This window comes from Bradyrhizobium sp. Pha-3, assembly GCF_042258615.1.
Lineage (GTDB): Bacteria > Pseudomonadota > Alphaproteobacteria > Rhizobiales > Xanthobacteraceae > Bradyrhizobium.
Window position 1 is genome coordinate 6,523,345 of sequence record NZ_CP170152.1, and the last position, 114,552, is coordinate 6,637,896.

102 protein-coding genes and 2 pseudogenes (2 of these 104 cut by a window edge) are annotated in these 114,552 nt (G+C 64.8%); 40 read left to right on the forward strand and 64 right to left on the reverse strand.

Features of this window, described 5'->3' with window-relative positions:
• The 10 genes from ACE10Z_RS30790 to ACE10Z_RS30835 form a co-directional block, all read right to left on the reverse strand.
• A protein-coding gene (locus tag ACE10Z_RS30790; protein ID WP_375784125.1) for a circularly permuted type 2 ATP-grasp protein crosses the window boundary here: on the reverse strand, positions 1-101 show its start. It extends 2,431 nt beyond the left edge of the window; only the first 101 of its 2,532 coding nucleotides appear in the window; it begins with the start codon at positions 99-101; its stop codon lies off the left edge, out of view.
• Positions 102-121: 20 nt separating this feature from the next.
• Positions 122-3,388, reverse strand: a complete 3,267-nt coding sequence (locus tag ACE10Z_RS30795; RefSeq protein WP_375784126.1) for a DUF2126 domain-containing protein — start codon at positions 3,386-3,388, stop codon at positions 122-124.
• 103 nt (positions 3,389-3,491) lie between these two features.
• Positions 3,492-3,995 (reverse strand): GDSL-type esterase/lipase family protein, encoded by a 504-nt coding sequence (locus ACE10Z_RS30800; RefSeq protein ID WP_375784127.1) that lies wholly within the window; start codon positions 3,993-3,995, stop codon positions 3,492-3,494.
• A gap of 226 nt (positions 3,996-4,221) precedes the next feature.
• On the reverse strand, positions 4,222-5,745 hold the full coding sequence (locus tag ACE10Z_RS30805; RefSeq protein WP_375784128.1) for a UxaA family hydrolase: 1,524 nt from the start codon (positions 5,743-5,745) through the stop codon (positions 4,222-4,224).
• A 220-nt stretch (positions 5,746-5,965) separates the two neighbouring features.
• Entirely contained in the window at positions 5,966-6,742 is a 777-nt protein-coding gene (locus ACE10Z_RS30810) for an HpcH/HpaI aldolase/citrate lyase family protein (RefSeq protein WP_092125098.1), read from the reverse strand.
• A 39-nt stretch (positions 6,743-6,781) separates the two neighbouring features.
• Positions 6,782-7,867, reverse strand: a complete 1,086-nt coding sequence (locus tag ACE10Z_RS30815) for a malate/lactate/ureidoglycolate dehydrogenase (RefSeq protein WP_375784129.1) — start codon at positions 7,865-7,867, stop codon at positions 6,782-6,784.
• Between the two features lie 19 nt (positions 7,868-7,886).
• A complete protein-coding gene (locus tag ACE10Z_RS30820) occupies positions 7,887-8,615 on the reverse strand; it encodes an ABC transporter ATP-binding protein (RefSeq protein ID WP_375784130.1) in 729 nt (242 codons plus the stop codon).
• Entirely contained in the window at positions 8,615-10,387 is a 1,773-nt protein-coding gene (locus tag ACE10Z_RS30825) for an ATP-binding cassette domain-containing protein (RefSeq protein WP_375784131.1), read from the reverse strand. The genes ACE10Z_RS30820 and ACE10Z_RS30825 overlap by 1 nt, the downstream gene beginning before the upstream one ends.
• Complete coding sequence (locus ACE10Z_RS30830; protein WP_029082157.1) at positions 10,384-11,259, reverse strand: branched-chain amino acid ABC transporter permease; 876 nt, start codon at positions 11,257-11,259, stop codon at positions 10,384-10,386. The genes ACE10Z_RS30825 and ACE10Z_RS30830 overlap by 4 nt, the downstream gene beginning before the upstream one ends.
• A gap of 72 nt (positions 11,260-11,331) precedes the next feature.
• Entirely contained in the window at positions 11,332-12,477 is a 1,146-nt protein-coding gene (locus tag ACE10Z_RS30835; protein ID WP_375784132.1) for an ABC transporter substrate-binding protein, read from the reverse strand.
• A 289-nt stretch (positions 12,478-12,766) separates the two neighbouring features.
• Here ACE10Z_RS30835 and ACE10Z_RS30840 point away from each other — a divergent pair, with 289 nt between their 5' ends.
• Entirely contained in the window at positions 12,767-13,762 is a 996-nt protein-coding gene (locus tag ACE10Z_RS30840; protein WP_375784133.1) for a GntR family transcriptional regulator, read from the forward strand.
• 20 nt (positions 13,763-13,782) lie between these two features.
• On the opposite strand, the gene hpaR is transcribed toward ACE10Z_RS30840, so the two are convergent.
• Positions 13,783-14,316: a homoprotocatechuate degradation operon regulator HpaR gene (gene hpaR, locus ACE10Z_RS30845; RefSeq protein WP_375784134.1), complete on the reverse strand. Its 534-nt coding sequence runs from the start codon at positions 14,314-14,316 to the stop codon at positions 13,783-13,785.
• Positions 14,317-14,426: 110 nt separating this feature from the next.
• Between hpaR and hpaH the strand changes: the two genes are divergently transcribed.
• The 6 genes from hpaH (at position 14,427) to ACE10Z_RS30875 (ending at position 20,979) form a co-directional block, all read left to right on the forward strand.
• Positions 14,427-15,233, forward strand: coding sequence for a 2-oxo-hept-4-ene-1,7-dioate hydratase (gene hpaH, locus ACE10Z_RS30850; protein WP_375784135.1), 807 nt, complete (start codon positions 14,427-14,429; stop codon positions 15,231-15,233).
• Between the two features lie 21 nt (positions 15,234-15,254).
• Positions 15,255-15,653 carry a 5-carboxymethyl-2-hydroxymuconate Delta-isomerase gene (locus ACE10Z_RS30855; protein ID WP_375784136.1) on the forward strand — a complete coding sequence of 133 codons (399 nt, stop codon included), beginning with the start codon at positions 15,255-15,257 and terminating at the stop codon, positions 15,651-15,653.
• The gene (gene hpaE, locus ACE10Z_RS30860; protein WP_375784137.1) at positions 15,646-17,190 is read left to right on the forward strand and encodes a 5-carboxymethyl-2-hydroxymuconate semialdehyde dehydrogenase; all 1,545 of its coding nucleotides are present in this window, start codon (positions 15,646-15,648) and stop codon (positions 17,188-17,190) included. Before ACE10Z_RS30855 ends, hpaE begins: the two co-directional genes overlap by 8 nt.
• Positions 17,191-17,293: 103 nt before the next feature.
• A complete protein-coding gene (gene hpaD, locus ACE10Z_RS30865; protein ID WP_298369923.1) occupies positions 17,294-18,277 on the forward strand; it encodes a 3,4-dihydroxyphenylacetate 2,3-dioxygenase in 984 nt (327 codons plus the stop codon).
• A gap of 176 nt (positions 18,278-18,453) precedes the next feature.
• Positions 18,454-19,326, forward strand: coding sequence for a fumarylacetoacetate hydrolase family protein (locus ACE10Z_RS30870; protein WP_375784138.1), 873 nt, complete (start codon positions 18,454-18,456; stop codon positions 19,324-19,326).
• Positions 19,327-19,350: 24 nt separating this feature from the next.
• Positions 19,351-20,979: a thiamine pyrophosphate-dependent enzyme gene (locus tag ACE10Z_RS30875; protein ID WP_375784139.1), complete on the forward strand. Its 1,629-nt coding sequence runs from the start codon at positions 19,351-19,353 to the stop codon at positions 20,977-20,979.
• On the opposite strand, the gene ACE10Z_RS30880 is transcribed toward ACE10Z_RS30875, so the two are convergent.
• From ACE10Z_RS30880 to ACE10Z_RS30890, 3 genes are read right to left on the reverse strand one after another with little or no spacing between them, the layout of a single operon-like run.
• Entirely contained in the window at positions 20,976-22,190 is a 1,215-nt protein-coding gene (locus ACE10Z_RS30880; RefSeq protein WP_375784140.1) for an MFS transporter, read from the reverse strand. The two genes, ACE10Z_RS30875 and ACE10Z_RS30880, sit on opposite strands and share 4 nt — an antisense overlap.
• 42 nt (positions 22,191-22,232) lie before the next feature.
• Entirely contained in the window at positions 22,233-22,886 is a 654-nt protein-coding gene (gene alkB / locus ACE10Z_RS30885) for a DNA oxidative demethylase AlkB (RefSeq protein WP_375784141.1), read from the reverse strand.
• 12 nt (positions 22,887-22,898) lie between these two features.
• Positions 22,899-23,642 (reverse strand): 2OG-Fe(II) oxygenase, encoded by a 744-nt coding sequence (locus ACE10Z_RS30890; RefSeq protein WP_375784142.1) that lies wholly within the window; start codon positions 23,640-23,642, stop codon positions 22,899-22,901.
• A 388-nt stretch (positions 23,643-24,030) separates the two neighbouring features.
• Between ACE10Z_RS30890 and ACE10Z_RS30895 the strand changes: the two genes are divergently transcribed.
• Complete coding sequence (locus ACE10Z_RS30895; protein WP_375783368.1) at positions 24,031-25,317, forward strand: IS4 family transposase; 1,287 nt, start codon at positions 24,031-24,033, stop codon at positions 25,315-25,317.
• A gap of 69 nt (positions 25,318-25,386) precedes the next feature.
• Here ACE10Z_RS30895 and ACE10Z_RS30900 read toward each other — a convergent pair whose 3' ends face one another.
• The 7 genes from ACE10Z_RS30900 to ACE10Z_RS30930 all read right to left on the reverse strand — a co-directional run bounded on the left by ACE10Z_RS30900 (position 25,387) and on the right by ACE10Z_RS30930 (position 32,176).
• Positions 25,387-26,073: a DUF2848 domain-containing protein gene (locus ACE10Z_RS30900; RefSeq protein ID WP_375784143.1), complete on the reverse strand. Its 687-nt coding sequence runs from the start codon at positions 26,071-26,073 to the stop codon at positions 25,387-25,389.
• A complete protein-coding gene (locus ACE10Z_RS30905) occupies positions 26,066-27,415 on the reverse strand; it encodes an amidase (RefSeq protein ID WP_375784144.1) in 1,350 nt (449 codons plus the stop codon). The genes ACE10Z_RS30900 and ACE10Z_RS30905 overlap by 8 nt, the downstream gene beginning before the upstream one ends.
• 99 nt (positions 27,416-27,514) lie before the next feature.
• The gene (locus ACE10Z_RS30910) at positions 27,515-28,234 is read right to left on the reverse strand and encodes an ABC transporter ATP-binding protein (RefSeq protein ID WP_375784145.1); all 720 of its coding nucleotides are present in this window, start codon (positions 28,232-28,234) and stop codon (positions 27,515-27,517) included.
• Entirely contained in the window at positions 28,224-28,955 is a 732-nt protein-coding gene (locus ACE10Z_RS30915; RefSeq protein ID WP_375784146.1) for an ABC transporter ATP-binding protein, read from the reverse strand. Before ACE10Z_RS30915 ends, ACE10Z_RS30910 begins: the two co-directional genes overlap by 11 nt.
• On the reverse strand, positions 28,945-29,865 hold the full coding sequence (locus ACE10Z_RS30920; RefSeq protein ID WP_375784147.1) for a branched-chain amino acid ABC transporter permease: 921 nt from the start codon (positions 29,863-29,865) through the stop codon (positions 28,945-28,947). The genes ACE10Z_RS30915 and ACE10Z_RS30920 overlap by 11 nt, the downstream gene beginning before the upstream one ends.
• Positions 29,858-30,781 (reverse strand): branched-chain amino acid ABC transporter permease, encoded by a 924-nt coding sequence (locus ACE10Z_RS30925; RefSeq protein WP_375784148.1) that lies wholly within the window; start codon positions 30,779-30,781, stop codon positions 29,858-29,860. The genes ACE10Z_RS30920 and ACE10Z_RS30925 overlap by 8 nt, the downstream gene beginning before the upstream one ends.
• A gap of 147 nt (positions 30,782-30,928) precedes the next feature.
• On the reverse strand, positions 30,929-32,176 hold the full coding sequence (locus tag ACE10Z_RS30930; protein WP_375784149.1) for an amino acid ABC transporter substrate-binding protein: 1,248 nt from the start codon (positions 32,174-32,176) through the stop codon (positions 30,929-30,931).
• Between the two features lie 245 nt (positions 32,177-32,421).
• Between ACE10Z_RS30930 and ACE10Z_RS30935 the strand changes: the two genes are divergently transcribed.
• The 4 genes from ACE10Z_RS30935 to ACE10Z_RS30950 all read left to right on the forward strand — a co-directional run bounded on the left by ACE10Z_RS30935 (position 32,422) and on the right by ACE10Z_RS30950 (position 36,325).
• Positions 32,422-32,835 (forward strand): Zn-ribbon domain-containing OB-fold protein, encoded by a 414-nt coding sequence (locus tag ACE10Z_RS30935; RefSeq protein WP_375784150.1) that lies wholly within the window; start codon positions 32,422-32,424, stop codon positions 32,833-32,835.
• Between the two features lie 4 nt (positions 32,836-32,839).
• The gene (locus tag ACE10Z_RS30940) at positions 32,840-33,979 is read left to right on the forward strand and encodes a thiolase (protein ID WP_375784151.1); all 1,140 of its coding nucleotides are present in this window, start codon (positions 32,840-32,842) and stop codon (positions 33,977-33,979) included.
• Between the two features lie 158 nt (positions 33,980-34,137).
• The gene (locus ACE10Z_RS30945; protein ID WP_028338734.1) at positions 34,138-35,052 is read left to right on the forward strand and encodes an SDR family oxidoreductase; all 915 of its coding nucleotides are present in this window, start codon (positions 34,138-34,140) and stop codon (positions 35,050-35,052) included.
• 160 nt (positions 35,053-35,212) lie between these two features.
• Entirely contained in the window at positions 35,213-36,325 is a 1,113-nt protein-coding gene (locus ACE10Z_RS30950; protein ID WP_375784152.1) for an SMP-30/gluconolactonase/LRE family protein, read from the forward strand.
• Positions 36,326-36,464: 139 nt separating this feature from the next.
• Here ACE10Z_RS30950 and ppc read toward each other — a convergent pair whose 3' ends face one another.
• The 3 genes from ppc to ACE10Z_RS30965 form a co-directional block, all read right to left on the reverse strand.
• Positions 36,465-39,260 (reverse strand): phosphoenolpyruvate carboxylase, encoded by a 2,796-nt coding sequence (ppc, locus tag ACE10Z_RS30955; protein WP_375784153.1) that lies wholly within the window; start codon positions 39,258-39,260, stop codon positions 36,465-36,467.
• Between the two features lie 133 nt (positions 39,261-39,393).
• A complete protein-coding gene (locus ACE10Z_RS30960) occupies positions 39,394-40,938 on the reverse strand; it encodes an acyl-CoA synthetase (RefSeq protein WP_375784154.1) in 1,545 nt (514 codons plus the stop codon).
• 120 nt (positions 40,939-41,058) lie between these two features.
• Positions 41,059-41,871 (reverse strand): crotonase/enoyl-CoA hydratase family protein, encoded by an 813-nt coding sequence (locus ACE10Z_RS30965; protein ID WP_229164443.1) that lies wholly within the window; start codon positions 41,869-41,871, stop codon positions 41,059-41,061.
• Between the two features lie 100 nt (positions 41,872-41,971).
• Between ACE10Z_RS30965 and ACE10Z_RS30970 the strand changes: the two genes are divergently transcribed.
• The 3 genes from ACE10Z_RS30970 (at position 41,972) to ACE10Z_RS30980 (ending at position 45,790) form a co-directional block, all read left to right on the forward strand.
• Positions 41,972-42,847, forward strand: coding sequence for an SDR family oxidoreductase (locus ACE10Z_RS30970; protein WP_229164441.1), 876 nt, complete (start codon positions 41,972-41,974; stop codon positions 42,845-42,847).
• A gap of 148 nt (positions 42,848-42,995) precedes the next feature.
• Positions 42,996-44,576 carry a fatty acid--CoA ligase gene (locus ACE10Z_RS30975; protein ID WP_375784155.1) on the forward strand — a complete coding sequence of 527 codons (1,581 nt, stop codon included), beginning with the start codon at positions 42,996-42,998 and terminating at the stop codon, positions 44,574-44,576.
• 176 nt (positions 44,577-44,752) lie between these two features.
• Positions 44,753-45,790, forward strand: a complete 1,038-nt coding sequence (locus ACE10Z_RS30980) for an IS110 family transposase (RefSeq protein WP_375784156.1) — start codon at positions 44,753-44,755, stop codon at positions 45,788-45,790.
• A 297-nt stretch (positions 45,791-46,087) separates the two neighbouring features.
• Here ACE10Z_RS30980 and ACE10Z_RS30985 read toward each other — a convergent pair whose 3' ends face one another.
• Both ACE10Z_RS30985 and ACE10Z_RS30990 read right to left on the reverse strand, forming a co-directional pair.
• Positions 46,088-46,561: a GFA family protein gene (locus tag ACE10Z_RS30985; RefSeq protein ID WP_375784157.1), complete on the reverse strand. Its 474-nt coding sequence runs from the start codon at positions 46,559-46,561 to the stop codon at positions 46,088-46,090.
• Positions 46,562-46,643: 82 nt separating this feature from the next.
• Complete coding sequence (locus ACE10Z_RS30990) at positions 46,644-47,918, reverse strand: acyl-CoA dehydrogenase family protein (RefSeq protein ID WP_375784158.1); 1,275 nt, start codon at positions 47,916-47,918, stop codon at positions 46,644-46,646.
• A 220-nt stretch (positions 47,919-48,138) separates the two neighbouring features.
• Between ACE10Z_RS30990 and ACE10Z_RS30995 the strand changes: the two genes are divergently transcribed.
• Entirely contained in the window at positions 48,139-48,918 is a 780-nt protein-coding gene (locus ACE10Z_RS30995) for an enoyl-CoA hydratase-related protein (protein ID WP_173641679.1), read from the forward strand.
• A gap of 413 nt (positions 48,919-49,331) precedes the next feature.
• Here ACE10Z_RS30995 and ACE10Z_RS31000 read toward each other — a convergent pair whose 3' ends face one another.
• The 4 genes from ACE10Z_RS31000 to ACE10Z_RS31015 form a co-directional block, all read right to left on the reverse strand.
• Positions 49,332-50,483 (reverse strand): IS110 family transposase, encoded by a 1,152-nt coding sequence (locus ACE10Z_RS31000; RefSeq protein ID WP_375784159.1) that lies wholly within the window; start codon positions 50,481-50,483, stop codon positions 49,332-49,334.
• A gap of 72 nt (positions 50,484-50,555) precedes the next feature.
• On the reverse strand, positions 50,556-50,927 hold the full coding sequence (locus ACE10Z_RS31005; RefSeq protein ID WP_375784160.1) for a DUF6285 domain-containing protein: 372 nt from the start codon (positions 50,925-50,927) through the stop codon (positions 50,556-50,558).
• A 60-nt stretch (positions 50,928-50,987) separates the two neighbouring features.
• Positions 50,988-51,971: a phosphotransferase family protein gene (locus tag ACE10Z_RS31010; protein ID WP_375784161.1), complete on the reverse strand. Its 984-nt coding sequence runs from the start codon at positions 51,969-51,971 to the stop codon at positions 50,988-50,990.
• Positions 51,968-52,762 (reverse strand): enoyl-CoA hydratase/isomerase, encoded by a 795-nt coding sequence (locus tag ACE10Z_RS31015; protein WP_375784162.1) that lies wholly within the window; start codon positions 52,760-52,762, stop codon positions 51,968-51,970. The genes ACE10Z_RS31010 and ACE10Z_RS31015 overlap by 4 nt, the downstream gene beginning before the upstream one ends.
• 151 nt (positions 52,763-52,913) lie before the next feature.
• Between ACE10Z_RS31015 and ACE10Z_RS31020 the strand changes: the two genes are divergently transcribed.
• Positions 52,914-53,696 carry an SDR family NAD(P)-dependent oxidoreductase gene (locus ACE10Z_RS31020; protein WP_050406764.1) on the forward strand — a complete coding sequence of 261 codons (783 nt, stop codon included), beginning with the start codon at positions 52,914-52,916 and terminating at the stop codon, positions 53,694-53,696.
• Positions 53,697-54,003: 307 nt separating this feature from the next.
• On the opposite strand, the gene ACE10Z_RS31025 is transcribed toward ACE10Z_RS31020, so the two are convergent.
• The gene (locus ACE10Z_RS31025) at positions 54,004-55,041 is read right to left on the reverse strand and encodes an IS110 family transposase (protein ID WP_375784163.1); all 1,038 of its coding nucleotides are present in this window, start codon (positions 55,039-55,041) and stop codon (positions 54,004-54,006) included.
• 384 nt (positions 55,042-55,425) lie between these two features.
• On the opposite strand from ACE10Z_RS31025, the gene ACE10Z_RS31030 reads away from it, so the two are divergent.
• The 4 genes from ACE10Z_RS31030 (at position 55,426) to ACE10Z_RS31045 (ending at position 58,304) form a co-directional block, all read left to right on the forward strand.
• Positions 55,426-55,803: a VOC family protein gene (locus ACE10Z_RS31030; protein ID WP_375784164.1), complete on the forward strand. Its 378-nt coding sequence runs from the start codon at positions 55,426-55,428 to the stop codon at positions 55,801-55,803.
• A 174-nt stretch (positions 55,804-55,977) separates the two neighbouring features.
• On the forward strand, positions 55,978-57,252 hold the full coding sequence (locus ACE10Z_RS31035; RefSeq protein WP_097670521.1) for an acyl-CoA dehydrogenase family protein: 1,275 nt from the start codon (positions 55,978-55,980) through the stop codon (positions 57,250-57,252).
• 145 nt (positions 57,253-57,397) lie between these two features.
• Entirely contained in the window at positions 57,398-58,018 is a 621-nt protein-coding gene (locus ACE10Z_RS31040) for a flavin reductase family protein (protein WP_375784165.1), read from the forward strand.
• A 10-nt stretch (positions 58,019-58,028) separates the two neighbouring features.
• On the forward strand, positions 58,029-58,304 hold the full coding sequence (locus ACE10Z_RS31045; RefSeq protein WP_375784166.1) for a GNAT family N-acetyltransferase: 276 nt from the start codon (positions 58,029-58,031) through the stop codon (positions 58,302-58,304).
• Between the two features lie 136 nt (positions 58,305-58,440).
• Here the strand turns inward: ACE10Z_RS31045 and yghU are convergent, their stop codons facing one another.
• Positions 58,441-59,319, reverse strand: coding sequence for a glutathione-dependent disulfide-bond oxidoreductase (gene yghU, locus ACE10Z_RS31050; protein WP_375784167.1), 879 nt, complete (start codon positions 59,317-59,319; stop codon positions 58,441-58,443).
• Between the two features lie 282 nt (positions 59,320-59,601).
• Between yghU and ACE10Z_RS31055 the strand changes: the two genes are divergently transcribed.
• Complete coding sequence (locus tag ACE10Z_RS31055) at positions 59,602-60,735, forward strand: nitronate monooxygenase (RefSeq protein WP_375784168.1); 1,134 nt, start codon at positions 59,602-59,604, stop codon at positions 60,733-60,735.
• 147 nt (positions 60,736-60,882) lie between these two features.
• Positions 60,883-62,397, forward strand: a complete 1,515-nt coding sequence (locus ACE10Z_RS31060; RefSeq protein WP_375784169.1) for an acetyl-CoA acetyltransferase — start codon at positions 60,883-60,885, stop codon at positions 62,395-62,397.
• Between the two features lie 182 nt (positions 62,398-62,579).
• On the opposite strand, the gene ACE10Z_RS31065 is transcribed toward ACE10Z_RS31060, so the two are convergent.
• From ACE10Z_RS31065 to ltnD, 7 genes and pseudogenes are all read right to left on the reverse strand, one after another.
• On the reverse strand, positions 62,580-63,782 hold the full coding sequence (locus tag ACE10Z_RS31065; protein WP_375784170.1) for an efflux RND transporter periplasmic adaptor subunit: 1,203 nt from the start codon (positions 63,780-63,782) through the stop codon (positions 62,580-62,582).
• Entirely contained in the window at positions 63,769-66,948 is a 3,180-nt protein-coding gene (locus ACE10Z_RS31070; protein WP_375784171.1) for an efflux RND transporter permease subunit, read from the reverse strand. The genes ACE10Z_RS31065 and ACE10Z_RS31070 overlap by 14 nt, the downstream gene beginning before the upstream one ends.
• Before the next feature lie 387 nt (positions 66,949-67,335).
• Positions 67,336-67,512: a hypothetical protein gene (locus ACE10Z_RS31075; protein WP_375784172.1), complete on the reverse strand. Its 177-nt coding sequence runs from the start codon at positions 67,510-67,512 to the stop codon at positions 67,336-67,338.
• A 62-nt stretch (positions 67,513-67,574) separates the two neighbouring features.
• A pseudogene (locus ACE10Z_RS31080) lies at positions 67,575-69,267 on the reverse strand (methyl-accepting chemotaxis protein).
• 179 nt (positions 69,268-69,446) lie between these two features.
• Entirely contained in the window at positions 69,447-70,736 is a 1,290-nt protein-coding gene (gene otnK / locus ACE10Z_RS31085; protein WP_375784173.1) for a 3-oxo-tetronate kinase, read from the reverse strand.
• On the reverse strand, positions 70,733-71,515 hold the full coding sequence (gene otnI / locus ACE10Z_RS31090; RefSeq protein ID WP_375784174.1) for a 2-oxo-tetronate isomerase: 783 nt from the start codon (positions 71,513-71,515) through the stop codon (positions 70,733-70,735). The genes otnK and otnI overlap by 4 nt, the downstream gene beginning before the upstream one ends.
• A 12-nt stretch (positions 71,516-71,527) precedes the next feature.
• Entirely contained in the window at positions 71,528-72,439 is a 912-nt protein-coding gene (gene ltnD, locus ACE10Z_RS31095; protein WP_375784175.1) for an L-threonate dehydrogenase, read from the reverse strand.
• 185 nt (positions 72,440-72,624) lie between these two features.
• Here ltnD and ACE10Z_RS31100 point away from each other — a divergent pair, with 185 nt between their 5' ends.
• From ACE10Z_RS31100 to ACE10Z_RS31110, 3 genes are read left to right on the forward strand one after another with little or no spacing between them, the layout of a single operon-like run.
• Entirely contained in the window at positions 72,625-73,284 is a 660-nt protein-coding gene (locus ACE10Z_RS31100; RefSeq protein ID WP_375784176.1) for an aldolase, read from the forward strand.
• On the forward strand, positions 73,277-73,780 hold the full coding sequence (locus ACE10Z_RS31105; protein ID WP_375784177.1) for a GNAT family N-acetyltransferase: 504 nt from the start codon (positions 73,277-73,279) through the stop codon (positions 73,778-73,780). The genes ACE10Z_RS31100 and ACE10Z_RS31105 overlap by 8 nt, the downstream gene beginning before the upstream one ends.
• Before the next feature lie 18 nt (positions 73,781-73,798).
• Entirely contained in the window at positions 73,799-74,080 is a 282-nt protein-coding gene (locus ACE10Z_RS31110) for a hypothetical protein (protein WP_298369819.1), read from the forward strand.
• Between the two features lie 248 nt (positions 74,081-74,328).
• On the opposite strand, the gene ACE10Z_RS31115 is transcribed toward ACE10Z_RS31110, so the two are convergent.
• The 6 genes from ACE10Z_RS31115 to ACE10Z_RS31140 all read right to left on the reverse strand — a co-directional run bounded on the left by ACE10Z_RS31115 (position 74,329) and on the right by ACE10Z_RS31140 (position 79,964).
• Positions 74,329-75,033 carry an ABC transporter ATP-binding protein gene (locus tag ACE10Z_RS31115; protein WP_092125049.1) on the reverse strand — a complete coding sequence of 235 codons (705 nt, stop codon included), beginning with the start codon at positions 75,031-75,033 and terminating at the stop codon, positions 74,329-74,331.
• Positions 75,017-75,748: an ABC transporter ATP-binding protein gene (locus ACE10Z_RS31120; RefSeq protein ID WP_375784178.1), complete on the reverse strand. Its 732-nt coding sequence runs from the start codon at positions 75,746-75,748 to the stop codon at positions 75,017-75,019. Before ACE10Z_RS31120 ends, ACE10Z_RS31115 begins: the two co-directional genes overlap by 17 nt.
• Positions 75,745-76,731 (reverse strand): branched-chain amino acid ABC transporter permease, encoded by a 987-nt coding sequence (locus tag ACE10Z_RS31125; RefSeq protein WP_375784179.1) that lies wholly within the window; start codon positions 76,729-76,731, stop codon positions 75,745-75,747. Before ACE10Z_RS31125 ends, ACE10Z_RS31120 begins: the two co-directional genes overlap by 4 nt.
• Entirely contained in the window at positions 76,731-77,564 is an 834-nt protein-coding gene (locus ACE10Z_RS31130; RefSeq protein WP_234600294.1) for a branched-chain amino acid ABC transporter permease, read from the reverse strand. The genes ACE10Z_RS31125 and ACE10Z_RS31130 overlap by 1 nt, the downstream gene beginning before the upstream one ends.
• Positions 77,565-77,811: 247 nt before the next feature.
• On the reverse strand, positions 77,812-79,059 hold the full coding sequence (locus tag ACE10Z_RS31135) for an ABC transporter substrate-binding protein (protein ID WP_375784180.1): 1,248 nt from the start codon (positions 79,057-79,059) through the stop codon (positions 77,812-77,814).
• Positions 79,060-79,145: 86 nt separating this feature from the next.
• Positions 79,146-79,964, reverse strand: a complete 819-nt coding sequence (locus ACE10Z_RS31140; protein WP_375784181.1) for a putative hydro-lyase — start codon at positions 79,962-79,964, stop codon at positions 79,146-79,148.
• Between the two features lie 120 nt (positions 79,965-80,084).
• Between ACE10Z_RS31140 and ACE10Z_RS31145 the strand changes: the two genes are divergently transcribed.
• From ACE10Z_RS31145 to ACE10Z_RS31155, 3 genes are all read left to right on the forward strand, one after another.
• A complete protein-coding gene (locus tag ACE10Z_RS31145) occupies positions 80,085-81,002 on the forward strand; it encodes a LysR family transcriptional regulator (RefSeq protein WP_176532654.1) in 918 nt (305 codons plus the stop codon).
• A gap of 122 nt (positions 81,003-81,124) precedes the next feature.
• A complete protein-coding gene (locus ACE10Z_RS31150) occupies positions 81,125-82,375 on the forward strand; it encodes a Zn-dependent hydrolase (protein ID WP_375784182.1) in 1,251 nt (416 codons plus the stop codon).
• 30 nt (positions 82,376-82,405) lie between these two features.
• Positions 82,406-83,317 carry an NAD(P)-dependent oxidoreductase gene (locus tag ACE10Z_RS31155; protein ID WP_375784183.1) on the forward strand — a complete coding sequence of 304 codons (912 nt, stop codon included), beginning with the start codon at positions 82,406-82,408 and terminating at the stop codon, positions 83,315-83,317.
• 167 nt (positions 83,318-83,484) lie between these two features.
• Here ACE10Z_RS31155 and ACE10Z_RS31160 read toward each other — a convergent pair whose 3' ends face one another.
• Complete coding sequence (locus ACE10Z_RS31160; protein ID WP_375784184.1) at positions 83,485-84,561, reverse strand: tartrate dehydrogenase; 1,077 nt, start codon at positions 84,559-84,561, stop codon at positions 83,485-83,487.
• A 169-nt stretch (positions 84,562-84,730) separates the two neighbouring features.
• Here ACE10Z_RS31160 and ACE10Z_RS31165 point away from each other — a divergent pair, with 169 nt between their 5' ends.
• The gene (locus tag ACE10Z_RS31165) at positions 84,731-85,507 is read left to right on the forward strand and encodes an SDR family oxidoreductase (RefSeq protein ID WP_375784185.1); all 777 of its coding nucleotides are present in this window, start codon (positions 84,731-84,733) and stop codon (positions 85,505-85,507) included.
• A gap of 112 nt (positions 85,508-85,619) precedes the next feature.
• Here ACE10Z_RS31165 and ACE10Z_RS31170 read toward each other — a convergent pair whose 3' ends face one another.
• Positions 85,620-86,480: an alpha/beta hydrolase gene (locus ACE10Z_RS31170; protein ID WP_375784186.1), complete on the reverse strand. Its 861-nt coding sequence runs from the start codon at positions 86,478-86,480 to the stop codon at positions 85,620-85,622.
• Between the two features lie 88 nt (positions 86,481-86,568).
• On the opposite strand from ACE10Z_RS31170, the gene ACE10Z_RS31175 reads away from it, so the two are divergent.
• The gene (locus tag ACE10Z_RS31175; protein ID WP_375784187.1) at positions 86,569-87,993 is read left to right on the forward strand and encodes an amidase; all 1,425 of its coding nucleotides are present in this window, start codon (positions 86,569-86,571) and stop codon (positions 87,991-87,993) included.
• 202 nt (positions 87,994-88,195) lie between these two features.
• Here the strand turns inward: ACE10Z_RS31175 and ACE10Z_RS31180 are convergent, their stop codons facing one another.
• Complete coding sequence (locus tag ACE10Z_RS31180) at positions 88,196-88,828, reverse strand: TetR/AcrR family transcriptional regulator (protein WP_375784188.1); 633 nt, start codon at positions 88,826-88,828, stop codon at positions 88,196-88,198.
• Between the two features lie 269 nt (positions 88,829-89,097).
• Complete coding sequence (locus ACE10Z_RS31185) at positions 89,098-89,844, reverse strand: SDR family NAD(P)-dependent oxidoreductase (RefSeq protein ID WP_375784189.1); 747 nt, start codon at positions 89,842-89,844, stop codon at positions 89,098-89,100.
• A 117-nt stretch (positions 89,845-89,961) separates the two neighbouring features.
• Between ACE10Z_RS31185 and ACE10Z_RS31190 the strand changes: the two genes are divergently transcribed.
• From ACE10Z_RS31190 to ACE10Z_RS31215, 6 genes are all read left to right on the forward strand, one after another.
• On the forward strand, positions 89,962-90,582 hold the full coding sequence (locus ACE10Z_RS31190; protein WP_375784190.1) for a TetR/AcrR family transcriptional regulator: 621 nt from the start codon (positions 89,962-89,964) through the stop codon (positions 90,580-90,582).
• A 229-nt stretch (positions 90,583-90,811) separates the two neighbouring features.
• Positions 90,812-91,018, forward strand: coding sequence for a ferredoxin (locus tag ACE10Z_RS31195; protein WP_375784191.1), 207 nt, complete (start codon positions 90,812-90,814; stop codon positions 91,016-91,018).
• A gap of 74 nt (positions 91,019-91,092) precedes the next feature.
• A complete protein-coding gene (locus ACE10Z_RS31200) occupies positions 91,093-92,319 on the forward strand; it encodes a cytochrome P450 (protein WP_375784192.1) in 1,227 nt (408 codons plus the stop codon).
• Positions 92,320-92,404: 85 nt separating this feature from the next.
• Positions 92,405-93,727: an MFS transporter gene (locus tag ACE10Z_RS31205; RefSeq protein ID WP_298369758.1), complete on the forward strand. Its 1,323-nt coding sequence runs from the start codon at positions 92,405-92,407 to the stop codon at positions 93,725-93,727.
• A gap of 13 nt (positions 93,728-93,740) precedes the next feature.
• Positions 93,741-94,403, forward strand: a complete 663-nt coding sequence (locus tag ACE10Z_RS31210) for a sulfite oxidase-like oxidoreductase (RefSeq protein ID WP_375784193.1) — start codon at positions 93,741-93,743, stop codon at positions 94,401-94,403.
• Positions 94,404-94,557: 154 nt separating this feature from the next.
• Positions 94,558-95,778: an alpha/beta fold hydrolase gene (locus tag ACE10Z_RS31215; RefSeq protein WP_375784194.1), complete on the forward strand. Its 1,221-nt coding sequence runs from the start codon at positions 94,558-94,560 to the stop codon at positions 95,776-95,778.
• A 290-nt stretch (positions 95,779-96,068) separates the two neighbouring features.
• Here the strand turns inward: ACE10Z_RS31215 and ACE10Z_RS31220 are convergent, their stop codons facing one another.
• Both ACE10Z_RS31220 and ACE10Z_RS31225 read right to left on the reverse strand, forming a co-directional pair.
• Positions 96,069-97,385 carry an ISNCY family transposase gene (locus ACE10Z_RS31220; protein WP_375783413.1) on the reverse strand — a complete coding sequence of 439 codons (1,317 nt, stop codon included), beginning with the start codon at positions 97,383-97,385 and terminating at the stop codon, positions 96,069-96,071.
• Positions 97,386-97,578: 193 nt separating this feature from the next.
• Positions 97,579-99,036 carry a PLP-dependent aminotransferase family protein gene (locus ACE10Z_RS31225; RefSeq protein WP_375784195.1) on the reverse strand — a complete coding sequence of 486 codons (1,458 nt, stop codon included), beginning with the start codon at positions 99,034-99,036 and terminating at the stop codon, positions 97,579-97,581.
• Positions 99,037-99,117: 81 nt separating this feature from the next.
• Between ACE10Z_RS31225 and ACE10Z_RS31230 the strand changes: the two genes are divergently transcribed.
• Positions 99,118-100,026 carry a DMT family transporter gene (locus tag ACE10Z_RS31230; RefSeq protein WP_375784196.1) on the forward strand — a complete coding sequence of 303 codons (909 nt, stop codon included), beginning with the start codon at positions 99,118-99,120 and terminating at the stop codon, positions 100,024-100,026.
• Between the two features lie 188 nt (positions 100,027-100,214).
• Here the strand turns inward: ACE10Z_RS31230 and ACE10Z_RS31235 are convergent, their stop codons facing one another.
• Positions 100,215-100,427 (reverse strand): hypothetical protein, encoded by a 213-nt coding sequence (locus ACE10Z_RS31235; RefSeq protein ID WP_375784197.1) that lies wholly within the window; start codon positions 100,425-100,427, stop codon positions 100,215-100,217.
• A 292-nt stretch (positions 100,428-100,719) separates the two neighbouring features.
• Between ACE10Z_RS31235 and ACE10Z_RS31240 the strand changes: the two genes are divergently transcribed.
• Together ACE10Z_RS31240 and ACE10Z_RS31245 are read left to right on the forward strand one after the other, a co-directional pair.
• Positions 100,720-100,953: a hypothetical protein gene (locus ACE10Z_RS31240; protein ID WP_375784198.1), complete on the forward strand. Its 234-nt coding sequence runs from the start codon at positions 100,720-100,722 to the stop codon at positions 100,951-100,953.
• Between the two features lie 113 nt (positions 100,954-101,066).
• Positions 101,067-101,618, forward strand: a pseudogene (locus tag ACE10Z_RS31245) (IS110 family transposase); the annotation flags it as partial.
• A gap of 748 nt (positions 101,619-102,366) precedes the next feature.
• Here the strand turns inward: ACE10Z_RS31245 and ACE10Z_RS31250 are convergent.
• The 12 genes from ACE10Z_RS31250 to paaX all read right to left on the reverse strand — a co-directional run.
• On the reverse strand, positions 102,367-103,302 hold the full coding sequence (locus ACE10Z_RS31250) for a hypothetical protein (RefSeq protein WP_375784199.1): 936 nt from the start codon (positions 103,300-103,302) through the stop codon (positions 102,367-102,369).
• Between the two features lie 679 nt (positions 103,303-103,981).
• Positions 103,982-105,688: an adenylate/guanylate cyclase domain-containing protein gene (locus ACE10Z_RS31255; RefSeq protein WP_375784200.1), complete on the reverse strand. Its 1,707-nt coding sequence runs from the start codon at positions 105,686-105,688 to the stop codon at positions 103,982-103,984.
• 237 nt (positions 105,689-105,925) lie between these two features.
• A complete protein-coding gene (locus ACE10Z_RS31260; protein WP_375784201.1) occupies positions 105,926-106,981 on the reverse strand; it encodes a YeeE/YedE family protein in 1,056 nt (351 codons plus the stop codon).
• Between the two features lie 141 nt (positions 106,982-107,122).
• Entirely contained in the window at positions 107,123-108,553 is a 1,431-nt protein-coding gene (gene iaaH, locus ACE10Z_RS31265; RefSeq protein ID WP_375784202.1) for an indoleacetamide hydrolase, read from the reverse strand.
• Between the two features lie 36 nt (positions 108,554-108,589).
• Positions 108,590-109,918, reverse strand: a complete 1,329-nt coding sequence (gene paaK, locus ACE10Z_RS31270) for a phenylacetate--CoA ligase PaaK (RefSeq protein ID WP_375784203.1) — start codon at positions 109,916-109,918, stop codon at positions 108,590-108,592.
• A gap of 19 nt (positions 109,919-109,937) precedes the next feature.
• Positions 109,938-110,393: a hydroxyphenylacetyl-CoA thioesterase PaaI gene (gene paaI, locus ACE10Z_RS31275; RefSeq protein ID WP_375784204.1), complete on the reverse strand. Its 456-nt coding sequence runs from the start codon at positions 110,391-110,393 to the stop codon at positions 109,938-109,940.
• A gap of 90 nt (positions 110,394-110,483) precedes the next feature.
• Positions 110,484-111,560 (reverse strand): 1,2-phenylacetyl-CoA epoxidase subunit PaaE, encoded by a 1,077-nt coding sequence (gene paaE, locus ACE10Z_RS31280; protein WP_375784205.1) that lies wholly within the window; start codon positions 111,558-111,560, stop codon positions 110,484-110,486.
• Between the two features lie 2 nt (positions 111,561-111,562).
• The gene (gene paaD, locus ACE10Z_RS31285) at positions 111,563-112,066 is read right to left on the reverse strand and encodes a 1,2-phenylacetyl-CoA epoxidase subunit PaaD (protein WP_375784206.1); all 504 of its coding nucleotides are present in this window, start codon (positions 112,064-112,066) and stop codon (positions 111,563-111,565) included.
• The gene (gene paaC / locus ACE10Z_RS31290) at positions 112,060-112,836 is read right to left on the reverse strand and encodes a 1,2-phenylacetyl-CoA epoxidase subunit PaaC (RefSeq protein ID WP_375784207.1); all 777 of its coding nucleotides are present in this window, start codon (positions 112,834-112,836) and stop codon (positions 112,060-112,062) included. The genes paaD and paaC overlap by 7 nt, the downstream gene beginning before the upstream one ends.
• 146 nt (positions 112,837-112,982) lie before the next feature.
• On the reverse strand, positions 112,983-113,270 hold the full coding sequence (paaB, locus tag ACE10Z_RS31295; protein ID WP_024579339.1) for a 1,2-phenylacetyl-CoA epoxidase subunit PaaB: 288 nt from the start codon (positions 113,268-113,270) through the stop codon (positions 112,983-112,985).
• Between the two features lie 13 nt (positions 113,271-113,283).
• Positions 113,284-114,276: a 1,2-phenylacetyl-CoA epoxidase subunit PaaA gene (paaA, locus tag ACE10Z_RS31300; protein ID WP_207836268.1), complete on the reverse strand. Its 993-nt coding sequence runs from the start codon at positions 114,274-114,276 to the stop codon at positions 113,284-113,286.
• Positions 114,277-114,352: 76 nt separating this feature from the next.
• Positions 114,353-114,552, reverse strand: partial view of a phenylacetic acid degradation operon negative regulatory protein PaaX gene (gene paaX, locus ACE10Z_RS31305; RefSeq protein WP_375784208.1) — the 3' end only. Its footprint extends 670 nt past the window's final position; the window shows 200 of its 870 coding nt (coding positions 671-870); its start codon lies off the right edge, out of view; its stop codon occupies positions 114,353-114,355.

The following is a 114,552-nucleotide window of genomic DNA, read 5'->3' on the forward strand; positions in this document are numbered from 1 at the left end:
CCGGGCAACCGGACATAGTCGCGGGTCCATTGCGCCATCCGGCGCTGCCCGGGACGTGCCCTGCTCTCCTGACTGCTTCCTTGCCCACCCGATGCGGTCATTGCACTTCCCCTGCAGCCAATTAGTGCAGGAGCGGCGTCCGCAAGTCGAGGGTCAAGGGAAACTCAATTGTGCGTTCCTCCGGCGGTGGCTCGACCCTGCCGGGGGTATGACCGTGCTCCTGGAAGCGCGCCAGCCGCCGCGCTTCGGCCTCGTAGGAATTGACCGGCTTGGTCTCGTAGTTGCGGCCACCGGGATGGGCGACGTGATAGACGCAGCCGCCGAGCGAGCGGCCGTTCCAGGTGTCGATCAGGTCGAACGTCAGCGGCGCGTGCACGGGAATGGTCGGATGCAGGCCGGAAGCCGGCTGCCAGGCCTTGAAGCGCACGCCCGCGACCGCCTCGCCGGCGCGGCCGGTCTCGGTCATCGGCATCCGCCTGCCGTTGCAGGTGATGACGTGGCGGCCCTCGACGAAGCCCGTCGCCTTCACCTGCAACCGCTCGACCGAGGAATCGACGTAACGCACGGTGCCGCCAGCGGTCCCCTCCTCGCCCAGCACGTGCCACGGCTCGAGCGCCTGCCGCAGCTCGAGGCCGACGCCGCCGTGATGGATGCGGCCGAAGGCGGGGAAGCGGAATTCGAGCTGGGCCTGATACCATTCCGGCTCGACGTCGTAGCCGGATTGCTTGAGCTCGGCGAGCACGCCCAGGAAATCCTCCCAGAGGAAATGCGGCAGCATGAAGCGGTCATGCAGCGCTGTGCCCCAGCGCACGAACTTGCCCTGCTGCGGCTCGCGCCACAGCTTGGCGATCAGCGCCCGGATCAAGAGCTGCTGCGCCAGCGACATCCGCGGATCGGGCGGCATTTCGAGCGCGCGGAATTCGACCAGGCCAAGCCGGCCGGTCGGGCCATCGGGCGAATACAGCTTGTCGATGCAGATCTCGGCGCGATGGGTGTTGCCGGTGATGTCGACCAGGATGTGCCGGAACAGGCGATCGACCAGCCACAGCGGCGCATCCATCCCCGGCGGCGGCACATGCGACAGCGCGATCTCGAGCTCATAGAGCCCGTCATGGCGCGCCTCATCGATGCGCGGCGCCTGGCTGGTCGGGCCGATGAACATGCCGGAGAACAGATAGGACAGCGACGGATGCCGCTGCCAATACAGCACGAGGCTCTTCAGCAGATCGGGCCGGCGCAGGAACGGTGAATCCTCCGGCTTGCTGCCGCCGACCACGATGTGGTTGCCGCCGCCGGTGCCGGTGTGGCGGCCGTCGATCAGGAAGCGGTTGGCCCCGAGCCGCGTCTTCGCGGAGTCCTCATAGAGGCCGAGGGTGATGTCGACGGCCTCGCGCCAGCTTTGTGCCGGCTGCACGTTGATCTCGATCACGCCGGGATCCGGCGTCACCTTGATCACCTCGATCCGCGGATCGAACGGCGGCGCGTAGCCTTCGACGTGGACTTGCAGTTGCAGCTCTTTCGCGGCGACCTCGATCGCGGCGATCAGCTCGAGATAATCCTCGACCTTCTCGACCGGCGGCATGAAGGCGCACAGCACGCCGTCGCGCACCTCGATCGACATCGCGGTGCGGACCGGCAGCGGCTCTTCAATGTCCTTGAGCGCCCGCATCAGCTCCGGATCGATCTCCCCCAGCGCATCGCGCGGCGCCATCGGATCCTGCTCGATGATGTAGGGAAAGTCGTCCGGCGGGACGTGTTCGAGCGAAGAGATCGGAAGGCGCAAGCCTAGCGGGGAATCGCCCGGAAACAGGAACAGATGACTGCGCCGGATCTTCCAGCGCTCGCTGCGCCAGCGCGCCGGCGCGCGATCGCCGAGCGGGCTCCAGCGCTGGATCGGCAGCACATAGCCCTTCGGCGTGGTCAGCCCCTCATCGAACACCCGTGCGAGACGCGCGCGCTCTTCCGGATCGGTCAATTTGGAATTCGCAGGGCTGACATTGGCCGGCAGGCCGGCCTCGCGCTCGAGCCAGAACGCAGTGTCCTCAAAGGCCGGCATGACGTAGTCAGACTTCAGGCCGAGCCGCGCGGCAATGCCGATTGCGAGGCGCTCCGCATCGGCGATCTCAGCCTTGCCCGGATTTTCGACTGAAGCGATCAGGCCGGCATTGTTCCAGATCGGCTTGCCGTCCTTGCGCCAGTAGAGGCCGAACGCCCAGCGCGGCAAGCTCTCGCCGGGATACCATTTGCCCTGGCCGTAATGCAGCAGGCCGCCGGGCGCGAACCGCGTGCGCAGCTTGCGGATCAGTTCGTCGGCGAGCCCGCGCTTGGTCGGACCGACCGCGGCGACGTTCCACTCGGGCGATTCGAGATCGTCGACCGAGACGAAGGTCGGCTCGCCGCCCATGGTCAGCCGCACATCGTTCTTCTCCAGATCTGCATCGACCTGCTCGCCGAGCCGGTCGAGCCGCGCCCAGGATTGATCGGAGAACGGCTTGGTGATCCGCGGCGCCTCTCGGATCCGCTTGACGCTCATCTCGAAGCCGAACTCGACATTGGCAAAGCCCGCGGTGCCGGTCACCGGCGCGGCCGAGCGATAGTGCGGCGTAGCGCAGACCGGGATGTGCCCTTCGCCCGTCAGCATGCCGGAGGTGACGTCGAAGCCGATCCACCCCGCACCCGGCAGATAGACCTCGGCCCAGGCATGCAGGTCGGTGAAATCGCTCTCCACTTCGCGCGGCCCCTCGAGCGGATCGATGTCGGGCCGCAGCTGAATGAGGTATCCGGAGACGAAACGCGCGGCGAGCCCGAGATGGCGCAGTGCCTGGATCAAGAGCCATGCCGAGTCACGGCAGGAGCCGGAGCCCGCGGCCAGCGTCTCCTCCGGCGTCTGGATGCCGGCCTCCATGCGGATCACGTAGCCGATCTTCTTCTGCAGTTGCGCGTTCAGCTCGACCAGGAAATTGACGGTGCTGTCGGCCTTATGCGGAATGTCCTTCAGGTAAGCCGCGAGCAACGGCCCGGGCACCTCGGTCTCAAGATAAGGCGCGAGCTCGGTCTTGAGATCGTCGGGATATTCGAACGGAAAGCTCGTGGCGTAGGGCTCGACGAAGAAGTCGAACGGATTGACCACGGTCATCTGCGCGGTGAAGTCGACCTCGACCTTGAGCTCGGTCGCCTTCTCCGGAAACACGTAACGCGCCAGCCAGTTGCCCTGCGGGTCCTGCTGCCAGTTCACGAAGTGGTTGGCGGGCGTAACCTTGAGCGAGTAGCTCAGGATCGGCGTGCGGGTGTGCGGCGCGGGCCGGAGCCGAATGGTCTGGGGCCCGAGATCGATCGGCCGGTCGTATTTGTAGTGCGTGACGTGATGCAGTGCGACGAAGATCGACACGGACAGAGGACTCCAGCAGCTTTTTTGAGCAGAACACTGGTTCCGGTCGACATCAAGCACTAACAACGGGCAGCGATTGCCCAAGGCAAGGGCTACGTGATCGCTAGCGGCCGATTGCGCCGGATACCTGCGACGCGAGCTGCTCGGCGAGCATATGATAGCCCTCTGGGGTCAAATGCACACCGTCGGGCTGATGCGGGAGCCCACCCAGCATCCCGTTGGGCAGCATGATCACCGCGATGCCGCGGGCGCTGAGTCGGCTTTGGATATCCGCGGTCCGGTCGGGACTGCCCTTGCGCCGGTCATTGCCGCCCGGCTGCAGGATCACCGCGCGGGTCCCGTTCGGGACGGCACGGTCGAGGCGCTGCAGCATTCCTTCCGTGGTGTCGCCATTGATGCCGGCGTTCACGACACGGACGCTCAAACCCTTCGCCCGCAAGATCGCTTCGAGCTGAGCGGGATAGGCCTGGTTACGCGCCACGCCCTTGCCATAGGTGTTGCTCGCGCCAAGCGCCACGATGGTCGCGGCAGCAGCCGAACCGACACCCAGACTCGAAGCGGCCAGAAATGCGAGGCATCCAATGATTCCCAATCGGCGCGCGCGCATCTTGCCCCCCATTCAGTCCGTAGCGCGGATGGCGCGAAGCGTAATCCGGGAAGCTTCATTCGCCAACGTACTTCCTTGTCGTCCCTGCGAAAGCAGGGACCCATAACCACCGGCCGTGGTCATGCGGAAGGTGTCTGCGACCGCCTTCAATCGATAGATCGCGCGGTATGGGTCCCTGCTTTCGCAGGGACGACGGCGGAGTGTAAGGCTAGATCGTAGCCCTAAACTACATCGTCGCGCCCAGCACCCACGGCGCGAACTCGGCGCCGCCGAAATCAAAGCTCTCGCTCTTGGTCGGCTGACCCGAGGCGGTCTTGAGGATCAGGTCGAAGATGCGCTGGCCGCATTCCTGCACGCTCTCCTCGCCGTCGAGGATGGTGCCGCAATTGACGTCCATGTCGTCTTCCATCCGCTTGTACATCGGCGAGTTGGTGGCGAGCTTGATCGATGGCGCGGGCTTGCAGCCGAACACGCTGCCGCGGCCGGTGGTGAAGCAGACGAGGTTGGCGCCGCCGGCGACCTGCCCGGTGGCGGCGACCGGGTCGTAGCCGGGCGTGTCCATGAACACAAAACCCTTCTTGGTGACGGGCTCGGCGTAGTGCAGGACGTCGACGAGGTTGGTGCTGCCGGCCTTGGCCATCGCACCGAGCGACTTCTCCAGGATCGTGGTGAGGCCGCCGGCCTTGTTGCCGGGGCTCGGATTGGCGTTCATCTCGGCGCCCTCGCGCTGCGTATACTCCTCCCACCAGCGCATCAGGCCGACCAGCTTCTCGCCGACCTCGCGGCTGACCGCGCGACGGGTCAGCAGATGCTCGGCGCCGTAGGTCTCGGGTGTTTCCGAGAGGATCACCGTGCCGCCGTGACGGACCAGCAGGTCGCTCGCCGCGCCGAGCGCCGGATTGGCCGATACGCCGGAGTAACCGTCCGAGCCGCCGCATTGCAGCGCCACGGTGAGTTCGCTCGCCGGCACCGCCTCGCGCTTGACCTTGTTGGCGTCGGTGAGCGCTTCCTTCACGAAGGCAACGCCGGCTTCCACGGTCTTGCGGGTGCCGCCGACTTCCTGGATGTCCATCGCGCGCAGACGGCCGGCGAGCTTCTGTTCCTGCATCAGGCCGCCGATCTGGTTCACCTCGCAGCCGAGGCCGAGCACGATGACGTTGGAGAAATTGACGTGCCGCGCATAGCCGCCGAGCGTACGGCGAAGCAGCGCCAAGGGCTCGTCCTGGGTCATGCCGCAGCCGGTCTTGTGGGTCAGCGCGACGACGCCGTCGACGTTCGGGAAATCGGCCAGCGGGTTGTCGCCGGTGAACGGGTTCTTCTTGAACATGTCGGCGACGATGCCGGCGACGTGAGCGCTGCAATTCACCGAGGTGAGGATGCCGATATAGTTGCGCGTCGCGACGCGGCCGTCTGCGCGGCGGATGCCCTCGAAGGTTGCCGGCAGATCGAAGTTCGGCACCGGCTTGACGTCGACGCCATAGGCATAGTCCTTGGCGAAATCACCCATGCCGCAATTCTGGGTGTGCACGTGCTGGCCGGGCGCAATCGGCTGCGTCGCAAAACCGATGATCTGGCCATAGCGCCGGATCGGCTCGCCTGGCGCGATCGGCTTGATCGCGACCTTGTGGCCGGCCGGAATGCGATCGACCGTGGTGACGCCGTCGGTCACCTCCAACCCCGGCGGCAGGCTCGCGCGCGCGATCAGGACGCTGTCGTCGGCGTGCAGGCGGATCACTTGTGCCGAGGCCATGGAAGTTCTCCTTGGTTATTCTTCACCTCTTCCCGTCCTTTACGGGGAGAGGTCGAATTCTCGCGTAGCGAGAATTCGTGTGAGGGGCGAAGCACGATGTCACTTACAACGATGCTGCTCGCCGGATAGAAGCCCCTCGCCCCAAACCCTCTCCCCGATCCGCCTTCGCCCGAAGGCGGGCTTCGGCGGACAAGAGAGCGGGGCGAGGGAGAGGATAGACTTACGCCTTGCCGCCGGACTTCTCGCGGGTCTGGTTGACCTGCATCCTGGCGTAGACCTGCATCAGGCCGACTTCGTTCGACAGCGTCACGAGCTTGAAGCCCATGTTGATCGCGCGCACCGCGCCCTCGGCGCCGGAGCAGTGGATGCCCGGGTTAAGGCCGCGCTTGCCGCACTCCTTGATGATCTTCTCGTAGATCTTGAGGATCTCGGGCTCATCGCGATCGAGCTTCGGCACCAGACCGTAGGAGAAGCCGAGGTCGGACGGGCCGATATAGACGCCGTCGATGCCTTCGACATCGAGGATCGCTTCCATGTTCTCGACCGCGGTCTTGGTTTCCATCATCGGCAGCAGCACGATCTCGTCGTTGGCGGTCTGCTGATAGGTGCCGGCCGAGCCGTACATGCCGGCGCGGATCGGACCGTTGGAGCGCACGCCCTTCGGCGGATACTTGGCGTAGGAGACGAGGTTCTTGGCTTCCTGCGGCGTGTTGACCATCGGGCAGATCACGCCATAGGCGCCGCCGTCCAGCACCTTGCCGATGATGCCCGGCTCATTCCACGGCACGCGGACCATCGGCGTGACCGGATGGGCATGCATCGACTGGAAGCACTGCACCATCGACTGATAATCCTGCACGCCATGCTGCATGTCGACGGTGACGCTGTCGAAGCCGCATTGCGCGATCACTTCGGCCGAGAACCCGGAAGGGATCGCGAGCCACGCGTTCACCACCGCCTTGCCCGATGCCCAGACTTGCTTGACCTTGTTTGCCATTGATCGCGTTTCCCTTTGCGGTTTATTGGGGGACGAGCCTCAGCTGGTCGCCCGCTGGATCGAAACTTCGCTGACGCCGACTTCGCGCGCGGTATTCACTATCGCCGCCCAGGTGTCGTCAGGCAAGGGGATGCCATTCCTGGTGCGATCGGCACGGGTTTTCCGCTCGGGATCGCCCGGAACCAGCACGGAATCCGTGCCCGCGATCGGCTTGGTGGCGCGGATGAAATCGGTGTAGCGGGTGATTTCGCCGTCGAAGAAATTGCTGGTGTCGATCACCTTGGGATCGATGTAGAACGCCATCATGCCGTTGGCGAAGCGCCGGTCCGACGACGTCGCGCCGGTGCCGGTCAGCGCGCCGCCGAGCAGTTCGCAGATGAAGGCAAGACCCGAGCCCTTGTGATCACCGAAGGCGCGGATCGCGCCGGTTCCCTTGGTATGGTCGCGCGGCCCATCTGATGTGTACGGGCCATACAGCACATGCGGATCCTCGCTCAGCGTGCCGTCGGCATCGACGAGCGCGCCAATCGGCAGCTTCTTGCCGCCGCGGCTTGCGACCAGGCACTTGCCCTCGGCGACGACGGAGGTCGCGAAATCGAGCACGATCGGGTCCTGGCCCTGGCGCGGAATGCCGACGCAATAGGGCGCCGTCGACAACCGCTTCTCGACGCCGCCGTAAGGCGCGACCAAGAGCGAGCCCGCCGCAGTCACGAAATGAACAGACACAAGGCCTTCGGCGGCGGCCATTTCGGCCCAGTCGCCGACGCGGCCGAGATGGCCGGAGTTGCGCAACGCGACCGCAGCAAGCCCCGCCTTCTTGCACTTCTCGATGCCGAGTCTCACTGCAACCGGCGTGACGGTCTGGCCATAGCCGAACTTGCCGTCGACCACCGCGAGCGACGGCGTGTCGACCACGACCTCGGGGGTCTGGTTCGGCACGATCGAGCCCATCTTCTTCCACCTGACATAGACCGGCACGCGGATCACGCCGTGGCTGTCATGCCCGGTGAGGTTCGCGGTCGTCAGGTAGGTCGCGATGCGCTTCGCCTCTTCCGGAGAGGACTCCGAATGGGAAAACACTTCGGACACGAAGTTGATGAGATTATCGACCTTGATGGTGACCATGGACGGATAGCTCGCTTGATTAGGCGTGGGTTTTGGCGTGGCCGCCGAGATAGGCCGCGGCGATGGCTTCATTGCCCCACAATTCGTCGGGCTTGCCGCCCAGCACGATCCGCCCGGTTTCCAGGACGAAGCCATGGTCGGCGACTGAAAGTCCCATGCGCGCATTTTGCTCGACCAGCAAGACCGTGGTGTCCTTCCTGATCTGCGAAATGATGCGGAACACCGCCTGGACGATGACAGGCGCCAGCCCGAGCGACGGCTCGTCGAGCAGCAACAACCGCGGCTTGGCCATCAGCCCGCGCGCCACCGCCACCATCTGCAGCTGGCCGCCGGACAGCGTCCAGCCGAGCGCGTTGGAGAAGGCGCGGATGTCCGGGAACAGGTCGAACATCGCATCGGCCTCGCGCGAGATCTGCGACGCCCCGGCCTTCCGGTTCGACGCGCCGAGCATGATGTTCTCTTTCACGGTGAGGCCCGGGAATACGCGGCGGCCTTCCGGCACATGCGAAATGCCGAGCCGCGCGATCGCTTCCGGCCCGAGGCCTGCGATCGAGTGACCGTCGAACAGGATGTCGCCGGACGCGGGTTTGGCGAGGCCTGAGATTGCGCGCAGCGTGGTCGACTTGCCGGCGCCATTGGCACCGAGCAGCGTGACCACCTGCCCCTGCTCCACGGCGATGCTGACGCCGCGCAGCGCTTCGATCTCGCCGTAGCGGACCACGAGGTTGCGGATTTCGAGCAGCGGCATCATTCGCTCCCGAGATAGGCGGAGACGACGTCGGGATGACGCAGCACCGCCATGGACTCGCCGTCGGCGATACGGCGTCCGAAGTTCAGCACGGTGATGTGCTGGGCGGCTTCCGAAACCAGCGTCATGTCATGATCGATGATCAGGATTGTGAGGCCCTGCGCTGCGATGCGCTTGAGCAGCTCATGCAATTCGAGCTTCTCGGTCGAGTTGAGGCCGGCGGCTGGCTCGTCGAGCAGCAGCAGCGTCGGGTTCGACGCCAGTGCGCGCGCAATCTCGATCAGGCGCTGGTGGCCGTAGGAGAAGCTCGAGATCAGCTCGTTGGCGCGGTTGCCGAGGCCGACGAAGGTCAAAGCCTCCATCGCGCGCTCGGTCAGCGCATCGTCACCCTTCCCGATCATGGTGTTGCCGGGCCGCTCGGCCCCGATCTCGACGTTCTCCAGCGCGGTCATCGAGCGGAACAGGCGGATGTTCTGGAAGGTGCGGCCGAGCCCCGCCGCGGTGCGCTGATGCGGCGCCATGCTGGTGATGTCGGTACCGTCGAGCACGATCTTGCCCGCGGTCGCCTTGTAGAGACCGGACAGCACGTTCAGCGTCGTGGTCTTGCCGGAACCGTTGGGTCCGATCAGCGCGTGCACGCTGCCGCGCTTCACCGCGATATCGACGCCGTCGACCGCCTTGAGGCCGCCAAAATGCTTCGAGAGCCCGGTGACCTCGAGCACGATGTCGCCGCCAGTGGTCGCGGGCTTGAGCTGGAGCGCTCCGGCAACCGGCGGCGCCTTGGTGTGCGCGCGCCAACGCGTGAACGCGTCGGACACGAAGCCCCAGATGCCATCCGGCATGAAGCGGATGATCAGGATCACCGACAGGCCGTAGATCGCGAGGTAGAGACCGGGCACGCTCTTGAGGAAACGCAGCCATTCCGGGATCAGGATCAACAGCCCGGTGCCGATCGCCGAGCCGATCGGCGAGGCCACGCCGCCGAGCAGCGACATGGTCAGGAACTGAATGGATTCCGCGAACGAGAACTGATCCGGACTGACGTAAGCAAAGCCGCCGGCGAACAGGCCGCCCGCAAGCCCGCCGAGCACCGCACACACCGCGAAGGCGTAGACCTTGGTACGGAACACGTCGATGCCGTTGACGCCGGCCGCGAGCTCATTGTCGCGCACCGCACGCATGGCGCGGCCAAGCTTGGTGTCAGGCAGGTGCCAGACCAGATAGCCGACGATCGCAAGCATCGCGACGCAGAAGGCGAGATAGCTCTGCGAGGACTGGAACAGCTCGGGCCGCCGAATGTTGGCGACGCCGTCCGGCCCGTGGGTCAGGCCGATGGCGTTGATCATCACCAGCGTCACGATCTGCTGGAATGAGATCGTCACCATCGCAAGGTAATGGCCGCCGAGCCGCAGCGTCGACATGCCCAGAAACGCGCCGGCGACCAGCGTGATCGCGCAGGCACCGACCAGGCACAGCCAGAAGTTCAGATGCAGGTCGGCGGTGCCGAGGCCGACGGCATAGGCGCCGAAGCCGAAGAACGCGGCCTGCGCCAGGTTGATCTGGCCGCACAGGCCGAGCACGACCGACAACCCGAACACCGCGATCGAGAAGGTCGTGGCTTGCAGCAGGATGTTGAGGATGTAGCCGTCGAACTGCATGCCGGCGGCGAGCGCTACCAGCGCGGCTGCGCCGATGAAATACGGCAGATGACGGATGATCAGCGGTTTCGAGCGCACGGCGGGCGCCGGAATCGTGTTGTCGCTGGCGCTCATGCTTTCTCCGCGACCCGTTCGCCGAAGATGCCCTGCGGCCGGAACACCAGGAAAGCGATCAGCACCAGGAAGGCAAAGCCGTCCTTGTACGGCACCGAAATGTAGGCAGCGCCGAATGTCTCGATGACGCCGAGCGCGAGGCCGCCGACGATGGCGCCGGCGACATCGCCGAAGCCGCCGATGATGGTCGCGGCAAACGCCTTCAGCGCAATCGTCGAGCCCATCTGGATCGAGACGAACAGCACCGGCGCCACCAGGATGCCGGCGAGGCCGCCGAGCACGGCCGAATAGATGAAGGTGATCATGATCATGGTGGAGACGGAAATGCCGAGCAGCGAGGCCATCTCCTTGTCCTGCGAGGTCGCCTGCAGCTTCTTGCCGAGCAGCGTCTTCTCGAAGAACCAGAAGTTGAACAGCACCAGGAGGATGGTGACGCCGATGATCAACAAATACTGGCTGTCGAGATAGACCGGGCCGAGCTGGATGCCGGGCGTATCGAACCAGCCCTGCAGCACCTGCGGCTGCGGGCCGTAGATCGCAAGCACCGAGTTCGACAGCAGGATCGAGGCGCCGATGGTGGCGATGATGACGGGCAGATAGGTGCGGTGGCGCAGCGGATAGTAGACGCCGAGATTGAAGATGACACCGAACAGCGCCATGCCGGCGAGCGCGATCAGGAAGGACAGCCAGTAAGGCCAGCCGAGATCGACCGAGAACACCACCATCAGATAGGCGGCCACCATCGAGAATTCGCCTTGCGCGAAGTTCACCACGTTGGTGGCGCGGAAGATCAGCACGAAACCGAGCGCCACCAGCGCGTAGACCGCGCCGATGCCGATACCGGTGAACAGCAGTTGTAGTACCAGATCCATGACAGCGCTCGATCAGAACAGTGTGCGCAGAAGATCGGCCTCGCCGGTTTCGCCGGCGAGGCCGAGCCGCGATCAATCGTTGAAGTCGATGTGCTTGTCGTAGACGATCTTGCCCTTGTCGTTCTTCACGACATTGTAGCCGTGCAGGCCGTCGCCGTTCTTGTCGAAATTATACTCGCCTTCGGCACCGGCGAATTTCTGCGTCGCCAGGATGGCGTCGCGGATCTTGCTCGGATCGGTCGAGCCGGCCTTGTTGATCGCCGCCGACAGGATGGTGATCGCATCATACGGCCAGGCGGCCTGGTTGTCGGGCGCGGTCTTGTAGGCATCACGATAGGACTTGCCGAACGCCTTCGCGGTATCGCTCGAATCTTCGGCGAAGTCGGCGACCCCGTAGGTGCCGAACAGCGCCGGGCCGGCGAGCTTGGTCGAGGAGACCGCCACCACCGAGGGCGAGCCGACCCAGGGGATGTTGACGCCGAGTTGGCGCAACTGCCGAGCAAAGATGCCGAGATCGTTCTCGAAGGTGAAGTAGGTGCCGAGCACGTCGGCGCCGGACTGTTTCACGGCCAGCACGACCGGGGTGAAGTCCTGGCTCTGGTTGGCGTAGCCCTGATCGAGCACCGGCGGCGCACCGAGCTTGGTCAGCGCCTCGGTGAGGGCCTTGCCGCCCGCGGTGCCGAAGGCGTCGGTGGAATGGACGATCGCCCATTTCTTCTTGCCGAGCGTGTTGACGCCGAAGTCGGCGATCACGCGGCCGGAGTAATTGTCATTCGGACGGAAGCGGAACAGCCACGGATTGCCGGAATGGGTGAGATCGGGATTGGTGCCGCCGATCATCACGGGCTTGCCGACCTTGATCACGTCGGGCGCCATCGCCTGCACCTGGGTCGAACGGATCGAGCCGAGGAAGGCAACGATGTCGGACTGCGCGGCAAGCTTGGAGAACGCCAGCACGATGCCCGGATTGGTGGTCTGGTCGTCCTCGATGACGAGCTCGACCTGCTTGCCGAGCACGCCGCCGGCCTTGTTGACCGCGGCCAGCGCCAGCTTGGCGCCGTTCTGGGCCCAAAGGCCCTGCTCCGCGGCCGGTCCGGTCACCGGCACGCACATGCCGATCTTGATCGTCGCGCCCTGCGCCCAAGCGCTGCGCATCAGCGCGGGAGCAGCGAGACCTGCCGCCAAGCCGGCGGAAAACTCACGCCTCGTCAGTTTCATTCAATCCTCCCTTTGGTGCGCCGAACTTGCATGTCGGCTTCGTTGAGACGAGCTGACGCGTCGATCTGTTGCCCTATCCGCAGCCATCGATCGGCGCGGCGAACAAACGTGAGCCCCGCTGCAGCGCACAAGACGCGCAGCGGCGGCCATCAATCTGGCGTTTGACGTAGCTAAGCATGATTGCACATTGCACGCAATAGTCAAAAATTCTCTGGCAACGGTGCGTAAATGCCTGCTACCAGCGACCATGGCGGGATCACGTGATAGTGTGACCGGCGGGCAGTCATCGATGTCGATTCCAAGAGCGAAATCGCAGACCAGACGGAAACAGCCGGCCTACGCGCTGATCAAGAGCGCATTGGCAAGGCACATCCGGGCCGGCGACGTGCCACCCGGCACGGTTCTCTCCGAATCGGCGATCGCGACCTTGTTCGGCTCAAGCCGCTCGCCGGTGCGGCAGGCTTTCGAACAGCTCGAGCAGATCGGCCTGGTGCGCCGCTTCGACGGCCGCGGCGTCATCGCCGGCAAGCGCCAGGTCGAACCGCGGCGCGTCCCGATCACGCCGGAGATGTTCGGGCTGACCGACGGCCCCGTCGAGGCGGTGCGCAGCGACGCCTGGGATGCGCTCTATTACAAGCTCGAACGCGAGATCATCTACCGTTCGCTGTTCGGACGCTTCCGCGTCAGCGAGCTCGCATTGGCACGGCACTTTCGTGTGGGGCGCACGGTTGCGCGCAATCTGCTGCTACGTGCGCAGGCGATCGGAATCCTGGAGAAAGGCGCCAAGGCGCATTGGTATGTCGTGCCGCTGGATGAGGATCGCCTCCGCGACATCTTCGAGGTGCGCGCAACCCTCGAGCCGCTGCTGCTCAAATCCGCTGCGGCGAGAATTCCTGCGGCACTGCTCGACCGGATGGCGGAGCGGCTGCGCGAGGGGATCCAATTCCGCAGCCGCGTCGGCGTCGGCGAGCTCGATGAGATCGAGGGCGACCTCCACATCCGCTGCCTGGGTTACGGCGTCAATCGCGAGATGATTGAGGCGCTCAAGCGCACCCACTGCGCCTTCGTGATCGGCAAGCACATCCAGGTCGCGCTGACCGCGCCGCAGATCGATTCCTTCATGGACGAGCATCTGGTGATCTTCGAAGCCCTGCGCGCGCGCGACGGCGAAGCGGCCGCCGCGACCCTGCGCCGCCATATCGAGTGGTCGCACTCCAAGGTCGCCGGCTGGATCGCCGAATTCCGTGCCATCAACGTGATCTCCCGCGTGCCCTACATGGCCTGAGCGGCATTGCCGCGCATCGGCTACTCGTCGGCCTCGGCTTCGGCGTCATCGGCCGAGCCCATTGCGGCGAGGCTTGCCTCCAGCGCGCCCAGCATTTCGTGCAACTCGGCAAGCTTGCGCGCGCCATATCGCCTTGTGATCTCGGCGTAGATCGCCTCTGACGTCGGCGCCACCGCCTCGATCAGCTTCAACCCCTTGGCCGAGATCGAGACCACCGCGCGCCGCCCGTCGTTCTCCGCCGCCTTGCGCTCGATCAACGCGCGGGCCTCGAGATCGCGCAGGATTCGCGACAGGCTCGGGCCGAGCAGAAACGCCACGCGGGCGAGCTCGGTGACCTCGATCTCGTCGACCGCGGTGAGCGCACGCAAAATCCGCCACTGCTGCTCGGTCAGCCCGTGATTGCGCAGCGACGGACGGAACTGCCGCATCACCGCCTCGCGCGCCCGGAGCAGCGACATCGGCAGCGAGCGGGAGAACTCGCGCATCGGGGTCCGTCGCGACGAGGCGTCGTCGCCCTGCCCCGGCCGGATCTCATCCAATTTCTTGCGCGCCATCGCCTAATCCACCGCAACAAAATTTTGCGTTGCAACATGCCCTGATTCAGTTTGCGGGAAATCACTTAACATGTTAATCATCTTCCGACATCCACTTTTGTGTAGCACGCATGGCCCTCTCCAAGGACGATATCCGCGCTGCAGCCCAACGGCTCGACAACGCGGAAAAGACCCGCAAGCAAATCCGCCAGCTGTCGCTGGAACACCCCCGCATCACCCTCGAAGACGCCTACGCGATTCAGAAGGCCTGGGTCGAGATGAAGGTGGCGCAGGGCCGCGTCGTCAAGGGCCACAAGATCGGCCTGACCTCGAAGGCGATGCAGAGCGCGCTCAATATCGACGAGCCTGACTCGGGCATCCTGCTCGACGACATGTTCTTTGCCGATGGCGGCCTGGTGCCGACCGATCGCTTCATCGCAACCCGCGTCGAGGCCGAGCTCGCCTTCGTGATGAAGCATCGCCTGGAGGGGCCGAACTGCACGCTGTTCGACGTGCTCAACGCCACCGACTTCGTGGTGCCCGCGCTAGAGATCCTGGATACCAGGGTCGAGCGCGTCGACCCCGAGACCAAGGCAACGCGCAAGATCTTCGACACCATCGCCGACAACGCCGCCAATGCCGGCATCGTGCTCGGCGGCCGGCCGATCCGCCCGCTGGACGCCGATCTGCGCTGGATCGGCGCGCTCTGCTTCCGTAACGGCCAGCTCGAGGAAACCGGTCTGGCTGCCGGCGTGTTGAATCATCCGGCGACCGCGGTGGCATGGCTTGCCAACAAGATCGCGCCGAACGGGCTGGCGCTGGAGGCCGGGCAGATCGTGCTGGCAGGCTCCTTCATCCGCCCGATCGAGACCCGCAAGGGCGACACCATCCAGGCCGACTACGGACCTTACGGTTCCGTGAGCTGCTACTTCGCCTGACGCACTCAGCAGGAGAGCTGCATGCCGCATTTCACGATTGAATACTCCGCCAATCTCGACGGCCTCGTCGACATGGGCGCTACCGTCGAACTGGTCCGCAAGGCCGCGGTCGAGACCGGCATCTTCCCGCTCGGCGGCATCCGGGTCCGCGCCGTCAGATGCGAGCACTACGCGATCGCCGACGGCCGCAAGACCTACGGCTTCCTCGACATGGTGCTGCGGCTCGGCGAAGGCCGCGACCTCGCCACCCGCAAGAAGGCCGGCGAGCATATCTTCAAGGCGCTGTCCGCCCATCTCGATCCGGTATTCGCCAACAGCAAGTTCGCTCTGTCGTTCGACATGCAGATCAACGACAAGGAAACGAGCTGGAAACGCAACAACATCCACGAGGCACTGAAGGTGGAGACGGTCAATGGATAAAGCCACCCCAAAATCCACAGCTGACCTGTTCCAGGCCAACCGCGATCGCGCCGGTCCGCTGCTCGCCAAGCTGAAAGCCGAAGGCATCGGCCATGTGATCGACGGCAAGGTCGTGCCGGCGGCTTCCGGCCAGACCTTCGAGACCAAATCGCCGATCGACGGCACCGTGCTGGCGACCGTCGCGCGCGGCAACGCGGAGGATATCGACCGGGCGGCCACAGCCGCGTCCAAGGCCTTCAAGGCCTGGCGCGACATGCCGGCGGCGCAGCGGCGCAAGCTGCTGCATCGCGTCGCTGACGCGATCGAGGAGCGCGCCGACGACATCGCCGTGCTCGAATGCATCGACACCGGCCAGGCGCACCGCTTCATGGCCAAGGCGGCGATCCGCGCCGCCGAGAACTTCCGCTTCTTCGCCGACAAATGCGGCGAAGCCCGCGACGGCCTCAACACGCCCTCGGACGAGCACTGGAACATCTCGACCCGCGTGCCGATCGGGCCGGTCGGCGTGATCACGCCGTGGAACACGCCGTTCATGCTCTCCACCTGGAAGATCGCACCTGCGCTGGCGGCGGGCTGCACGGTCGTACACAAGCCGGCGGAATGGTCGCCGGTGACCGCCGATCTGCTGGTCAAACTCGCAAAACAGGCCGGTCTGCCCGACGGCGTGTTCAACACCGTGCACGGCTTCGGCGAGGACGCCGGCAAGGCACTGACCGAGCACCCCGCGATCAAGGCGATCGGCTTCGTCGGCGAGAGCACGACGGGCTCCGCGATCATGGCGCAGGGCGCGCCGACCCTGAAGCGCGTGCATTTCGAGCTCGGCGGCAAGAATCCGGTGATCGTGTTCGATGATGCCGATCTCGACCGCGCGCTCGATGCCGTCGTGTTCATGATCTACTCGCTCAACGGCGAGCGCTGCACCTCGTCGAGCCGGCTGCTGGTCCAGGAGAGCATCGCCGAAAAATTCATCGAGAAGCTGACCGCGCGCGTGAAGGCGCTCAAGGTCGGTCACCCCCTCGATCCGGCGACCGAGATCGGGCCGCTGATCCACGAACGGCACTTCGCCAAGGTCTGCAGCTATTTCGACGTCGCCAGGCAGGACGGCGCGACGATCGCGGTCGGCGGCAAGCCGCATGACGGTCCGGGCGGCGGGCACTACGTGCAGCCAACCCTCGTCACCGGCGCCAACGCGACAATGCGCGTGGCCCAGCAGGAAGTGTTCGGTCCGTTCCTGACCGTGATCCCGTTCAAGGACGAGGCTGACGCCGTCGAGATCGCCAACGGCGTGCAGTACGGCCTTGCCGGCTATGTCTGGACCGGCGACGTGGGCCGCGCGCTGCGTGTCGCGGACGCGCTCGAAGCCGGCATGATCTGGCTCAACTCGGAAAACGTCCGCCACCTGCCGACCCCGTTCGGTGGCATGAAAGCGTCCGGCATCGGCCGCGACGGCGGCGACTACTCGTTCGACTTCTACATGGAAACCAAGCACGTCTCGCTCGCGCGCGGGACGCACAAGATTCAGAAACTGGGAATGTGATTGCACGTCGTTCTGGGGCGCGAAGCGAACCCGGAACCTCGAGATTCCGGGTTCGATGCTGCGCATCGCCCCGGAATGACGGATAAAATTGAGGGAACACGCCATGCCGGTGCCAACACACGTCTTCGATCCGCCGTTCAACATCATCCGCTGCAGCCATGCCGTGCTCGACGTCACGGATTTGGAGAAGAGCGCCGCCTTCTACGAGAAGACCGTCGGCCTCCATATCGAGGACCGCGACGACAAATCGGTGTATCTGCGTGCCAGCGAAGAGCATCAGCATCACTCGGTCGTGCTGCGCAAGGCGGCGAAAGCTGCCTGCAACCGCCTCGGTTTCAAGGTCGGCAATGACGGCGACCTTGACAAGGCGGCGGCGTTTTTCTCCGAGAACGGCATCGCCTATGCCTTCGTCGACCAGCCGTTCCAGGGCCGCACGCTGCAATTCACCGATCCGTTCGGCTTCCAGATCGAGCTCTACGCCACGATGGAGAAGCGCCCGCATCTCTTGCGGCGCTACGACCTCTACAAGGGCTGCCATCCGCAGCGGCTCGACCATTTCAACGTGTTCGCCGCCGAGGTGCAGGACACCGTCGACTTCTACGCCCGGCTCGGCTTCCGCCTCACCGAATATGCCGAGGAGGACGGCGACAACGGCCGCATCGCAGCCGCCTGGATGCACCGCAAGGGCAATGTCCATGACTTCGCCATCACCAACGGCCGTGGCCCGCGCCTGCACCACATCGCCTATTGGGTGCCGACCGCGATGAACATCGTGCATCTCTGCGACGTGATGGCCTCCTCCGGCTTCCTCGCGAACATCGAGCGCGGCCCGGGCCGGCACGGCATCTCCAACGCCTTCTTCCTCTACATCCGCGATCCCGACGGCCACCGCATCGAGCTCTACACCAGCGACTATTTCACCGGCGATCACGACCATGAGCCGTTGCGCTGGTCGCTGCGCGATCCGCGCCGCCAGACGCTGTGGGGCGCACCGGCGCCACGCTCCTGGTTCGAGGAAGGTTCGACCTTCGCCGGCCAGGCCGTGCGCGAGCCGCGCTTCGTCGCCGACGTGCTGGTTGCGGATTAGTGAACAAGACTCCATCCCCTCGTCGTCCCGGCCGAGTGCGCGGTTGCGCACGGAGCCGGGACCCATAACCACCGGCCCGTGTTTTGGACAAGATCGTCGCCCAGCGTGCCCGAATGTGAAGCCGGTGGTTATGGGTCCCTGCCTTCGCAGGGACGACACCAATTGTGGGACTACCAATGCCCTCTCCTCGCCTCGCCACCTATTCCGTCAACGGCGTCACGCAATATGGCGCCGTCACCGACACCGGCATCGTCGATCTCTCGTCACGCTTCGCCAAGGACTATCCGACCTTGCGCGAGGCGATCGCCGCCGGTGGGCTGACGCGGCTCGTGGAGGACGCCGCCAAGCGATCGCCCGACCACGCGCTCGACGCGGTGGCCTGGCAGCCGCCGATCCCGGCGCCGGAAAAGATCATCTGCATCGGCGTCAACTATCCGGACCGCAATGCCGAATACAAGGACGGCTCGGACGCGCCGAAATATCCGAGCATGTTCCTGCGGGTGCCGCGCTCCTTCGTCGGCCACAACACGCCGGTGGTACGGCCGCGGGTCTCGCCACAGCTCGACTACGAGGGCGAGCTGGTGCTGGTGATCGGCAAGCCCGGCCGGCATATCGCGGAGAGCGCCGCGCTCGATCACATCGCCGCGATCACGCTCTGCAACGAAGGCACCATCCGCGACTGGGTGCGCCACGCCAAGTTCAACGTCACCCAGGGCAAGAATTTCGATTCCACCGGCAGTCTCGGCCCCTGGATCGTGCCCTACACCAGCGAGGCGCAGATCGCCGACATCCGCCTGACCACGCGGGTGGACGGCGAAGTCAGGCAGGACGACCGCACCTCGCGCTTGATCTTCGGCTTCCGCTACCTCATCAACTACATCTCGACCTTCACGACGCTGGTTCCCGGCGACATCATCGTCACGGGGACGCCGACCGGCGCGGGTGCGCGGTTCGATCCGCCGCGCTACCTGAAGCCCGGCGATGTCGTCGAGGTCGAGGCCGAAGGCGTCGGCGTGCTGCGCAACAGCGTCGTCGACGAAGCCAGCTAACCTCGCAAGCAAGTGGACAGTGCCATGACCTCTACATCCGGCGGCGAAGCGATCGTCAACGGCCTCGTCGCCCACGGCGTCGACACCGTGTTCGGCCTGCCCGGCGCGCAGATCTATGGCCTGTTCGATGCCTTCCACCAGGCGCAGCTCAAGGTGATCGGCGCCCGCCACGAGCAGGCCTGCGGCTACATGGCGTTCGGCTATGCCCGCTCCTCAGGCAGGCCCGGCGTGTTCAGCGTGGTGCCCGGCCCCGGCGTGCTCAACGCCTCGGCGGCGCTGCTCACCGCATTCGGCTGCAACGAGCCGGTGCTGTGCCTGACCGGCCAGGTGCCGACGCAATTCCTCGGCAAGGGCCGCGGCCACCTGCACGAGATGCCGGACCAGCTCGCGACCTTGCGCACCTTCGTGAAATGGGCGGACCGGATCGAATATCCTGACAACGCGCCCGCGATGGTGTCGCGCGCGTTCCAGGAAATGCTGTCGGGCCGACGCGGTCCCGCCTCGCTGGAAATGCCGTGGGACGTGTTCACCCAGCGCACCCAGGTCGCACCCGTCAAGCCGTTCGACCCGTTACCGGCGCCGCAACCGGATCCTGACCGCATCAAGGCGGCCGCCGATCTGATCGCCGGCAACAAGGCGCCGATGATCTTCGTCGGTAGCGGCGCCATCGAGGCCCGCGAGGAGATCCTCGAACTGGCCGAGATGATCGACGCGCCGGTCGTCGCCTTCCGCAGCGGCCGCGGCATCGTCTCCAACGCGCATGAACTCGGGCTCACCATGGCCGCGGCCTACAGACTGTGGCCTAAGACCGATCTGATGATCGGCATCGGCACCCGCATGGAGCTGCCGACCATGTCGCGCTGGCCTTATCAGCCGGCCGGCCTGAAATGCGTGCGCATCGACATCGATCCGGTCGAGCTGCGCCGCTGGCCGGCCGATGCCGGCGTGATCGCGGACGCCAAGGCTGGTACCGCCGACCTCATCGCGGCCGTGCGCAAGGCCGGCTACGGCAAGACCTCGGGCCGCCGTACCGCGATCCGCGAAGCGACCGCGGCCACCGAGCAGGAGATCCAGCGCATCCAGCCGCAGATGGCCTACCTGAAGATTCTGCGCGAGGTGCTGCCGGCCAACGCCATCGTCACCGACGAGCTGTCGCAGGTCGGCTTCGCCTCCTGGTACGGTTTTCCGATCTACGAGCCCCGCACCTTCGTCACCTCGGGCTATCAGGGCACGCTCGGCTCGGGCTTCCCGACCGCACTCGGCGCCAAGGTCGCCAACCCGAACAAGCCGGTGGTCGCGATCACCGGCGACGGCGGCTTCATGTTCGGCGTGCAGGAGCTCGCCACTGCCGTGCAGTTCAAGATCGGCGTGGTGACGCTGGTGTTCAACAACAACGCCTATGGCAATGTCCGCCGCGACCAGCGCGAGCGCTTCGACGGCCGCGTCGTCGCCTCGGACCTGGTCAACCCTGATTTCGTCAAGCTCGCGGAGTCCTTCGGCGTCGGTGCCGCGCGCGTCACCTCGCCCGATCACTTCCGTCCTGTGCTGGAGAAGGCGCTGGCCGACGGCGGGCCCTACGTGATCTCGGTGGAAGTGCCGACGGATTCGGAAGTGAGCCCCTGGGCGTTCATCCATCCGGCGCGGAACAACTAGGCGTTTTTCAAGCCGCGTTGCAGCCGCGACGAGGCGATCACCAGCAGGCCGGCGCCGGCGACCGACCAGCAGGCGACCGGCGCCCAGTGCACCAGCGGCGCATAGTCCGGTAGCTTCTGCAGGCCGCCCGCGACCGCCGCCATCCGCGCAAAGGTCGCGAGCGCCAGCGCCGAGAACACGAGGCCCGTGACCTTGCCTTCGGCGCCGGTCTCCCCGATCGCAAGCGCTGCGGACACCGCGCTCATCAGCATGCAGCCCCAGGCTGCCCCCGCCATGAACTGCGCCACGATCAGGACGTTGAGGCTGCCCGCAATCTCCGCGGCGATGATGGCGAATGCGCCGAGCAGTCCCGCGGCGCCCATCACGATCAAACCGCCGCGATGCTTGACGACGAGGCTCGCCGGAAACATCGCGATGTTGAAGCCGATCCAGAACACCGGCATCAGCCACTGCAGTTCATCTGCTTTGGCAAAGCGCAAATAGAACGGAGCGCTGTTGATGTTGAAATGCAGCTGATAGCCGAGCGAGAGCAGCACCATCGACCCGATCAGGAACATCGGCACCGCGCCGAGCCGCTTGGCCGGTGGCGCAGGCCGCTCCGGCTGTACGTCCCCGGCGATGCGGCGCTCGATCCCTGAAAACGCGAGCGCGGTCAGCAACAGCACGGCGCCGGACAGCACGAACGGCAGGCGTGCATCATGATCGCGCAGCACGACGGCGAGATAGGGCGAGACCGCGCCCGCGAGCCCGTGGCCCAGCATCGCCAGCGCCGCGAGGAACGGCACTGACGGTTGCGCGCGATACTTGCCGAGCAGCGTCAGCGGCGGCGCGCGCAAGGCCGACGATGTGACCGCCCAGATCACGATCAACACGATCAGCCAGAGTTTCGCGCCCGGACCGGTGCCGGCCACATAAGGCAGCGCGACGAAGGCGGCGCAGGAGAGCGCGGCGAGGATGCCGACAAATACGCCGAGACGGCCGACCAGGATCGCAATCCTGTCGGCGGCCATGCCCATCGCGGTATCGGTGACGGTGAAGATAGCCTGATCCATCATCAAGATCAGGATGACGGTGGACGGCGCGATGCCGACATCGGCGCACAGCTTGGGCAGGTAGATCAGATAGGTAGTCCAGCCCAACGTGAACACAAGCTGCAGCACGGCGAGATAGACGCCGGTGCGGTTGACGGCGCGGTCGGCCTTGGTGGTCATGGTCCGATTTTAGACCACCTCACCCATTTGCGGGAGGGGGAGCTAGCGTACCTTGCGGAAGGTCAAATTGATGCGCTGGCGGCCGAGCACGCTGTGCTCGCCATCAGCGAGCGCCGCGACGCCGTGATAAAATAGCCGCGACGGGCCGCCCCACACCGCGACATCGCCGTGTTCGAGCCGATAGCGGCGCGGCGTATCGCTGCGCTTCAGGCCGCCGAACAGGAAGATTGCCGGCAGCCCGAGCGAGATCGAGACGATCGGCGCGCCGTAGTCGAGCTCGTCCTTGTCCTGGTGCAACGACAATTTTGCACCGGGCACATAGCGGTTGATCAGGCAAGCCTGCGGCGCAAAACCGTTGAAGCCGGCCTCTGCGGCGGCATCGGCGGCGAGCCTGCACAACACCTCCGGCATTTCAGGCCAGGGCTGTCCCGAGTCCGGATCGATCGGATCATAGCGATAGCCGCTGGGATCGGAGACCCAGCCGACGCTGCCGCAATTCGTCATCGCGACCGACATCCGGTGGCCGCCCGGCGTGATCAGGTGCCGGAACGGCGCCTGCTTGACGATAATGCGCAAGGCCGGGATCAGCTCGGCCTCGAACGGCCGCACAAAGCCACGCAGCAGCACCGCACCGTCCGCGATGGTCTCGCGCGGCGGCCGTGCATCGCCAATCGTCTCGAACAGATCAGCAGCCACGCCTCTGCACACTCACTTTGCGTCGTGGAAGATCACACCAACGGTGTGGCGATGGCCGGACCTGATCCGGCTGACGCCATGGCGCAGATTGACACGATACGGCCCGCGCGTCCCCTGGACCGGACGATGATGCACGGCAAACGCCACCGCATCGCCCTTGGAGAGCGGCACCACCTCGGGCCGCGACTGCATCCGCGGTCGTTGCTCGGTCAGCACGAACTCGCCGCCCGTGAAATCGCGACCCGGCTCCGACAACAGGATCGCGACCTGGATCGGAAATACGTGCTCGCCGTAGAGATCCTGATGCAGGCAATTGTAGTCGCCCTCGCCATATTGCAGCAGCAGCGGCGTCGGCCGCGTCTGCCCGGCGTCATGGCAGCGCTTCAGGAACGCCGCGTGCGACGGCGGATAGCTGATCCCGATCCCCATCGTCTCGTTCCAGCGATTGGCGGTCGCGGTCAGCTGCGTATACAGCGCCGGCCGCAGCTCCGCGACCAGCTCCGGCAGCGGATAGGAGAAGTACTTGTACTCGCCGCGGCCGAAGCCGTGGCGGCCCATCACGACCCGGCTGCGGAAGCGGCTGTCGTCGGGATAGAACCCGGCGATGGTGTCGCACTCCTCAGGCGTTAGCACGCCACCCAGGACGGCGCAGCCCTGCCCGTCGAGGTCGGTCGTGATCTGGTCCCAGTCGAGCCCGTCGACACGGGCGGGGATGCCGGTGGCTGGGCGGGTGAGATTTTTGGCTGTTGCTGTCATGAGGCGGAATCTGGCCCATGAGCGCGGCTGGCGCCACCCGATTTCCGATCCAAATATGCCGAGAACGGTGCCACAATCGCGGTGTCGTCCTGGCGAATGCAGGGACCCATAATCACAGGTGCTGGTTGCGAGAAAGCCATTTGGCCGCGTGCCCTTTGCGAAAGCCGCGGCGTATGGGTCCCTGCTTTCGCACTATGGCATGCACAGATCTGGTGTGGCGGATTGACTCGGGGCGGGCTGGGGGGATTCCAGAATCGCCCATTGATGTGATTCCTATTACGGCACTTCGGTTTGGACGGAGTGTCAGCATGTTGTTGCGGATCGACTGGACGTTGGGCAGATTCGGGGATCGTCGTCTCGACAAAGGGGGGCGGCGTTCGTCGGACGCATGGTCGCGGGCAAGGACGTCTGCCTGCGGCGACTTTGCAAGGGTGACCGCGCGCTGGAGGTGCGGTTCAACCGCTTCCTCGGCAACACCAAGGTAACAGCGGAGCGGATCATCGAAAGCTGGAGCGAAAGCACGGTTGCAGCGGTCGTGGGCCGCCATGTGTTGGCGATCCAGGACACCAGCGAGATCCACTTCAACACCACGCCGCAACGCCGGCGCGGGCTCGGAGAGATCGCCAAGGGCAACAGCTACGGCGTGCTGCTGCATCCGATGCTGGCGGTGGATGCGGACGCCGGCACCTGCCTCGGCCTTTTGAGCGGCGAGGTGTGGACGCGCGAGGGCCGCCGCACCGTCTCGCACGACCTGCGCGAGCTGTCGGACAAGGAATCGCAGCGCTGGATGTCTACTGTGATCGCCGCCAAGCCACTGCTCGCCGGCGCTGCGATGGTGACCGTGATCGGTGACCGCGAGAGCGACATCTTTGCCCTGTATGCCAGCGCGGCCGAGCAGCAATGCCACGTGATCGCCCGCAGCATGCATGATCGCAAACTGGCCGACGCGAGCGGCCTGTATGCGGTCAGCGATGCCATGGCTGCGGTGGATCAGCGCGCCATCCAGTTGCCTGCCCGCGCGTCGCGACCTGCGCGTCAGGTTCAGCTCGAGCTGCGCTTTGGCGCCATCGAGCTTGCCCGACCCCAGACCAAGTTCCTGCGCCATTTGCCCCAAAACCTGCCGCTGGCCGTCGTCGACGTGCGCGAGGTCGGCGCCTCCAGCGTCGAGCCGCTGCATTGGCGGCTCCTCACCTCTCACCCGATTGCCAAGGCTGAAGACGCCTGGCGGATCGTTGAGTGGTACAAGCAGCGCTGGCTCATCGAGCAGTTCTTCCGCGTCCTCAAAACCCAAGGTTTCAGGCTCGAAGACAGCCAGATCGCCTCCGCCGACCGGCTCCTCAAGCTGGTCGCCATCGCCGCCAAGGCCGCCGTCATCACCATCCAGCTCCTGCAAGCGCGCAACGGCAGTCGGCAGCCGCTCCACATCGTCTTCAATCCTGGCGAGGTCGCTGCCCTCGTCGCCCTCAATCAGCAGCTCGAAACCAGCAGCAAACGGCTCAAGAATCCGCATCCGCCAGACTGCCTCGCATGGGCCGCATGGATCATCGGCCGCCTCGGCGGATGGGATGGCTATCCTTCGTCCAAGCCGCCAGGCCCGATCACGTTCAAGAACGGCCTCGAATACTTCCACGCTGTCGCCACCGGATGGAGCCTCAGAGATCTGTGCATGCCCTAGTGCTTTCGCAGGGACGACGTGCGGAGGAAGTGCCCGCTAGCTCTCGACAGGATCACGCGCGGAAGGAAATCAACCCCTGACCGGCAGCGTCACCACATCATATCCATGGCTGATCTTCCGCTTCAGCACCGGGTCTTCCAGCTCGAACTCGAAGCGGCTGGCGGGGCGGATACCGCCCTTGGCCGCGAAGGTACCGCCGAACATGGCGCAGCCATCGGGCAACGTGCCCTTGTCGAAGCCGCGCGCGATCAGGTCCTTGACCGGCAGCATGTGATCGAGCGTGCCTTCCTGGTAGAGCACGCGCTGGCCGCCGATTGTGGCCCAGGAGCGCAGGATCAGCCGGTCCCAATGGCCGATGACGTCCTCGAGCTCCCACAGCTCAGCCGCCATCGGCTTGTCGCACATCTGCTTCGACACCGTGACGCTGTAGCTCTCGACATTGCGGTCGGTGTGGTCCGAGCCGCAGCCGACGAAAATGCGCCCCTGCCAGCCGATCAGCACGAACTCGACCTCGCCGCTCGAATCCTCGCCGCAGACCTCGATCGTGTCGGCGAAGGTGAGCCGGCGCGCCGAGCAACGATAGTAGATCGGCGTGGTCGCGGGCCGCGCGATGCCGAGCGCTTCGAGCTCGGCGATATGCTTGTCGCGCGCCACCGGATCGCGGCCGGTCCAGCCGGCGATCACGGCCTGTTTGATTTCGAGCGTGAGCGGCGTCGCGACGCCCTTGTCGTCGACATTGAAGGTGAGATCAAACACGGATGACGGTCTCCATTCCGGCCGCAAGCTCGAAGATGCGGCGATCCGAACCGCCCGCGGCGGCGAGCATCAGGCCGACCGGTGCCTCGCCCTCGCGATGCGCCGGCAGCGAGATGGCGCAGCCATCGAGCACGTTGATCAGCGAGGGATTGCGCAGCGCGCGCAAATTCTCCGTGGCGAACGCCTTGTCGTCGGCGAGGCTCGCAATGGTCGGCGGCAGGTTCGCCGTGGTCGGCAGCACCATCGCGTCATAGGGCGCGATGCGCGCCTCGGTGTGCGCGATGAACGAGCGGCGCGCATTGAGCAGATCGATATAGTCGGCGGCCAGAAAGCCCTCGCCGCGCTGGATCCGCACCGCGACGCGCGGATCGTAGATGTCGCCCTTGCTGGCCAGCAGGAAGCGGTGCCAGGCATAGCTCTCGGCCGCGGAAAACCCGCCCTTGGTGTTCATCATGCCGACATCGAGCAGTTCAGGCACTTCGATGCGCTCGATCAACGCGCCGGCGCGCGACAACGAAGCAAGCGCGCGCTCGAAGGTCTTTGCGACGGCATCGTCGAGGTCATCGAGCACGACCGTGGTCGGCACCGCGAGCCGCATGCCCTTTACCGGGCGCGGGGTGACCGGCGTCACCGGCTCGTCGGCCAGCACCGCGTCGAGCACGGCACAGCAGGCGACCGAATTGGCCAGCGGGCCGCAGCTGTCGAGGGTGAACGACAGCGGCACGCCGCCATCGAGCGGAATCCGGCGCTGCGTCGGCTTGTAGCCGACGATGCCATTGAAGGCGGCCGGAATCCGGCAGGAGCCGCCGGTGTCGGTGCCAAGCGCGCCGAACGCCATGCCGTCGGCGATCGAGACCGCAGCGCCGGAGGACGAGCCGCCGGGCACATGGCCGACGCTCCGGTTCCAGGCGCTCTTCGGGGTGCCGTAATGCGGGTTGATGCCGATGCCGGAATAGGCAAACTCGGTCATGTTGGTGCGGCCGATCACGATGAAGCCGGCGCGCTTGAGCCGTGCCACAGCAGGCGCATCGGCATCTGCCGGCGCGGAATCATCCAGCGCGCGGGAGCCGGCGCGCGTCACCTGCCCCTTGATGTCGAACAGATCCTTGATCGAGACCGGAATGCCGGCAAAGGGCGACGGCGCGGCGTTGGCCTTGCGCAGCCGGTCCATGGCGTCGGCAGCTTCCAGCGCCGCCTCGCGGTCGACATGGATGAAGGTGCGCTGGCCCTCGCCGGACGGATCGGCGATCCTGGCGATGCATTGCTCGACGAGCTTGCGGGCAGAGGTCGCGCCGCTGGCGAGGTCGGCGGCAAGGGAGGCGAGTGTCGGATTTTTCGGCATGGCTTTCACTTTAAGGCTTGCACTTCACGGCTTGCCGGCTGGCAGTCTTGCAGCTGATTGTCGCGCGAACCGGCGCCGATTTCCAGATCGGTGCCGGCATCACTTCAGCCCGAAATAGGCCCGGTGCAGCTCTTCGTTGCCGCTCATTTCGGCAACCGTGCCGGAGAAGCGGATCCGCCCGCCTTCCAGCACGAACACGCGGGTGGCAATCTCAAGAAAACCGATATTTTGCTCGGCGATCAAGAGCGCAAGTCCGCGGCCCTGCAGGCTCGACAGAGCGCGAAGCACCTCCTTGACGAACAGCGGCGACAGCCCGGCCGAGGGCTCGTCCATGACCAGCAGCTTCGGCTCGGCCGACAGCGCCTTGGCGATGCCGAGCATCTTGCGCTGGCCGCCGGACAGGCTGGAGGCCGGGTCGCGGCGCTTGTCGCGCAGCACCGGGAACAGGCCGTACAGTTCGTCGACCCGCGCGCCCGGATTGGCATGGCCGAGCGCCTGCGCGCCGACGCGGATGTTCTCCTCGATCGACAAATCGGGGAATACCGCAAGCTCCGACATGTAGGTCATGCCGCGTTTCATGCGGTCCGAAGATCGCATTCGCGTGATGTCCTCGCCGCCGAGCTTGATGTGCCCACTGCGGGCTTCGATCAACCCGACCAGCGACTTCAGGAAGGTGGTCTTGCCCGCGCCATTGGCGCCGAGCAACAGCACGGTCTCGCCGGGGCGGACGTCGAGATCGACGCCCCACAGCACCTGCATGGTGCCGTAGCCGGCATCGACGCCCCTGGCGTCCAGAAGCGATGCTGCATCAGTGGGCATGCTCGCCTCCCAGGAATACCTCGATCACCTGTGGCTCACGTACTGCGGTGGCAAGCGTGCCTTCGAAAATCTCCTTGCCCGCATTGAGCACGATGACGCGGTCGGTGATCTGCTCGATGAAGCCCATCAGATGCTCGACCACGATGATCGCCATGCCGGTCGCGGCCAAGGCCTTGATGCGGCCGGCGATCCAGTCGAGCTCCGCCGGATTGAGACCGGCCGCGAGCTCGTCGAGCAGCAACAGCCGCGGGCGTGTGGCGAGCGCGCGGGTGAGATCGAGCATCTTCTGCTGCGCGCTGTTGAGATCGGCGGCGGGGCGGTCGGCGACCTCCTTTAGCCGGTACTCCTCAAGCAGCTCGGCGATCGACGGCGGCGTGCCGGTCGCGCCGCCATAGGCAAGCGCCACCTGGATGTTCTCGCGCACCGTGAGCGACAGGAACGGCTTCGGCACCTGGAAGGTGCGATTGATACCGCGGTGAACCAGTCTGTGCGAGGCGACGCCGCCGGAAGACGCGCCGTCGAACACGACCTCGCCGCCATCGGGCGCATAGAGACCGGAGATCACGTTGATCGCCGTGGTCTTGCCGGAGCCATTCGGACCGACCAGGCCAAGAATCTCGCCCGGCACGACGTGAAAGCTCAGGCCATCGAGCGCGTGGAAGCCGCCGAAGCGTTTGACCAGCTTCGAGACCTTGAGGATGGAGTTTTGCTCAGGGGACATGCCACCCCCTGCGCGTTGCCAGCGACACCAGCCCTGCGGGCAGGAACAGCACCAGTCCCATGATCAAGAGGCCGTAGATCAGCTGGAAATATTGCGGCGTGGTGAAGCCGATCAGATTGTAGATGCCGTAGAGGATCAGCACGCCGACGATCGGTCCGGTGATGGTGGCGACGCCACCGAACAGCGCGAACACGATCGCGAAGATGCTGAACTCGCCGGAGAACACGTTGTCGGGATAGAAGACCGAGACGTACCAGGCATAGATGCCGCCCGCCAGCCCCGCGACCAGCGCCGAGGCAAGCCAGGCGATCACCCGCATCTTGATGATGTTGACGCCGGCCATCGAGGCCGACACCGCGTCCTCACGCACGGCCTGCAGCGCAAGGCCGAACGGCGAGTTCTTGAGATAGACCACCGCGCCGACCGTCAGCGCCATCACGACAACGGCGGCATAATAGGCGTGGGTCGGGTTGAACGTGCCGGTGAGCGACACCCCGTAGGGGCCCTTGGTGATCCCCTCCAGCGCCGGATTGGCGACGAAGTGCAGCACCGCAAGCGAGGCCGCAAGATTTGCGATCGCAAAATACGCTCCCGACAGCCGCAGCAGCGGCGTCAGCAACAGGCCGAGCGCAACCGCGACGCCGCCGCCGACCAGCACGGCCAGCGGCGCCGGCGTCTGCAGATGCATCACCATGATGGCAAAGCCATAGGCGCCGGCCCCGAAGAAGCCGACATAGCCGAACGGCAGATAGCCGGTGAAACCATAGATGATGTTCACGCCCTGCGCGAGGATCAGGAAGATCACGAAGTTGAACAGCAGCAGATGGTTTTGATAGACGCCGGGCAGCAGCGCGAACACCACCACCAGCGGCGCCAGGATGAACAGCAGGTGTTTCGATGCGTTACGCAACGCGCACCCGCCTTCCGAGCAGACCGCTCGGGCGCAACAACAGGATCACGATCAACAACACATAGGGCAAGAGGTCGGCCCAGGAACTGAGATAGGTCTGCACCAGCATGTAGCAGAGGCCGTAGACGACGCCGCCGAGCGCGGTGCCTAAGGGATTGCCGAGCGAGCCGAGCACCACGATCGCAAACGACGTCACCGTCGCATCGGCGCCGAAGGCCGGCGTCACCGAGCCGAACATGAAGGGCGCGAACACGCCGGCAACCGCCGCGATACCGAGCCCGATGCCGAACGCCGCCGCCGAGATGCGATCGACATCGATGCCGGTCGCCAACGCCTCGTCACGGCGTGACATCACCGCGCGGGTCAGGGTGCCGAGCCGCGTGTGGTAGAGATAGAGATAGACAAACCCAATCGCGATCAGGCTGGTGATGGCCGCGATCACCCAGGGCGCGGGAAATCCCTGGCCGAAGATCTGGATCGGCCCTGCCCCGCCGGCCTTGCCGCCGAACCATTTGACCTTGATCGTGGTGAACACGGTGCCGAGCAACCGGCTCTGGATCGATCGCTCGCTGGTGCCGGCGAAGATCGTGGTGACGGCCTCGATCACCTGCGACAGGCCGAAGAACAGGATGATCGACAGCATTTCCGGGTTGGCCGAGCCCTGCAGCCGCGGCACCAGCACCCAGTACAGCAGCACGCCCGCCAGCACGAAGACCATGAAGGCCAGCGGCACCGCGAACAACGGGTCGATGCCGGCGATGCCGACCACGCCGAGCGCGATGAAGGCGCCCAGCATCAGGATGTCGCCATGCGCAAGATTGACGATGCGCATGACGCCGAACACGAGATTGAGACCGATGCCGACCAGGCTGAAATACAGCCCGAACAACACGCCGGCAACGAGCGCATAGGTCATGCTATCGCTCGCCGCCGAAGGTTACGCTAGAGCTATTTCCGTTCCGATGGAATCGGAACGGAGCTCTAGGCTTTTGTTTCGACGCGTTTTCTTCACGCGAACCGGTATCCACTTCGCTCGAAAACGCTCTTGCCGCACCCACCTGCATCACGGCGCCGGATAGATCGGCTTGCCGGTCGCGGTCTCGTGCGGATAGATCGAGACGAACTTGATGTGATCGTGCTCGTCGACCGTGAGCTGGCCGAGCGGCGTCAACTCGCCGATCTGGCCGCCGGTCTCGTCCAGCGCGAAGGTGCCGTCGAGGGTCTTGAGCTGCCCGCTGAGCGAGAACACCGCGCGGCGCAGCTCCATCTGGTCGAGGCTGGTCGCAACCGACAGCGTCTTCTCGATCACCAGCGCAGTGGTGTAGCCGGCCACCGCGTTGAAGCCGAACTCCATCTTGCCGTCGTTGTACTTCTTCAGCCAGGCGGCGCGGAAATCCTTCATGTTCATCCCGAAATTGACGGGATAATCCAGCTCGGACGGCGGCACATAGGTCCAGACATGCTCGAGGCCCTTGGCGCCGACGTTCTTCTCGAGCAGCTCGGTCTCGAGGCCGGCATAGATCGCGAACAGCATCTTGAACTTGGTGCCGACGTCCTGGACGTTGCGCAGGAAGGCGATGTCGTTCGGCGCGTAGCCGAAATGGATCACCGCGTCGGGATTGGTGTTGCTGATATTGTTGATGATGACGTTGTAGTTAGTAGTCTCGGTCGGAACCCCCTGATCGTAGACGATCTCGATCGGCGCGCCGGACTCCTTGACGAACTTGCGGAACGCGTTGGCCTGGGTGCCGGTGAACTCGTTGGTCGCGTAGAGGATGGCGATCTTCTTGATGCCGAGGCCAGGGCCGTCATGGCTGATGAAATCCGCCACCGGCTTCGGCCAGACAGTCGACACCGGATCGGCCATCAGCGCGATGTAGGGATTGTCCTTGGAGAAGAAGCTCGCGCCGGTGCCGGTCTGGTCGAACAGGAACATCTTGTGGTCGCGCGCGATCGCAACCGCGGGCGCCGTCAGCACCGATCCGGAATCGGCGACCAGGAGGTCGACCTTATCCTGGGTGACGAGCTGATTATAAAGCGTCGAGGCGGTCGCGGTGTTGCTCTGGTCGTCATAGGACACGAGCTTGATCGGGATCTTCTTGTCGAACGCCTTCACGAAGACGCCACCCTCGGCGTTCTTCTGCTCGACCCACAATTTGAGCGAGCTGTAGACCGGCATCGAGATCGAGGCGTAGCGCCCCGAGGACGCGTAGAGCGTGCCGATCTTGATCTCCGACGGTGCGTCGGCGGCGATTGCCTGCGTGGCAAATGCGAGGCTGGCAGCGAGTGCCGCGCCGATGATCCTCAGCATGATATTATTCCTCCCGGGTATCTTGGACGTCTCGTGGACCGGTCCTTCGACGCATCTTGGACCGCGGCCCTTCTACGCGCCGGACCGGAGCGACACAAGCATCGCGGCCTTAGCAATTGTGCGAGGGGCGGAATATGCGGCATGCGCGGGACACAGGCCGCTGCGCGGGGCGTGGATGGACCGTTGACGGCCGTTGGTCCGATGGCGCATCAAGACTGCAACGATTTCGGGAGGAGACATCAGACATGGCCGAGCCCGCGCGCGCGAGACCAAAACCGACACCTGAGACCCAGCATTTCTGGGACGGCACCAAGGCCGGCGAGCTGCGCCTGCAGCGCTGTGACGCCTGCGCCAATGTCTACTTCCCGCCGCGGCCGTTCTGCCCCTCCTGCGCCTCGCGCAAGGTCTCGGTCTTCAAGGCCAGCGGCAAAGGCAAGCTCTACAGTTATGTCATCAATCATCGTCCCGCCGCGCCCGGCTTCACACCGCCTTATGCGATCGCCATCGTCGAGCTCGACGAAGGCCCGCGCATGATGAGCAACATCATCGATTGTCCGCAGACGCCGGAAGCGCTTGAGCTCGACATGCCGCTCGAGGTCGCCTTCGAGGCACTCGACGACAAGATCACCCTTCCTTTGTTCCGCCCGGCAAAGGGGTAATGTGATGCGCAGGAACCAGGTTGCCGTCGTCGGTGCGGCCGAAACCACCGAGCTCGGGGTCATCCCGAACATGTCGCAGATCCAGCTGCACGCGGATGCGGCGCTGAATGCGATCGCGGATGCCGGCCTCAAGCTGTCCGACATCGACGGCTTCGCCACCGCGGTCGAGACTCCGCAGCAGATGGCGCACTATCTCGGCATCACCCCGACCTGGGTCGACGGCACCTCGGTCGGCGGCTGCTCCTTCATGCTGCATGTCCGCCACGCCGCCGCCGCGATCGAGGCCGGCCTCTGCAAGACCGTGCTGATCACGCATGCCGAGAGCGGCAAGTCGATGATCGGCAAGCAGCCGCGCTTCACCGCGCCCGACAGCCTCAACGGCCAGTTCGAGTCGCCGTTCGGCGTCTACGGCCCGCCGAGCATGTTCCCGATTCCAGTGCTGCGTTTCATGAAGACGCACGGCATCACGCATGAGCAGCTTTCGATGGTCGCCGTCGTGCAGCGCGAATGGGCGGCGAAGAACCCGCGCGCGACCATGAAGGACCCGATCACGGTCGCCGACGTGCTGAACTCGCGGATGATCGCCTACCCGTTCCGGCTGCTGCAATGCTGCCTCGTCACGGACGGCGGCGGCGCGCTGATCCTGACCTCGGCCGACCGCGCCAAGGACTTCCCGCAAAAGCCGGTCTACATCCTCGGCACCGGCGAGAGCGTGGAGACGCCGATGGTCAGCCAGATGAAGACGTTTGACTCATCGCGCGCCTTCAAGGTGGCAGGTCCCTTGGCGTTCAAAGAGGCCGGCATCGCCCACAAGGACGTCGATCATCTGATGATCTACGACGCCTTCGCGCATTTGCCGCTCTATGGCCTCGGCGACCTCGGCTTCATGCCGCATGAGGAAACCGGCAAGTTCATCGCCGACGGCAACACCCGCCCCGGCGGCAAGCTGCCGCTCAACACCAATGGCGGCGGGCTGAGCTACATGCACTCCGGGATGTACGGCATGTACGCGTTGCAGGAGAGCGTGCGGCAGATGCGCGGCATCGCGCCGGCGCAGGTGCCGAATGCGAAGATCTCGGTCTGCCACGGCGTCGGCGGCATGTTCGCCGCAAGTGGCACGATCATCTTTACGAACGAACGATAGCAATGGCCGGCGCGAGCGCAGCGCCCGATCTGTCATTGCCGGGCTTGACCCGGCAATCCATCCCCTTCTGAAGAAGGATGGATGCGCGGGTCAAGCCCGCGCATGACGAGTGGGGCTCCGCATCGGCCCGCGGATAGAAAGCAACAAGGAGAACCCACATGGCAAAATCACTGCAGGACAAGGTCATCATCGTCACCGGCGCGGGCCGCGGCATCGGCCGCGAGATTGCGCTGCTCTGCGCGGCGGAAGGCGCCAAGGTCGTGGTCAACGATCCCGGCGGCGCGGCGGACGGTGGCGGCTCGAGCGCCGCGCCCGCCGAGGAAGTGGTCGAGGAGATCAAGAAGCGCGGCGGCACGGCCGTCGCCAATTTCGAGTCGGTGGCGGAAGCCATTCCGGCCAGCAAGATCGTGAAGACCGCGACCGATCACTTCGGCCGGCTCGACGGCGTCGTCAACAATGCCGGCATCCTGCGTGACATGATCTTCCACAAGATGAGCGTGGAAGCCTTCGAGGCCGTCATCAAGGTGCATCTGATGGGCTCGTTTTACGTCAGCCACGCCGCGGCGCGCATCTACCGCGAGCAGGAATCAGGCTCGTTCGTGCACTTCACCTCGACCTCCGGCCTGATCGGCAATTACGGCCAGGCCAACTACGCCGCCGCCAAGCTCGGCATCGTCGGCCTCTCGAAATCGATCGCGCTCGACATGGGCCGCTTCAACGTGCGCTCGAACTGCGTGTCGCCATTCGCCTGGACCCGCATGATCGGCACCATCCCGACCGAGACCGACGCCGAGAAGGCGCGCGTCGAGAAGATCAAGCAGATGGGCCCGGAGAAGATCGCGCCGGTCTGCGCCTATCTGCTCTCGGACGCCGCCAAGGACGTCACCGGGCAGATCTTCGGCGTGCGCATGAACGAGATCTTCCTGTTCGGCCAGCATCGTCCGGTGCGCTCGGTTCATCGCGGCGAAGGCTGGACGCCGGAGACCATTGCCGAACACGGCATGCCGGCGCTGAAGGGATCGTTCGCCAAGCTCGACCGCTCGGCCGACGTCTTCACCTGGGACCCGATCTGACAGATTTATGAAAAAGTCGCCTCGGCGAACGCCGTGCGCAATCGCGCACGAGGCCGGGGCGACACACTCTTTGGTTGTTTCTTCATAGCGCGCCCGCATTGTGCCCGAATTGCGGGCGCATGATCGTCCTCCCGATAACAAAAAGCCTGGGAGGACTTTCGTGACAAATCCAAACAACACAGAGCAACACGAGAGCGACGGCGCGAAGGCGTTCGACCGTCGAACCATCTTGCGCGGCGCAACCGCGCTTGCTGCAACTGCGATGGCTGCATCCGATGCTGCAGCGCGCGACTTCGGCCGCAATGCAGAGCCGCAGCGCTATCCCGACCCCGACATCGTCGTGATCGACGACAAGCGCTTCAAGGCCAAGGTCGGCAACACCGCGATCAAGCGACTGTACACCGGCTGCCTGTGGGCGGAAGGCCCGGCCTGGAACGCGCAGGGCCAGTATCTGGTGTGGAGCGATATCCCGGCCAACCGGCAGTTGCGCTATCTCGACGATGACGGTCACATCTCCGAGCAGTTCCACAAGCCGTCGAACGAGGCCAATGGCTCGACCTTCGATTTCGAGGGCCGCCAGATCACGGCCGAGCGCACCCGGCTGGTGCGTTACGAGCACGACGGAACCGTCACATCGCTGGCGGAGCAGGCCAATGGCAAGCAGCTCAACGGACCGAACGACATGGTCGTGCATCCCAACGACAAGTCGATCTGGTTCACCGATCCCGGCTACGGCGCAGTCTCGATCTACGAGGGCCAGCGCGCCAACACCGGCTCGGTTCAGCCCTACCAGAAGGAAGCCGTCTACCGCATCGACGCGGCGACCGGGCAGATCACCAAGGTCGCCGACGAACCGTTCAAACCGAACGGCATCGCCTTCAGCCACGACTACAAGAAGGTCTATGTCTGCGACACCGGCATCACGCATTATCCGAACGCGAAGAACATCGTCTGGCAGTACGACCTCAACGGCGACAAGCTCTCCAACCCGCGCACGCTGATCGACATGACGCTGGACGGCAAGTCAGGCTTCCCCGACGGCATGCGTGTCGACATCGACGGCAACATCTGGGTCGGCGCCGGCTGGGTTGGACCGGGCTATGACGGCGTGCAGGTGTTCGCGCCCGACGGTGCGCGCATCGGCCAGATCCTGCTGCCGGAAACCTGCGCCAACCTCACCTTCGGCGGCAAGAAGCGCAACCGCCTGTTCATGACCGCGAGCCAGTCGCTCTACGCGGTCTATGTCGAGACCAGAGGCGCGCATAATTGTTGACGCAAACGCGCTGTCGTCCCTGCGAAAGCAGGGACCCATAACCACCAGTGCCGATTGTTTGAAAAGCTGGGGCTCCAGCTTCTCGTCACATGACCGGTCGTGATTATGGGTCCCTGCGTTCGCCGGGACGACGCTGTGGCTAGCCGCTATTCCGCAACCCAGCCGAGATCCCGTTGATCGTGATCTGAATCCCGCGCAGCACCTGTTCGTCCGGGTTCTGCGCGCCGCGATGCTCCTTTAACAGTTCGACCTGCACGTGGTTGAGCGGATCGAGATAGGGGAAGCGGTTGCGGATGCCGCGCTCCAGCAGCGGGTTGCCCTGCAGCAGCCGGTCGTGGCCCATGATGTCGAGCAGCGTCTCGATCGAAAGATGCCACTCGCGGCGGATCTGGCCGAAGATCTTCTCGCGCAGCGCAACGTCGGGCACGAGCTCCGCATAGCGCGAGGCGATCGCGATCGAACTCTTCGCCAGCACCATGTCCATGTTGGAGAGCAGCGTGCGGAAGAACGGCCATTCCCTGTAGAGCTCCTGCAGGAACGGCATGCCCTGCTCGCGATGTTCGGCAATCCAGGTCTCGACGGCGCTGCCGAAGCCATACCAGCCCGGCAGCATCAGCCGGCATTGCGCCCAGGAGAACACCCACGGAATCGCGCGCAGGTCCTCGATCTCGCGGGTCTTCTTGCGCGAGGCCGGACGGCTGCCGATGTTCAACGTCGCGATCTCGTTGATGACCGTCGAGCCCCAGAAATAGTCGGCAAAGCCTTCGGTCTCATAGACGAGACCCCGATAGGCCTTGAACGCGAGCGCGGAGATTTCCTCCATCGCCTTGAGATATTCGGGGCGCGGCGCGCTCTGTCGCGGCTGCAGCAGGCTGGTTTCCAATGTCGCGGCAGCGAGGATCTCCAGATTGCTGCGGCCGACCTCGGCATTGGAATATTTCGAGGAGATGATCTCGCCCTGCTCGGTGATGCGGATCTGGCCGTTCACCGCGCCGCCGGGCTGCGCGATGATCGCATCATAGCTCGGGCCGCCGCCGCGGCCGACCGAGCCGCCGCGGCCGTGGAACAGGCGCAGCCGCACGCCGTGGCGCTCGAACACCTCGACGAGGCCGATCTCCGCCTTGTAGAGCTCCCAGCCCGAGGTAACGAAGCCGCCATCCTTGTTGCTGTCGGAATAGCCGAGCATCACCTCCTGCACGCTGCCGAGGCTGTCGACCAGCTTGCGATAGTCGTGCAGCACCAGCATGCGGTCCATGATGCCGCTCGAGGCCTGCAGATCCTCGATGGTCTCGAACAGCGGCACGATGTTGATGGCGCTGCGGCCGGACGGGTTGACCAGCCCGACCTCCTTCAGAAGCACCGCGACCTCGAGCATGTCGGACATGCCCTTGCACATCGAGATGATGCACTGGGAGATCACCTCCGGACCGAACTTGGCGTGGGCTTCGGCCGCGGCCCGGAACACGGCGAGCTCGCCCTGGGTCTCCTCGGAATATTTGACGAAGGGCGAGGCCAACGGCCGCGCGTTGCGCAATTCGCCGAGCAGCAGGCTGACGCGTGCGTCCTCGCCGAGCGCCAGATAGGACATGCCGGGATTTGCGGTGTCGAGCAACTCGGCGACGGTGCGCTCATGCACCGCCGAGTTCTGGCGGATGTCGAGCCGCGCCAAATGGAAGCCGAAGCAGTCCACCGCCCGCCGCAACTGCCGCAGCCGTCCGCGCGCGATCACGCCGGAATTGTTCGCGATCAGCGAGCGATTGAGCACGTCGAGATCGGCCTGGAATTCATTCACGCTTGCATAGGGCTCGGCCTTGCCGACTGGCGGCCGCGTGGTCTCGACCTCAAGCCGCATGGCGGTGGCCGCGAGCCGCGCGTAGATGCCCGATACGGCCAGACGATACGGCTCGCCGCTCCGATGCGGCGAGGTGTCCGGCGAACGCTCGGCGAGGATGCGCAATTCGTCCGAGACGTCGGCGAGATGTGCCGCCAGCGACAGCTCAGCGCCGAGCGTATGCAGCTGTTCGAGATAGAAGCTGAGCGCCCGGCTCGACTGCAGCCGCAGCGTGCCGCGCATCACCTCTGCGGTGACGAACGGATTGCCGTCGCGGTCGCCGCCGATCCAGCTCCCCATCCGAAGGAACGAGGCGAGTTCGCCCGCCTCTCCGCCCTCCTTGTTCAGGCGGTCCTCCAGCGCGCAGTGCACGCGCGGGACTTCCTGCAGGAAGGTGTAGTCGTAGAACGACAGGCCGTTGGCGACCTCGTCGAGCACGGTGAGCTTGGTCCGGCGCAGCAGGTTGGTCTGCCACAGCGTCACGACCGCGCGGCGCAGCTGCTCGTCACTGGCCTCGCTCTCCTCCGGCGTCATCTGCAGCCGCTCGCGGCGATCGAGCAGCCCAGCGATCTCCATCTCGCGGTCCATCGTGCTCTTGCGGCGAACCTCGGTCGGATGCGCGGTCAGTACGGGACTGACCAGCGCACTTTTGAAGAAGCTGCGCAGGTCGGCCGGACTGATGCCGGCCTGGCGGGCATGGACCAGCGTCTGCTCCAGCGTGCTCGGCCGCGGCGCCCCGCCGGGGCCGCGGCTGCGCATCTGGCGGATGTTGTTCTGGTCCTCGGCGATGTTGGCGAGGTGGGAGAAATAGCTGAAGGCGCGGACGATCCGCAGCGTCTCGGCGATCGACATGCCGTCGAGGATGCCTTCCAGCTCCCGCCGCGCCAGCTTGTCCTCGTCGCGATGGAACCGGACCGAGGTCTGGCGGATGCGCTCGACCAGGTCGAACACGCCGGCCCCCTCCTGGTCGCGCACGGTATCGCCCAGCACGCGCCCCAGCAGCCGGATGTCGTTCCGGAGCCGTGCGTCCTCCTCCTGTGCCGCCTTCTCTGCGGCACTCCTGGCACCGACGTCGGTCTCGGAAGGCATAGTCTGGGGTGACATGGCGGGCTACTCCAGAGGCTGCCGGGGTTCCTCCGGAGTGTGCGCTTTTTTTGCCGCAGCGCAAGATGAACTTGGAAGCGGTGCACCACCGCCGTCGTCCCGGCCAAGGCCGGGACGACGGCGGGTTTGCGGCCTAAATCCTCCGTCCCGCCCGCTCCCAATAGGGATCACGCAGCCGGCGCTTGAAGATTTTTCCGGAGTCCTCGCGCGGCAGGTTGGACTGGATCTCGATATGCTTGGGCACCTTGTAGTCGGCCAGCGCGGTCTTGAGCTGGGCGCGGACGGAGGCGATGTCGAGCGTCACGCCCGGCTGCGGCTCGACCACCGCCATCAGCGCCTCGCCGAACTCGGCGTCGGGAATGCCGAACACCGCGCAATCATGCACGCCGGGCACCGCATGCAGCACGGCCTCGATCTCGGCCGGGTAGATGTTGACGCCGCCGGAGATCACCATGTCGCGCTTGCGGTCGCAGATGAAGACGTAGCCGTCCGCGTCGATATAGCCGACGTCGCCCGAGGTGATGAATCCCTGCCGGTCGATCTCGGCGCGCTTCTCGGACTTGTTGTGATAGGTAAAGTCGGGATTGCCCGCGATCCGCGAATAGATCTCGCCGATCTGGCCCTGCGGCACCTCCTTGCCGTCGTCGCCGATGAAACGAAGCTCGGCGCCGGGTGAGATCTTTCCGACCGTGCCGGGCTTCTTCAGCGCGTCCTCGGAATTGGCGAAGGTCACCGCACCTGACTCGGTCGATCCGTAGAATTCGTAGATCACCGGCCCCCACCATTCGATCATGGCGCGCTTGACGTCGGGCGGACAGGGCGCGGCGGCGTGGATGATGTGGCGCAGCGACGACATGTCGTACTTCCGGCGCACCTCCTCCGGCAGCTTCATCAGGCGGATGAACATGGTCGGCACCATGAAGATGGTGTCGATCTTCTCGCGCTCGATCAGCTGCAGAAATTCCTCCGCATCGAAACGCGGCATCAGCACCAGCGCGCCGCCGAGCTTGCCCGAACGCAGCCCAAAGGAATTCGGCGCCGAATGATAGAGCGGTCCGGGCAGGATCGCGCGTGCGCCCGGCTTCAGGCCATAGATCATCCCGCGCATCGCCTCCGCATTGGCGGTCTGTTCCGGCGTCGGCGCGAAGCGGCGCACGCCCTTCGGATGGCCTGTCGTGCCCGAGGTGTAGATCATGTTCTGCGGCTGCGGCACCACAGGGCCGTCATAGCGCGGGAACTGCGCCAGCCAGGATTCGAAATCGATCGCGAAATCCGGTGTCGCGAGATGATCGGGATTTATCTTGTAGTTGGCGAGGATTTCCGGCGGCGTCGGCACGCTGAGCACGGTGACATCGGACGGGATCGCGCCGCGCAACGGATGCAGCATGTCGGCATGGCCGATCAGGACACGCGTGCCGGAATCCGTCAGCACGTAGTTGATCTCCTCCGGCTTGAAGTGCCAGTTGATCGGCACGCCGTAGGCGCCGAGCCGCATCGCCGCGTAGGCGGCCTCGATGAAGGCGATGTCGTTGCGCATCAGCATGCAGACGCTGTCGCCCGGCTTGACGCCGAGCTTGTTCAGGCCGCTGGCGATGCGGTCGGTGCGCTCGGCGACCGCTGCGTGATCGCGCCGGCGACCGCCGCTGATAATGCCGAGGAAGGGCTTTGACGTTTCCATTGTCGTGGTCCGATCTTTCGTCGGGTTTAGGTGTCATTCCGGGGCGCGCGAAGCGCGAACCCGGAATCTCGAGATTCCAGGACTGGTCCTTCGGACCCTCCCGGAATGACGCGGCGGTCGCTACCCAACATCCGCAAACCTTGGTGCGCGCTTCTCCAGATTGGCACGCACGGATTCGGTCTGGTTCGGGCTGCCGAGCAACTTCTGCTGCTCGACGGATTCCGCAAGCAGCGCGGCTGCCGGATCGACCGACAGATTGTTCAGCATCCGCTTCGCGGCACGGATCGCATCCGGGCTCTTGCCGGCGATCTCGCGCGCGACCTCGAGTGCCGCGGCGCGCGGGTCGTCACACACGCGGGTGGCGAGGCCATAGCTCTGAGCCTCCTGCGCCGAGAAGATGCGGCCGGTATAGGTGAGCTCGCGCAGGATATCGTCGCGCACAAGGCTCGCGAGGATCGGCGTGCCCGCCATGTCGGGGACGAGGCCCCATTTGATCTCCATGATCGACATCCGCGCGTCTGGAGAGAGGAAGCGCATGTCGGCGCCGAGCGCGAGCTGGAAGCCGCCGCCGAACGCGACGCCGTGGACTGCGGCGATCACGGGTACCGGAAGCTGGCGCCAGCCCCAGACCGCCTGCTGGGCGAAATTGGCCTTGCCGTGGGTGCGGATGGTGAGATCGCGGTTCTCGCCGCCCGGCACCCCGTTACCGCCATCCTTCATGGCGGCGAACCGGCCCATGTCGAGGCCGGCGCAGAAGGCCCGGCCCTCGCCGGAGAGCACGACGACCCGGACGCCTTTTTCCTTGGAAAGCCGGTCGGTTGCGGCGACCAATGCCTCGAACATCGCGGCATCGAGCGCGTTCATCTTGTCCGCCCGCACCAGGCGGACATCGGCGATACCGTCTGAAATCGAAATCGAAACGCGATCTTCCATCATTCCCTCCGCTTTGTCCTTGAGTTGGCGCTTTACACAAAGGCCGTTGTCCGCTTTTAGTCAATCGACCAATTAACTGACAACCCCCGTGGAGGAAACGATGTTCTCTGATCAGCTTCTTGCCGGGCGGCGCATACTGGTAACCGGCGGTGGCACCGGCTTGGGCAAGGCCATGGCCTCACGGTTCCTGCAACTCGGGGCCGAGGTGCATATCTGCGGCCGCCGCAAGAGCGTCTGCGACGAAACCGCCACCGAATTGATGGCCGAGCATGGCGGACGCGTGGTCAGCCACGGCGTCGATATCCGCAATGCGATGGCCGTCGACGAGATGATCGAGGCGATCTGGACCACCAGCGGTCCCCTCACCGATCTCATCAACAACGCCGCCGGCAATTTCATCTCGCGCTCGGAAGAGCTCTCCGCGCGAGGGTTCGATGCAGTGGCCAACATCGTGATGCACGGCACCTTCTATGTGACGCATGCGGTGGGCCGGCGCTGGATCGCCGGCGGGCATCGCGGCAACGTGGTGTCGATCACCGTGACCTGGGTGCGAAACGGCTCGCCCTACGTGGTGCCGTCGGCGATGAGCAAGTCGGCAATCCACGCCATGACCATGTCGCTTGCGATCGAATGGGGCCGCCACGGCATCCGCCTCAACACCATCGCGCCGGGCGAGATCCCGACCGAGGGCATGAGCAAGCGCATCAAGCCCGGCGACGAGGCCGGCGCGCGGACCAAGGCCATGAACCCGATGGGCCGGGTCGGCACCATGGACGAGCTGCAGAACCTCGCGGTGTTCCTGATCTCGGGCGGCTGCGACTGGATCAACGGCGAGACCATCGCTATGGACGGCGCACAGGCGCTCGCGATGGGCGGCAATTTCTATCAGCTGCGCGACTGGAGCGACGACGACTGGACCAAGGCACGCGACTCGATCAAGGCCCAGAACGAGAAGGATCGCGCGGCGCGGGGCTGAGGCCCGCGCTAGCGCCTCAACCACCACTGGGTCCCGGCCTGCGCCGGGACGACGATGTGGAAACATTGGGGCGACGTCCTCCGTATTGTTTTTCCCGCGCGATGCCGCCACACTCCGCGCAACCAAAACAAGACGTCACGGGGGAAACATGTCCGACGCGCCGAAACTGAGCAACCTTGCCGACATGGTGCGCGATCGCGCCAAGGGCCGCGGCGATGCGCTGGCCTATGAGTTCGAGGGCCGGCAGACCAGCTTCGCCGAATTCGACATCAAGACCAACCGCGTCGCCAACGCGCTGATCGCGATGGGCATCAGGAAGGGCGAGCGCATCGCCTATCTCGGCAAGAACAGCGACTTCTATTTCGAATTGCTGATGGGTGCGATGAAGGCCGGCGTGGTGATGGCGCCGGTGAACTGGCGCCTCGCAGGCCCCGAGGTCGCCTTCATCGTCGACGACTGCAAGGCGCCGGTCCTGTTCGTCGGTCCCGAATTCGTCACGCAGGCGCGCAACATCAGGGACAAGCTGCCCAGCGTCCGCACCGTCATCACGACCGAGGGCGGCGCGCCGGAATGGCCCGACTATCTCGCCTGGCGCGACGCGCAGAGCGGCGATGATCCGCGCGTTGCGATCGAGCCCAAGGACATCGCGATCCAGCTCTACACCTCGGGCACGACCGGCAAGCCGAAGGGCGCGATGCTGTCGCACGCCAACTTCCTCAATCTGGTGCAGAGCGGCAACGAGGCCGAGAAGCCGGAATGGAACCGGTGGACCACCGACGACGTCTCGCTGGTCGCGATGCCGATCTTCCACATCGGCGGCTCCGGCTGGGGCGTCATGGGGCTCTATCACGGCGCCCGCGGCGTCATCGCCCGCGAGTTCGACCCGACCAAGGTGCTCGACTTCTTCGAGCAGTCCGGCATCACCAAGCTGTTCATGGTGCCGGCCGCGATGCAGTTCGTGGTGCGGCAGCCGCGCGCGCGGCAGGTCGACTTCTCGCGCCTGAAATACATGCTGTATGGCGCCTCGCCGATCCCGGCGGCGCTGCTGAAGGAATGCATCGAGGTCTTCAAATGCGGCTTCGTGCAGATGTACGGCATGACCGAGACCACCGGCACCATCGTCGCGCTGCCGCCGGAGGATCACATCGAGGGGCTCGACCGGATGCGCTCGGCCGGCAAGGCATTGCCCGGCATCGAGCTTGCGATCCTCGACGCCGACGGCAAGCCGCTGCCGCCGGGCGAGGTCGGCGAGATCGCCACCCGCTCCGGCTCCAACATGGCCGGCTACTGGAATCTGCCCGAGGCCACCGCGCGTACCATCGATAGCGACGGCTGGCTGCGCACTGGCGACGCCGGCTACATGGACAGTGACGGCTATCTCTACATCCACGACCGCATCAAGGACATGATCATCTCCGGCGGCGAGAACATCTATCCGGCCGAGGTCGAGAGCGCGCTGTGCGATCACCCGGACGTGGCGGAGGCCGCCGTCATCGGCATCCCCGACGACAAATGGGGCGAGGCGGTGAAGGCCGTGGTGGTGATGAAGCCGGGCAAGAGCGCGACGGCGACCGACATCATCAACTTCACCCGCGAGCGGATCGCCGGCTACAAGACGCCGAAATCGGTCGACTTCATCCCGGCGCTGCCGCGCAACCCGTCGGGCAAGATTTTGCGGCGGAGCCTGCGTGAACCGTACTGGGCGGGCAAGGACCGGCAGGTGAACTAACCTCCGTCGTCCCGGCGAAGGCCGGGACCCATTGCCACAAAAGGCAGTTGGCCGAGACGGATGCGGCCCCAGCGTGGTTCAACAACAAACGGCGGTGGTTGATGGTGTGGACGGCCCCCTACGGCATCAGTGTGCCAGAATGAGGTTGTTGCAAATCTCAGACAAAGGAGCCGTCCGTGGGAGAGATTATCCGCATTGGAATGGATACGTCGAAGCATATTTTTGTGCTGCATGGGGTTGATGCGGCGGAGCAGGTGGTGCTGCGCAAGAAGCTATCGCGCAAGCAAGTGCTGGAGTTCTTCGCCAAATTGCCGCCGACCGTGATCGGGATGGAGGCCTGCGGAGCTTCGCAGTATTGGGCGCGGGAGCTTGGCAAGCTCGGTCACGAGGTGAGGCTGATGGCCCCGCAATTGGTGAAGCCTTACGTGATGCGGAACAAGAATGACGGGCGCGATGCAGAAGGGCTATGTGAAGCGATGGACCGGCCGAACATGCGCTTTGTGCCGGTCAAGACGGCCGAGCAACAGGCCGCGCTGATGCTGGCGGGGCTGCGCGATGGATTGATCGCCCGGCGCACCCAGCTGAGCAACGCGATCCGCGGCTATGCGGCGGAGCTCGGCCTGATCGCGCCCAAGGGGCTCGACAAGATCGAGCCGCTGCTGGCGCGGATCGCGCAGGACGAGAGCTTGCCCACCATGGCGCGCGAGGTGTTTGCGGTGCAGGGACGCCAATACGCTGCTCTGCAAGCCGAGCTCAAGCAACTCGAGGTTAGGCTGATGGCCTGGCACCGCGCCGATGCGCTGAGCCGGCGTCTGGCGCAGATCCCATCCGTCGGCCCGATCACCGCAACACGGCTGGTGATGAAGACGCCCGATCCGCATGCGTTCCGCTCCGGCCGGCATTTTGCGGCCTGGCTCGGCCTCACACCGAAGGATCATTCCACCGGCGGCAAGACCAGGCTCGGCAAGATCACGCGGGCCGGTGACGAAGACCTGCGCCGCTTGTTCGTGGTTGGGGCGACTGCGGTCATCCAGCAGGTTCGGCGGGGCCGAGGCCATCCGTCGCGCTGGCTGCTGGCGCTGCTCAAGCGCAAGCCGCCGAAGCTGGCCGCCGTGGCGCTCGCCAACAAGGTTGCCCGCATCGCCTGGAAGCTGATGGCGACGGGCGAGAGTTACGATGCCGCGCGGCTCAATGCCATGGCGGCCGCCGCCTAACAGATTGGCCGGCCGGCGGGTTCGCCCACCAGCCGACCCGGAAGCTGCAAGAGCAGATGGAGCAATCGGTCGATCAACGATGCGAGACAGTCCGTGGGACCCATTGGCCGCCAACAGGTCGCGGGGTTGTTTGGAGCTCGCGTCGCGCAACCCATCTTGGCCAGCGACCATTGCGTGTCGCATCAACAGGCCGGACATATGGATGCAGCGATCCGATCTACTCAGAAAGCTCTTGTGCCACGGGGGCCGTCCACATATGGGTCCCGGCCTTCGCCGGGACGACGGTGGAGAGAGTCGTCAGGTCTTCTTCATCCTCTCCCGCAGGACGCGCCAGCGCTCCTGCGCCTCCTCCGGCCAGACTTCTCTCCGATCGTAATACTCGGTGAACACCTTGGCGCCCGGCGGGAACGTCACCCACGGCAGCTTCGACGACGTGAAGATGTGGACGTCGGGCGGACACTGACTCGGATCATCCATCGTGCCGACGCGAACGAAGCGAACCGCGGGTCCGGCGCCCGGATAGTTGCTCCACACCGCGACCTTGCAGCGCGGGCAGCGGGCGATCTTCTGCCCTTTGCCGCTCGCCGACGGCGTGTCGACGATCTCGGGCTCGGCCGCGACGTGCTCGACCCGCTCGGCCTCGTACATCGCGTTGAGCGCGTGCACGGTGCCAGTCTCGCGCTGGCACCAGGTGCAGTGGCAGGCATGCACGATCATCGGGCTGCCGTTGAGACGGTAGCGGACATTCCTGCAGGTGCATCCACCTTCCATGTCGTACCGCCTCTAGATCCTTGTTTGACGCGTTTTCTTCACGCGAACCGGTATCCACTTCGCTCGAAAACGCTCTGGTTCCTCAGTGCTTGCCGGCGCCCATGTAGCCGAACAGGAAGCCCGCCACCTTGCGCTTCTGGATCTCTTCGCTGCCTTCGGTGATGCGATAGCGGCGATGATGGCGGTAGATGTGCTCGAACGGCTTGTGGCGCGAATAGCCCATGCCGCCATGCACCTGCATGGCGCGGTCGGCGGCCTCGCAGCACAGCCGGTTTGCCCAGAAATTGCACATCGAGACCCGGTCCGACAGCGTGTGCTCGACCTGCGCCTGGGTTAGTTGGTCCATCTCCCAGGCGGTCTTGCGGATCAGCAGCCGCAGCATCTCGGCCTGGGTCGCAAGCTCGACCAGCGGCCACTGGATCGCCTGGTTCTCGGCCAGCGCCTTGCCGAACGGCTTGCGCTCGCGCGCATACTTCACGCTCTCGTTGATGCAATAGACGGCGGCGCCGAGCGAGCTTGCCGCCTGGCGGATGCGGTTCTCGTGCACGAAGCATTGCGCCAGCGACAGGCCGCGGCCGACCTCGCCGAACTGCGCATCCTCAGGCACGAACACGTCGGTGAAGCTGACGCGCGGATGATCGGTCGGCATGTTGAAGGTCCACATGTACTCCTCGACCTTCACGCCCGCCGATTGCGCCGGCACCAGGAAGCAGCTGATGCCGCGCGCGTCGCCGTCATTGCCCGAGGTGCGGGCAAACAGCGCGCAGTGGGTCGCGACATGCATGCCTGTCGTCCACATCTTCTCGCCGTTGATGATCCAGCCCTTGACGTTGTCACGCGTCGCCGGCACCGCCCTGGTTTCCATATGCGTGGCGTCGGAACCGTGCTCGGGCTCGGTCAGGCCGAACGTGATGCGATACTTGCCGGTGATGGAGCCATCGATCATCGCCTTCTGCTCGTCGGTTCCATAGCGGTCGAGCATGGTCACGATCGGCAGATTGCCGACGATCGAGTGTTCGTTCTGCAGATCGTTGTGCAGGCCGAGGCCCTTCGAGGCAAAATGCTCGCGGATCACAGCCATCCAGAGATTGGAGCCGTCCTTGCCGCCGTAGCGCTTCGGGATTGCGAAGCGCAGATGGCCGGCGCCGTCGGCCAGATTCTTGACCTTGCGCAGCAAGAGCTCCCATTCATGCCGCGGCAGGCCGCCCTTGTCGAAATCGGTGCGCGCCCATTCGCGGCGATGATCGAAGAAGCGGATGTTGTCGTCCGCCGCTTCCAGCGGCTTGATCTCGCGTTCGATGAAGCGATCGAGCTCGGCGAGATAGGTTGTCAGGTCAGCCGGTAGATTGAAATCCAAGGCGATCTCTCCCGAAGATATTGTTGTTTCTGGTTTTGCGTTTAGGCGCTATCGCGCAGGCGCGTTCGGATCGATTAAGGTGAGAAGCGCGTGGCCAAGTCAAGCGGGCCGATGAGGCTTGCGCGCGCGGTTGCGTTGCGTAATTGGATGGCGCGGAACGGGGCGCAGGCGGTAGGATATCAACCATATTCTTCGCCGCAGAAAATCGACGGGAGCAAACATGGATCTGAAATTCTCCAAGGTGACGCGCAAGGGTCCCATCACCATCGTGACGCTGTCGCGGCCCGAGGTTTACAACGCGCTGCATATCGACGCGCATTTCGAGCTCAACAAGGTGTTCGACGACTTCTCCGCCGATCCCGAGCAGTGGGTCGCGATCGTCACCGGCGCCGGCGACAAGGCGTTCTGCGCCGGCAACGACCTGAAATGGCAGGCCGCGGGCGGCAAGCGCGGCTGGGACAAGGGCGGCTTCGCCGGGCTGACCACCCGCTTCGACTGCGACAAGCCGATCATCGCCGCCGTCAACGGCGTCGCGATGGGCGGCGGCTTCGAGGTCGCGCTGGCCTGCGACCTGATCATTGCGTCCGAGAATGCGACCTTCGCTTTGCCCGAGCCGCGCGTCGGCCTCGCGGCGCTTGCCGGCGGCCTGCAGCGGCTGCCGCGCCAGATCGGGCTGAAGCGCGCGATGGGCATGATCCTGACCGCGCGCCATGTCAGCGCCAAGGAGGGACTCGAGCTCGGCTTCGTCAACGAGGTGGTGCCGCAGGGCGAGGCGCTGGCCGCCGCCGAACGCTGGGCAGAGACCATCGCCAAGAACTCGCCGATGTCGATCCGCGCCTCCAAGCAGGCGATCCAGAAGGGCCTCGAAGTCTCGCTCGAGCAGGCGCTGGCCGAGCAGCGCGACTATCCCGCAGTGAAGGCGATGGCCGCCTCGCAGGATTACATCGAGGGCCCGAAGGCATTTTCGGAGAAGCGCCCGCCGAAGTGGCTGGGGCGGTAACCGCTCTCTCCACTCGTCGTCCCGGCGAAGGCCGGGACGACGTCGGATGTATCGCGGCCTGTTGAGCGCCGCTCCACCCATCCTCATATGGGGAATTTTGAGTCAAGCCTGTTCGAGAGGTCCGGGTTAGGGTTTGACGGCAAGAGGGCGGCGCGCGGAGCCATGCGTAGCGCAGCGCGACGACCGGGCTCGGGGCGAGGATTGGCTTCCGAAGATTGCTGCAGCTCACTGCATCACCTCATATCCGGTCGGATTGTTTGATCCGTACCCACCTTCCGCATGCTTGCGGCGAGGAAGCCTGGCGAGGATGAGACCCATCTACGAAACGGCGTTTGAAGCCCTAGGATGGCACGGTCATCATCCATCCCGCACGGAGCGCGGCGAAGCCGCGGCGCGTGGTGGTGTGATTTGTTCTACGCCTTCATGGTTGCCTGCTCGGGAACGAGGCCGGTGGTGAGGTAGCGCCACAACGCCACGATCAGCTTGCGCGCCAGGGCGACGATGGCGACGCGTTTGGCGCGCTTGCCGGCGTTGGCGGTGCGGCTGCGGAACCAGCGGCTGAGCGCGCTGTCGCCCTGGTGGCGGAGCCACAGCCAGGCCAGTTCGATCGCCTTGTGGCGGGCGCGGCGATTGCCGGCCTTGCTGATGCCCTGCTCGCGATCAATGCCGCCGCTGCGCCAGGGACTGGGCGTCAATCCGCAATAGCTGGCGACCTCGCGCCGGTTGCGGAAGTCTTTGTAGAACAGCTCGTTCACCAGCGTTGCCGTGAAGGCCGGACCGAGCGCCTTGAGCCGCTGCAATTGATCCCGCCGCTCGACCATCGGCGTGGGAACGGCCGGAGAAGCTTCCGCAGCCTGGGTCTGCTCCAGGGCCGCGAGCTGTTCGCGCACCAGCATCAGGCGCGCCTGCTCGCGCTTGATCTCGGCCAGAAGATGCGGCGGCAGCGTCTCGCCCTGCCAGTCGCGTTGCCGTTTGAGCCAGGCAAGCCAGTCCCGTCGGCGCGGGTTGCCGACCGCCATGCCCAGAAGGCGCAGCAGCGCCTTGATCCGGTTGGTGTGAGCCGTCTGCTCGGTGACCAGCCGGTCGCGCTCGCGGCTGGCGCGCCGGGCGTCCTCCGCTTCCACGCGCGGCACGCGAACGATCCGCACCACCCGCGGCTCGCCCCGCAAATAGGCCATCAGGGTACGCAGCAGAAGCTCGCCGTCGATCCGATCCGTCTTCGCCCGCCGCGACCGCTGTTCCACCGCAATGCTCGCGGGGTCGAACACGAAGTTCAAAATCCCCGCCGCCTCCAGCAGCCGGTGCAGCCAGAAGCCGTCATAGCCGGCCTCATAGCAGCTCACCACACGGGGCGCCGATCCGAGCTTCCCCGCCACCTTGGCGCGGATCCGTTCGATCAACACCAGCAGTCCGGCGTGATCGCCCCCTTCCAGCTTGTGGCGCGACATCCGCTCCCGGTCCGGGCTATGCAGCGTCACCAGCCACGTCTTTTGACTCAGTTCGATCGCAACGAAAATTGTGTCACAATCGCCGGCGGTGGGCGTGACTTTAGTCGATGCTTGCATCTGACTTCTCCGATGGTTCGAGTGTCCAAACCCAAACCTATCGGATAGGCCACGCTCACCGCCCCATGGAATCTACGTTCCGAGTTCCCTCTTGTAGGACGCGTAGTTCGGCTGATCGACCGCGAGCTTGTCCATCGTGGTCCGCCAGAGATGCTCCGGCAGACCCGGCGTTTTCAAATCGACCTCGCCGCTTGCGATCCTCTCCGACAGCACGCGATTGAGCTCCATCAGCGACCCGTCGACGCCGAGCAGCGCCTTCAGCCGCGCGGCCTCGGTCGCATCATCAGCCTCGGCGAGCGCGAGCTGCCGCGTCACCAGATCGAGCGCGTTGATGCCGACGCGCAGCTTGAAGCTGTTGTGCCCTTTGATCGCGGGCGCGATCTCGGTGCGCAGGAAATCGGCGACGGCCTTGATCAGTTCGGTGGGTGTCGGTTCGTCCTGCATCTCACTTGCTCTCTCTTTGGCGCATGATCGATTCCGAAAACCGGCCCCGACTTTTCGGGATCATGCGCGCGGTGCCAGCAGCCTAAGCAGATCGATCTCGGTCTCCGACGCACGCCGTCCGATCATCGCGCGCTCCATCGAGTGATCGGGGCCGGAGCGGAAGCGCTGCATCATGCCGCAGCACATCACGCCCCAGCGCAGCGTGCCCATCACTTCCCAGAACATCACGCGATCGGGGTCGACCTTGCGGCCGGCCTCCTCATAGCCTGCGAACAGGTCCTCGCGGGAGCCGAAGCCGCCGACCGGCTTGTCGATCTCGCCGAAGCGCCACGAGTTGACGCAGATCCAGCCGAGATCCTCCATGGGATCGCCGGTGTGCGCGAGCTCCCAGTCGAGCACCGCGCGCACCCCGTCGGGGCCGATGATCAGATTGCCGTGGCGGAAGTCACCATGCACCAGAGTCACCTCCGACGACGGACCGGGATCGTGATCGCGCAGCCAGCGCAACGCCAGCTCAAACACCGGCCGCGGCCAGTTGAAGCTGTGATACTCGCGGGCGAGATCCTCGATCTCCCTGGTCGCCGTCAGGCTGCGCAGCTTCGGCAGTTTTGCCTGCGGCAAGCCATGAATGCCGGCGATGACGCGGCCGAGCTGGCGGGCCAGGATCGGCCGCGCCTTGGCAAATTCCTCGTCGCGCAAAATTTTGCGCGCGATGGTCTCGCCTTCGACCCGCGCCATGATGAAGCCGCGGCCGAGGCCGTCCTCGGGCCTCAGCACATGCATCACCTTCGGCGACGGCAGGCCCGCGTCATGCGCGAGCTGCATCAGCGTCGCCTCGGCATCGAGGCCGGCGGCGCGGCCGGGCGCGGCACCGTAGCCCGGCGGCGCGCGGCGCAGGATCGCGCCGATAGTGCCGTTCGGGTGCACGATGTCGAACGTCCAGGTCTCCTGGCTGGCACCGCCGGAGAGTTTTGCGGCGCCGGTGACGCCGGTCGCGCCAGGATGAAACGAGGCGACGCAGCGCGTGAGGTCGGTCTCGATCATTTGCCCTTGAACTTCGCCGGCCGCTTTTCGAGGAATGCGGTGACACCTTCCTTGAAATCCTCGGCACCACCCGCGATCCGCTGCGACTCGAATTCCTGGTTGAGCTGCTCCTCGAAGGAATTTTCCGGGCTATCCCAATAGAGCTTGCGGATCAGCGACAGTGCCACCGTCGGGCCGTTGGCGAGATCGTGCGCGAGCTTCATGGTCTCCTCCATCAGCGCGCCGTCGTCATAGACGCGGTTGACGAGGCCCCATTCCAGCGCCTTCTCGGCCGGCAGCCGCTCGCCGAGCAGCGACAGTTCGACCGAGCGCGCCTTGCCGATCAGCCGCGGCAGCAGCCAGGTCGAGCCGCAATCCGGCACCAGGCCGATGCGGCGGAACGCCTGCAAGAAATAGGACGAGCGCGCGCACAGGATGAGGTCGCCCATCAAGGCGAAGCTCATGCCGGCGCCGGCGGCCGGACCGTTCACCGCCGTCACGATCGGACAGTGCAGCTTACGCAATCGGCGCAGGAACGGATGGAACGCGGTCTCCAGCGCCGCGCCGGCATTGCTCTTGCCGGGCTTCTGCTGCTGGTTGCGCCCCTGCAGATTGGCGCCGGTGCAGAAGGCGCGGCCCGCGCCCGTGATCACCAGGCAGCGCACCTCGGCGCGCTTGTCGTCGATCGCATCGAGCGCCTCGGCAAGACCGCCCAGCATGTCGATCGAGACCGCGTTCATGACTTCCTGATGGTCGAGCTTGAGGATCGCGACCGATCCGTCGAAGTCGAGCGTGACGTGCTTGAACTGCATGGTTTCCTCTTTACGTTGCTTCGCCGGTTGGTACCGCGGTAGGTCGATGCTTCGACCCATATTTGATTTTTGAGCCGGGCTTGTCCATGGTCGGCGGCAAGCCCATCCGTGAACGCGTGATTAGCGCGCACCAAACCAAATGGAAACCCCAATGAGTGGCATCTTCGATCTCACCGGCCGCGTCGCTGTCATCACCGGCGGCAATGGCGGCATCGGCCTCGGTATCGCGCAGGCGTTGAACGCCGCCGGCTGCAACGTCGCGATCTGGGGCCGCAACGCGGAAAAAAACGCCAACGCCGCCGCCTCGATGAAGGCCGGGCCCGGCAAGGTCGCAACCCAATTCTGCGACGTCAGCGATCCCGGCTCGGTCAAGACCGCGATGAAGGCGACGCTCGACACCTTCGGCCGCGTCGACGGTTGCTTCGCCAATGCCGGCATCGGCGGCGGCGGACGCCGCTCCTTCATCGACCGCACCGAGGAGGAATGGCGCAAGATGTTCGCGACCAATCTCGACGGCGTCTTCCATGTATTCCAGGCTGCGGCACGCCACATGACCGAGCGCTCCGAGGCGGGCGACAAGTTCGGCCGGCTGGTCGCAACCTCGAGCCTCGCCTCGCTGTTCGGCACCGCGCGCAACGAGCACTATGCCGGCACCAAGGCCGCACTGAACGCGCTGTGCCGCGCACTCGGCGTCGAGCTTGCCCGCCACGGCGTCACCGCCAACGCGATCCTGCCCGGCTGGATCAAGAGCGACATGACCGCCGGCATCATGGCCAACGACAAGTTCGTCGCCAATGTAATGCCCCGCATCCCGGTGCGCCGCTTCGGCGAGCCGAGCGATTTCGGCGGCATCGCCGTCTACCTCATGAGCAAGGCCTCGTCCTATCATACGGCGGACTGCTTTGTGATCGACGGCGGGTACACGGCGTTCTAGCCTCGCGCTTGCCGCATCACCAGTGTCGTCCCTGCGAAAGCAGGGACCCATATGTGGACGGCCCCCGTGGCACAAGAGCTTTCTGAGTAGATCGGATCGCTGCATCCATATGTCCGGCCTGTTGATGCGACGCGCAAAGGTCGCTGGCCAAGATGGGTTGCGCGACGCGAGCTCCAAACAACCCCGCGACCTGTTGGCGGCCAATGGGTCCCACGGACTGTCTCGCATCGTTGATCGACCGATTGCTCCATCTGCTCTTGCAGCTTCCGGGTCGGCTGGTGGGCGAACCCGCCGGCCGGCCAATCTGTTAGGCGGCGGCCGCCATGGCATTGAGCCGCGCGGCATCGTAACTCTCGCCCGTCGCCATCAGCTTCCAGGCGATGCGGGCAACCTTGTTGGCGAGCGCCACGGCGGCCAGCTTCGGCGGCTTGCGCTTGAGCAGCGCCAGCAGCCAGCGCGACGGATGGCCTCGGCCCCGCCGAACCTGCTGGATGACCGCCGTCGCCCCAACCACGAACAAGCGGCGCAGGTCTTCGTCACCGGCCCGCGTGATCTTGCCGAGCCTGGTCTTGCCGCCGGTGGAATGATCCTTCGGTGTGAGGCCGAGCCAGGCCGCAAAATGCCGGCCGGAGCGGAACGCATGCGGATCGGGCGTCTTCATCACCAGCCGTGTTGCGGTGATCGGGCCGACGGATGGGATCTGCGCCAGACGCCGGCTCAGCGCATCGGCGCGGTGCCAGGCCATCAGCCTAACCTCGAGTTGCTTGAGTTCGGCTTGCAGAGCAGCGTATTGGCGTCCCTGCACCGCAAACACCTCGCGCGCCATGCTGGGCAAGCTCTCGTCCTGCGCGATCCGCGCCAGCAGCGGCTCGATCTTGTCGAGCCCCTTGGGCGCGATCAGGCCGAGCTCCGCCGCATAGCCGCGGATCGCGTTGCTCAGCTGGGTGCGCCGGGCGATCAATCCATCGCGCAGCCCCGCCAGCATCAGCGCGGCCTGTTGCTCGGCCGTCTTGACCGGCACAAAGCGCATGTTCGGCCGGTCCATCGCTTCACACAGCCCTTCTGCATCGCGCCCGTCATTCTTGTTCCGCATCACGTAAGGCTTCACCAATTGCGGGGCCATCAGCCTCACCGCGTGACCGAGCTTGCCAAGCTCCCGCGCCCAATACTGCGAAGCTCCGCAGGCCTCCATCCCGATCACGGTCGGCGGCAATTTGGCGAAGAACTCCAGCACTTGCTTGCGCGACAGCTTCTTGCGCAGCACCACCTGCTCCGCCGCATCAACCCCATGCAGCACAAAAATATGCTTCGACGTATCCATTCCAATGCGGATAATCTCTCCCACGGACGGCTCCTTTGTCTGAGATTTGCAACAACCTCATTCTGGCACACTGATGCCGTAGGGGGCCGTCCACACCATCAACCACAGGGGCGTGTTGTCGGAGTGAGCTGCGGCCCCAGCGTCGCGCAACAATAATCATTGGTGGTTATGGGTCCCGGGTCGCGCTGCGCTTGCCCGGGACGACAGCGAATTTGTTGCGCGGTCTGTGAGTCATACATCCGCATCCTCGCGGAGCAGGTGCGTCCGAGTCTTGCGTTGACTTGCTCCGAAGAGAGAGTGCGCGGCGCGACGCAGCGTCGCTTCCGTTGCGGCAAAACTGCTGCTAAGCGTTCGAGCGGCAAGCACGCAACAACGCGGCTTTCGTCAACAACAGGGAGGATATTTCAGATGTTTTCACACGTGATGGTTGGCACCAACGATCTGGACAAGGCCAAGGCGTTCTATGATGCGCTGCTCGGCACGCTCGATGTCCGGCCGGCCCGGGTCGACGGTCACCGCATCATGTACCTCACCAAGGCCGGCATTTTCATGGTTTCCAAGCCGATCAACGGCGAACCGGCGACGCATGCCAATGGCGGCACGATCGGCTTTGCCTGCTCTTCGCCGGAGCAGGTCCATGCCTGGCACGCGGCCGGCATCGCCAATGGCGGCAAGACCTGCGAGGACCCGCCGGGCGTGCGCGAGGGAGGCGGCATCAAGCTCTACCTCGCCTATTTGCGCGACCTCGACGGCAACAAGATTTGCGCAATGCATCGGATGACCTAGCCGGCGTCCGCCGGACTCTTTCACGCTGTACGCGGCGGCGTTCAAACAACGTTTGAAACGCCGTCGCGATATTCCGCGATGCGGTAAGGATGATCGGAAAATCGGTGCTCGCGCTTCGCGTCGCACGCGTTTATTGTCCGCCGCGAAACACGCCTTCGCGACGGGAGAAACGATATGAAGCATGCCTATGTGCCGCGCACTACGAACTACACGCTCAATCCGGGTGACGAGCTCAACGACCTCCGCATGTCGGACAAGGTCCGCCCGCTGTACGATCATGTGAAGCAGTTCATCCGCGACACCGTCGACCCGATGTCGGTCGAGTTCTACCGCGCCGGCGAGAAGAAGACAAACCGCTGGAGCTTCACGGACGAGCAGCTCGCGATCCTGCAGAAGGCCAAGGACAAGGCCAAGGAGGTCGGCCTCTGGAACTTCTTCCTGCCCGATGCCGAAACCGGCGACGGCCTCAACAACCTCGACTACGCCTATATCGCCGCCGAGCTCGGCAAGAGCCCGCTGGCCTCCGAGACCATGAACTGCTCGGCGCCCGACACCGGCAATATGGAAGTGCTGGAGCGCGTCGGCACCAAGGCGCAGAAGGAGAAGTGGCTGAAGCCGCTGCTCAACGGCGAGATCCGCTCGGCCTATGCGATGACCGAGCCGAACGTCGCCTCCTCCGACGCCAAGAACATCTCGACCACCGCAAAGCTGGTCGGCGACGAGTGGGTGATCAACGGCGAGAAGTACTACATCTCCGGCGCCGGCGATCCGCGCTGCAAGATCATGATCGTGATGGTGAAGACCAATCCCGACGCGGCGCCGAGCAAGCAGCAGTCGCAGATCCTGGTCCCGATCGACACCCCCGGCGTCGAGATCCTCGGCCCGATGCATGTGTTCGGCCATGACCATGCGCCGCGCGGCCACATGCATCTGCGCTTCAACAATGTGAAGGTGCCGAAGGAGAACATGCTGCTTGGCGAAGGCCGCGGCTTCGAGATCTCGCAGGTCCGCCTCGGACCGGGCCGCATCCATCACTGCATGCGCACCATCGGCAAGGCCGAGAAGGCGCTCGACATGATGGTGCAGCGTGGCCTCACCCGCGAAGCGTTCGGCAAGAAGATCGCTCATCTCGGCGGCAATATGCAGATCATCGCCCAGGCGCGCTGCGAGATCGAGGCGATGCGGCTGATGGTGTTGAAGGCCGCCAAGGCGATGGACGTGCTCGGCAACAAGGAAGCCCGCGTCTGGGTCTCGATGGTCAAGGCCATGGTCCCCGAGCGCGCCTGCAAGGTGATCGACCAGGCGATCCAGATGCACGGCGCCACCGGCATCTCGCAGTGGTCGCCGCTCGGCGAAATGTACCAGGACGTCCGCCACCTGCGCTTCGCCGACGGTCCGGACGAGGTGCACTGGATGGTGGTCGGCCGGCATGAACTGAGCATGACGTAGTCGTCCCCTCTCCCCGCTCTTCGGGGGAGACGAACAAGCAGAATCGTAGGGGCGGGTTAGCGTCAGCGTAACCCGCCTTTTGCTTTCCGAACGGCCGGCGGCGGGTTACGCTTTCGCTAACCCGCCCTACGTTTTCGGACATCCCATGGAATATTCCCCCAGCGACCTCAGCCAGCGCGAACGCTACAAGGTGCTGACCTCCTTCGTGCTGCCGCGGCCGATCGCCTGGGTGACGAGCCTCGGCGCCGACGGCGTGATCAACGCGGCGCCGTTCTCGTTCTTCAACGTGTTCTGCGAGGACCCGCCGCTCTGCATGTTCGCGGTCAACCGACGGCCGGATGGCCGCGAGAAGGACACCCTGGTCAACATCCAGCGCCTGGGCGAGTTCGTGGTCAACCTCACCGACGAGCCGCTGGCGCGCGCGATGCATGAAACCAGCGGCGACTTCCCGCCCGAGATCGGCGAGCCCGACTATCTCGGACTGAAGCTCGCGCCATCCAGCAAGATCGCGGTGCCCCGGCTCGCCGACGCGCCTTTCGCGATGGAGTGCAAGACCTGGAAGTTGATCGACGTCAATGGCGATCGTCAGCTGATCATGGGCGAGGGCATCCACTTCCACATCCGCGACGAATTGTGGGACAGTGAGGCCATGCGCGTCCATATGGAGCACTACCATCCGATCGGCCGCATGTTCGGGGACCGCTACTGCCGCACCGACGACCGCGTGGTGTTTCCCATAGCCGAAGGCGCGCCAAAGAAATCATGAGGACAAGACAATGAGTGAAGCATTCCGCGACAACGAGGCGCAGAGCCGGTTCGAACTTGACGTCGATGGCACCACCGCCTTCGTGGTCTACCGCAAGACGCCGGATACGATCACGCTTGTGCATACCGTGGTGCCGCCGGAGCTCGGCGGCCGTGGCATCGGCTCCAAGCTCGCGCGTGCGACACTCGACGCCGTCCGCGCGCAGAAGATCAAGCTCGTCGTGAAGTGTGAGTTCATCCAGGGCTTCATGAAGAAGCATCCGGAGTACGACGATTTGCTGGGATGACGCGTTGATGCGTAGGGCGGGTTAGCGCAGCGTCTGATTTCGTCATGCCCGGGCTTGTCCCGGGCATCCACGTCTTTGCAGCACGTAGAACGAAAGACGTGGATGGCCGGGACAAGCCCGGCCATGACAAGTTTCTTTACGACGCCGCCTGATCGACGATCTTGTCCTGCGTCTTGGTCTCGAAATCGCTGGCGTCATGCCGTTCGTGGAGCTGGCTCGACGGCTCGCCCCAGGTGCGGTTGACCATGCGGCCGCGCTTCACCGCGGGCCGTGCCGCGATCGCGTCGGTCCAGCGCTGCACATTCTTGTAGTCCTGCACCGAAAGGAATTCACCTCCACCGTAGAGCAGGCCCTTGGCAAGGCCGCCGTACCACGGCCACACCGCCATGTCGGCGATGGTGTAGACGTCGCCGGCGAGATATTCGTTGTCGGCGAGCCTGCGGTCGAGCACGTCGAGCTGGCGCTTCACCTCCATCGCAAAGCGATCGATCGCGTATTCGATCTTGGTCGGCGCATAGGCATAGAAATGCCCGAAGCCGCCGCCGAGATACGGCGCCGAGCCCATCTGCCAGAACAGCCAGGAGAAGGTTTCCGCGCGGGTCCGGGCATCGGTCGGCAGGAACGCGCCGAATTTTTCCGCAAGATAGACCAGGATCGAGCCCGACTCGAACACCCTGATGGCGTCCTTCCCGCTGCGGTCCATCAGGGCCGGGATCTTCGAATTCGGATTGACCGCAACGAAGCCGCTGCCGAACTGGTTGCCATCGATCTTGATCAGCCACGCGTCGTATTCCGCGCCCTTGTGGCCCGCCGCGAGCAACTCCTCGAGCATCACAGTGACCTTGACGCCGTTCGGCGTCGCCAGCGAGTAGAGTTGCAGCGGATGACGGCCGACCGGCAGTTCCTTGTCATGGGTCGGGCCGGCGATCGGCCGGTTGATGCTGGCAAAGCGCCCGCCGCTCTCCTTGTTCCAGGTCCAGACTTTCGGCGGCTCATAAGCAGAGGTGTCAGTCACGTTGTTGGCTCCCGGTTTACGGTTTTCCAAAGGCTGGGCCTGCGACCGTCGCACCCATCCGTATGCTCGCACTAGATGGTGGGCGCGCTCGGCTTTGCCCAGCCTGCGCTCTCGCATTTTCTACCTTGCGGAATGCATCGCGAGGGACGCAGCCAGAGCAGCGCCTGCACGCAAGATCGCCGTAGTGGAAACCAGCTTGGCTTGACCATCCATGATGCGCTAGCGTCGCGGAAGCCTGATGCCAACAAGCACAAAAAACGGCTGCCGGGAGAAAACCAGTCCATGAAATCACCGATCTGCGACATGCTGGGAATCGAATTCCCCCTGCTCGCTTTCAGCCATTGCCGCGACGTTGTGGCAGCGGTCAGCCGTGCCGGCGGCTTCGGCGTGTTCGGCGCGACCCGGTATCTGCCGGAGACGCTGGAGCAGGAATTGAAATGGATCGACGATCACGTCGACGGCAAGCCCTACGGCATCGACGTGCTGATCCCCGAGAATATCTCGACCGCGGGTGAGAAGAACGTCACCTGGAAGAGCCTCGAGAAGCGGGTGTCCCAGGAGCATCGCGATTTCACCCGCAATCTCCTGAAGAAATACAACATCGAGCTCACGCCGCAGAGCGTCGCCGACAACCAGCCGCAGCCGTTCGACGCCGAGACCGCACTGCAGTTGCTCGAGGTCTCGTTCCGCCATCCGATCCGGCTGATCGCGAACGCACTCGGCGTACCGCCGAGAGCGATGATCGAGATGGGCCGCAAGCATGGCGTGCCGGTCGCCGCGCTGATCGGCTCCAAGGAACATGCATTGCGCCAGGTCGCGGCCGGTGTCGACATTCTGGTCGCGCAGGGCACCGAGGCCGGCGGCCATTGCGGCGAAGTCTCGACCATGGTGCTGGTGCCCGAGGTGATCAAGGCGGTCAGGAAGATCCGCGACGTGCCGGTGCTCGCCGCCGGCGGCATCATGACCGGCAGCCAGATGGCGGCCTGCATGGCGATGGGCGCGGCCGGCGCCTGGACCGGCTCGGTGTGGCTAGCGACGGTGGAGTCGGAGACCTCGGAGATCTTCCGCGAGAAGATGATCGCAGCCTCCTCGCGCGACGCCATCCGCTCGAAGGGTCGCACCGGCAAGCCGGCGCGGCAGCTCCGCTCGGTGTGGACCGACGCCTGGGATCGCTCGCCGAACAGCCCCGGCGCGCTGCCGATGCCGCTGCAAAGCATCATCAGCCGCGACGCCTTCAACGCCATCGACCGCGCGGCTGCGGCCGGAAATGAGAAGGCGCGCGATCTCGTCAGCTACTTCGTCGGCCAGGGTGTCGGCCTGGTCGACAGCGTCAAGTCCGCCGGCGCCGTGGTGCAGGAATTCAAGGAAGATTTCGTCGAAGCCGTCGAGCACATGAACGCGCTGGTGGCGGAGTAATCGAATATGTGGCCCATCCTTCGAGGCTCGCTACGCTCGCACCTCAGGATGACGATGTTCCCCGTAGCCGTCACCCTGAGGTGCGCGCCCTTGCGCGCCTCGAAGGGCGACGGCGTGGCGAAAACCTAGAAAGCAAAGCAAGAAGAAATGACAACTTCCTCTATCCCCGAAGACCGCATTCCCGTCATCGTCGGCGTCGGCGAGGTCGTCGATCGTCCCAAGGACATCGCCGCCGGCCTCGAGCCGCTCACTCTGCTGGAAGAGGCGCTGAAGCGCGCCGAGGTCGACAGCGGCGCAAAGCTGCTCTCCGACGTGCAGTCGCTCGACGTCGTCAACTTCCTGAGCTGGCGCTACCGCGATCCCGAGAAGCAGCTGGCGCAGCGGCTCGGCATCGCGCCCGCGCATCTCTATTACGGCCCGGTCGGCGGCGAGAGCCCGATCCGCTATCTGCACGAGGCGGCGCAGCGCATCGCGCGCGGCGAATGCAGCGTCGCCGCGGTCTGCGGCGCGGAGGCGCAGTCGACCGCGACCAAGGCACAGCGCGCCGGCGTCGAATTGCCGTGGACGCCGTTCGCACATGACGTGGAGGAGCCGAAACGCGGCGCCGCATTCCAGAAACCGCTTGCGGTTGCGCTCGGCGTGTTCCGGCCGATCACGGTCTACCCGCTCTATGAGTCCGCGACCTCTGCGCATTGGGGCCAGACGCCGCGCGAGGCGCTGAAGGAGTCCGGCGAGCTGTGGTCGACCTATGCGCGCGTCGCCGCCGACAATCCGAATTCGTGGCTGAAGAAGCGCTTCACCGGCGACGAGATCACGACTGCGACGCCCGATAACCGGATGATCGCCTGGCCCTACACCAAGCTGATGGTGGCGAACCCGACCGTGAACATGGGCGGCGCGCTGATCCTGACCAGCCTTGCCAAAGCGCGAGCGGCCGGTGTGCCCAAAGACAGACTGATCTATCCGCTCGGCGGCGCCTCGGCGGAAGAGCCGCGCGACTATCTGATCCGCGACCAGTTCGTCGAGAGCCACGCACAGAATGCGGTGCTGAAGGCGGTGATGGACCTCGTCGGCGGCGACGGCAGGAAGTTCGACGCGATCGAGCTCTATAGCTGCTTCCCCTGCGTGCCGAAGATGGCGCGCCGGACGCTGGGCCTCGGCGCCGACGTGCAGCCGACCGTGACCGGTGGTCTGACGTTCTTCGGCGCGCCGCTCAACACCTACATGACGCATTCGGCCTGCGCGATGGTGCGCAAGCTCAGAAACGGCGGCACGCTCGGCCTGCTCTACGGCCAGGGCGGCTTCGTCACCAAGCACCATGGCCTCGTGCTGTCGCGCGCCGCGCCGACGGCGGCACTCAGGCAGGAGACCAGCGTGCAGGCGGAGGCCGACCGCAACAGGCGCAACGTGCCCGACTTCACCGCCGAGGCGACCGGGAAAGGCAAGGTCGAGGCCTTCACCGTGATCTATCGCGCCAATGGCGAGGTCGAGCACGGCGTCACCATGCTGCGCACCGAAGACGGCCGCCGCACCCTCGGCCGCATCCCGGCGAGCGACACGGCGACATTGGCGTATCTGCAGGACCTCGACCGCACGCCGGTCGGCAGCACGGGCAATATCGTCACGGCGAGTGATGGTGTGCGGGAATGGCGGGTGGGGTAGCACTTCCTGCCGCGCCGCAAACTCCACCGTCATCCTGAGGTGCGAGCGGAGCGAGCCTCGAAGGATGCGCTGCAAACACCGTCATGATCCCATCCTTCGAGGCGCGCAAGAGCGCGCACCTCAGGATGACGGCAGAGCAAGCGGCTTGAGGTGCGAGGCGGGAACGAGCTTACCTGTCCGCCCTACCCCTTCACATCCTGCTTTTCCGACGCCGTCGTCGGCTTGCCCTTGGCGCCGGCGCCGGTGACGCGGACATGATCGCCGTCGGCAAGGCCGTCCGGCGGCGCGGTGATGATGCGGTCGTCGGGGGCGAGGCCCGATGCGATCTCGATCTCCTTGCCGAGGTCGCGGCCGATCTTCACGGTCTTGAACAGCACCTTGTCGTCAGGGCTGACGGTTGCGACCCGCAGACCGTTGCCATTGAAGATCAGCGCGCTGGCGGGAATGCTGAGCGGCGCGGCCTCGCGCTGCAAATTGAGCTTCACGCTGGCATAGCTGCCCGGCATCAGCTCGCCGGAGGAATTGTCGAGCCCGAGCTGCATCCGCGTGGTGCCGGAGGCGACATCGACGGCCTGCGAGGAGGCTTCCACCGTCGCCTGGAAGCTGCGGTTCGGGTAATCCGGCAATACCAAGGAGGCCTTGGCGCCGATCTTGATCGCCGGAACGTAGTTCTGCGGCACGTTGACGTAGACGCGCAGCTTGGTGATGTCGGAGATCGTGAACATCGCGGGGCCCGAGTTGCCGCCGGCGTTGATCAGCGCGCCGACGTCGGTGTCGCGCGAGGTGACCACGCCGTCGAACGGCGCCGTGATCTTCTTGTAACCGGCGAGCGCTTCCAGCCGCTCGACATTGGCCTGGCCGGACCTGACCGCACCGTTCTTGTTGGAGAGGTCGGCGGTGCGCTCGTCGATCTCCTGGGCAGAGACGAAGTTCGAGGCGACCAGCGTCTTGCGCCGGGTCAGCGTGGCCTCGGAGAGCCTGGCCGAGGCCTGAGCGCTGGCGAGATCGGCGCGCGCTTGCAGCAATTGCTGGTCGAGGTCGGGCGCCTCGATCTCGGCGATCACCTGGCCGGCCTTGACGCGGGCCCCGATGTCGGCGTCCCAGTTCTTGAGATAGCCGGACACCCGGGCGAAGATCGGTGCGCGGGAATAGGCCTCGAGCCGGCCCGGCAGGTCGATCGTGGGGCTCAGCGCCTTGGCGTTCGGCAGCGCCACGGCGACGGTCGGAACGGCCTGGTCGTCGGTCCATTCCTTCAGCCTTGTGTCCTGCTCCTCGCGAGCGCGGATGCCGGTGCCGACGATCAGCCCCGCGCCGACCAGTGCAACCACGCCGAATATGCCCAATCTCCGGCCGGACACCGGTGGGCGCTGTTCAGTGGGCTGCATGCGGAATCTCCGATGAGGCGGCGGCTTTGGCGCCTTGCTTCTTGTGTACCATACTGAATACCACGGGAACAAACATCAGCGTCGCGAAGGTTGCAAAGATCAGGCCGCCGATCACGGCGCGGCCCAGCGGAGCGTTCTGCTCGCCGCCCTCGCCGAGCCCCAGCGCCATCGGCGCCATGCCGATGATCATGGCGAGCGCGGTCATCAGCACCGGGCGGAACCGGACGAAGCCGGCTTCGAGGGCGGCCGCGACGGGGTCGCCGAGTTCCTCATAGCGCTCGCGGGCGAAGCTGATCACGAGCACGCTGTTGGCGGTCGCGACGCCCATGCACATGATGGCGCCGGTGAGCGCCGGAACCGACAGCGTGGTCTGGGTCGTGAACAGCATCCAGACGATGCCGGCAAGTGCGGCGGGCAGCGCCGTGATGATCACGAACGGATCCGACCAGGACTGGAAGTTCACGACGATCAGGAAGTAGATCAGCACGACCGCGCCGAGCAGGCCGAACAAGAGGCCAGTGAAGGCCGAGTTCATGGTCTGCACCTGGCCGAGCAGCACCACGGACGAGCCCTTCGACACCTCCTTGGCGGTGTCGGCAATGAGCTGACGCACGTCGGTTGCGACGCCGCCGAGATCGCGGCCTTGCGTGGTGGCGTAGATCTGCACCAGCGACTGGATGTCGTATTGCGACACCACCGCGCTCGAGGTCGCGCGCTTGATGTCGGCGATGCCGCCGAGGATCGGCGCCTGGGTGTTGCCGGTCGCGGTGATCGGCAGCGTCTGCAGCGCGCTCAGCGAGTCGATCTGATATTGCGGCGTCTGCATCACGATCGAATAGGACACGCCGTTATCGGGATTGAGATAGTAGGTCGGCGCGACCTGCGAGGAGCCGGCAAGGTTGACGACCAGCGAGTTGGTGACGTCGCGCTCGGTGAGGCCGACATATTGCGCGCGGGTGCGGTCGACATCGATGTTGAAGGTCGGATTGTTCGGCGATTGCTGGATCCGCGCATCGGCGATGCCGGGAATGCGCTTGATCTTCGCCAGCAGCTTGTTGGCGTAGGCGAAGTTGGCGTCGAGGTTGGCGCCGCGGATCTGCAAATCGATCGGCGCCGGCGCGCCGAAGTTCAGGATCTGGCTGACGATGTCGGCCGGCAGGAACGCGAAGCTGGTGCCCGGGAACAGCCGCGGCAATTGCTCACGCAGCGTGCGGACATGCTGCTCGGTCGGCTTGTGGCCTTCCTTCAGGCGGATCTGGATGTCGCCGTCCTGCGGACCGATCACGCCGGTGTTGTTGTAGGTCATGTTGATGCCGGAGATCGGCATGCCGATGTTGTCGGTCATGGTCTCGATCTCGCCGGGGACCAGCTTGCGGATCGCCTTCTGGATGTCGGCGAGCTGGTTGGCGGTCTCCTCGACGCGGGTGCCGACCTGGGTACGGACATGCATCAGGATGTTGCCGGCATCGACCGACGGAAAGAAGTTGCGCCCCAAGAACGGCACCAGCAGGAACGACGCGGCGACGACCGCGAGGAAGCCGCCGACGAACACCTTGCGGTGGCCGAGCGCCATCTCGAGCAAACCGCGATAGCCGCCGCGGATGCGCTCGAACCGTGACTCGAAGCCGCGCTGGAACCAGACCAGGGGATTGCGCGACTTCGGCGGCGCGCCCTCGTGATGGACATGCGCCTGCAGCAAATAGTTCGCCATGGTCGGCACGAGCGTACGCGACAGGATGAACGACCAGATCATCGCGAACATCACGGCTTCGGCCATCGGCACGAACAGGAAGCGCGCCACACCGGTCAGGAAGAACATCGGCACGAACACGATGCAGATACAGAGCAGCGAGACGAAGGCCGGCGTCACGATCTGGTTGGCGCCGTCGAGGATCGACTGCTCGACCGGCTTGCCCTGCTCCAGATGGTAGTTGATGTTCTCGATCGTCACCGTGGCGTCGTCGACCAGGATGCCGACCGCGAGCGCGAGGCCGCCCAGCGTCATGATGTTCAGCGTCTCGCCGATCAGGGACAGCATGATGATGGCCCCGAGCACTGACAGCGGGATCGACACCGCGATGATGACGGTCGAGCGCCAGCTGCCGAGGAACAACAGGATCATCACGCTGGTCAGGAGCGCGGCGATCACGCCCTCGAAGGCGACGCCGGTGATCGCGCCGCGGACGAACACCGACTGGTCGCCGATGAAGCCGATCTTGAGCGCGTCAGGCATCTGGTCCTTGACGTCGATCACCTTCTGCTTGATGCCGGAGATGATATCGAGCGTCGAGGTGGCGCCGGCCTTCAGCACCATCATCAGCACCGAGCGGTTGCCGTCGACATGGACGATGTTGGTCTGCGGCGGGTTGCCGTCGCGGACGGTGGCGACGTCACGGACATAGACCATCGCGCCGTTGACCTGCTTGATCGGCAGATCGCCGAGTTCCTCCATCCGGAGCGGCGAGTTGTTCAGGTTTACGGTGTATTCGAAATTGCCGATCTTCTGCGTGCCGACCGGCGTGATCAGGTTCTGCGCCGCGAGCGCGTTGGCGACGTCCTGGCCCGACAGGCCGCGCGCCTGCAGCGCCGTCGAATTGAGATCGATCTGGACCTGGCGCTGCTTGCCGCCGAACGGATACGGGATCGCAGCACCAGGCACCGTGACCAGCGGCGTGCGCAGCTGGTTGATGCCGATATCGGCGAGGTTCTGCTCGGTCAGGCCTTCGCCCGACAATGCGACCTGGATGATCGGAACCGTCGAGGCGCTGTAGTTCAGGATCAGCGGCGGCGTCGCGCCCGGCGGCATCTGCTTGAGCAGGGTCTGCGAAATCGCGGTGACCTGCGCGTTGGCGGTGCGGATGTCGACATTGGGCTGGAAGAAGATCTTGATGATGCCGAACCCGTTATACGAGTTGGCGGTGATGTGCTCGATGTCGTTGACCGTCGTGGTCAGCGCGCGCTGGAACGGCGAAGTAATGCGGCCGGCCATCTGGTCGGGCGGCAGGCCGGTGTACTGCCAGACCACGCCGATCACGGGGATTCGGATGTCGGGAAAGATGTCGGTCGGCGTGCGCAGCGCCGCCAGCGGTCCGATGATCAAGAGCAGGATCGCGAGCACGACGAAAGTATATGGCCGGCTCAGCGCGATACGGACCAGTGCGATCATAAAAGCAGCATTCCCGAAATGAAGCCCGCCCCGGGCAGAGGAATCGACATTGCAAAAGCCGTTCCGCAGCGGCCGATTTACCCGATGACGGGCAAAACGCCAACCTGCGGCGCCGCGGCGGACTTCACTTCCTTGGCATAGGACGTGAAGCCGTGCGCTCCGATCGGGTACGCCGGCCGCAGTGCCGCCGATCGCGCTCGTCTCATCGTCAAAAAAGAGACGGCTCTGCTGCGAATATGCGCCGGCCGAGCACGCCGTTTCGGCCGTCACGAGGCTAGCGCATCGCTGCTCTGCGAAAATGTAGAGCGTGGTGAGGCGGCCAGCTCGCCACGCCGGGATCGGTTGCCCCGACAACGATGTCTCTAGGGGCCGCCCGGCGGCGCCGGATCAGGCGGCGCGAACCGCGTTGAGGAACTTGCCGACTTCGAGCTTGAGGCGGCTGCTGTCGCCCGAGAGCGATTGCGCCGCCGACAGCACCTGCGTCGACGCCGAGCCGGTCTCATTGGCGCCGTGCTGCACGTCGGTAATGTTGGCTTCAGTGAAATTACTGAGCGCGGCATCCACGCAAAGAAAAATGCCCGGCCTGTCAGCCGGGCATCGTTCGATGGTCAGAGCTTCGGCCGGCGTCAGGCGGCGCGGACGGCGTCGAGGAATTTGCCGACCTCGAGCTTGAGGCGGTTGCTGTCACCCGAGAGCGACTGTGCCGCCGACAGCACCTGGGTCGAAGCCGAGCCGGTTTCGTTGGCGCCATGCTGCACGTCGGTGATGTTGGCCGAGACCTGCTGGGTGCCCTGCGCCGCCTGCTGCACGTTGCGGGAAATCTCCTGCGTCGCCGCACCCTGCTCTTCGACCGCGGCGGCAATGGTCGAGGAGATCTCCGACAGCCGCTCGATGGTCGACGAGATTTCCTTGATCGCGCCGACCGACTCCTGGGTCGCGGTCTGGATGCCGGCGATCTGCTGACCGATCTCGCCGGTCGCCTTCGCGGTCTGCTCGGCCAGCGCCTTCACCTCGGACGCCACGACCGCGAAGCCGCGGCCAGCTTCACCGGCACGCGCCGCCTCGATGGTGGCGTTCAACGCCAGCAGGTTGGTCTGGCCGGCAATCGTGTTGATCAGTTCGACGACGTCGCCGATGCGCGCGGCGGCCTTCGACAGCTCGCTGACACGATCATTGGTGGTGCGCGCCTGGCCGACGGCGTCGCCGGCCATCCGCGCCGACTCCTGGACCTGGCGGCTGATCTCGGTCACCGACGACGACAGTTCTTCAGTCGCCGACGCCACCGACTGCACGTTGGTCGAGGCCTCCTCGGACGCCGCGGCAACCGAGGTGGTCAATTCCTGCGAACGCCTTGCGGTCGACGACAGCGTGCTGGCCGAGGCTTCGAGCTGGGTCGATGCCGACGACACGGTCTGCACGATTTCACCGATCATCTGCTCGAAATTGCGGGTGATGGTATCGACCCGGCGTCCGCGCTCAATCTTGGCTTCGGCGTCGTCGGCGGCGGCCTCATCGGCAGCCTTCTTCGCGACCAGAGCCTCCTTGAACACCTGCAACGTGTCGGCCATCGCGCCGATCTCGGTCTTCTCGCCCTGGTGCGGCACGATTGCGGTCAGGTCGCCGCGGCCCAGCCGCCTGCATCGGGGCGACGATCGAGGCAATGCCCGACGAGATGTCGCGAACCGTGTAGAAACTGACGCCGACACTGATCAGGATGGCGATGCCGAGCAAGATGGCGACCATCATCAGTGCCGAGCTGTAACTGTTGGCAGAATCCTGCGCGGCCTTGTCCGCACCGGTGTTGTTGAGCTCGATGTCCTTGTTCAGGATCTCGTCCGCTTCGAGACCGATCTTGTTCACCACCTTGGTATTGAGCTCATGCGCCTCGTGCGGAAGCTTGCCGGCTTCCTTGCGCGACAGGGTCATGACCTCTTCGGTACCCTTCTTGTACTTGTCCCAGGTCTCGGACCACTGCCGGTAGAGCGCGCGCTCCTCCGGGGAATTGATCATCGGCTCGTACTTGGCGCGGGCCTTTGTGTTCATCTCGACGACGCTGGCGAGCGTCTTTTCGGCGGCCAGCTTTTCTTCGAGCGTTTCCGAGAGCATGTGTTCGCGGATCACGTTGCGGTAGGTGATGACCCCGGCACGCAGTTCGCCGAGCACGCGCACGCTCGGCAACCAGTTGGTCGTGATGTCGACGGTGCTGGCGTTGATCGCCCGCATATTCCAGACTGCAAGCAGGCCCATGCCCGTCAGCGCGACAAGCAGGAATGCAACCGCGGCAATGATCTTGGCGCGGATCGAGAATTTGGCGAACATCGTGGGGGTCTCTTGGGTGCCGGGCTCGCTAGACCCGTTCGTGCGGAAAGAAGACTGATGGCGCGGCGCTGCGCCGCAGATATCAAAGCCAGCCCCCCTCCTTAAGTAGGGTTAATTTGGTTCACCGTTGAACTACGGAGATATCAGTCATCAGCCCAACATGATGCGCGACAGGCGCATCAAGGCATCAATACCAGCGCGTCCGAGAAGAACTCCGGCCCGCCGAAATTGCCTGATTTCAGGGCAAGCACCATCTCGCCTTTTCCAGTGCCGACCGCGCGCAGAACCGGCACGCCCGCAGCGATTTCCGCCCCGACCAGGAATCCCGGGATACCCAGGCGATCGACCACGGCGCCTGAAGTTTCACCACCGGCGACCACCAGCCTGTGCACACCCGACCGCACCAGCCCCTCCGCGAGATCGGCCATTGCCTGCTCGATCGCATGTCCGGCTGTATCACGGCCATGACGGGATTGCAGAGCTGCCACCTCCTCCGGGGTCGAACTGCTGGCGATCAGGATCGGCCCCGTGCCGAGCCGCTCTTTGGCCCAGGCGAGCGCGCGCTGCGCCTCGTCCCTGCCGGCGATCACCTTCTCGGGGTCGAGGTGCAGGACCGGCATCACCTTCTCGGCGCTGGCGATCTGGCGCAGGGTCGCCTGTGAGCAACTGCCGGCGAGGCAGGCGGCCGGCCCGCCGATCGCAGCGCTGGTCACGGCATTCACGGCAGCCGATGTGGCCTTGCCTGCGGCGACCAGCGCCCGCGCCAATCCAAGCCCGATGCCGGAGGCGCCGACCGAAAGACCGTGATCCAGCGCCACCTGCCCGATGGTTTCGAGGTCGCGGTCGAACACCGCGTCGATGACCGCGGCGCCGATGCCGCTGCGCGCGAGCTCGGCGAGCTTTGCCCGAACCGCGTCGGTGCCGCGGCTCAGCGTCGCCAGATCGACCAGGCCGACCTTGGTCGTGCTCTGGCGCGCCAGCACGCGGACCAGATTGGAATCATGCATCGGGTTGAGCGGATGGTCCTTCAGCGGGCTCTCGTTCAGCGGCACCGAGCCGACGAACAGATTGCCCTGGTAGACGGTGCGGCCGGTTTCCGGGAAGGCCGGCGTCACCAGCACGATATTGTCTTTGGAGTCGGCGCGCAGCGCGTCCATCACCGGACCGATATTGCCCGCATCGGTGGAATCGAAGGTCGAGCAGATCTTGAACAGGATATGCCCGGCCCCACGGTCGCGGAGCCAGGCTTCCGCGGCACGCGAACGTGTCACCGCGAGGCCGGCCTCGATCGAGCGGCTTTTCAGCGACACCACGACGGCATCGACCTCCGGCAGCGCGAGATCGTCTGCGGGCACGCTGATAGTCTGCACCGTACGCAGGCCGGCGCGGGTCAGCGTGTTGGCGAGATCGGAGGCGCCGGTATAGTCGTCGGCGATGCAACCGAGAGACAGGTTTCCGGCTCGCGTCACGGCTTCACTCCGGCATAGGGCTTGAACCAGGCGAGACCGTCGGTGGTCTTGCCGCGCGGATTGTATTCGCAGCCGACGAAGCCGCCGTAGCCGAGCCGGTCGAGCTCATCGAACAGGAACGGATAGTTCAGCTCCTCGCCGTCGGGCTCGTTGCGCGAGGGGATCGAGGCGATCTGGATGTGACCAATCATCGGCATCATCTCGCGCAGCCGCATCGTGACGTCGCCATGGATGATCTGGCAGTGATAAATGTCGAACTGCAATTTCAGGTTCGGGATCTTCAGCTCGCTGATCAGGTCGTACGCGAAGTTGAAATCATTGAGGAAGTAGCCGGGCACATTGCGCGGATTGATCGGCTCGATCACGACGTCGAGGTCGTGCGGCGCGAAGAATTCCGCGGCGTTCGCGACGGATTTGTAGAAGGCTTCCACTGCGCGTCGATCATTGCGATCGGCGATCCCGGCCATCAGATGCACGCGCTTGACGCCGGTCGCCTGCGCATAAGGCAGCGCGGTCTTCAGGCTCGCTTGCAAATCGGCGAAGCGATCCGGCAGCGCGGCAAATCCCTTCTCGCCGGCGTTCCAGTCGCCCGGCGGCAGGTTGAACAGCGCCTGCGTCAACCCGGCAGCCTTCAGCCGCTTGCCGACCTCCTCGGCCGGGTGGTCGTACGGAAACAGGAACTCGACCGCGGTGAAGCCCGCTTTCGCCGCCGCCTCGAAGCGGTCGAGGAACGGGACCTCGTTGAACATCATGGTGAGGTTGGCGGCAAAGTTGGGCATTGCAGGATCCTCTTATTTCGCGCCGGGAAGCTTGGTGCCGGTGACCTGCGCATACATCCGCGCCACCGACGCATCGTCGTCGCGGCCCATGCCGGCCGCCGATGTCATCAGGAACATCTGGAGCGCCGCGGCCGAGACCGGTACCGGGAAGCGCGCATTGCGCGCCATGTCCTGGATGATGCCGAGGTCCTTGACGAAGATCTCCACCGCGCTGCGCGGCGCATAGTCGCCGTCGAGCACATGCGGCATGCGGTTCTCGAACATCCAGGAATTGCCGGCGGAGGCCGTGATCACCTCATAGACCTTCCTGATGTCGAGGCCCTGCTTGGCGGCAAAGGCGATCGCCTCCGAGGCGGCTGCGATATGCACACCAGCCAGCAGCTGGTTGATCATCTTGAACGCGGCGCCCTGCCCTGCGGCATCGCCGAGCTCGTAGAGCTTTGCCGCCATCGCATCCAGCGCCGGCCGCGCCTTCGCAAACGCCGCCGCGCTGCCGGAAGCAAGAACCGTCAATTCGCCCTGCGCCGCACGTTGCGCGCCGCCGGAGATCGGCGCATCGAGATAATGCCGGCCGGTCGCCTCCAGCTGCTTGGCCAGCCGCCGCGCGATATCGGGATCCATGGTCGCCGAAGAGATGAAGACCGCGTCCTTCGCCAGCGTCTCTGCGGCGCCGTCCTTGCCGAACAGGATGGCCTCGGTCTGCGCCGCATTGACGACGACGCTGACGACGATGTCGGCATCCCTGGCCGCCTCGGCCGGCGTTTTGGCGCCCTTGCCGCCGTCGGCCACGAAGCGCGCGACGGCATCGGCCGAGACGTCGCAGCCGGTCACGACAAAACCGGCGCGCTTGAGCGAGGTCGCCATGCCGTATCCCATCGAGCCCAGCCCGATGACGGCGACGTGCGGTGTTGCGGAACTGGACATGTGGCGATCCCCGAACATTTTTGGTTGTTTGAGCATTTTCGGAAAACCGGCTCTCACACTTTCCGATCCTGCTCCTTGCTGCTTGCCTATCACGGCTTGGCCGCGCTGCCAAAGCATGAGACAAAGCGAAAGATGGATAGCGCCAAGACAAAAACCGGCGGACGAAACCAGGCAGGCGAAACCAGGTGAGCGAAACAAAGCTTCGTGAGGACATCTGCCGGTTCGGCCGCTCGCTGTTCGAGCGCGGGCTGACGCCGGGCTCCTCGGGCAATATCAGCGTCCGGCTCGACGGCGGCGGCTGGCTGGTGACGCCGACCAACGCCTCGCTCGGCTTCCTCGATCCGGCGAAAATGTCGCTCCTCGACGGAAATGGCCGGCTGGTCTCCGGCGACGCCCCGACCAAGGAAGTGCCGCTGCACACCGCGCTCTACCAGACGCGCACCAGCGCCGGCGCGGTGGTGCATCTGCACTCGACCCATTCGGTCGCGCTTTCGATGCTGCCCGAGATCGACCCGCGCGCCGCGCTGCCGGCAATGACGGCCTATTACGTGATGAAATGCGGCCAGACCGCGCTGGTGCCCTATTATCGCCCGGGCGACCCCGCCGTTGCGGATGCGATCAGGGGGCTGGCCGGGAAATATTCATCGGTACTGCTCGCCAATCACGGCCCCGTCGTCTCCGGCGACACGCTCGAGGCGGCGGTGTTTGCGACCGAGGAGCTGGAGGAAACCGCCAAACTCTATCTGCTGCTGCGCGGGCTGAACCCGCGCTATCTCTCGCCCGAACAGGTCAAGGATTTGACCAAAGTCTTCGGGCTGACGCTGCCGGAACATGGGCATGACTGAACATTTGATCAGGCAACCGAAAGTTACGATCGAATATCTGGCTGACCATCCAGCACTCGTGCCAACGATCGCGGCATGGCAGCACGCTCAGTTCGGCTACCTGACGCCGGCGGCCACGCTCGAAGATCGAACCGAGAGGCTCAGTCGATCGCTACAGAAAGACGCGTTGCCGATGGCGATCGTTGCATTGAGCGAGGACGGAACGCCGTTGGGATTGGCCGGCATCTTGGCGGCGAGCATCACCCACAAGCATCTGACGCCGTGGCTGTCCTCGGTGTACGTCCCGAGGGAACATCGCGGACAGGGAGTAGCGTCCGCATTGAGTCTGCGCGCCACCGATGAAAGCGCCAAACTGGGCTTCGACCGGCTGTACTTGTTCACCCCGCACAGCGAAGCGATGTATGCGCGGCTGGGCTGGAAGACCTTCGAACGGATCGAATACAACGGAACGCCCCTCACCCTCATGGAAAGAAGCGCATCACTGCAACAGGTGTAAGATTTGTGGAGGACAGTCATGACGAGGCTCACAGGCTTGGCATTCGCAGCTCTGTTCACGAGCGGCCTCGCGGGATCGGCCGCACGCGCCGAGGAGACCTTGCCCGACCTGCTGGCGATCCAGCTGCGTGCGCAAGGCTATGCCTGCGACAAGCCGCTCAAGGCCGAACGGGACGACAAGCTCTCCAAGCCCGACAACGAGGCCTGGACGCTGACCTGCAGCAACGCAACCTACCGCGTCACCCGCGTGCCGGACCTCGCCGCGAAGGTCGAGAAGGTCGAAGACGGCAAGGACAAGTAGGCTGCGTGGGCTGGATCCGCAGCCCGCATGAGCGACATACGGCACACTCACGGATGTCGCTTCCGCCTTCGCAAGTCGCTCATCCGGGCCGCTCGCCGCGCCGCAAACACTGACGTCATCCTGAGGTGCGAGCGCAGCGAGCCTCGAAGGATGGGCCACATACTCGCGTCGCGCGCGGCCCATCCTTCGAGGCGCGCCAAAGGGGCGCGTACAAGGATGACGGGTGCGTGCGCGGCGATGCCTTGGCGCTACAGCCCTAGATACGCCTTGCGAACGTCGGGATTGCCGGTGATCTCCGCCGCGGTACCCTGCATCAGCACGCGGCCGGTCTGCAGGATGTAGGCGCGGTCGGCGATCTCCAGGCACTCGGCCATGCGCTGCTCGACGATCAGGACCGTCATGCCGGCGTCGCGGATGCGCTTCACGGCCTGGAAGATCTCGTCGACCAGCTTCGGCATGATGCCCTGCGACGGCTCGTCGAGCATCAGGAGCCGCGGCCGCGTCATCAGCGCGCGGCCAATCGCGAGCATCTGCTGCTCGCCGCCGGACAAGGTTTCTGCGCGCTGCTCCAGCCGCTCGCCGAGCCGCGGGAACAGATTGAACACCAGATCGAGCGGCGCATCGCGGTCGGATTGGCTGCGATAGAGATAGCTGCCGAGCCGCAGATTGTCGCGCACCGAGAGCCGCGGAAACAGCCGGCGGTTCTCCGGCACGAAGGCGATGCCGCCTGCGGTGATGACGTGCTGCGGCTGGCCGTCGATGCGCTTGCCGTCGAAGGTGACGGTGCCGGCGCGCGGGCGCTCGGCGCCGGCGATCGATTTGAGGAGCGTCGACTTGCCCGCGCCATTGGCGCCGGCGACACAGACGATCTCACCCTTGGTGACGTCGATCGACACCGAGGAGATCGCAACCAGGCCCTGATAGGCGGTGGTGACTTCACGCACCGACAGCATGACGATCCCCGAGATAGGCAGAAATGACTTCTGGATTGCGGACGACCTCGGTCGGCTTGCCCTCGACCAGCACCTTGCCGAGATTGAGAACGATGGCGCGGTCGACCAGCGGCATCACGATTTCCATCACATGCTCGACCATCAGCACGGTGACGCCTGTGGCGCGGACCTTGCGCACCAGCTCGACGCCGGTCTGCGCCTCGACCGGCGTCAGCCCGGTGAGGACTTCGTCGAGCAGCAGCAGCTTCGGTTCGGTGGCGAGCGCGCGGGCGACTTCGAGCCGGCGCTTCTCCGACGGGACGAGATCGGCGGCGAGCTTGTCGGCGCGCGCTGCAAGTCCGCAGAACTCCAGAACCTCATAGGCCTTCTGCCGTGCGATGCGCATCTTGGTGTTGCGGATCAGCGCGCCGACGATGACGTTGTCGATCACCGTCATGGTCTCGAAGCTCTTGACCACCTGGAAGGTGCGCCCGACGCCGCGCTGGCAGCGCTCCGCCGCCGGCAGCCGGGTGACGTCCTCGCCGTCGAACATGATCGAGCCTTGGGTGGGCGGCAGCACACCCGCGATCAGATTGAACAGCGTCGACTTGCCGGCGCCATTCGGGCCGATCAGGCCGACGATCTCGCCGCGGCCGACCGAGATCGAGACGTCGCTGTTGGCGACGAGGCCGCCGAAGCGCTGCCAGACGCCACGGGTTTCCAGGAGTGCCGTCATCGCGCGGCCTCCTTGCGCCCTGAGAGCATGCTGAACACGCTGACGAGCCCCTTCGGCAGTGCCAGCGAGATCGCGACGATCAGCGCGCCATAGACGATGAGGTCGACGCCGCGGCCGGAGCCGCCAACGAAGGATCGCGTCAGCTCGGTGAGCGGGATCAGGATCACGGCGCCGAGCACCGGGCCCCACAGCGTGCCGATGCCCCCGAGCACCGCGGGCAGCGCCATCAACAGCGAGAACTGGAAGCCCATCACGCTCTCGGGGTCGATATAGGAGACGAACTGGGCGTAGAAGCTGCCGCCGACTGCGACCAGGAAGGCGGAGACCGCCGCCGCACCCATCTTGGAATTGAACACGACGACGCCGAGGCTCTCGGCCGCGTCGGGATTGTCCTTCACCGCGCGCCACCAATAGCCCCATTTGGAATCTTCCAGCCACCAGGTGACGAGCCAGGCGATGCAGGCCAGCGCCAGCGCGAAATAGAAGTACGGCAGCTTCGAGCGGGTGAACTGGAATTTCAGCCAGCTGTCGCCGCGCACCGGGATATCGATGCCGAGCGCGGCACCCGCCCAATCCCAGTTCTGGATCAGGAGCAGCGCGATCTCGGCGATCACGATGGTCGCGATCACGAAATAATGCCCGCGCAGGCGGAAGCAGGGATAGCCGAGCGCCATCGCGATCACGGCGGAGATCGCCCCGCCCGCCAGCATGCCGAACCACGGCAGCACGCCGAATTTGGTGAACAGCAGCGCGGTGGTGTAGGCCCCGAGCCCGAAATACAGCGCATGGCCGAGCGAGATCTGTCCGCAATAGCCGGACAGGATGTTCCAGCTCTGCGACAGCGCGGCATACATCAGGGTCAAGACCATGATGTTCTGGACGTAGACGTCCTTGACGAACAGCGGCACCAGCGCTGCGACCACCGCAAGGCAGGCCGCCATGATCAGGTCACGCCTGCGGCGTTGGGCGAAGTGGGTGTCCATCACATCGATCCGAACAGGCCACGCGGGCGGATGAAGACGACCAGGAGATAGACGGCGTAGATGCCGACCGATTTCAGCGACGGCGGCAGGATCAGCGCGGTGGTCGCCTCGACCAGGCCGACGATGATGCCGCCGGCAAAGGCGCCGAACACGCTGCCGAAGCCGCCGAGCGCCACGGTAACGTAGGCGATCAGCGCAAACGACGCGCCGACGTCGGGATAGATATAGAAGAAGATCGCCATGATGGCGCCGGCAAGTCCGACCAGCGCCGCACCAAGGCCCCAGCCGAGCGCGAACACCCGATTCTTGTCGATGCCGACCAGCGCCACCGCGCCGGCGTCCTCGCGCGTCGCCTCGAGCGCGCGGCCGAAATCGGTGCGATTGATGAAGAAGTAGAGCGCGACGAAGGCCGCGATCGACAGCATCGCGCCGATCAGCTGCGGCTCCGGCAGGTAGATGCCGGCGATCGAGATCGTCTTGCCGCCGACCCAGGAGTTGGTGACGCTGCGGTAGTCGGGCGTGAAGAAGAACTGGGCGAGGCCCCGCATCACGATCGCAAGGCCGAAGGTCGAGAAGATCTGCACCATGCCGGCATTGGCCTTGGCGCGCATCGCGAAGCGGACCACCAGCAGATAGACCACCGCGCCGAACACGAACAATGCCGCAGCGACCAACGGCGCCGCGAGCAAGGGATCGATCGCGAAGAACGCGAACAGGAAGAAGGTCACGTACATCGCGATCATCAGGAACTCGCCGTGCGCGAAGTTCACGACGTCCATCAATCCGAAGATCAATGCGAGGCCGGCGGCGATCAGTCCGTAGAGCAGTCCCATCAGAAGGCCGCTCGCCAAACTCTGGATAATGGTCTCGGCTGTCACCGCTGCGCCCCAGTCACCGCATTATTCCAGCGTCGTCCTGGCGAAAGCCAGGACCCATTACCACGAACGTGTCGGTAGGAAGGACAACAACCAATCATCGCAAAATACCTGCCTGTGGTATGCGACGAGTGCAAGCACTCGCGCGGGGGTCCCGGGTCGCGCTTCGCTTGCCCGGGACGACGATGAGAAAGCGTCCGACCGATCAGCTGTTCATCGGCCAGATCGCCTCGGAGACGGCGGCCTGTTCCGGGAAGATCGTCACGAAGTTCTTCGCGGTATATTGCAGCAGCACCGGGTCGGCGAAATTGTTCTGCCCCATCTCGTCGAACTTGACGCGCCGCCACGGCATGATGGTCACGTCGCCCGGCATGTCGGTGGCGACCAGCGCCTCGCGGATCTTCTCGCCGTCGGTCGACTTGGCGCGGTTGATGGCGTCGGCCATCACGATCAGGCCCATGAACTGGCGCGACGAGTAGTCGTTGAAGTCCTTGCCCGACTTGGCGCGGTACATCTCGTTGATGAGACCGACCATCGGCCGCTTCTGCGCCAGGTCGAGCGAGAAGCTGCCGCGCGAGATCACGCCCTCGAGCTTGTCGCCGACCGCGTCATAGGTCGCCTTCTCCGAGAAGCCGGCATCCTGCGCCATGATGTTCTTCGGCTTGTATCCGAGCTCGGCCATGGTCTTGACCAGCAGGATCGAGTCGGTGGTGTAGCTCGACGGCATCAGCACGTCGGCATTCGCCGCCTTGAGCTGCTGCACCTCGGCGGTCAGCGACGGCGAGTTGGCGCGGTACTTGATGTCGGCCACGATCTTGTAGCCGCGCTCGCCGGCGAGCTTGATCTGGGCGTTCGCCGAATCGGTGCCGAAGATGGTGTCTTCGTGGAACAGCGCCAGCGTCTCGATTTTCTGGCCCTTCTTCTTCATCGCATCGAAGAAGTCGAACATCGCGGTCGAGAACATCTCGTCATGCGGCGAGGCGCGGAAATAGTACTTCAGGCCGCGGCGATGCAGGCTCGGCGAGGAATTGTCGGCCGAGATGAACGGGACGCCGTAGCGCTCGCAGGTCTGGCTGACGGTGACGGCGACCGCGCTCTGATAGGTGCCGACGACGGCGCAGACCTTCTCCTGCGTGATCAGGCGCTCGGTTTCGGCGCGGCCCTTCTGCGGATCGGCCTGGTGGTCGGCGAACACGAGGCGCACCTTGGCGCCGCCGAGGCCGGACAGGCCCTCGCCCTTGGCGAGCGGCAGCGCGAAATCATAGTTCTTGTTGATGATCTCGGCCGCGGTGTTGAAGGCATGCTGCGCGTCGACGCCGATCGCGGCGCTGGAGCCGGACAGCGGATAGATCACGCCGATTGCCACTTCACTGGTCTGTGCGCGCGCGGCCATCGGACCGAGCGCAGCGGCGGCAGTGGCACCCAGCAATACGTTACGGCGAGAGATCGTCATCGAAATTCCCCTTGGTCAGCTTGTTATTATCGATGTGATGCTTGTAGCGCGCAGTAAAGCCTCAATGAATTGCACGAATTGCCTATTCAGAGCACAGCCAGCTGCTTGTTCCTGAGATCGGTCACCAGCATCAGGCCCGGCGAATGCGTGATCGCAAACGGCAGCTTCGCACTTGCGATCACCGATTGCGGCGTCACGCCACAGGCCCAGAACACCGGAATCTCGTCATCGGCGACCGGCACCGCGTCGCCATAATCGGGCTTGGCGATATCCTTGATGCCGATCGCATGCGGGTGGCCGAGATGGACCGGCGCGCCGTGCACCGACGGGAAGCGCGAGGTGATCTGCACCGCGCGGATCGCATCCGCCGGCTTGAACGGGCGCATCGACACCACCATCGGCCCCGCGAACGGCCCCGACGGCTGGCAGGCGATGTTGGTTCGGTACATTGGCACACGCAGGTTGCGTTCGATGTGACGGATCGGCAGCCCGTCCTCCAGCAGCGCTTCCTCGAACGAATAGGAGCAGCCGAGCACGAAGGTGACGAGATCGTCGCGCCAGTATTTGGTGATGTCGGTCGGCTCGTCCGCCACCTCGCCGTCGCGCCAGACCCGGTAGCGCGGCACGTCGGTGCGGATGTCGAGGTCGAGGCCGAGCGCGGGAATCCGCGGGTCGCCCACATCGGACATGCCGATGATCGGGCACGGTTTCGGATTGAGCTGGCAGAACCGGTGGAAGGCGCCGGCGAGTTTCTCCGGCAGGATCGCGAGATTGCCCTGGACGAAACCGTTGGCGAGACCGGCCGTCGTCGCCGAGGCCACGCCGTCACGGCAGGCACGGCGCGCTTCGACGCTCGCCAGCACCGGCTCCCCCTGAGATCGCTGCACTGCCGCAAAAACAGTCATGGGATTCTCCTGCCCATAATCTCGACAAGGACAAACCAACACCAAGCGTGATATAATGTCTAATCGTCCTTTCTAATCAAAATCGATAAATAGAATTTATCGATCGGGGATATGCTTCCAATGACGGACTTCCGCTCGATCGAAACCTTCCTCTGGGTCGTCAAGCTCGGCAGCTTCCGCGGCGCCGCCCAGCGGCTCAACACCACCCAGCCGGCGATCTCCCAGCGCATCGCCCAGCTCGAGCGCGAGATGGGCGTCAAGCTGCTGAACCGGGATCACCGGGTGGCCTCGCCCACGCCGAGCGGACGGCTGATGATGACTTACGCCGAGAAGCTGATCGGCCTGCGTTCGGAGATGATGGCGGAGGTCGGCGACCGTTCGGCGATGCGCGGCGCGCTGCGGCTCGGTGTCGCGGAGACCATCGTGCACACCTGGCTGCCGCGGCTGGTCAAGAGCGTCAACGAGATCTACCCGAACCTGTCGCTGGAGATCGAGGTCGACATCACGCCGAACCTGACCCCGCGGCTGCTGGCCCAGGAGATCGAGCTCGCCTTCGTGCTCGGACCGGTCTCGGCGTCCGGCGCGCACAATCACGTGCTGTGCGATTACCCGATCGGCTTCCTGGCGAGCCCGTCGCTCGGCCTCGGTTCCGGCCCGGTGGCGCGGCGCGATCTGGCGCGGTTTCCGATCATCACGTTTCCGCGCAAGACCCAGCCCTATGAGACCGTGCGCGCGCTGTTCAACGCCCCCGACCTGCCGCCGATCCGGCTGCACGCCTCGACCTCGCTCGCGACCGTGATCCACATGGCCAATGAAGGCCTTGGCATTGCGGTGATTCCATCGGCGATCGTCGAAAACGAGCTCGCCGACGGCCGCTTGCAATTGCTCGATACCGACCTCAAGCTGCCGCCTCTCACCTTCACCGCGAGCTGGCTCGCCTCCCCCGATGCGGTCGCCATCGAGCGTGTCGCCCATCTCGCCAGGCAGATCGCGCAGGCGAGCGTAGCGGTTGACGCGATGGAAGCGGCGCGCCATTGAACGAGTGCCGGATAATCAAACGTCATTCCGGGGCGGCTCGAAGAGCCGAACCCGGAATCTCGAGATTCCGGGTTCGATGCTGACGCATCGCCCCGGAAAGACAGCTGAAATGGACTGACGACATGAGCCGAGCCGCCACCAACCTGCAGATCGATTCCGCCCGCCTCTGGGGCACCATCCATGAAACCGCGCAGTTCGGTGCAACGCCAAAGGGCGGCGTGCGGCGGCTGACCCTCAGCGCCGAAGACAAGCAGGTGCGCGACTGGTTCCGCAAGGCGTGCGAGAACGCCGGCCTCGACGTGCAGGTCGACGCGCTCGGCTCGATGTTCGGATTGCGGAAAGGACGGGATATGTCGAAGCCGCCGATAGGCGTCGGCTCGCATCTCGACACCCAGCCGACCGGCGGCAAATATGACGGCATCCTCGGCACGCTGGCCGCGCTCGAGATGGTGCGCACGCTCAACGATGCAGGGATCGAGACCGAGCTGCCGATCTGCATCTGCAACTGGACCAACGAGGAAGGCTCGCGCTTTGCGCCGGCGATGATGGCCTCGGCCGCCTATGTCGGCGATTTCACCACCGACGACATTCTGTCGCGCAAGGACGCCGAGGGCGTCACGGTGGCGCAGGCACTCGACAGCATTGGCTATCGCGGCGATGCCCCGGTCGGCCGCCAGAAGTTCACCAGCTTCGTCGAGCTGCATATCGAACAGGGCCCGATCCTGGAAGCCGAGGGCAAGACCATCGGCGTGGTCGATTCCGGCCAGGGCGTGCTGTGGTACGACGGCAAGATCGTAGGCTTCGAGAGCCACGCGGGATCTACCCCGATGCCGCTGCGCCGCGATGCGCTGGCGACGCTGTCGGAGATCGTGCTGGCGATGGAAAGCATTGCCAAGAAGCACGGGCCGAAGGCGGTCGGCACCATCGGCGAGGCGGTGATCGCGGCGCCCTCGCGCAACGTCATCCCCGGCGAGATCGCCTTCACGGTGGATTGCCGCAGCGCCGATGCAGCGATCATGGACGCGCTGGATCGCGACCTGCGGGCCGCGGTCGCCGAGATTGCAGCAAAGCGCAAGGTCGAGGTTCAGCTCGATCTCGTTTGGCGCAAGGCGCCGACGCATTTCGATCCGAAGCTGGTCGACGCGGTGGAGAACGCGGCCCAGCAGCTCGGCTATTCGCACCGCCGCATCACCTCCGGCGCCGGCCACGACGCCTGCAACCTCAACACTGTGATGCCGGCGGCGATGGTGTTCGTGCCCTGCAAGGACGGCATCAGCCATAACGAGCTGGAAGACGCCACGCAGACCGATTGCGCCGCCGGCGCCAACGTCCTGATGCATACGGTGCTGGCGCTCGCCGGCGTCGCATCCTGATCATCCTTTCTTCCTTCGATGGAGGCTTTCGTGCGCGCAGTGTTTGTCGACGCCAATGAATCGCTCGCTGTCATCACGGAGCGGCTGGAAAAGCCCGGCGATCCCAAGATGCGGATCAACCGCAACCCTGAGATCAAGTCCGAGGACTATCCGGCGGTGCTCGACGGCGCCGAGATCGCAGTGGTCGATCACACCGCGTTGCCGACCGACATTGCGAAGACATGCACCGGCCTGAAGCATGTCGTGTTCCTCGGCACCGGCGCACGCAGCTACATGAACCCGGAAGAGCTCGCCGAGCTCGGCATCTCCGTGCATCTGATCAAGGGCTATGGCGACACCGCGGTTGCGGAATCCGCGATCGCGCTGATGTGGTCGTCGGCGCGGGTGATCGCGCAGATGGACCGCGAGATGCGCGCTGGCAACTGGCTGCGCGAGGACGGCATGCAGCTCACCGGCAAGACGCTCGGCCTGGTCGGCTTCGGCGGCATCGCTGCCGAGGTCGCTCGCATCGCGCGCGGCAGCGGCATGAAGGTGATCGCCTGGAACCGGTCGCCCAAGAGCCATCCGGGCGTCGAGTTCACCGAGCTCGACATGGTGCTGGCGACGAGCGACGTGGTCTCGATCCATCTGTTGCTGAACGACGAGACCCGCGGCCTGATCACGCGCGACAAGATCGCCAAGATGAAGCAGGGCGTGGTGCTGATCAACACCGCGCGCGGCGCCATCGTCGACGAACAGGCGATGATCGATGCGCTCAACTCCGGCCACATCCGCCACGCCGGCCTCGATGTCTACAACATCGAGCCGCTGCCGAAGGATCACCCGCTGACGAAGATCCCGAACGTGACGCTGTCGGCGCACTCCGCCTTCCGCACGCCCGAGGCGAGCGAGAACCTGATCCACGCGGCATGGGAGCATTGCCGACGGATCGTGAAGCAATAATTATCGACGTCGTCCTGGACAAGCGAGCGTAGCGAGCGCGATCCAGGACCCATTACCACCGGCCTGTGTCATCGCGCAGAGCGGTGGTCAGACCTACCAAGCCAACAAGCACTCGGGGTAATGGGTCCTGGCTTTCGCCAGGACGACCCCGTAATTGACAGCGCAGCTTAGTCCACCATCTCGGCCACGGCCTTGCCGCAGGCCGTGGTGTCGGCGTTGCCGCCGAGGTCGCGGGTGCGCAGCGTGCGTTCGCCGAGCGTGCGCTCGATCGCGCCGACGATGGCGGCTGCTGCCTGCTTCTCGCCGAGATGCTCCAGCATCATCGCGCCCGACCAGATCATGCCGATCGGGTTGGCGATGCCCTGCCCGGCAATGTCAGGCGCCGAGCCGTGCACCGGCTCGAACACCGAGGGGAAATTGCCTTCCGGATTGATGTTGCCCGACGGCGCGATGCCGATCGTGCCGGTGCAGGCCGGACCGAGGTCGGACAGGATATCCCCGAACAGATTGGAGCCGACCACGACGTCGAACCAGTCCGGATGCAGCACGAAGTTCGCGGTGAGGATGTCGATGTGGTACTTGTCCCACTTCACCCCCGGATACTTCTTGGCCATCGCCTCCACGCGCTCGTCCCAATAGGGCATCGTGATGGAGATGCCGTTCGACTTGGTCGCCGAAGTCAGATGCTTCTTCGGCCGCGACTGCGCCAGATCGAACGCGAATTTCAGGATGCGGTCGACGCCAATGCGGGTCATCACGGTCTGCTGGGTGACGAATTCGCGGTCGGTGTCCGGGAACATGCGGCCGCCGACGGAGGAGTACTCGCCCTCGGTGTTCTCGCGCACCACCCAGAAGTCGATATCGCCGGGCTTGCGGTTCGCCAGCGGCGACGGCACACCGGGCATCAGCCGCACCGGACGCAGGTTGACGTACTGGTCGAACTCGCGCCGGAATTTTATGAGCGAACCCCACAACGAGATATGGTCAAGTATTTTCGCCGGCCAGCCGACCGCACCAAAGTAGATCGCGTCATGCTTGCCGATCTTGTCCTTCCAGTCGGCCGGCATCATCTCGCCGTGCTTCTCGTAATAGTCGTAGGACGCAAAGTCGAAATGATCGAACTTCACGTCGACGCCGTGCTTCTTCGCCGCCGCCTCGATGACGCGCAGGCCCTCCGGCATCACTTCCTTGCCGATGCCGTCGCCGGGAATGACCGCAATCCGATACTGCTTTTTGCTGCTCATCGAGAACACCCTTGTGATTTGCCCGGCCGGCAATGCCGCCTATCCTGATGGTCCTGCAATGGACCAAACTTCGCGCGAGCGCAACGCTGCAGTGCAGTGTTGACCGCGGCGCGACCCTGCCCCACCAATTTCGCCGACATTCGTTCCTCATACCAAAGCGAGACATCCCATGGATCTGCATCTGCGCGGCAAGCGTGTCCTGATCACCGGCGCCTCCAAGGGCATTGGCGCGGCCGCCGCCGAAGCCTTTGCCGAGGAAGGCGCCAATTTACTGCTCGCCGCCCGCAACGGCGACCAATTGAAGGCGCTGGCCGAACGGCTCCGTTCGGCGCACCAGATCGATGCGGCGACCAGCGTCGTCGACCTGCGAAAATCGGAAGATCTGGCGCGCTTGGCAAAAGAGGCTGCCGACATCGACATCCTCGTCAACAACGCCGGGGACATCCCGGGCGGCTCGATCGACAAGATCGACGAGGCGACCTGGCGGCACGCCTGGGAGCTCAAGGTGTTCGGCTATGTCAACCTAACGCGCGCGGTCTATGCCCAGATGAAGGCGCGCGGCGGCGGTGTGATCGTCAACGACATCGGCGCGGCCGGCGAGAAGTTCGACGCCAACTACATCTGCGGCAGCGCCGGCAATGCGGCGCTGATGTCGTTCACCCGCGCGCTCGGCGGCAAGAGCCTCGCCGACAACATCCGCGTCGTCGGCATCAACCCCGGCCCGGTCGGCACCGACCGCCACGTCACGCTGCTCAAGACCCGCGCCAAGAACCAGTTCGGCGACGAGAGCCGCTACAAGGAATTCCAGAAGGGTCTGCCGCTCGGCCGTCCCGCGCATGCGCGCGAGATCGGCGACCTGATGGCGTTCCTCGCCTCCGACCGCGCAGGCTATACGTCGGGCGTGATCTACACGGTGGATGGCGGGCTGACGTCGGGGTGGGGATAGGTAACTCGCGCTGACCACTTGTTCCGCCGTCATCCTGAGGAGCCGCGAAGCGGCGTCTCGAAGGATGGGCCACGGGCTGCGTCATCCTTCGAGGCTCGCAAGAGCTCGCGCCTCAGGATGACGTACTAACCGTCCGCTCGAACAGCTGCCGGATCAGCGTCGTGATGCGGCCCTGCGGCGCCAGCATCTGGTTCATGATCGAGAAATGATCGGCTCCCGCGATCTCCTCATAGGTCACCGGCAAGCCGTAGCGGGCGCGATGGCCGGCGAAATCGGCGGTCTGCTTGCGCAGCAGCGGCAGTTCGGCGCTGCCGACCACCAGCGACAGCGGCTTTGCCGTGCCGCCTTGCTGTATCATCGGCGAATTGCGCCGTGAGGCGGCTTCGTCGAGCCTGAGCTTCTCGTTGAGATAGGAATGCCTGATCGGCTCGAGGTCATAGATGCCCGAGATCGCCATGCCGGCCCTGACGTGGGCGTTCGACAACGCCATCGATGTCAGATGGCCGCCGGCCGACCAGCCCGACACAACGATGCCTTCGGCAGCGGCACCGAGCGCGGGCAACTGCCCGGCAAGAAAATCGATGCCTCCGTGAATCTCGGCGACGATGTCGTCGAGCGTCGCATCCGGCGCCAGCGTGTAGCCGATCAGCGCCACATTGATGCCGTGCGCCATCGGCCCCTCGGCAAAGATCGTGAACACCTCCTTGGCGCGGGTCTGCCAATAGCCGCCGTGGATGAACAAGAGCGTCGGCGCGCCGTCGCGGGCTTTAAGGAAATCGATCCGGTTGCGCTCACACGGACCATACCGCAGGTCGAGATGGTCGGGATGCTTCTGCCGCATCACCGCGGAGCGCTGCTCCCAGCCGGCGGCGATCTCGGCGCTGCCCTTGACCGCAACGCCATTGTTCAATCCGACGTCCCGCTCCTGCTGGCTCATCGCGCGCCAGTCCAGCGCGGAAAACAACGCTGCCATCCCTGCCTCTTCGGTTCTCGTCGCATTGCCACGACGGCAGGAAATATTCTACAGCACAAGGAAACAGAAGACATAGGAGCAACGGTGCATGGCTGATCAGGGCTTGGTGAAGGAAACGGCGTGTGCCGTCGTCGAGAAACTGAAAGCCGGTGACATCACGCCGCTCGACCTGCTCGACGTGCTGGAAAAGCGCATCGCCGAGGTCGACGGCAAGGTCAATGCGCTGCCGACGCTCTGCTTCGACCGCGCACGCACCCACGCGAAAACCCTGATGCAGAAGCCGGCCAGCGAGCGCGGCCTGCTCGCGGGTCTTCCGGTCCCGATCAAGGATCTCACCGCCGTTTCCGGCGTGCTGACCACGCTGGGCTCACCGATCTTCAAGGACAACGTCCCCGCGAAGTCGGACATCCTGGTCGAGCGCCTCGAACAGAACGGCGGCGTGATCTATGCCAAGTCGAACACGCCGGAATTCGGCGCCGGCGCCAACACCTTCAACGAGGTGTTCGGCCCGACCCGCAATCCCTGGGATACATCGCGCTCGGCAGCCGGCTCCTCCGGCGGCGCCGCGGCGGCATTGGCCAGCGGCACCGCATGGCTCGCGCACGGCTCCGACATGGGCGGCAGCTTGCGCAACCCGGCGAGCTTCTGCGGCGTCGTCGGCCTCCGGCCGTCGATCGGCCGGGTCGCCCACACGCCGAAATTCGGGGTCGACCGCACGCTCGGCGTGCAGGGACCGATGGCGCGCAATGTCGAGGACCTCGCGCTGCTGCTCGACGCGATGAGCGGCGAGCATGCCGCCGATCCGCTGTCGCTGCCGGTGCTGCCGACATCGTTCCTGTCTGCGGCGCGCTCGAACCAGAAGCCGAAGCGCATCGCCTACTCGCCCGATCTCGGCATCACGCCGGTCGATCCCGAGGTCAAGGCTGTGACCCGCAAGGCGGCCGAGCGTTTCGCCGAAGCCGGCGCGATCGTCGAGGAGGCGCATCCCGACTTCAGCGAGGCCCATGAATGCTTCCACGTGCTGCGCGCGTTCGATTTCGCGATCAGCAAGGCCGAATTGCTGCGCACCAAGCGCGACCTGCTCAAGCCCGAAGTGATCTGGAACATCGAGGAAGGGCTGAAACTCACCGTCGAAAAGCTCGAGCGCGCCGAGGCGCAGCGCGTCGCGATGACCGCGCGTGCGCTTGAATTCTTCGAGAGATACGACCTGCTGCTGGCGCCCGCGACCATCGTGCCGCCGTTCCCGGTCGAGAACCGCTATGTCGCCGAATGCGATGGCAAGACATTCGACAATTACGTCGAATGGCTCGGCATCGTCTATGCGATCACGCTGGCCTGTTGCCCGGCGCTGTCGCTGCCCTGCGGCTTCACCGCGTCGGGTCTGCCGGTCGGCCTGCAGATGGTGGCCAAGCCCCGCGCCGAGGCCCAGCTTCTGGCCGGCGCGAAAGTGCTCGAGGACATTCTGGGCGTGCGCAGCACCACCCCGATTGATCCGCGCGCGCCGCGATCCTAACCCTCATGGTGGAGAGCGTGGGCGACACCCTCCACTTCGTCATTGCGAGCGAAGCGAAGCAATCCATTGTCACCGAGCGCAGAGCGATGGATTGCTTCGTCGCTCCAGCGCAAAATTGCTCTGCAATTTTGTCGCGAGCTCCTCGCAATGACGGGGCTACCTATCTCCATGGGACGAAGGGATGCACTGCAGACGATCTGCCCTACGCCTTTTCTTCCGTCGCATGCAGCGCGGCTGTGAGCGCGAGCTTGGTCTGCTCGACGATCTCGTCCATCAGCTCCTCGCGGCTGATCTCGCCGACCTCGCCGGTGAGTAGGCCCTGCTCGGCAAGCATCACGATGCCATGCAGCCCGGCCCAGATCTTCAGCGCCTGCCGCTCGCGCAACAGCCCGACGGCCGGCGCCTCGAACGACTCGATCAGCAGCGCCAGCGTTTCCATCGCCGCGATGTGCAACTCGCTGCCGACAGGCGCGCAGGCCATGGTTCTGGACGCGAACATCAGCCGGTAGATGCCGTGGCGCTCGAGCCCGAAGGCCAGCGCAGCCTGGGCAAAGCGCGACAGTTTGGAGCCCTTGCCGGGCTGCGCGATCGCCTCGCGCATGATCACGTTGAACTGCCGGAATGCTTCCGCGGTCACCGCCTCGAGCAACGCCTCGCGGTCGGCGAAATGCCGGTATGGCGCCGGCTGCGAGACACCGAGCTGCTTGGCCAGCGCCTTGATGCTGATCGCTTCAGGACCACCGAGCTCGACCTCGCGTAACGCCGCCTGAATCAGGGCTTCGCGGAGGTCGCCATGGTGGTAGGTCTTGAACGGCTTACGAACGATTTGTCCCATCGAGATGCTGATCACCGGTCGGTCGGGCTATAGCGGAGAACGCCACAATAGCAACATCGGCCGCTTCGGTCACTTTCGCGAACACGACATCCGTAGGCTATTAACCGCGAAACCGGCAAGCGCGTCTATTCGAAAGTCTATCAAACCAGCCGTGGATCCTGATTTGCTTAACGGGTTCAGTGCCTCGGTCCGGGCAGGCCTAAGGCAGGAATCCCGCTCCGGGGGACAGCGCCAGACGACCGTTATCCACGGTCGCCGGCGCAACGTGGTCAAGCGTTGGCGCCCCCGTCGACGGTGAGACCGGCGCCATTGATCGAGCCGGCTTCGGGACCGGCAACAAACGCGACCAGGGCAGCGACGTCGTCGGCCTTGCCGTAGCGCTTGATGGCCATGCGCGCACGTTGCGCCTCGGCCTGCTCGCCATCGGCCGGGTTCATGTCGGTGTTGGTTGAACCGGGATGGACGATATTGACCGTGATGCCACGGCCGCCGAGGTCACGGGCCAGGCCCTGGGTCCAGGCAATCAACGCCGACTTGCTCATCGAATAGAGGCTCATGCCGGCATCAGGCACCCGGCTGGCGAGGTTGCTGCCGATGTTGATGATGCGGCCGCCCTCGCCCATATGCGCCACCGCAGCCTGCGATGCGACTACCACCGCCCGCACGTTCACGGCCAGCGTGGCGTCGATATCCTCCAGCGTGACGGCGTCGATCGGACCGCCGCCGCGGAAGATGCCGGCATTGTTGACGAGGATATCCAGACCGCCGAACGCCTTGGCGGCTGCGTCGACCGCGCCGCGCACGGCGCTGGCGTCCGCGCTATCCGCCTGCAGCGCCAGCGCGCGGCCGCCCTGTTTCCTGATCTCCGCTCCGACGGCTTCGGCGCGATCGGCCGAGCGCTCATAGGTGATGGCGACATCGGCGCCTTCGGCGGCAAGACGCCTGGCGATGGCTGCACCGATGCCGCGGCTGCCGCCGGTGACGAGGGCGCGTTTTCCTTGCAGGGACTGGGTCATTGTTCGGCTCATTCGTTTGGGGGGCGATATTTCTGTAACGATCGACACAGAATTAGGAAGCTTGCACCGGCGCGTCAAGTGAATTATTTAGTGATCGACACAGAAATGGACGCACCGATGGCTGAGCGTGGCCGCCCCCGGAATTTCGACAAGGACGCCGCGCTGGCGCGCGCGATGGAGGTGTTCTGGCTCAAGGGCTATGAGGGCGCCTCGATGGCCGACCTCACCTCGGCGATGGGTATTGCCTCGCCCAGCCTGTACGCTGCCTTCGGCGGCAAGGAGGACCTGTTCCGCAAGGCGCTCGACTATTACGTGGCGAGCGAAGGTGGGCTGATCTGGGGTGCCGTGACCGAGACGCACACCGCCTATCAGGCCGTGGAAACCTTCCTCATGCAGACCGCGCGCGTCTTCACCCGTCGCTCACGCCCGCCCGGTTGCCTCGTGGTATTGTCGGCGCTGCATCCGAACGAACATTCCGAGACCGTGCGGCGCGAACTCGTGCAGCGGCGCGCGCAGGCGGTGACGGAGCTGCGCGAACGTCTGCGCCAGGGCGTCGCGTGTGGCGAGATATCAGCCGCGGCCGACCTCGACGCGATCGCCCAATACTACATCACGGTGCAGCAGGGCATGTCGATCCAGGCGCGCGACGGCGCCACCCGCAAGCAGCTCGAGCAGATCGCCGCCGCCGCCCTCGCCGCCTGGCGCCCCCTCACCGCACCGACGTCGAGCACGCATTAGGGGCCGCCTCTCCCGGGGCGTGCGGCCATCATGTCGCGCGGCCGTCGCGGGACATCCGTTCCGTACCCCGAATTTTCGCTTGACGCGCACACCAGTCGATAATGTAATATGCTATAACTTGGTGAGCCGGTTGTTGACCGGCCGCCCAAGCAAGCTGGAACTTGCATAAACTAAAATGAGGAACCCGGCGCGCCCCACCTGTGCGCCAGAGCCGAGGGAGAGTGCTTGCATGTCCAAGCTCAAAATCCGCGTCGACCAGGACAAATGCCAGGGTCACGCCCGCTGCAAATCGCTCGCCCCCGAACTGTTCGAGCTCGACGAATACGGCAACGCCCATGAAGTCGGCGACGGGACCGTCCCGGCCGGGCTCGAGGACAAGGCCTGGCTCGCGCAGACCAACTGCCCGGAAATCGCGATCGAAGTCACCGAGGATTAGCGGCCAGCAGGGATGGTCGCGTGGCCTCCCGTTGAGCCGGCCAGCATTTGATCGAACGAGAAGGAAACGAGCTGATGTCCGATTCCGCGTCCGCAAGCTATCTGCCCGAACATCCCCCGGTCACCGACTGGGTCCATGATTTCGACCATACCGATCCGGTCTGGACCGACGACCCGTTCCCGATCTGGGAGACGCTGCGCGCGGCCTCGCCGGTCGTGCATACCGAGCGCTTCCTCGGCTGCTACATGCCGACCACCTATCAGGCGGTGAAGGAGATCGCCTACGACACCGAGCATTTCTCCTCGCGCCGCGTCATCGTGCGCGATGTCCGCCCCGAGATCTCCGCCCGCGCACCGCCGATCACCTCCGATCCGCCGGAGCACAAGCCTGCCAAGCAGGTGCTGCTGCCGCCCTTCACGCCGGACGCGATGAAGCGGCTGGAGCCGCGGGTGCGCGCGATCTGCAACGAGCTGATCGACGAATTCATCGCCGATGGCCATTGCGACGCCGCGGCCCGCTACACCAAGCACATCCCGGTGCGCGCCATCGCGCACATGCTCGGCATTCCCGAGAAGGACGGCGACCTCTTCATCAAGTGGATTCACCAGATCCTCGAGCTCGGCATCAAGGACGAGAACGAGATGATGGGCGGCGTGCGCGAGATGACCGGCTATTTCATGGCCCATCTCGAGCAGCGCAAGCTTGAGCCGGGCGACGATCTGATCTCGCAGCTGTTGCGGGCCAAGGGCCCCGGCGGCCAGCCGCTGACCGACGAGCACGTGCTCGGCTCGCTGCGGCTGCTCCTGATCGCCGGCATCGACACCACCTGGAGCGCGCTCGGCTCCTCGCTCTGGCACCTCGCCAAGACGCCCGCCGATCGCGAGCGCCTGGTCGCGGAGCCGGCGCTGATCCCGACCGCGATCGAGGAATTCCTGCGCGCCTATTCGCCGGTGACGATGGCGCGCGAGGTGATGAAGGAAACCACCATCTCCGGCTGCCCGGTCAAGGCCGGCAACATGGTGCTGCTGTCCTTCCCCGCCGCCAACCGCGACCCCGCCATGTTCCCCAATGCGGACAAGGTGGTGATCGACCGCAAGGAGAACCGCCACGCCGCCTTCGGCCTTGGCATCCACCGCTGCGTCGGTTCCAACCTGGCGCGGATGGAAATGCAGGTGGCGATCGAGGAATGGCTGAAGCGGATTCCGGATTTCCGCCTCGACCCGGCCGGCAAGGTCACCTGGTCGGAAGGCACGGTGCGCGGCCCGCGTCAACTGCCCGTCCTGTTCGGCAAGAAGGCCTAAAGGAACAGGACAGCAGTTACATCGCACCACGCAAATGAGATAGGTTGCCCCGGAATCGCGCCAGAGAATCCGGGGAGGCCTACCAATGTCCGAACAAACCGCTCAATCCGCGAGCGACCATCTCGACATCCATGACGTCGAGCGGCGGGTCAAGGCGATCTTCATCGGCTCGGTCGGCAATCTCGTCGAATGGTACGATTTCTACGCCTACACCGCGTTCGCACTGTATTTCGCGCCGGCGTTCTTCCCGCACAGCGATCCGGTGGTGCAGCAGCTCAATGCGGCGGTGCTGTTTGCCGCGACCTTCCTGATGCGCCCGCTCGGCGGCTGGCTGTTCGGCTACATCGCCGACCGCTATGGCAGGCGACTGTCGCTGACACTGTCCGTTGTCTGCATGTGCTTCGGCTCGCTGATCATCGCGGTGACGCCGACCTATGCCACCATCGGCATTGCAGCACCGGCGATCCTGGCGCTCGCCCGCATCATCGAGGGCCTGAGCCTCGGCGGCGAATACGGCGCCAGCGCCACCTATCTCAGCGAAGTCGCTGACGCCAAGCATCGCGGCTTCTATTCGAGCTTCCAGTACGTGACGCTGATCGGCGGCCAGCTGACCGCGATCATCGTGCTGCTGTTGTTGCAAAAGGTGTTCCTGACGCCGGACGAGCTGAAGGCCTGGGGCTGGCGGATTCCCTTCGTGATCGGCGCCATGCTCGCGATCTTCGCGGCGGTGATGCGGCGCGGCCTGCACGAGACCGAGGCGTTCGAGGAGGCCAAGAAGGTTTCCAAGCCGACCGGCTCGATCGTCGGCCTCCTGAACTATCCCCGTGAATTGCTGCTGGTGGTCGGTCTCACCGCCGGCGGCACCGCGGCGTTCTATACCTTCACCACCTACATGCAGACCTTCGTGAAACTGTCGGTCGGCCTCACCGAGGACCAGACCACCTTCGTGATCTTCGGCTCGCTGATCTTCGCGACCTTCCTGCAGCCGATCTATGGCGCGCTGTCCGACCGGATCGGCCGCAAGCCGCTTTTGATCTTCTTCGGCGTCGTCGGCACGCTGGCGACGATCCCGATCCTGACCGCCCTGAAGGAGACCAAGTCGCCCTTCATCGCTTTCCTCCTGATCTGCGGCGCCTGGATCTTCGTCGCCGGCTACACCTCGATCAATGCGATCGTGAAGGCCGAGCTGTTCCCGACCAATGTCCGTGCGCTCGGCGTCGGCCTGCCCTACGCCATCACGGTGTCGATCTTCGGCGGCACCGCGCCTGCGGTCGCGCTCTATTTCAAGAGCATCGGGCATGAGGACTGGTTCTACTATTATCTCAGCGGCATGATCTTCCTGTCGCTCCTGATCTATTCGACCATGCGCGACACCAAGCACGACTCCGCGATGCATCGCCACGAATGATGGCGCAACACCGATGACCGACGACACCGAGCCTCCCGAGAGCAAGCTGACGCGCAGCAAGCAGCGCTGGGCGCGCGAGGGCAAATTCCTCACCGGGAAGATCACCCGGCCGGAGGAGCAGCGCCTGCCGCCCGGCCAGCATCTGACGGCGGACTGGCCGGTGCTCGATCTCGGGTTGATGCCCAACATCTCGCGGGAACGCTGGCGGCTCGACGTCTACGGCGCGGTCGAGCAGACGATCTATTGGGACTGGCCGCAATTCACGGCGCAGCCGCAGACCCGGTTTGTCTCTGACATTCACTGCGTCACGACCTGGTCGCGCTACGACAATCAGTGGGAGGGGCTTTCGACCCGCGACCTGCTCGCCGCCTGCCGGCCGCGCGAGGAGGCGCGCTTCGTCGCGCTGCATTCGTATGACGGCTATACAACGAACCTGGCGCTCGAGGATTTTGCCGCCGAGGACGCGCTGCTCGCCCATAGCTGGTCGGGCAAACCGCTGGAGCAGGAGCATGGCGGCCCGGTGCGGCTGGTGGTGCCGCATCTCTATTTCTGGAAGAGTGCGAAGTGGCTGCAGCGCATCGAATTCCTGACAGAGGATGCGCCGGGCTTCTGGGAGGTGCGCGGCTATCATAATCGCGGTGATCCCTGGGCCGAACAGCGCTATTCTGGCGACTGACTATTTCACCTCTCCCATAGGGAGAGGTCGGCGCGGAGCGCCGGGTGAGGGGTTGCGGTCCCTCGATGGAGCGAAACCCCTCACCCGAATTTCTCGCTATGCTCGAAATTCGACCTCTCCCTATGGGAGAGGTGAGAAACGTCCGGAGACAAATATGCCGCATGAACGCTTTCAATTCACCGGTGTGGGCGGCCATCAGCTTGCCGCCGCGCTTGATACGCCTGATGGCCCGATCAAGGCCTATGCGCTGTTCGCGCACTGCTTCACCTGCGGCAAGGACGTGCTGGCGGCCAAGCGCATCGCAGTTGCCCTTGCTGCGAAGGGTATTGCCACGCTGCGGTTCGACTTCACCGGCCTCGGCTCCAGCGAAGGCGATTTCGCCAATTCGACGTTCACATCGAACGTCGCCGATCTCGTCCGCGCCGCCGACCATCTGCGCGAGACCCGCAAGGCGCCCGCGATCCTGATCGGCCACAGCCTCGGCGGCGCCGCGATCCTCGCGGCAGCTGGCCAGGTTCCCGAGGCGAAGGCGGTTGCGACCATCGCCGCACCGTCCGATCCCGTCCATGTCACGCATTTCTTCAAGGACCGGATCGAGGACATCCGCGCGCAGGGTGAAGGTGAAGTGTCGCTCGCCGGCCGCCCGTTCCGCATCAAGCGCGAATTCCTCGACGACGTCGCCGAGCAGAACCTGATGGCGCAGGTGACCAAGCTGCACAAGGCACTGCTGGTCATGCACTCGCCGACCGACGACACCGTCGGCATCGACAACGCCACGCACATCTTCACCTCGGCCAAGCACCCGAAGAGCTTCATCTCGCTTGCGGGCGCGGATCATCTGCTGAGCGGCAAGCAGGACGCTGCCTACGTCGCCGACGTGATCGGCGCCTGGGCCGAGCGCTACATCGATCTCGCGCCGCAGCCGGTGGCCGACGCCGGCAACGCGCCCCGCAACGTCGTGGTGCAGGAAACCCGCGCCAGCAAGTTCCAGCAGACCGTCACCACGGGTCCGCATCGCATGCTGGCCGACGAGCCGGCCTCCGCCGGCGGCGAGGATTCCGGCCCCGGGCCATACGATTTCCTGCTCACGGGTCTCGGCGCCTGCACTTCGATGACGATGCGGATGTATGCCGACCGCAAGTCGCTGCCGGTCGATCGCGTCACCGTGACGCTCACCCATAGCAAGATCCACGCCAAGGATTGCGAAGAGTGCGAGACGCGCGATGGCATGCTCGACCAGATCGACCGGGTGATCAAGATCGAGGGCGACCTCGATGCCGACCAGCGCAAGCGGCTGATGGAGATCGCCGACAAGTGCCCGGTGCACAAGACGCTGACGTCGGAGGTGCGGATCGTCACCAAGGCGGCGGAGTAAGCCTGCGACGCAGCGGGATGGGCCGAGCCGTAGCTGCATGTCGGCTGCATCCCCTCCCGCCTGCGGGCCGTCGCAGGGGCGCGCTGAAAAATATCGAAAACAACCCCATGCAAAGTAGCCGGCGGCCGCCGGCGTTCGACAAGGCAACGTTCGACAAGGCAACTTGACACGTTCGACAAGGCAACTGTCCGTAGCGGGTGAAGATGTCGTGTTTTTGTAGCTCGTGATCTGTCGCCTTCGTTTCAGATTTGCAGGGGAGCCGGAAGGCGGGGACGGCTTTCCCTGATTGATCATGCCATGGCTGTTGCGGCGGTTTTAGCCCTCCGGGTCGGTTTCTTTGTTCGACTTGAAGCCCGTTTCTCCGCCCCGACCCGCGCTGTCTCGACGGCGGCGCGCGCAGGAGCGGTCAAGGACGCGCGCTTGCGCGCCCGCAAGGGCTTGTCCTTGACGGCTCCGAGCACGCTGCCAGGCTGAGGCGCGTCGGGGCTGATCTGGTGTCCGTTGGCGCTGAACATCGCCAACCGATGCGGTCCGAGGAACACGCTGACGGTGCCATCGGGATACTCATGTAGGCGCACCACAGCCTTGACGAAGTGAGGCCTGAGCCGGCTCTGCGGCAGCTGCAGCCGCCGACCGTTCCATGCAACGGTATTATCGTTGGCGACGGTTCGCTCCTCGATCACGCACAGCGCCTCGCGCCAGGCCTCATGGCGGTCGGCCACGAATGCCGTGCCGTCCTGTTCGGGCTTGATCGCAAACGCGGCGTTGTGCCCGGCGATGTAATGCGTCTTCAGCCACGTGTTGGCGGCTTCGAGCGTCGTGATCCCGGCAAGCCGCAGCTCCTTCGGCAGCCGATCCTGCAACGTGCCGAACACCCGCTCGGAGCGCCCGCGCGCCTGCGGCGAATAGGCTGCGATATGCTCGATCCCAAGATGCGACAAAGCCCGTCCCACCTGGGTTTGTTGCGTCTTGGAGACCTTCTCGCCAGCTTTTGGGGTCAGGAAATAATGGCTGCCGCGGTCGGTGTAGAGCGCGCAGAACAGGCCGTGCTCGCCAATCACTTCGCGCAAGGCCTGGAAGGTCGAGGCCGTTCCTTCTTCCTCGACCAGCACCATCGAGTAGATCTCGCTGGTCGCATCGTCCATCGTGACGATCAGGTCCTTCGCGGGCAGACCTTCGATCCAGACGTGGCGCGATCCGTCCTGGTGCAGCAGCATGCCCCGAAGCGGCCGGCGTGGGCGCTTCTTGCGGTGCGCCGAACGCTTCGGCGCCTTCCGCACCAACCCCGCCGCGTGCAAGGCCAGCTTGGTCACCGTATAGCCCAGCATATAGTCATGCCGCTTTTGCAGCTGCTCGTGGAAATGCTTCACCGTGAAGTCCGCGTACTTGTCCCGGAACAGCCCCAGCATCCGCTCCAGTTCTTCCTCCGGCGCCCGCCTCGGCGAGCGCTGACCCATCCGCCGGTCGACAAGCCCGTCATCGCCCTCCGCCTCAAAGCGTTCTGCCCAACGTTGAAAGGTCCGCACGCTGATCCCCAGAACCTCTGACGCCGCCTCCTGCGTCAGCTCCTTGGCCTCCGTCCGCTCCAACAAACTTGAAAACCGCATCCGTCGTACACCCTCGTGAATGGATGCCGTGCCCATCGTGCCCCCTTTGTTCCGGGGCACCGAAAACACGACACTTCACGAGCTACAAACAGGCGACAGATCACGAGCTACTGACACGTTCGACGAGGCAACTTGACACGTCGGGCAACTCAGGGATACTCTTCTACTATTCCGAAATCGCGCGAATGCCCCTCTACCCACGCGCCGCGCGCTTCCCCGTCAGGCAGTTCGCCATGGTCCGGACCGCAGCGCCGATCTCGTTCTCGCGCCAGGCGGCGAAGCCGAGCAGCAGGCCGTGGTCGTGCGGCCGCTCCAGCGCAAGGCTCGACAGCGCGCGCACCTCGACCCCGGCGGCGACCAGCCGCGTCACGGCGCTCTGGTCCGCGGCGCCATCCCTGAAGCGCGCGATCAGCTGCATCCCGCCCGGCGGGACTTCGGCCACAAGCACCGGCTCGAGGTGCCGCGCCAGCGCTGTGGCTAAATGGTCCCGGCGCGCGCGATAGATGCGCCGCATCCGCCGGACATGCGCCAGGAAATGCCCGTCGGCCATGAAGCCGGCCAGCGCCTCCTGGACGTGCACGGAGGCGATCAGCCCGAGATGCCGCTGCGCGATCTCCATCGTCCGTGCCAGTTGTGGCGGCACCACCAGATAGCCGATGCGGATATCGGCGGTCGTCGCCTTGGCGAAGGTGCCGAGATAGAGCACGCGTCCCTCGCGATCGAGCCCCTGCAGAGCCGGCATCGGGCGGCTGTCATAGTGAAACTCGCCGTCGTAATCATCCTCGACGATCCAGGTCTTGCCGGGCTCGGCGGCTGCCAGCAATTCGGTGCGGCGCGCAACCGGCATCACCCGCCCGGTCGGGTGCTGATGCGACGGCGTCGTGAAGATCAGCTTCGGCGCGCGCGCCTCGCGCGTCCGCATCATGCCCCATTGATCGAGCCTGACCCCGACGACGTCGGCGCCGGCCGCGCGAAACGCCGCCGCGGCGCCGGGATAGCCGGGATCCTCGGTCCACACCGCATCACCGGCCACGATCGTGGTTGCGGCGATCAGCGTCAGCGCCGCCTGCGCCGTCGGCAGGATCAGGATCTGATCGGCCTCGGCGCGCACGCCGCGGCTGACTTCGAGATAATCGCGCAAGGCCTCGCGCAGGCTTGGCCGGTTGATCACGGTCTGGTCGTTGAAGCGGCGGCGCAATGCGCTGCGGCGCAGGCATCGCGCCCAGATCTCGTGCGGAAATTCGCGCGCATCCGCTAGTCCAGGACGGAGCGGCCGGAAGTCGGCCTGGTAGGACAGCGGCCAATCCGTGTCCGAGAGCTGCAAGGCCCAGGGCGACAGCCGCGGCTTGCGGGCTACATCTCGGCGTGGCGCCGGCGCCGCGCTGGCAAAGCGCGCCTCGATATCGTCTGACACCACCGGCCGCCGCCGCGCGGCAACGCGCAGATACCCCTCTGCCGCGAGCTGCTCATAGGCATGAGTTACGGTATTGCGCGAAACATCGAGCTCGGCCGCAAGCGCGCGGCTCGACGGCAGCACGGCCCCGCTCCTGATCCGGCCGCTCGCCATCAGCGCACGCAGCTGCTGCGTCAGCTGCGCGGTCAGCCCGGCATCGTCGGCACGTTTCAGCGCGAGCAATTCGGCGAGGATCAATCTGGCTCCTTTGATCTGTAAAATCTGGCTCTTTCGAGAGAGCCAGCGCGATCCTATTCAGAAGCGGTATCGCCTGCAAGGATGCCGCCCGTGAACCCATCGCTCTCCGCCGCCAAGGCCGCCGCTTTGTTCATCGTCGTGGTGCTGGCCTGGGGCATCAACTGGTCGGTGACGAAATCGCTGGTCGTGTCGGTGCCGCCGCTGTGGACCGCATCGATCCGCAGCTGGGTCGCCTTGGTCGCCCTGCTGGTGATCCTGCGCGCCAGCGGCAATCTGATCATTCCGCGGATCGCCGACGTCCCCGTGGTGCTCAGCGTGGCGCTGCTGCACATGACGTTCTTCTCGACACTGGTCGCCGCCGGCCTGCGCTATCTGCCGGCCAGCAAGGGCATCGTGCTCGGCTACACCACGCCGCTCTGGGTCGCGCTGGCCGCCGGCGCCGCCCGGACTGAACGGCTCGGGGCGTTGAAGCTGGTCGGCGTCGCCTCCGGGCTCGCCGGCCTCTGCGTGATCCTCAACCCGGCGTCGCTGGACTGGAGCAATCTGCATGTCATCGCCGGCGCCGGCATGATCATCCTCGCCGCGATCTGCTGGGCCGCCAACATCATCTATATCCGCTCGCATCGCTGGATCGCGACGCCGCTGCAGCTGTTGCTGTGGCAGGTGCTGGTCGCGACGTTGGTGCTGACCACGACGGCGCTGGTCACCGAGGGCGTGCCCACGGTGACATGGTCGCCGCATCTCGTATTGCTGTTTCTCTATTCCGGCTTCATCGGCACCGCGCTGGCCTATTGGGCGATGTCCATGGTCAACAAGAGCCTGCCGGCGCTGACGACCTCGCTCGGCACGACAGGGACGCCGATCGTCGGCATCGTGACCGCGGCGCTGCTGCTTGGCGAGCCGATCGATCTGTCGCTGGCGATTGCCGCGGCGCTGATCGTCGGCGGCATCGCGCTGAGCTCGCTTGCGGATGCGCCGGCGCGCGCCTAAAGCGCGATGAGTTTTGGTTGAATCGGCTTGCGGCGGTTTCGTTTCACCTCTTCCCGTCGGGGAGAGGTGAACCTTCGACGCCGTTTCGGGCAGGCCCCGATTAGACGCTTACAGGGTAGAAGCGGACGTCAGCCAGCCGACAATCTCCGCTGAGACCGTCGAAAATGACCCATAGCGGACGTTAACGGTCAGTCTTTCATGCCATCCAGACCGGGATGGTCTTTGTAAATGTTGTCCTGAAGCACGGTGTCTATCCGAGCGATGATATCGCCGACCGATGTCCTCAATCTCAGAAACTCATCTGCTGGAGAGGTTTCTTTGGCGAGCGTGAGCGCCAGGGATAACTCCTCAATGACCCGCTCTACGTGCTGTTTAAATCGCGCGGCTGATTTCGCGTCCATAGAACCATCTCGCGGGAACAGGGCCTGCCTTGCAAATGGCACCTGCCTTTAGACCAAGAAGCCTTCCAAATAGTTAGAGCGCTACCGTTCCGTTAATGGCCCGTTGCCGAAGGTCCACTCGTTCGTCAGCACGTCAGCTCGTTTAGGCAGAGCGGACGCTGCTCGGGTCTGGCCGCAATAGGCGGCTTTTGACCCGAAGCGAACTTTGATCAACATCGAAGCGCGCGTTTAGTTGTTGCAAACGACGGATAGCTACTTAAGAGAGAGCGGCAAAACGAGGAGCATACACCAAATGGGCATGGTCTTTCTGCTCTGGCACAGCCGACCAATGGAAGACGGTCTCGATAGGAACGATACCGACGACAAGCTCATCGGGGTCTACAGCAGCGCTGCCGAAGCGGAAGCCGCAAAAAAGCGCAAGCTCCAATTTGAGGGCTTTCGCGACTATCCCGACTGTTTCCAAGTCAGTAAGATGGAAGTCGACAAGGATGCATGGAGCGAAGGGTTCGTCACTGTGAAGACGTAACATGAACATCACGCCGATATCCGCTTGTGATGCTGTGGACGGCTCCTCCACCGGCACGAGAGTGCCAAGAAGTGGGCACCGTGTGAAGCTCCCACGATTCGGAGGAGCAGCCAATGCAGTCAATTTCGACGATCGGTCTGGATATCGCGAAGTCGGTCTTCCAAGTGCACGGCGCTGATGCAGCCGACCGGGCAGTCTTACGCCGTCAGTTGAGGCGTCGGCACGTCCTGGCGTTCTTCCAGAAGCTATCGCCCTGCCTGGTGGGGATCGAGGCTTGCGCGTCATCGCACCATTGGTCCCGCGAGCTGCAGGCGTTGGGACATACAGTGCGATTGATGCCTCCGGCCTATGTGAAGCCCTACGTCAAGCGGCAGAAGAACGACAGCGCCGACGCGGAGGCAATTTGCGAGGCGGTCACGAGACCCAACATGCGGTTCGTGCCGACCAAGACGGTCGAGCAACAGAGCTGTCTGATGCTTCACCAGGCGCGCCACCTCTTCATCCGCCAGCAGACAGCCGTGATCAACTCAATCCGTGCCCATCTCGCCGAGTTCGGGATTGTCGCCCCTGTCGGGCGCAGGGGTGTGGAGCAACTGCTGGAGGTCGTCGTCGATACAGCCGACCATCGGCTCCCCGAGGTGGCCCGTGCATGTCTTGCTGCTCTCTCGGGTCGATCATGTCTAATTTTTCATGCCCCAATCAGAAATGCTTAGCGTCTCTGTGCTAATCTAGCTGCATGAATTGGCTCGCACTTCTACTGTTTGTCGGCCCGTTGGTGTACTTCCTCCTTCGTGCCAAGCGTAGCCACGAACGATCACTGGAACTTAAGCCAACAGGGATATACCGCTCTCCGCTGTCCCATGCGTGGATTGTAATTCTCGTTGCAATCCTCGTACTCATGCTCGGTCCAGCATACCTGCCTCACCATCGTTGGGCTCTCATCGCGTATCTCGTCGCGTGGGCCGTTGTGCTTGTCGCGGCCTTCTTCGTGCGGCGCGCCCTGAAATGGCGCTACCCGGTCTGAGACGATGACTTCTGCTAGTGGCCCGTTCGAGACATGCCGACGGGTTCTGAAGCTGTCCGTTAATCGGGGAAGACCGGAAGTGAGCGGCCAACGGTCAAAACGACGCGCATGACCCAATCGAGACATCCGCTTGCGGATCGAGCCGCCGCTTGCCATGCGGTATCCCGAGTCCGGAAGCCGTCCAGCCGACCCCGCGATCCGCGACCGTGTACTCACCACCCGCGGCTGCAAGCGGACGCCGGGACGAGGTTGTCGCGCGCGAGAGATGCCCGCGCGCGCAAGGGCTGGAGGTCGGGTGGTCCAAACGCCGTCAAGCAGCGCAACGCGGACGTGGCGCTCTGCCTTCGCTGAGCCCGCAGGGCTCGGTGCTGCCAGGTCACATATGGCGGTTAAACGTCCAGCGCCCAGCCAGAAAAGTGCGTGGCATGGTGATGGAAGTCGTCAACCGATTTGTCATCGTCGTTTGGGACGGCCAGAAGGCCATTGGTATGGCCGGCGGCGTCCGCGTAGAAGCCGACGATCTCTCCCTTGTCATTAATCCCGTTGAACACCGTCGAGCCGGCCGCGTTCGGATCGTCAAGCGTGGTGAATGTGCCCGTATTGGCATCGTAGATGATGCCATGCGTGACGCCGTTGACGATGTCTTCGCCGACCGCGATGCCGTGATCGTTCACTCCAAGGAGCTCCGTCGTGGTCGCGCCGGGCGCATCCACGGTCTTGAAGACGAAATGATCCTCCAAGAAACCGTGAGTGACGCCCGCGCTATCCGTATAGAACCCGGCGACCGTGCCCTTGTTGTTGATCGCTGCTGCAACCGTGCTGACTGCAAACGGATCATTGATATCAGCCGAAAACTTGCCGCTGTTGATGTTGTAGGTGTAGCCGTGGCTATTCCCGAACGCGTCGTTATAGAATCCGACCGCAATATTGTGGTCGTTTACCCCCAGCAGCTGGTTTTCGATTAGGACCCCGGCGTTCGGGTGGGTTGGCGTGTTCGGGTTGTTGACAGCTGTAAAAACGCCGTGCTTCTCGTAGAAGCCAAACTGATTGTCGACGGGGACCCCATTGTTCGTCGGGTAGAAGTATCCGACCGCGATGCCCTTGTCATTGAGCCCGGTCAGCTGAGTTTGAGGCACACCAGGAAAGTCCACGGCTTCAAACGTGCCGGATGTCGTCAGCAGGTATCCCTGGTTGGGATGCCCTGCGTCTCCACTGCCGTAAAATCCAGCGATCAAACCGCTGTTGTTGATCCCCAGCAAATTATTGAAAGTGGGGTCGGCCGGATTGTCGAACGTATGGAAGTCGTACGTCATATGCTCTCGCATGCTCTGCTCCCTTGGTGAGATGACGTGCCGAATGAGCAAAGCCACGCAGTGACAAAATCCCGCAGTGGGAAGTCGCTCAATCCCGCAGTGGGAAGACGCTCACGCGATTTACGTGTTGCTCGGGAACACCCACTCGATCGTTTCTATTCGACCGCCACGGCACGCCGTTTCCTCTGCGCAGCCCGAGGGCATAGCCGCCTCACATTCCGTCCATTCTTTATGACTTGTGCGGAATGCCGGCATACTTGCTGAGTCTCCACACCGCATGAGGCGATGAAGGCCGCACAGCACTCTCGCGATTAAACGCGGGAATTCGCAACCGCTCAAATGACAAGCATTTTAGTTTCTAAATCGACTGGAACACGACCGACTCGAAATGGGACATGATCCCGGACGCTTTCGCGACGGGATGATGACAAGACTATGCTGACCTTCCTTGATTGAGCGCGGATTCCTTGGTGGGACTGGATGTCGATGTTGGCCCGTTTGAGACGTGCCGATGGCCTCCGAAGATGTCTGCTTGTCGGGGCAGACCGGAAGTAACCGATTGGCTGCGAAAACGACGCTTTTGATCCGAACCGGACGTGCGCCGTGCAATGCGGCAGTGCTTCCGAGCCCGGCTATTTCGAGAAGGTTGACTGGGCGCATCCTTGCGATCAATCAGGATATCGGCCTCGGGTCATTTCTCCTGAATATGCCAAACCCCGTCCCAATCGGCCGGTGGCGGACTGCTGCGCAACAGGCTGATGCGTTCGATAAACAGGCGGGACGGTCCATCGTTAGCGTCACCGAGCTGGCAGCTTTCGAAGCACCGTTGCGCCTCATCCCAATCCTGTCGACGATAGGCGGCTAGGCCGTTCGCGTACATCTCGCGAAGCTGAATCTGCTCCGGCGCGATCTCGCCGACGCGGGCCATTGCTTCATAGATACGGACCGGCTCGGTCTTGCCGGCGACGGTGATGAGATCGAGCTCCCGTGCCTCAATGACCTGTTGGGCCATTCGATAGGTTTCCTCGCTGAGGATGAGCGAGGTGCTGTAGAGTTTGTTGATGCTCTCGAGGCGCGAGGCGAGATTTACGGTGTCGCCGATCACGGTATAGGATCGTGACGAATCCGAGCCGATGGTCCCGACCACGGCTTCGCCGGTAGCAATGCCCATGCGGATAGCAAGCTCCGGCGGATCGCGTCGCATTCCGGTGATCTCGGGCAATTGGGTACGAAGCAGGATGATCGCATCCTGTTGTGCAAGCGCCGCGAGGCAAGCATCGCTGGCGTGGTCGTCGCCGGCAGAGAATGGTGAGACCCAAAATGCCATGACGGCATCACCGATATATTTGTCGATGAAGCCGTGATGGGCATGAATGACCTCGGCGACCGTTCCGAAATAGTTGTTCAGCAGGTTGACGACGGCGCTCGCGGTCAGTTGCTCGCTGATGCCGCTGAAGCCCTTGATGTCGGAAAAAAAGACCGTGAGCGTGCGGCGTTCGGCCTGATCGGCGCCGCTTCCGATCAGGCGGGTGACGATGCGTGGGTCGACAAATTTGCCGAAAGTATCCTTGATGCGATCCCGCGTGCGAAGCTCCTCGACCATGCGATTAAACGACAGCGCGAGTTCGCCAACTTCGTCACGCGTGAGGACCGACAGCGGCTCCGAAACGGTACCGGCCTCGATGGCGCGGGTGCGGACGACCAACTGGCGCAGACCTCCGATAACACGCGCCGATCCCACTGCGCTGACGCCGAGGCCAATGCCGCAGGCGAGCAGAAACAGGCCAAAGCTCAAGTAAGTGTTAAGCCGTTGTCGGGCGAGCACATCGCGGGTTGCGCGATCTGTGAGACCGGCGAGGTTAAGGCGGACCTCGGAAAGGTCCGGTCCGAAAGCCTGAGCATATTTGGTGAAGCCGAGCGAAGCCGTCCGAGCATCCTCACGCCGGCCATCGGCAAGGTCCGCCATGACCTGCTCGCCTGTAGCGAGAAACCCCTCGAGGCTGCGGATTAGATACTTGAACGATCCCTCTATGCGCGCCAATTCAACGCGCTCCGCGGCCCGGTAGCCCGTGTCACGGATTGCCTTGGCGATCAATGCAGTTGCCGCGTCAGCATCGGCGCGCAATTCGTCGCCGACCTGCTTCTTGGCGGCAATTGCTGCCGCCAGTTCCGGAGGATTCAGGGGATCGAGCCGCAGCGCACGCAAAATACCGAGTTCGTACCTGTCGGTATCGACATCGAGCTCTGCGACCAGCCGCGCCAGCGGCAGCTCGTATTCTGCGATGTTGCTGATTTGATCGCTGTCCAGCTTTTGAACAATGGCGAGGACGCCGACCACAGCGCCAAACAGCGCCAGCAGGATGCCGGCAAGAAGAAAAATTTTCTTGCGGATCGTCATTTGACGACTCCAAGTGACTTCGAGTAAGGCCCAGTCCGGATTGCGCAAGCTCTAGGCCTGAGACCTGATTTAAACAGCTCCGCCGGCATTCAGCAAACACGGGCGGCCATCGCCTGCGATGCGCAAGCAGGTCCGGTTGTGGCCGATCGCGACATACTGCGCTGCCGCACGAACCTGGTCGCTATTGGCGCAAAGCGGACGTAGTCACCAGTCACATGACGCCGCCGGACAAGAGCCTCAGGCCGTCGCGAGCGGCCTGACCCGCAGCGCGCCGCGCAAGCCGGCGCGGGTGCCGAGCATGATGCCGGCGATTGCGATCAAGGACGACAGCGACAGCGTCGACAGTCCGGTCAGCCCCTGCCCCACCGAGCAGCCGAACGCCATCACGCCGCCCGCGCCCATCAGCGCGGCGCCGCCTGCCGAACGCAGCATGTGCTGCGGCGAGCGGTAGCCTTCGAGCTGGAAGCGCCCTGTGGCAAGCGCCGTGACCAGGCTGCCGGCGAGCACGCCGAACACGGTGACGATGCCGAAATTGAGCGTCGAGCCGGTCGACAGCATCACATATTGCAACGCGTCGGCGATCGGCGCGATGAAGGTGAGCGATGTCACCGGCACCGGGTTGAAATCATCGGCGCCGAGATAACCGGTCGCGTACCAGCCTCCCGCCACCAGCAGGCCGACGATCAGCCCGGCCGCAATCTGGCCGGGCGACTTGCGGAATGGCGCATGGGCAAAGGCAAAAATGATCAGGACGGCTGATAGCACCGAGGCCGCCACCATCCGCGCCGGCACCGCGCCGAGGCCGATGCTTGCCAACAGCGCCGGTACCGAATTGGCTGATACCGTGGCCTGCGAAGGCTGCACCATCGCGATCCGCAGCGGCGCGATCAGGCCCTTCAGCGTCATCTCGGCAAAGATGCCGAGCACGATCACAACCACAAAGGAACGCAGATTGCCGCGCCCGAGCAGCACCAGCGCCCGCGAGCCGCAGCCGTTCGACAGCACCATGCCGTAACCGAACAAGAGCCCGCCGAGGAACATCACCGGCGCCGAGAAGGACGGTTGCAGATAGATCGACTTGCCGAGATCGACGAGACCCGCCGCCGCCAGCAGCTGCGAGGCCGCGATCGCAACCCCCATCGCCAGCGCATAGGTGCGCACCAGCCGGCCGTCGCCGTCCGCCCACCAGCCGCGGAGGCCGCTCATCATGCAGAAGCCGCTGACGAGCCCGACCGAGCCGTAGATCAGGCCGATGATCAGGGCGGCGAGGATGACGATCGTGGCGGGGTCCATAACAATCCTTCAATTGCCTTCGTCATTGCGCGCGAAGCGAAAAGCGCACCGCAAGGCGCGCGGATCGTGGCGGCCAGGCGGCTCAAGCCATGACTAATCGACTGACCGTTCAATTCAAGGGGGTTGTTACCGCCGGCGGACTCAGAGGTTTGGTGGCGGGGCCGTGCCCAGGATCGCTTCGATCGACAGACCCAGTCCGAGCAGCCTGGCATCGCTGCCGACCGGACCATCGAGCTCGAGCCCAACCGGCAGGCCGTCAGGCGTCATGCCGGCATAGAGCGACAGCCCGGGAAGGCCGGCATTGCTGCCGGGATCGGTGTTGCGGATCATGGTGCCGAAAGTCGGCACCGGCTCGCCGCCATTGACCGACATCTCGCCGGACCCGGTCTTCTCGTCGATGACAGGTGCAGGTGCGATCGTGGTCGGAAACAGGATGGCATCCAGTTTGTTGTCCCTGAGACAGGCGGCATAGATCGCCTGCAGCGCCGGCCGCTGCACCTTGATCGCATCGTCATAGGCGGCACCGAAGGCGTCCGCAGTGATGGCACCGAACGCGCCGACCACGTCGGGACTGGCGACGCCGGCCGCGATGTCGGACAGCGTGATCCCTTCGATCCCGGAGGCGGCGAGCCAGGCCGGGATATCGGCGATCGGTTCATGCAGCGCGAGCACGAACGACACCCTGCCATTCTGCTCGAACAAATCGGGCATATCGACATCGACCAGCACCGCGCCCACCGCCGCGAGCCGGGGACAGGCTGCGCGGGCGACGGCCTCGACAGCGCGGTCGAGACCGCTCCAGAAACAGGCGGGAATGCCGAGGCGCACGCCGTGTAGCGGAACGGCTGACGCCAGCGGTGTGCCTGTGATCACGGCATCGAGCAGCGCGACGTCGGCGACGGTGCGTCCCATCGGCCCGACGGTGTCGCGGGTATGGCTGATCGGAACCACCTGGTTGTCATCGTGGTAGCGCCGCTCGGCGCCGCCATTGCCGACCGAAGGCCGCAAGCCCACGGTCCCGGTCAGCGCGGCGGGCACGCGGGTCGAGCCGCCGGTGTCCGATCCGAGGCCGCAGGTGGCGATCCGCGCGGCGATCGCCGCCGATGTTCCGCCGGACGACCCGCCCGGGATCCGGGTCGTGTCATACGGATTCCGCACCGGTCCCGCGAACGGCGCGAGATTGGTGCTGGTGATGCCGAAGGCGAGCTCGTGCAGATTGGTCTTGCCGATGACCACAGCCCCCGCGTCGAGCAGCTTTTGCAGCGACGGCGCATTGCGCGCAGGCCGCGCGTGTTGCAGCGCCGGCGTGCCGCCTGATGTCGGCAGATCTGATGTGTTGATGTTGTCCTTCACGACGATCGGAAGCCCGGCCAGCGCGCCGGTCCGCGTCCCGGCATCGACCTGACGCGCTGCCGCCAGCGCGCCGTCGCGGTTCAGCACGATGAAGGCGTTGAGGTGCTTGAGCCGCTCCGCACGATCGAGCGCCGCCCCGACGACGCTGACCGCCGTCACCCTCCCGTCGCGGATATCAGCAACGATCTCAGCGGCGGTTGCTTCGTTGCTATCGGCCATGGAAACCCCGCGCCCTCTTGCATTGCGGGCGAGAGGCTATTCTTTCGGCCGCTTGTCGTAAACACGTTTCGCCTTGCCGAGCGAACGCTCCAGCGTCTCGGGGGCGACGACGCGGACGCGGGTGGAGATGCCGATCGTGTTCTTGATGAAGGCGGAGACCTTCTCGGCGTGCGCGGTGAGCCCTTCGCCGTCCCAGCTCTCGGGCCGGGCTTCGGCGAGCACAGTCATCTCGTCCATGCGGCCCTCGCGGGTCAGTTCTATAACAAAGTGGCCGCCGCACCAGTCGGTCGCCAGCAGCGCTTCCTCGATCTGGGTCGGGAACACGTTGACGCCGCGCAGGATGATCATGTCGTCGGAGCGGCCGGTCACCTTCTCCATCCGCCGCATGCCGGGCCGCGCCGTGCCTGATAACAGCCGCGTCAGGTCGCGGGTGCGGTAGCGGATGATCGGAAAACCTTCCTTGGTCAGCGAGGTGAACACCAGTTCGCCCTTCTCGCCATCGGGCAGCACCTTGCCGGTCAGGGGATCGATCACCTCGGGATAGAAGTGATCTTCCCAGATGTGCAGGCCGTCCTTGGTCTCCACGCACTCCTGTGCGACACCGGGGCCGATCACCTCCGACAGGCCATAAATATCGGTGGCGTCCATATCGAAGGCCTGCTCGATCTCGACACGCATCGCGTTGGTCCAGGGCTCGGCGCCGAAGATGCCGAACTTCAGCGAGGATTTGCGCGGGTCGAGCCCCTGCCGCTTGAACTCGTCGAGGATGGCCAGCATGTAGCTCGGCGTCACCGTGATGATGTCGGGCCGGAAGTCGTTGATGAGCTGCACCTGCCGCTCGGTCATGCCGCCGGAGATCGGGATCACGGTGCAGCCGAGCCGCTCGGCGCCGTAATGCGCGCCGAGGCCGCCGGTGAACAGGCCGTAGCCATAGGCATTGTGCATCAACATCCCGGTGCGGCCGCCGGCGGCGCGGATCGAGCGCGCCATCACGTCCGCCCAGGTATCGATGTCGGCCCTAGTGTAGCCGACCACGATCGGCTTGCCGGTCGTGCCGGAGGAAGCATGGACGCGAACGAGCTGTTCGCGCGGCACCGCGAACATGTTGAAGGGATAATTGTCGCGCAGATCCGTCTTCACCGTGAAGGGAAACTTGGCGAGATCGGAAAGCTGCTTGAAGTCGGACGGGTGCACGCCGGCCGCGTCGAAGCTTTTCTTGTAGTGCGCGACATTGTCGTAGGCGTGCTTGAGCGACCAGGCCAGCCGCTTGGTCTGCAGCGCCATGATCTCGTCGCGCGAGGCGCGCTCGGCCGCATCGAGCTCGGCGCGATAGCCGCTATCCTTGACCTTCATTGCCGTTGCCATCGACGTTTCCCCTGAAGCCTTATGCCTTGATGTCCGTGTCCGGCAGCCAGGTGCCTTGTATCACGCGCGAATGTCCGCGGAATTCGGCGATCACGCTGTCGCCGGCGGTGACGCGCACGTCGTAGATTCCCGAACGGCCGCTGCGCGAGATCTCGCGCGCCGTCGCAACCAGACGGTCGCCGAGCTTGCCGGGCCGGATGAATGTGACGTTGCCCTGCGCCGCCACCGCGCGATCGTTATGGCTGTTGCAGGCGAAGGCGAAGGCTGAATCGGCTAGCGTGAAGATGTAGCCGCCATGGCAGATGCGCTGGCCGTTGACCATGTGCGCCTGCACCGTCATCGCCATCGTAGCTTGCCCCGGCTTGATCTCGACGAGCTCCATGCCGAGACCCTTGCTGGCGTCGTCTTCCTTCCACATCGCATCCGCGCAGGCGCGTGCGACATCCTCGGGCGATAGCGTGGCCTTGACGTTCACATCGAACTCCCTGTGCGCGGGCCCGTTGCTGCGGGGCCTCTTGGTGTCAGTGTTGGGCGCGACACCTTGGGCGTCAACGCGCGCGTAGAACTAGACGTGGTCGTAATCGACCACGACCTTGGCGGAGCACGGCTTGGCCTGGCAGGTGAGGATGAACCCCGCCTTCAGCTCCCACGGCTCCAGCGAATAATTCAGATCCATCGGCGCCTCGCCTTCGACCAGCTTGGCGCGGCAGGTCGAGCACATGCCACCCTTGCAGGCGAACGGCAGGTCCATGCCGGCGCGCAGCGCGGCGTCGAGGATCGACTCGTCGTCGGCGACCGGCACCTCGCGGCGCTTGCCGTCGATGATCAGTCCGGCGATCGCCTTCGGCGGCGCGCCGGCCGGAACGACGACCTTCGCCCGCGGCTTGCCGCCGAATTCCGACACGAAGCGTTCGACGTGAATGCGCTCGTCGGCGATGCCGATTTCGCGGCAGGTCGCCTCGATCGTCTCGCTCATCGCGGCCGGGCCGCAGACGAAGACATGATCGACGGTTGAGGCCGGCACCAGCGAACGCAACAGCACCCGCACCTTCTCGCCATCGAGCCGGCCGTGCAGGATCGGGATGTCCTGCTCCTCGCCCGAGATGACGTGGAACACCGAGAGCCGCTGCATGAAGCGGTCCTTCAGCTCCTCCAGTGCCTCGCGGAACATGACGCCCTCGGTGGAGCGGTTGCCGTAGAACAGGAAGAAGCGGCTGTCCGGTTCGCGCGCCAGCACGCCCTTGATGATCGAAAGGATCGGCGTGATGCCGCTGCCGGCAGCGAAGCCGACATAGGTCCGTGCCTCGCCGGGGGTGTGCGCGACGCCGAAACGGCCGGTCGGCGTCATCACGTCGAGCTCGTCGCCGGGCTTCAGCTCGTCGGCGGCCCAGTTCGAGAACGCGCCGCCATCGACCTTCTTCACCGCGATGCGCAATTCGCCATCGTCGGGGCCGGAGCAGATCGAGTAGGAACGGCGGACTTCCTCGCCGTCCATCGTGGTGCGCAGCGTCAGATACTGGCCCGGCGTGAAGCGGTAGTCGCCTTGCAGATCGTCGGGGATCGCAAAGGTCATGGAGATGGCGTCCGACGCCTCGCGGCGCAGATCGCTGACGGACAGACGGTGGAATCGCGGTGTCGACATGGTCAATGACACTTGAAGTAGTCGAAGGGTTCACGGCAGCTCTTGCAACGCCACAGCGCCTTGCAGGAGGTCGAGCCGAATTCGGACAGCAGTTCGGTGTCGCCTGATCCGCATTGCGGGCACGCGACCGCCTGCTCGCCGAACAGCGCGCGGCGCGAGGAGCCCGGCAGCGGCGGCGCGATACCGTACTCTTTGAGCTTGCGGCGGCCGTCCTCGCTCATCCAGTCCGTGGTCCAGGCCGGCGACAGCACGGTGCGGACCTTGGGCCGGTGAATGCCCTCGCGCTCCAGCGCCAGCTCGATCTCGAGCGCGATCATGTTCATCGCCGGACAGCCGGAATAGGTCGGCGTGATCGCGACCTCGACATGACCGTCGTGGACCGCGACATCACGCAGCACGCCGAGGTCGGCGATGGTCAGCACCGGGATTTCGGGATCGACCACCTGCGCGGCCGCGCTCCAGGCGCGTCGGCGCAGATCGGCATCGCTGAGCGCAACCGTCACCATGTTGCCCCCGGAAAGGTCCGCTGCATCGATTGCAGCTCGCTGAGGAGATGGCCGAGATGCTCGCTGTGGCTGCCGCTGCGGCCGCCCTGCTGCATCCAGTTGCCCGATGGCAGCGACAGCGTCGCCTCGTTGACGATGCCGGTGACCGTCTTCAGCCAGCGCGGCTTTAGCGCCGCGGGATCGATCGCGATGCGGGCGTCGATCAGGCCGCGCTCGCTGTCGTCGACCGCGAAGATCTCGCCGGTAAAGGCCCAGAGATCGTCGATCGCATCCTGCGCGCGACGATGGCTCTCCTCGGTGCCGTCGCCGAGACGAACGATCCATTCCGACGAATGCCGCAGATGATAGGCACTCTCCTTCTCCGACTTCGCCGCGATCGCCGCGAGCGTCGGATCGGACGAGGCCATCATCGCGCGCCAGTAGAGATCGGCGAACGCCGCATAGAAGAACTGCCGCACCATGGTGCGGGCGAAGTCGCCGTTCGGCTGCTCGACCAGCAGCAGATTGCGGTACTGCCTGACGTCGCGCAGATAGGCGAACTTGTCTTCGTCGTTGCCCCTGCCTTCGACCTTGGCCGCGTAGGTGTAGAGCTCGCGGGCCTGGCCGAGCAGGTCGAGGCCCATATTGGCGAGCGCCATGTCCTCTTCCAGCGCGGGCGCATGGCCGCACCATTCGGACAGCCGATGGCCGAGGATCAGCGCGTCGTCGGCGCGGCGCAGCGCGTAAAGCACCAGCGGCGTTTCGGAGACTTCGATGTTGGCGGTTGCCATGTTCTCTATTCCACCTGCATCCACTTGCTCGACGTCATCCTGAGGAGCCTGCGCAGCAGGCGTCTCGAAGGATGGCCGCGGTTACGATCGGGGCGTCATGGTTCCCCTGGCGACGCGAAGCGTCGTCCAGCCATGACGAGTGAAATTCACATATGCCCGACTTCGTCGGGGACGTCGTAGAAGGTCGGGTGGCGATAGATCTTGGACTCCGCCGGCTCGAACATCATGCCCTTCTCGGACGGATCGGACGCGGTGATCGCGTTCGAGGGCACCACCCAGATCGACAACCCCTCGCCGCGGCGGGTGTAGATGTCGCGCGCGGCCTGCAGGGCGAGCGTCGAGTCCGCCGCATGCAGCGAGCCGACATGCTTGTGCGCAAGCCCGTTGCGGCTGCGGATGAAGACTTCCCAGAGCGGAACGTTCGGCGTGGCCATCTTGAGCGCTCCCTTATTCTGCGGCTTGCGCGAGCTGGCGGCTCTTGCGCTTCTCGGCATAGGCCATCGCGGCCTCGCGCACCCAGGCGCCTTCGTCATGCGCCTTGCGGCGCGCGGCGAGGCGATCGCGGTTGCAGGGGCCGTTGCCGGCAAGCACCTGCTTGAACTCGTCCCAGTCGATCGGGCTGTGCACCCAATTGCCGTTCTCGTTCTGCTTCATGCCGGGATCGGGAATCGTCAGCCCGAGGAATTCGGCCTGCGGCACGGTGGCGTCGATGAATTTCTGGCGCAGCTCGTCGTTGGAGAAGCGCTTGATTTTCCACTTGGTCGAGGTGTCGCTGTGCTGGCTGACCTGGTCCGGCGGCCCGAACATCATCAGCACCGGCCACCACCAGCGATCGAGCGCGTTCTGCGCCATCGCCTTCTGCTCCGCGGTGCCGCGGCACAGCGTCACCATGATCTCAAAACCCTGGCGCTGGTGGAACGACTCTTCCTTGCAGACGCGGATCATCGCGCGCGCATAGGGGCCGTAGGAGCAGCGGCACAATGGGATCTGGTTCATGATCGCCGCGCCGTCGACCAGCCAGCCGATGGTGCCGATATCGGCCCAGGTCAGCGTCGGATAATTGAAGATCGAGGAATATTTCGCCTTGCCCGAGAGCATCGCGTCGACGAGTTCTTCGCGCGAGGTGCCGAGCGTCTCGGCGGCGGCATAGAGATAGAGGCCGTGGCCGCATTCATCCTGCACCTTGGCGAGCAGCGCGGCCTTGCGGCGCAGCGACGGCGCACGGGTGATCCAGTTGCCTTCGGGCAGCATGCCGACGATTTCGGAATGGGCGTGCTGGGAAATCTGCCGGGTCAGCGTCTTGCGGTAGGCCGCGGGCATCCAGTCGTTCGGCTCGATACGCTCGTCGGCATCGATGCGCGCCTGGAACTGATTGGCACGGGCAACATCCTCGACGCCGCGATCGTCGCCGTCGGATGAGTTGAGCGCCTGCGTATACATGGCCGACCTCCCAGTGTGTTGTTAGGTGGAAACATATAACACAATTTTCTAAGCGCAAGATGTTTTTGTAATATATTCAGACGCCCTCAAACCGGCGCGCCACGGCCCCGTTGGGCTTCGGCAGCGGCCCGTCCTCGTTGGTTGCATGGTCGTCAAGCCATTGTTCCGACGGCGGAAGCAGCCCGCGATAGATCTCGCCGCAGAGTTTGCGGGCTGCCCTGCCCGGCCAATCCTTCGGCAACAACTGATACGGCAGCAGCGGATCGCGCAGCACGA

Coding starts and splice junctions, on each gene's coding strand:
- ACE10Z_RS30825 (WP_375784131.1), bottom strand. CDS start 10,387: ATGAGCGCCAGCGACAACACGATTCCGGCGCCCGCCGTGCGCTCGAAA.
- ACE10Z_RS31105 (WP_375784177.1), top strand. CDS start 73,277: ATGACTGAACATTTGATCAGGCAACCGAAAGTTACGATCGAATATCTG.
- hpaD (WP_298369923.1), top strand. CDS start 17,294: ATGCCGGTGCCAACACACGTCTTCGATCCGCCGTTCAACATCATCCGC.
- ACE10Z_RS31120 (WP_375784178.1), bottom strand. CDS start 75,748: ATGACGGCACTCCTGGAAACCCGTGGCGTCTGGCAGCGCTTCGGCGGC.
- hpaE (WP_375784137.1), top strand. CDS start 15,646: ATGGATAAAGCCACCCCAAAATCCACAGCTGACCTGTTCCAGGCCAAC.
- ACE10Z_RS31060 (WP_375784169.1), top strand. CDS start 60,883: ATGACAACTTCCTCTATCCCCGAAGACCGCATTCCCGTCATCGTCGGC.
- paaB (WP_024579339.1), bottom strand. CDS start 113,270: ATGGCCACGCCGAACGTTCCGCTCTGGGAAGTCTTCATCCGCAGCCGC.
- ACE10Z_RS30930 (WP_375784149.1), bottom strand. CDS start 32,176: ATGCTGAGGATCATCGGCGCGGCACTCGCTGCCAGCCTCGCATTTGCC.
- ACE10Z_RS31260 (WP_375784201.1), bottom strand. CDS start 106,981: ATGGACCCCGCCACGATCGTCATCCTCGCCGCCCTGATCATCGGCCTG.
- ACE10Z_RS31115 (WP_092125049.1), bottom strand. CDS start 75,033: ATGCTGTCGGTGCGTGAAGTCACCACCGCCTATCAGGGCCTGGTTGCG.
- ACE10Z_RS30945 (WP_028338734.1), top strand. CDS start 34,138: ATGGCAAAATCACTGCAGGACAAGGTCATCATCGTCACCGGCGCGGGC.
- paaK (WP_375784203.1), bottom strand. CDS start 109,918: ATGGCAACGGCAATGAAGGTCAAGGATAGCGGCTATCGCGCCGAGCTC.
- ACE10Z_RS31005 (WP_375784160.1), bottom strand. CDS start 50,927: ATGCAGGACGAACCGACACCCACCGAACTGATCAAGGCCGTCGCCGAT.
- ACE10Z_RS30965 (WP_229164443.1), bottom strand. CDS start 41,871: ATGGAAGATCGCGTTTCGATTTCGATTTCAGACGGTATCGCCGATGTC.
- ACE10Z_RS30820 (WP_375784130.1), bottom strand. CDS start 8,615: ATGCCGCTGCTCGAAATCCGCAACCTCGTGGTCCGCTACGGCGAGATC.
- ACE10Z_RS30905 (WP_375784144.1), bottom strand. CDS start 27,415: ATGCCGAAAAATCCGACACTCGCCTCCCTTGCCGCCGACCTCGCCAGC.
- ACE10Z_RS31210 (WP_375784193.1), top strand. CDS start 93,741: ATGACCGACGACACCGAGCCTCCCGAGAGCAAGCTGACGCGCAGCAAG.
- ACE10Z_RS31130 (WP_234600294.1), bottom strand. CDS start 77,564: ATGGGACTGCTCTACGGACTGATCGCCGCCGGCCTCGCATTGATCTTC.
- ACE10Z_RS30875 (WP_375784139.1), top strand. CDS start 19,351: ATGACCTCTACATCCGGCGGCGAAGCGATCGTCAACGGCCTCGTCGCC.
- ACE10Z_RS31045 (WP_375784166.1), top strand. CDS start 58,029: ATGAGTGAAGCATTCCGCGACAACGAGGCGCAGAGCCGGTTCGAACTT.
- ACE10Z_RS31185 (WP_375784189.1), bottom strand. CDS start 89,844: ATGACCCAGTCCCTGCAAGGAAAACGCGCCCTCGTCACCGGCGGCAGC.
- ACE10Z_RS30970 (WP_229164441.1), top strand. CDS start 41,972: ATGTTCTCTGATCAGCTTCTTGCCGGGCGGCGCATACTGGTAACCGGC.
- ACE10Z_RS31170 (WP_375784186.1), bottom strand. CDS start 86,480: ATGGCAGCGTTGTTTTCCGCGCTGGACTGGCGCGCGATGAGCCAGCAG.
- ACE10Z_RS30890 (WP_375784142.1), bottom strand. CDS start 23,642: ATGACAGCAACAGCCAAAAATCTCACCCGCCCAGCCACCGGCATCCCC.
- hpaR (WP_375784134.1), bottom strand. CDS start 14,316: ATGGCGCGCAAGAAATTGGATGAGATCCGGCCGGGGCAGGGCGACGAC.
- ACE10Z_RS30840 (WP_375784133.1), top strand. CDS start 12,767: ATGTCGATTCCAAGAGCGAAATCGCAGACCAGACGGAAACAGCCGGCC.
- ACE10Z_RS31230 (WP_375784196.1), top strand. CDS start 99,118: ATGCCGCCCGTGAACCCATCGCTCTCCGCCGCCAAGGCCGCCGCTTTG.
- ACE10Z_RS31020 (WP_050406764.1), top strand. CDS start 52,914: ATGAGTGGCATCTTCGATCTCACCGGCCGCGTCGCTGTCATCACCGGC.
- ACE10Z_RS31110 (WP_298369819.1), top strand. CDS start 73,799: ATGACGAGGCTCACAGGCTTGGCATTCGCAGCTCTGTTCACGAGCGGC.
- ACE10Z_RS30805 (WP_375784128.1), bottom strand. CDS start 5,745: ATGGCCTCGGCACAAGTGATCCGCCTGCACGCCGACGACAGCGTCCTG.
- ACE10Z_RS31180 (WP_375784188.1), bottom strand. CDS start 88,828: ATGGGACAAATCGTTCGTAAGCCGTTCAAGACCTACCACCATGGCGAC.
- ACE10Z_RS31200 (WP_375784192.1), top strand. CDS start 91,093: ATGTCCGATTCCGCGTCCGCAAGCTATCTGCCCGAACATCCCCCGGTC.
- ACE10Z_RS30830 (WP_029082157.1), bottom strand. CDS start 11,259: ATGGATCTGGTACTACAACTGCTGTTCACCGGTATCGGCATCGGCGCG.
- ACE10Z_RS31010 (WP_375784161.1), bottom strand. CDS start 51,971: ATGATCGAGACCGACCTCACGCGCTGCGTCGCCTCGTTTCATCCTGGC.
- paaA (WP_207836268.1), bottom strand. CDS start 114,276: ATGTATACGCAGGCGCTCAACTCATCCGACGGCGACGATCGCGGCGTC.
- ACE10Z_RS31000 (WP_375784159.1), bottom strand. CDS start 50,483: ATGCAAGCATCGACTAAAGTCACGCCCACCGCCGGCGATTGTGACACA.
- ACE10Z_RS31035 (WP_097670521.1), top strand. CDS start 55,978: ATGAAGCATGCCTATGTGCCGCGCACTACGAACTACACGCTCAATCCG.
- ACE10Z_RS31235 (WP_375784197.1), bottom strand. CDS start 100,427: ATGGACGCGAAATCAGCCGCGCGATTTAAACAGCACGTAGAGCGGGTC.
- ACE10Z_RS30910 (WP_375784145.1), bottom strand. CDS start 28,234: ATGCCCACTGATGCAGCATCGCTTCTGGACGCCAGGGGCGTCGATGCC.
- ACE10Z_RS30960 (WP_375784154.1), bottom strand. CDS start 40,938: ATGGAAACGTCAAAGCCCTTCCTCGGCATTATCAGCGGCGGTCGCCGG.
- ACE10Z_RS31070 (WP_375784171.1), bottom strand. CDS start 66,948: ATGATCGCACTGGTCCGTATCGCGCTGAGCCGGCCATATACTTTCGTC.
- ACE10Z_RS31240 (WP_375784198.1), top strand. CDS start 100,720: ATGGGCATGGTCTTTCTGCTCTGGCACAGCCGACCAATGGAAGACGGT.
- ACE10Z_RS30995 (WP_173641679.1), top strand. CDS start 48,139: ATGGATCTGAAATTCTCCAAGGTGACGCGCAAGGGTCCCATCACCATC.
- paaE (WP_375784205.1), bottom strand. CDS start 111,560: ATGTCGACACCGCGATTCCACCGTCTGTCCGTCAGCGATCTGCGCCGC.
- ACE10Z_RS30880 (WP_375784140.1), bottom strand. CDS start 22,190: ATGACCACCAAGGCCGACCGCGCCGTCAACCGCACCGGCGTCTATCTC.
- ACE10Z_RS31065 (WP_375784170.1), bottom strand. CDS start 63,782: ATGCAGCCCACTGAACAGCGCCCACCGGTGTCCGGCCGGAGATTGGGC.
- ACE10Z_RS30815 (WP_375784129.1), bottom strand. CDS start 7,867: ATGGTCACCATCAAGGTCGATAATCTCATCAACTTCGTGTCCGAAGTG.
- ACE10Z_RS31135 (WP_375784180.1), bottom strand. CDS start 79,059: ATGACGATCTCTCGCCGTAACGTATTGCTGGGTGCCACTGCCGCCGCT.
- ACE10Z_RS30925 (WP_375784148.1), bottom strand. CDS start 30,781: ATGACCTATGCGCTCGTTGCCGGCGTGTTGTTCGGGCTGTATTTCAGC.
- ACE10Z_RS31055 (WP_375784168.1), top strand. CDS start 59,602: ATGAAATCACCGATCTGCGACATGCTGGGAATCGAATTCCCCCTGCTC.
- ACE10Z_RS31030 (WP_375784164.1), top strand. CDS start 55,426: ATGTTTTCACACGTGATGGTTGGCACCAACGATCTGGACAAGGCCAAG.
- ACE10Z_RS30855 (WP_375784136.1), top strand. CDS start 15,255: ATGCCGCATTTCACGATTGAATACTCCGCCAATCTCGACGGCCTCGTC.
- ACE10Z_RS30870 (WP_375784138.1), top strand. CDS start 18,454: ATGCCCTCTCCTCGCCTCGCCACCTATTCCGTCAACGGCGTCACGCAA.
- ACE10Z_RS31125 (WP_375784179.1), bottom strand. CDS start 76,731: ATGGACACCCACTTCGCCCAACGCCGCAGGCGTGACCTGATCATGGCG.
- ACE10Z_RS31140 (WP_375784181.1), bottom strand. CDS start 79,964: ATGACTGTTTTTGCGGCAGTGCAGCGATCTCAGGGGGAGCCGGTGCTG.
- ACE10Z_RS31015 (WP_375784162.1), bottom strand. CDS start 52,762: ATGCAGTTCAAGCACGTCACGCTCGACTTCGACGGATCGGTCGCGATC.
- ACE10Z_RS31255 (WP_375784200.1), bottom strand. CDS start 105,688: ATGACGATCCGCAAGAAAATTTTTCTTCTTGCCGGCATCCTGCTGGCG.
- ACE10Z_RS30810 (WP_092125098.1), bottom strand. CDS start 6,742: ATGGCAAACAAGGTCAAGCAAGTCTGGGCATCGGGCAAGGCGGTGGTG.
- ACE10Z_RS31215 (WP_375784194.1), top strand. CDS start 94,558: ATGCCGCATGAACGCTTTCAATTCACCGGTGTGGGCGGCCATCAGCTT.
- ACE10Z_RS30975 (WP_375784155.1), top strand. CDS start 42,996: ATGTCCGACGCGCCGAAACTGAGCAACCTTGCCGACATGGTGCGCGAT.
- iaaH (WP_375784202.1), bottom strand. CDS start 108,553: ATGGCCGATAGCAACGAAGCAACCGCCGCTGAGATCGTTGCTGATATC.
- ACE10Z_RS30985 (WP_375784157.1), bottom strand. CDS start 46,561: ATGGAAGGTGGATGCACCTGCAGGAATGTCCGCTACCGTCTCAACGGC.
- ACE10Z_RS30835 (WP_375784132.1), bottom strand. CDS start 12,477: ATGAAACTGACGAGGCGTGAGTTTTCCGCCGGCTTGGCGGCAGGTCTC.
- ACE10Z_RS30915 (WP_375784146.1), bottom strand. CDS start 28,955: ATGTCCCCTGAGCAAAACTCCATCCTCAAGGTCTCGAAGCTGGTCAAA.
- ACE10Z_RS31250 (WP_375784199.1), bottom strand. CDS start 103,302: ATGCGAGAGCATATGACGTACGACTTCCATACGTTCGACAATCCGGCC.
- ACE10Z_RS30895 (WP_375783368.1), top strand. CDS start 24,031: ATGGTCGCGGGCAAGGACGTCTGCCTGCGGCGACTTTGCAAGGGTGAC.
- ACE10Z_RS30940 (WP_375784151.1), top strand. CDS start 32,840: ATGCGCAGGAACCAGGTTGCCGTCGTCGGTGCGGCCGAAACCACCGAG.
- ltnD (WP_375784175.1), bottom strand. CDS start 72,439: ATGTCCAGTTCCGCAACACCGCACGTCGCCGTCATCGGGCTGGGCTCG.
- ACE10Z_RS31190 (WP_375784190.1), top strand. CDS start 89,962: ATGGCTGAGCGTGGCCGCCCCCGGAATTTCGACAAGGACGCCGCGCTG.
- ACE10Z_RS30800 (WP_375784127.1), bottom strand. CDS start 3,995: ATGCGCGCGCGCCGATTGGGAATCATTGGATGCCTCGCATTTCTGGCC.
- ACE10Z_RS31150 (WP_375784182.1), top strand. CDS start 81,125: ATGAGCCGAGCCGCCACCAACCTGCAGATCGATTCCGCCCGCCTCTGG.
- ACE10Z_RS31220 (WP_375783413.1), bottom strand. CDS start 97,385: ATGCGGTTTTCAAGTTTGTTGGAGCGGACGGAGGCCAAGGAGCTGACG.
- otnI (WP_375784174.1), bottom strand. CDS start 71,515: ATGCCCAACTTTGCCGCCAACCTCACCATGATGTTCAACGAGGTCCCG.
- ACE10Z_RS31195 (WP_375784191.1), top strand. CDS start 90,812: ATGTCCAAGCTCAAAATCCGCGTCGACCAGGACAAATGCCAGGGTCAC.
- paaD (WP_375784206.1), bottom strand. CDS start 112,066: ATGGTGACGGTTGCGCTCAGCGATGCCGATCTGCGCCGACGCGCCTGG.
- ACE10Z_RS30935 (WP_375784150.1), top strand. CDS start 32,422: ATGGCCGAGCCCGCGCGCGCGAGACCAAAACCGACACCTGAGACCCAG.
- ACE10Z_RS31145 (WP_176532654.1), top strand. CDS start 80,085: ATGACGGACTTCCGCTCGATCGAAACCTTCCTCTGGGTCGTCAAGCTC.
- ACE10Z_RS31205 (WP_298369758.1), top strand. CDS start 92,405: ATGTCCGAACAAACCGCTCAATCCGCGAGCGACCATCTCGACATCCAT.
- ACE10Z_RS31165 (WP_375784185.1), top strand. CDS start 84,731: ATGGATCTGCATCTGCGCGGCAAGCGTGTCCTGATCACCGGCGCCTCC.
- ACE10Z_RS31160 (WP_375784184.1), bottom strand. CDS start 84,561: ATGAGCAGCAAAAAGCAGTATCGGATTGCGGTCATTCCCGGCGACGGC.
- paaC (WP_375784207.1), bottom strand. CDS start 112,836: ATGGCAACCGCCAACATCGAAGTCTCCGAAACGCCGCTGGTGCTTTAC.
- ACE10Z_RS31175 (WP_375784187.1), top strand. CDS start 86,569: ATGGCTGATCAGGGCTTGGTGAAGGAAACGGCGTGTGCCGTCGTCGAG.
- ACE10Z_RS31040 (WP_375784165.1), top strand. CDS start 57,398: ATGGAATATTCCCCCAGCGACCTCAGCCAGCGCGAACGCTACAAGGTG.
- ppc (WP_375784153.1), bottom strand. CDS start 39,260: ATGTCACCCCAGACTATGCCTTCCGAGACCGACGTCGGTGCCAGGAGT.
- hpaH (WP_375784135.1), top strand. CDS start 14,427: ATGGCCCTCTCCAAGGACGATATCCGCGCTGCAGCCCAACGGCTCGAC.